Below are 114,472 nucleotides of genomic sequence, written 5' to 3' on the forward strand. Positions count from 1 at the left end.
AGGGGCGTGACCTGAAGCGCGAGGGTGACGCGTTCCGTTTTGCCGGCAACACGTTTCGCGTGTTCAACAGCCGACCGCTTCCCGACGGCAAGATCAAGGACGGGACCAACTTTGCTCAGGATGCACGCGGTAACTGGTTTCTCAACATCGTGATCGAGATGCCTGATGTGCAGGCCCGACCTATCCGTTCCGGCGTCGGCATCGATCTCGGCCTGAAAGACTTCGCCACACTTTCGACCGGAGAAAAACTGCCGAACGACCGGTTCGGCCGACGCGCGGCCGAGAAGCTGGCGAAAGCGCAACGGGCGAGAAAGCACAAGCGGCATATCGCGAAGCTGCACGCCAAGGTCGCGAATGCGCGTGCCGATTTCCAGCACAAGCTCGCGCTCGATCTGGTGCGGCGTTTCGATTACATCGCGGTTGGCAACGTGTCGGCTGCCAAACTTGCCAGAACCAGGATGGCGAAAAGCGTCTACGACGCATCCTGGTCGTCCTTCCGAAACAAGCTCCGCTACAAGGCGATCGCGCACGGGGCCACGTTCGAGGAAGTGGACGAAAGCGGTTCGACCCAGTCCTGTTCGTCGTGCGGATCGAAAGACAGCACGACGCGGCCGAAAGGTATCGCGGGACTGCGAGTAAGAGAATGGGCCTGCAGTGACTGTGGTGTCGAGCATGATCGAGATATCAACGCTGCGCTGAACATTCTCCGATGCGGACGTGAATCGCCAGGTGTGGGAATCCTCTCCCTTTAGGGAGAGGAGGACGTCAACGCCGGACTCTCGCAAAAGAAAAGCGGATTGTCGATTGTAGCGAATACGGTTCCCGCCATCTATCGTACGGACACGTGCTCAATACACCCGAGGAGTTCGCATGAAGACCGTACTGATTACCGGCTGTTCCTCCGGCTTCGGCCTCGAAATCGCGCGCTATTTCCTGGCGCGCGACTGGCAGGTCGTCGCGACGATGCGCAAGCCGAACGACGACGTGCTGCCGCCGTCGGAGCGCTTGCGCGTGCTGCCGCTCGACGTGACGAACGCGGACAGCATCCGCGCCGCGATCGACGCGGCCGGCCCGATCGACGTGCTCGTCAACAACGCAGGCTTCGGCGCGGCTGCACCGGCCGAACTCATGCCGCTCGACACGGTGCGCGCGCTGTTCGAGACCAACACGATCGGCACGATCGCGCTCACGCAGGCCGTGCTGCCGCAGTTTCGCGCGCGCGGCGCCGGCGTGGTCGTGAACGTCACGTCGAGCGTTACGCTGAAGGCATTGCCGCTGCTCAGCGCGTACCGCGCGAGCAAGGCGGCAGTCAATGCCTATACCGAATCGATGGCGGCCGAGCTCGAACCGTTCGGCGTGCGCGCGCACCTCGTGCTGCCGGGCCGCGCGCCCGACACGCGTTTTTCCGAGAACGCACGGGCCAACATACACGGCTTCGAGCACGAAGCGTATGCGGACTTCGTCGGCAAGACCGTCGCGCGAATCCTCGATGCGTCGGGGCCGATCACCCATGCGGAGGATGTCGCCGAAGCCGTGTGGCGCGCGGCGACCGATCCGTCGAGCCCGATGCGCATGCCGGCCGGTGCCGACGCCGAGGCGTGGGCGGCGGAAGCAGCCTGATCGATCGGGAATCCGTCGCGCCGGTCGGCTGAACCGGCGCGACGGATCGCATGACGCGGAGCAGGGCGTTACAGCACGCGCGTGATCGCCTGCTCCAGCAGCGACAGGCCGAGGTCGATTTCTGCGTCGCTGACGGTCAGCGGCGGCGCGATCCGGAACACGCCGCCCATGCCGGGCAGCTGCACGATGTTCATGCTGAGCCCGAGGTTCATGCACTCGCGCGTGATCTTCGCGCCGAGCCCGTCCGCAGGCTCTTTCGTCCGGCGATCCTTGACGATCTCGACGCCGAGCAGCAGCCCGCGCCCGCGTACGTCGCCGATGCAGTCGAACCGCTCCATCAGGTCGAGCAGGCCGCGCCGGAGCCGGTCGCCCATCACGTTGGCGCGCGCGACGAGCCCGTCGCGCTGTACCACGTCGAGCACGCGCAGGCCGACCGCAGCGGGCAGCGGGTCGGACACGTGCGTCGTGTAGAACAGGTAGCCGAGCTCGTGCGCGCGTTCCTCGATGGCCGCGGACGTGACCATTGCCGCGAGCGGCAGCCCGGCGCCGAGCGTCTTCGACAGCGTCAGGATGTCGGGCGTCACGCCGTCGCGCTGGCACGCGAACATCGTGCCGGTGCGGCCGACGCCCGTCTGCGCTTCGTCGAGGATCAGCAGCATCCCGCGTTCCTCGCACTTGCGCTTGAGCGCCGCCATATAGCCTTCCGGCAACTCGATGATCCCGCCCGAACTGAGGATCGGCTCCGCGATGAACGCGGCAAGGTTGCCGCTCGACTGGCGGTCGATCAGGTCGAATGCATAGTCGAGTTCGGCGAGGAAGTCGTAGGTGCCGTTGCGCTCGAAGCGCGGCCGGTACGTGAACGGCGCCGGAATCGCGAACGAGCCGACCGATGCCGGGCCGACGCCCTTGCGGCCCGCGCTGTACGTGGCCGACGCGGCCGCGCCCGTCATGCCGTGCCACGACTGCGCGAAGCCGACGATCTCGTACTTGCCGGTGACGAGCTTCGCCATCCGGATCGCCGCTTCGTTCGATTCCGCGCCGGTGCTGAGCAGCAGCGCGCGGTCGAGTCCCGGCGGCGTGACGTCGGCGAGGCGCGTCGCGAGATCGACGACCGGCCGCGACAGCATCCCGCTGAACAGGTGGTCGAGCTTGCCCGCGTATTCGCCGATCACGGACACGATCTCCGGATGGCTGTGGCCGAGCACCGCGCTCATCTGGCCCGACGTGAAATCGAGGATCGCGCGGCCGTCGGCGTCGTAGACGAAGCTGCCTTGCGCGCGCTCGATGATCATCGGCTCGAAGGTGCCGCCGTAGCGCACCAGGTGCTGCCTGGCGTTGCGCCAGAAGGTTGGGTCGTCGTTCAGGGACATCGGGCGTCTCCGGGCAAAGGGGCAGGGATCGCTTGCAGTCTAGGTGCGCGTCTGGTTTGATGGAAACGAATAGTTCTTATGCAAGGTAGAAAAGGAGCTAATACCTTGGGGCTTTCGCTTGAAATCGACCTGCTGCGTTCGTTCGTCGTGATCGCCGAGGTGCGTGCGCTCAGCCGTGCGGCGGCGCGCGTCGGCCGCACGCAATCCGCGCTCAGCCAGCAGATGAAGCGGCTCGAGGAGGTCGTCGACCAGCCGCTGTTCCAGCGCACCGGCCGCGGCGTGGTGCTGACGCATCCGGGCGAGCGGCTGCTCGTGCATGCGCAGCGCATCCTGCGGCTGCACGACGAGGCGATGGCCGACCTGTGCGGCACGGGGCTGTCGGGGACGATTCGGTTCGGGTGCCCGGACGATTACGCGGAAGTCTGGCTGCCGTCGCTGCTGCGGCAGTTTTCGAGCCAGCATCCGCAGGCGATCGTCGAAGTGGTGTGCGGGCCGACGCCGCGGCTGATCGAGCAGCTGGAGAAGCGTGCGGTCGATCTCGCGATGATTTCATTGCCGGACGACGGCGCGAGCGACGACGTCATTCGCCGCGAGCAACTCGTGTGGATCGGTTATCCGGGGCTGGAGCCCGGGCATTTCGACCCGCTGCCGCTCGCGCTGTCCGATCGCGATACGCTCGATCACATCGCAGCCTGCGAGGCACTGGATCGCGTCGGCCGCGATTACCGCGTCGCGTATGCGAGCAGCAGCCTCGCGGGGCTGATCGCGCTGGTGCGCTCGGGCCAGGCGTTCGCGGTGATGACGCAGACGGCCGTGCCGGCCGACCTCGCGATCGTGAACGGCGATCCGCGGCTGCCGCCGCTGCCGGCCGTCGGCATTACGCTGAAGTTCGACCGGAAACGGCCGTCGCACCTGACGGCGGCATTTGCCGAGCACATCCGGAACGCGTTGCCGCTGTTGTGACGCCTGCCCGATCGGGATTCGATCCCGGTCGCTGCCTGCCGCCTCTCTCCCGGCGTTCCGTCCGCTGCGGCACGACGCCCGCGTGCCGCCCTGACGAGTCGTACGCCGTCTCGTTCCCGGCAGCGCGACAGGCCCGGGACCCGTCCTACGACGGTCGCGGGGCTTCTGTCGGATTTACGCGCGCCGACGGCGAAATAGACTTCCAATCGAGCGAAATGATCGTACGGGACAGCACACGAAGCCGGCCGTCCCACGTCGCTCGCGCAAGCGCTTCGGCATGTCGCCCGACGGTCGCACGCTGCCGGCACCGTCGACGTCGACCGCTCTCGGGGGAGCGGCCCGCCTGGTATCGGCAGACGAGCGGGCAATCGCCTGACATGGGCATTGCCCGACTGTTTCCGGACGACATCCGGACGAAATCGTTACGCCCAGATGTTCGACGCGTATCGAGCCGGTGCGCCGGCCGACCGTCGACGCCGTGCGACCGGATGCCGTCGCATCGTGCGCTGCGTCGGGCGAATGCCTATCGAGGGGGTCATCATGACCAGGTCATTTCGTATCGTCGGCGCAGCGCTTGTCGCATGGGCGTGCGCCGTTGCCAGCTTCCCGGTTCAGGTTCGCGCAGCGACGCTCACGGAGTACGCCGCACCGCGGCATGGTGCACGGATGCGGCCGGCGGCACCGGCGCCAGCCTTACTGGCGGCCGCGACGATCCGGCCGGCAAGCGACGGCAGCGACCAGACCGATGCGTTGCAGGGCGCGCTCAATGCGTTGCAGGTCGGGCAGACGCTGGTGCTCGCGCCGGGACGCTACACGGTCAGCCGCTCGCTGTCGGTGGCGACGTCGGGCGTCGTGGTATCGGGCTACGGCGCGACGCTCGTCGCGACCAATCCGTCGGACCAGACGATCGTGATGAGCGGCGCCGGCTCGACGCTGGTGGGCGTGACGCTGGTCGGCACCGGCACGACACGGCTCACGACGCCGGCCTCGACCAAGGTCGAGGTGACGGGCACGGGCGTCCAGGTGCTCGGCGTGACGATCGAAGGCGGCGCCAGCGCGGGCATCTTCGTGTTCGGCGGCAGCAACGTCGCGATCGTCGGCAATACGGTGAACGCCACGCTGGCCGACGGCATCCATATGACCTACGGCTCGACCAACGTGCTCGTGCGAGGCAATACGGTGACGGCTACCGGCGACGACCTGATCGCCGTCGTCAGCTATCTCGGCGACGGCCGCATCAGCAGCAACGTGCTGATCGACCATAACGCGGTGTCGGGCAACGCGTGGGGACGCGGCATTGCGGTGGTCGGCGGCCGGGCCGTGACGATCTCGAACAACACGGTCGACGGCGTGCAGAAGGCGGCGGGCATTCTCGTCGCCCAGGAGGACAGCTGGCGCACCTACGGTGCGTCGAACGTCGTGATCGACAGCAACGTCGTCACCCATATCCAGAACTCGACCGTGAACAACGGGCTGCAGCCGACGCAGCAGGCGGCGCTCGAACTGGACACGTGGTCCGGCACGGTGTCGTACGTGACGGTCACGCGCAATCGCGTGACGGGATCGGGCTATTCGGGATTCCGGGCCCTGGGCAACGTATGCGAGTTCGAGGTCGAGGGCAACACGTTCGCGTCGATCGCGGGTACCGCGGTGTCGTTGCTGTCGAGCGGCTGCACGGCCAGCCGGATCGTCGCCGGCGGCAACACGCTGGACGGCGTCGCGCTGGTCCGGCCGGTCGGCGCATCGTCGTCGGGAACGATTCCGGCTGCCGGCGCCGTGACGACGGCGATGCCGCAGGTGCGCACCGCCCTGATGCAGTCGTCGGGCAGTGCGGCGCCGGCGACCGGCGCGGCTCGATGATGTCGCGCCGACGATCAGAGGAGCCCCAGGCGTTGGCCCGCCGCCGCGGCCTGGGTGCGGTTGCGCACGTGCAATGCCTTGAAGATGGCGGTGATATGGGCCTTCACGGTTTTCTCGGACAGCCCGAGCCGGTCGGCGATGAGCTTGTTCGGCACGCCTTCCGCAATCAGGCGCAGCACGTCGAGCTGGCGCAACGTCAGGCGCGGGCTGTCGGGTTCGTGCGCGGGCGGCGGGTCGCGATGCGTCGACTGCAGGTCGAGCAGCAGCGGCGGCACGTATCGCTCGCCGTTCATCACCATCTTGATGGCCGACAGCAGCGTATGCGCGGTGGCGGACTTGGGGATGTAGCCGAGCGCGCCATGCGTGAACGCGGCGCGCACGTCATGCGGGTCCTCGGACGAAGACAGCACGACGATCGGCAGCTCGGGCCGGAGCTGCGTGATCCCGGCAATCGCGGCGAAACCGTCCATGCCGCTCATTTTCAGATCCAGGACGATGACGTCGAGGTCGGTGTGCAGCTCGAGCAGCCGCATCGCGTCGTCGGCGTTGCTCGCCTGAATGTCGACCATCCCGCCATTATCCTGACGCAACAACGTCGCCACGCCGTCTCGCAGAACCGGATGATCATCGACAATGAGTATTTTCATGAAAATAAAAATAAAGCCGGAGGCAGATCTCTTTCGCTCATGTGGAATTCGGTTTTTTTCGAAAAGTCTTAATACTTTGGTCGTATTCGACGCCGTTTTTCCATGGGCTAACGTCGGATTTACATCCGGTAAATCGTGGTTGACACTGAATCGTCGCGGTCTTCGGTGCGCTGGGCCGCACAACGCGCGTAACGAAGACCGCGACGGCAAGGGTTCGGGCCAGCTGCGGAAGCCGAGAGTTTTCGGGGAGCGATCGATCCCGGCTGCTGACTATACGATAAAAAAGAACCGAACGTGCCGATACGGTGCGCATCGTTCATTTCAATTGATTGCTTTCCGGAAATCGGGAATTCGACGCTGAAGCATGCGATTCGCACCGTAAAGCAAGACATTTTCCTTTGCACGAATTTGATGGACGTCTCCATCAGACTGATTCGATATCAATCAAGGTGCAATATGGACACTATCAATGAAGAGGATTTAATTCGTGACCTGAACATGTCTTATCTGTGGCTCGCGCAGCGGTTGCTGCGGGCGGATCGCGCGACCGGCATGTTTCGCCTCGGCGCGACGCCGGAAATGGCGGGCGCGCTGGAAAGCCTGTCGATGCGGTCGATGCTCAACCTGGCCTCGTCGGGGCAATTGATCTGCGCGCTGCGGCTGAGCCGCTGCGACACGGTCGAGGCGCTCGCGCGGCACGCGCCGCCGGACGAAGTCGCGCCGCTGCACGTCGCGCTGGCATTCTCCAGTATCGGGGCGTTCGACCAGGATACGCCGTGAACGGCGGCCCCGATGCCGCGCATGCGGCGAGTCTCGCCGATCACGCACGGCTCATCCTCGATGCCGTGACGTTGATCCGGCTCGGTGCGCGTCCGCAAATGCTCGAGATCGAACTGGCGCTGCCGCATGAGCGCGTGGCCCGCCTGTATCGCGAGGTGCGTGGCGTTCCGCCGCCGAAGGGCCTGCTGCCGTTTTCCAGCGACTGGTACATGACGTGGATGGCCAATATCCATGCGTCGCTGTTCCACAACATCTACAGCTTCCTGCGGATCAACGCGCAGTGCTCGCGGTTCGACGCGCTGGTGAAGGCGTACGGGTTGTATGCGGAGCGATGCGGTGCGGCGCAGTGCGATCCGCTGCTCGACCTGACGCGCGCATGGATGCTGGTGCGCTTCGTCGACGGCGGCGTGCTGTCGACGGTGCGCTGTGTCCGCTGCCACGCCGCCTTCGTGATCCATCGCCACGACCTGCGGCCGAATCGCGTCTGCGTCGCCTGTCGGCCGCCCGCGCGGGCAGGCAAGCGCACCAGCCGCGCAATGCAGGAGTCGTCTGCCGGCGATGCGGCCGGCGCGAAGATCCGCATCGTGCCCGACCCGGCAACGGCCGGCGAGCACGCACGGTGCGGCTAGATCGCGACGTCGCGGGCGTCCGCGTCGGCCGTCGAGCGCCGGCGCGCACCGGCTGTGACGAGATGATCGACCGCCGCGCGCAGTTTGCCGTTCGGCAACGGCCGGTGCAGCAGAACCAGCCCGCGTGCGTGCGCCGCCGCCGATTGTTCGTCGGTCGTGTCGCCGCTGATCAGCAACGCGGGCAGGGCGGCGTCGACGTCACGGCGCAGCCGCTCGATCACCGCGATGCCGTTTTCGCCGCGCGACGGCAGGTAATCGCAGATCAGCAGATCGGGCCGCCGTTCGCCGGCCGACAGCCGGTCCAGCGCCTCCTTGCCCGAGCGAACCGCGATCGTCTCGTAGCCCCACGTCGCCAGCAGCCCGGACAACCCGGTGCGCGTCGCGCGATTGCCGTCGATCACGATCACGAGCCCCGTCGAACCGGGCACGTCACCGCGACCGGCGATCGGCATGTCGAGCGGGTCGGGCAGGCATGCGGCGAGCGCGATCGCGACTTCGAAGCACGAGCCGCGGCCGGGCGTCGAGCGCACGGCCAGCCGGCCATCGAGCAGGCCGGCGAGGCGTCGCACGATCGCGAGCCCGAGCCCGAAGCCTTTCTCGTGATCGCGTTCGGCGTTGCCGACCTGGTAGTACTCGTGGAACACGAGCTTCTGCAGGTGATCGGGAATTCCGCAGCCCGTATCCCAGACCTGGATCGCGAGGCGGGTGCCGCGGCGCCGGCAGCCGACGACGATTTTTCCGCGCTCGGTGTAGCGCACCGCATTCGCGACGAGGTTGCGCACGATGCGTTCGACCAGCAGCGGATCCGAATGCACCACCGCGCGGCACGGAACGCGCGACAGCGCGACGCCTTTCGCCTGCGCATCGGGCAGGCAGTCGTTGCAGACGGTCTCGAGCACGGTGTCGATGGCAAACGGCCGGCACTGCACGTTCATGCTGCCGGCGTCGAGCCGGGAAAGATCGAGCAGCGCACCGAAGAGCCGGCTGAGCGCATCGGACGAGCGCTCGATGCGCTCGACGAGCCGCCGCCCGTCCGGCGGCATCGGGATGCCGTGCAGCGCTCCGATCAGCAGATTCAGCGCGTGCGCGGACTGGCGCAGATCGTGGCTGGCCGCCGCGAGGAATTGCGATTTGGCGAGACTGGCCTGGTCGGCGATGTGTCGCTGGCAGTCGAGGTCGACGGCGAGTCGTTCGATCCGTTCGTTCTGCGTCTGCAGATCGATCGCGTACCGTTCGGCCTTGAAGCGCAGGCGGATGTTCCGTGTGGCCGCACGGTTCGCCAGCAGCCCGAGATAGCCGACCACGCAGGCGATCAGCAGCATCATCGGCGCGGTCGTCCGCTGGAGCGCGTTCGTCGACAGGATTGCGGCGCCGATATACGGGACGGTGGCCGGCAGCAGGAAGGCGATGAACGCCGGGAAGTACGTCCCGAGTACCGGGATGGCGCCGGCGACGACGCCGGTCGTCGCGACGACCACCAGGCTCGCGATTTCGGCATCCGCGTGCGCCGCGAGATGAATCGAAGCCCATCCCCAGCCCATGCCGGTGGCCGTGCTGAAGGCGGAGAACCACAGCGCCCAGCGCCGCCAGTGGCCGGCGGGCGAGCGCGACCGGCGATACAGGCACGACAGCACGATCTGGCCGACCGAGCACGCGGCGATATAGAGCGTCCACGCAAGGCCCGACGCGGCAGGCGGACGGCCGAGCCAGCCGATCGACAGCGTCGCGAAGAGGGCAAGCAACATGCTGCCGACGGCGTAGGGCATCACGGCGTCGTAGACGATCCTGACCTGCTCCGCGGCAATCCGGTCTCGCGACTGCATAGGTGTCCACCCAGGTCGCTGCGCACGGCAGCGGGGAGTATCGGCGCGCCTGGCACAGGCGCGTATTCCCGTCACTTCAGCATAGTCGCTGCGATCGAGAAATACGCGTTGTTTTCTTGATTCATTGGAAAACTAATAAGGAATGCAAATGTAATTCGAGCGTGAAGATTGCAATTCGCCCGGGGCGTGTCAATGGTGTTCCGGCGGTGCGCAATCCGGTACACGCGATCGGGCAGGCGGCGCAGCGATGCATCGAATGCACCGTCATGACGAGCGCTTTCAACAGGTTCGCGGGAGAGTCGTCGTCGCAACGGACGGCACCGGTTGCCGAACCCGTCTGGAACGGGGCGTCGTTGCCGTGCGTGCCGATCGCGATAAGGCTGCCGCGGCGGGAGGTCGCGTGTGCAGTGAAGGGGACGATGGGCCGGCGTCATGACGGATGCTCGGCGGAGGATGCGTCGGTCACGTTACGACGCGTACCTGTATCCGCTCGAGAGCGGGACGTGACGAAGGGGGGGCGAGACGATGCGATGACGCGCGGGAGCGGGGCGTTGTGTTTGTGCCAGGGAGTCTGTGGTCGCGGCGAAGTGGTCCGGAGGCGATACCGGCAGGCGATATCGTGGACGGCACGGCGGCCGGCTTGACGGCGATGCGATTCACCGATTGATGCCCGATGGGCTGCTGCGCAGGGAGATTGCGCATGAGTTTGGTGCCGACGGCGAGACTCGAACTCGCACAGCTTTCGCCACTACCCCCTCAAGATAGCGTGTCTACCAATTTCACCACGTCGGCACTGCAAGGGGCGCAATTCTAACGTCACATCGCGCATTTGTGAAGGGGCCGTGACAAGGTTGTGGTTTTGCTTGAAGGCGATCCCGGTAGAATTCGTCGGATCGGTCTGACGATCATCGCAACCGCAACCCGTTTTCTCCCGTGACCCACACCCTCGAACAACTGCAGGCCGGACAACTGTCGGGCGCACGGCAACTCAAGCTCGCATGCGGGTTGACCGAATTTCCGCGCGAGATCTTTGATCTTGCCGACACGCTCGAAGTGCTCGACCTGACCGGCAACGCGCTGTCCGCGCTGCCGGACGATCTCCCGCGGCTGCATCGCCTGCGCATCCTGTTTGCGTCCGGCAACCGCTTCACCGCGTTTCCCGACGTGCTCGGCGCGTGCGGGCAACTCGACATGATCGGCTTCAAGGCGAACCGGATTCGCACGGTGCCGAGCGGTGCTTTGCCGCGCGCGCTGCGCTGGCTGATCCTCACCGACAATGCGATCGAGGCGCTGCCTGCCGACATCGGCGACTGTGCGCGGCTGCAGAAGCTCATGCTCGCGGGCAATCGGCTGCGCGCGCTGCCGGCCGAGATGGCCGCCTGTCGTGCGCTCGAACTGGTGCGCCTGTCGGCGAACCGGCTGGACGCGTTGCCCGACTGGCTGCTGCGCCTGCCGCGCCTCGCGTGGCTCGCCGCTGCCGGCAATCCGTTCGGCGCGGCGCCGGAGGCCGCAGCGTCTGCGGGGCCGGACGTCGCGGAGATCGACTGGGCGTCGCTTTCATGTGAACGGAAGCTGGGCGAGGGCGCATCGGGCGTCATTTACCGCGCGCAGTGGCGCGCGCAAGGGCACGCTTCACGAGCCGTCGCGGTCAAGCTGTTCAAAGGCGCGGTGACGAGCGACGGCCTGCCCGATTGCGAAATGGCCGCGTGCCTGCATGCCGGTCGCCACCCGGACCTGATCCCGGTGATCGGCAAGGTGCGCGGGCATCCGGACGGCACGCACGGTCTCGTGATGGAACTGGTCGATCCGGCGCTCAGGAATCTCGCCGGGCCGCCGAGCTTCGCGTCCTGCACGCGCGACGTATATGCGGCCGACGAGAGATTCGCGCCGGCGGAAGCGGTGCGGATCGCGCACGGCATCGCGTCGGTCGCGGGCCACCTGCATGCGCGCGGCATCATGCATGGCGACCTGTATGCACACAACATCCTGCACGACGGGGCAGGCGGCGCGTTGCTCGGGGATTTCGGTGCGGCGTCGCTCTTCGACGTGAACGACCGCACGCGCGGCGGCAGGCTCGAACGGATCGAGGTGCGCGCGTTCGGCCATCTGCTCGGCGAGTTGCTCGAGCGATGCGAGCCGCGCACCGATACGCTCGATGCGCTCGCGGCGGCCTGCCTGAATGAGGATGTCGACGCGCGTCCGTCGTTCGGCGAGATCGCGACGGCGCTCGCCGCGCACACGCGCTGACGCGAGCGCCCGCTTACGCCTGCCGCGCGGTCAGCAGCTTGATCCCGAGCCCGACGAACAGCAGCCCGCTGGCACGTTTGAGCGCACGCACCGCGCGGCTCATGCCGAAACCGCGATGGAACCGGCGTACGCCGGCCGAATAGACGCTGTGAACGACCACGACGGTGCAGGCGATCGTCGCGTACATCACGACGAACTGCAGCGCGAGCGGGCGGTCGTGCACGATGAACTGCGGCATGAACGCCGACAGGAAGATCATCGTCTTCGGATTGCTGCCCGACACGAACAGCGCTTCGCGGAACAGCTTCCTGCGGTCGGGCACGGCGATTTCCGCAGCGCTGCCCGACGCGGCAGCCTTGCGGTCGCCGCGCAGTTGCCGGACACCCAGAACGATCAGGTACGCGGCGCCGACGATCTTCATCGCGACGAACAGCGGCGGCATCGCGGCCAGCACCGCGCCGACGCCGAGCGCGACGAGCAGCACGACCACGCCCTGTGCGACGAGGTTGCCCGCGATCGTCGCGGCGGTGCCGTGCGACCCGTAGCGCACCGTGTTGCGGATCACGAGCAGCACGTTCGGCCCCGGCGACAGCGTCGTGGCGAGATAGGCTGCGGCAAACAGCATCCAGGTCTGAATGGACATGCGGCGCTCCGAGTGGCGGTTCCGGCGGTCGGGATGCACCGATGATGCCACGCCAATAATGGCGCGAGCCGCCGCCGGAACCGCGCGGGCGCGGCGCGTCAGCGCGCGTCGCGCATGCAGTACGCGGGGATCGACGGCGGCGTGTCGATCGCGGTGGGCCGCGTCATCCACGCGATCCATGCGGCCCACAACCCGCAGACGATCAGCACGGCGAGATTCAGCGGCGTCCGGTAGCGGACGATCAGGTCGGCCAGCGGCAGGCGGTCTTTCATGTGTGTCTCCTTCGTTCGCGGTAAGGGGCGCGTTACTGGCCGGCGTAGGTCGGCGGCTTCGCGTCGCAGGTGACCGGCACCGTCGAGCCGTCTGCGAAATGCAGCCGGAACGGTACCTTCGCGCCGGGCGCGACGGCGCGGCGCGGCTCCTCCAGCATCACGTGATAGCCCTTCGGCTTGAAGACCACCGAGCCGTGCGCGGGGACGACGACCGAGTCGACATGAACCATCTTCGCGGTGCTGCCGTTCGTCTGCGTTTCATGCACCATCGCCATCCCGTACGCGGGGCTGTCGATGCCCGTCAGCGTGGCGGGTGTGTCGCCGTCGTTCTTCAGCGTGAAGTAGCCGGACGACGGTACCGTCGCCGGCATCGCGCGGATCCAGCACGCATCGGCCTGCACGGCCGGTGCAGCGAACGTGGCAGGGGCTTGCAGTGCGAGCAATGCAACGAGCAGGGCGGTCGGAATCGGGCGTTTCATCGTTTGTTCTCCTTATGGTGGGACGCAGGGGGCGCGCGTGCGTTACTTCAGCGTGAACGTGTAGCGGCCTTGCGTGCGATGGCCGTCGGTTGCGACGGCGACCCACGCGACCGTGTACGTGCCGGCCGCCAGGCTGGCCAGCGCGACCTGCATTCGCTTCCGGTTGCCGGCGTCGACGGCCGATTTCCCGTCGGCGACCGATTGCCCGCGGCTGTCGGTGACGGCGATCGAGCTGAAGGCCGGTTCGAGCGCTTCGCTGAAATTGATCGTGACTGCGTGCGGTGCGGCCGACAGCGTGGCGTCGGCGGCCGGGTCCTGCGTTTTCGGCGTGGCATGCGCGTGCGCAGCCTGGATGACGATGAAGCCGAGCGCGGCGAGTGCGCCGCGAAAGAAAGTGGCGGTGTTCATGACGGTGAGCGTCCTTCGAAACGTGACATGTCACGCACGCGGGCGGCGTGCGCGGGCCGCGCGATGCGCTACGGCATCACGCGTGGCGGCAACGGATCAGGACGTGAACGGCGGGGCGCGCGGCTGCGCGGCCGTGAGCGGCAGCGCGCGGCGCAGGCTTTCGAAGCGGGTGGCCGCGCGGTGCTGGATCACCCGCACGTTGGCCGCGAACGTCAGTTCGGGCGCGGGCAGCGCGGGCGAATGGGCCAGCAGGCTGCAATAGCCGCATGCCTGGAGATGGGCTTGCAGGCGCTTCGTCGACGCATCGGCCGAGTGGTCGCCGGCGGCCGGCGCGGCCGTGCAGTAGCCGGCCAGCAGCGCGTCGACACGCCCTTGCGTCGTCAGCGCCTGCGAGATCGCCGGCGCGAGCGCCGTCATCAGGATGGCGAGCATCCCGATCAGACTGCCGATCTTCCGGAGGCGACGACTCAGCATGCGATGCGCGGCGGCGGGTGGGCGACGATGGAGCGGATTATGCCACGCACGTCGATTCGCGGGACGGCAGCGGTGTGCGACGAAGCGGCACGCTACGCGTGCTTCGCCAGGTACTTCGTGATCAGCATCATCTGCGCGGTCCAGCCGTGGTCGTTCATCTCGCGCGCCTTCGCGCGGCGCGCTTCGATCAACTGGTCGAAGCCCGTTTCGGTGACCGTGAGCAGCGTGCCGCCTGCCTGCGCGGCGAGCGTGAACGTGACGAGCGTCATCGGCTCCGACGCGTAATCGAAATTCGGGTCGATCGCGAATGGGTGCCAGCGAAACGAGAACAGTTGCTTCGGTTCAACGCGATCGACGACGATTTCGAACACAGTGCCCGCATAGGGCTCCTGCGCCTTGGCGACGTCGTCGTCGACGCGGGTCGGCGTGATGCGGCCGAACAGCGGCTGGCCGGCCGCGAAAGGACCGTCGAACGTCACGCCGAACCACTCGCCGAATTCGCCGGAATTGCTGACGGCTTCCCAGACGCGGTCGGGCGATGCCGCGAGCTGAGCGTGTTTCTCGATGCGGTCGGTTTGCTGGGTCATCACGTTCTCCATGCAGGATCAGGCGTTGCAGGACGGCGCGCGCGACCGCACGCCGCATCTAGTCGAGCATGACCGCGTCGGGCACGTCGAGCACGAGGTCCGACGTCGCGACGGCCACGCACGGCAGCGTATAGCCGTCGGCCTTTTCCTCGCGGCTCAGGCCCGGCCATTCGATCGTGTAGCGTACGCTGCCGCTGACGATCCGGCAAAGGCAGCTTCGGCATGTGCCGTTGCGGCACGAGCGCGGCAGCGAGACGCGCGCGAACGCGGCGGCTTCGAGCAGCGTCAGCGAATCGGGGGCGTCGAAGGTCGTGCCGAGCGGCTCGATGCGCACGAGGGGTGGGTGGTCTGGGTCGGTCATGACGAATGCGGGCGGCGGTTCGGCGGCAACGCGCCAAGCATACCCGAAGCGGCCGGCAGCCTCCGCCGGCCGTGGGCGTCAGTGCCGCCGCAGGTAGCGGTACACGGTATTGCGCGCGAGGCCGAGCTCGCGCGCGGCCGCCGATACGTTACCGCCATGCCGCGCCAGCGCGGCGTCGATCACCGCGGCCTGGTGGCTTTGCAGCGTCGTGCCTTCGCGCGTGCCGGCCAGTGCGGTCGGCATGACCGGCGCAGCTGCGGCGGGCATGGCCGGCGCGTCGTCGCAGTCGAGCCAGAAATCGTCGGGCAAATGCGCGAGCGCGATTTCGGCTTCGTCTTCGGCGAGCATGCCGGCCGTGCGCAGCACGTTCGTCATCTGCCGCAGGTTGCCGGGCCAGCGATGGCGCGTGAACGCGTCGAGCACGTCGGCCGCGATACGGCGCGGCATCGGTTCGCTGCGTGCCAGCCGCGCCAGGATGCGGTCGACGAGCGCGGGCAGGTCGGTACGTGCGGCGAGCGCCGGCAGCGTGACCGCGAGCCCGTTGATCCGGTAGAACAAATCTTCGCGGAACGTACCGTCCGCGATCATCGCGCGCAGGTCGCGATGGGTCGCGCAGACCACGCGCACGTCGACCGGCACCGCGCGTGCGCCGCCGAGCGGCATCACCGCGCGTTCCTGCAGCACGCGCATCAGCCGCACCTGCTGCGCGAGCGGCATGTCGCCGATTTCGTCGAGAAACAGCGTGCCGCCGTCGGCCTGCGCGATCTTGCCGGGGCTGCCGCGCTTGCGCGCGCCCGTGAACGCGCCGTCTTCATAGCCGAACAGTTCGGCCTCGATCAGCGAATCGGGCAGCGCCGCGCAGTTGACCGCGACGAACGGGCCGTCCGCGCGCGGCGACGCCTGGTGCAGCGCGCGGGCGAGCCATTCCTTGCCGGTGCCCGTCTGGCCGAGGATCAGCAGCGGCAGGTCGCGCCCGCGAATCTTCGCGACGCGCTCGAGCACGGCGGCCATGCGTGCGTCGCCGGTGTCGAGCGTCGCGAACGTGATGGTGTCGGGGTCCGGCGCGCGCACGCGTGCGGCCGGCGCGGGCGGCGTGACGGCCACGGCCGTCTTCTGCGCTTCCGGGAATTCGCAGCGTGCGAGCACGCGCACGCCGGTCGACAACGTCAGGCGGAACGTGGCGCCCGGCGCGCGGGCGGCCTGCTGCGCGAGCTGGCCGAAGCGCATGCCGAACAGCGCATCGCAGGCCTGATGCTGCAGCGCGTCGAACGATGCGCCGAGCTGGAATTGCGCGCTGCGGTTCGCGGCGATCAGCCCGCCGTCGGGGCCGAACGCGACGAGCCCGGCGAACAGCGAGTCGACGCAATCCTCGTGTGCGTGAAAGCGCAGCCGCAGCGCTTCGCCGCACTGGTTCGCGAACAGATGGTTCTCGATCAGCTGCGCGGACATCCGTACGAGCGCGAGCGTATGCGGGCTTGAGCCGCGCGGGTCGCCGCTCACGTCGAGCGTGCCGAGCGTGCGGCCGAACGGATCGACGATCGGCGCGCACGAGCAGGTGAGGATGTGGTTCGCGCGCAGGAAGTGCTCGGACCCATGCACGACGACGGCCTGGCCCGACGCGAGCGCGGTGCCGATCGCATTGGTGCCGCGCGCGCCTTCGGCCCACGACACGCCGGTGCACAGCGCGACGCGGTTGGCTTTCTCGATGAAGTCCGCGTCGCCGATGCTGTGCAGGATCACGCCGTCGGCGTCGGTCAGCAGCACGAGGCTTTGCGTATCGGCGATCTGTGCGTGGAGGTCTTCCATCACCGGGCGCGCGTGCGAGAACAGCGTGTGATTCGTGTCGAGCAGTTCGCGCAGCGCGAGGCGCGACAGCGGCGCGAAATCGGGGCGTTCGTGCGCGCGCAGGCCGACCGCGGTCGAACGCGCATGCGCCTGCGCGAGCAGGTCGGTGCGACCCGCGGCGGCGGGCAGCACGAAGGGTTGCGGCATGACTTGTCTCCTGTTCCCGGGGCAACCTGGGCCGACCGAATCGGAACCGGCGGCGGAGTGTGTCTCCGCTCGCGGTGCACCATCCGGCGCAACAGCCGACCGTCCGGGTACGCATCATCATACAAGCGCCACGTGCGATGCGCGACCGCGAACAAAATCCCCTTGCTTTTAAGCGCCCGCCTGCAATGATGGAAATGGAGCACGCACGCGCCGTGTTCCGCACTGCAACATGCATGCGACGCGACATGCATCCGTTCGGGAGACGCATCATGGTTCGGACGGAACTGAGAGTCGTGCTGGCGGCCATCGCCACGTTCATCATGCTGGGCGGCATTGCCGTGGCGATCCACGGATTGCTGTTCGATCTGACCGATGCGGTGCAATACGGGGCGGCCGCGATTGCGGTGGGCGTCACGACCGCCGCGATCGCGCTCAACATCTGGCCCACCGATCCGCACTGACGCCCGTTTCCGAAACGGTGCCTGATGCCGCGCTGATCTGACGAATGGCGCGTCGGAACGACGCATGCGGGAAAATTTGTCTCCTGCGCGAAACCGTCTAAAGTGGAAATCAACCGGCATGCATCGACCGCGCCACACTCCGCGGTCGGGGCCTCCGCCGGCGAGCCCGCGTACATTTCGTCCGGCCGGTAGCGGACGACGGACGCGGTCATTCGTTTTCTACCGGTCGAGGCAGCTCCCATGCAGATCCATTTCACGAATGAGAAGCCCGAGTATTCGGGGCGTGACCTGATGCTTGCATTCACGGCACTGGTCAATGGCGAGCGCGTCCAATGTCAGATCACCGCCGAGGCGCTGGAAGACCACTTCGGCGCGGCATCGCCGCGCTTCGAGGACATGGTCGGCGCATTCGACCAGCACCGCGACCGTATCGAGGCGGCTGCGCGACGCCTGCTGTCGGAGACGCGCGCGCAGTGCGTGACGCTGCGCAGCGGTTACGTGCGCTTCTACGAAGCCAACTGGCGCTGACGACACGACGCTCGTCTTGCGGCGCGCGCGACCGAGCGCGGCGCACGCGAAGACGTTGCCTTCACGCAATGCCGTTCGGCGGGGCCGGGCGGCATTTTCGTATGCGGGCAGCACCGGTTGACCTGGCGCACGCACGGCCCGGTACGGCGATTCTCAGGATCGCAGAAGAAATCGCGAGGAAAAAGAAACGCCACCCGAGGGTGGCGTTTTTTCATCATGCATCGCGCCGAAGCGCCACCGTCATTCGCTGCCGAGATAGAAGAAGCGGAACAGGAACACGGCCGCGATGATCCACACGATCGGCTTGACCGTGCGCGCCTGGCCCGTCAGCAGCTTGAGGCCGCCGTATGCGATGAAGCCGAACGCGACGCCGTTCGCGATCGAGTACGTGAACGGCATCAGCAGCGCGGTCAGCGCGGCCGGCACGGCTTCCGTCGCATCGTCCCACGGTACTTCGACCATCTCGCGCAGCATCAGGCACGACACGTACAGCAATGCCGGCGCCGTTGCGTAGGCCGGCACGACGCCGGCGAGCGGGGCGATGAACAGGCACGCGAGGAACAGTATCGCGACGGTGATCGCCGTCACGCCCGTGCGGCCGCCGGCCTGCACGCCCGACGCGCTTTCGATATACGCGGTGGTCGACGACGTGCCGAGCACCGAGCCCGCGACGATCGCCGTGCTGTCGGCGAGCAGCGCCTTGTTCAGGCGGTTCATCTTGCCCTCGACGAGCAGGCCCGCGCGGTTCGCGACGCCCATCAGCGTGCCCGTCGCGTCGAACAGCTCGACGAGGAAGAACACGAGGATCACGTTGATGATGCCGGTCGACAGCGCGGCGCCGATGTCGAGCTTGAACAGCGTCGCATCGATCGACGGCGGCGCGGAGAACACGCCGTGGAACTGGTTGCCGGCGAAGAAGAACGACAGGATCGTCACGCCGATGATGCCGATCAGGATCGCGCCGCGCACGCGCAGGTGGTCGAGCGTGACGATCGTGAAGAAGCCGACGATCGCGAGGATCGTCTCGTGCTTGTGCAGGTCGCCGAGCGTGACGAGTGTGGCCGGGTTGCCGACGATCACGCCCGACGTCTTCAGCGAGATGATGCCGAGGAACAGGCCGATACCGGCGGTGATCGAGATTCGCAGCGATTTCGGAATGCCGTTGACGATCGCCTCGCGCACGCGGAACAGCGTGACGAGCAGGAACAGGCAGCCGGAGATGAACACGGCGCCGAGCGCGGCCTGCCACGTGAAGCCCATCCCCTTGACGACCGTGTACGCGAAATACGCGTTCAGGCCCATGCCGGGTGCGCACGCGATCGGGTAGTTCGCGTACAGCCCCATGATGATCGACGCCAGCGCCGCGACGAGGCAGGTCGCGACGAACACGGATTCCTTCGGCATGCCGGCATCGCCGAGGATCGCGGGGTTGACGAAGATGATGTAAGCCATCGTCAGGAACGTGGTGACGCCCGCGAGTATCTCGGTGCGGAAGTCGGTGCCGGCTTCAGCGAAGCCGAAATACCGCTTGATGGATTCCATGAAGGCGTTTCTCCGGTCGGATCGTGTTGATTGTTGTGCCGAATTGTTTTACAGGCAGCGCGCGGCCGGCCTAATGTAACCAGCCACTATTGCCCGGCTATCGGCGGATTGTAATAGCGCGGATAGCTCGGACGATATAGTTGGAGGGCACGATCGGTTGCCTGCGCGCGAACGGTCTGGCAGCCCGGCCGCGCGACGAAGGCGCGCATTTTACCGGTTCGCGCGGCACGGACCGGCAGAAATGGCGGAAGCGGGCGAAATGAAGGAAGCGGAAGCGGGAGGAACGCGGAAAACCGGCCGATGCGTGCGCAACGGCATGGCGGCCGCATCGCGCGTGGCGAGTGCGCGACGACATGCGATGGAAACCGCGCGGACACCCGTGCGCGGCCGGTAAGAATGCCCGGCAGCGGCCCGCAGCGGCCATTCGTCAGCTCGGGCGGGTGCAGATATCGGGCTATCCTGCGCCGAAGCCGTCCCGTCCGCAACTGTCATTTCGCGATGCGGGCGCGACTGTGGTTTCTGTGTAAAAGATTGCAAGACCCCATCGCATAAACCGGCAAGTCTTTCTACGATAGATACACCGCGCATGCACACGCCGGCCGGTAATTGCCGACGCGGGGGAGTCGCAGTCCGTGCAGGCCAGGCGGTGAATGGCGGTCAAGGCCGTTGCGCGTTCGGGCAGGCACGGCCGATTGCGATTGCCCGATGCGGGTTCGTCCGTAAATCACGGAGGTCAGCATGTTGAACTGGATCAGCCGTTGGGCGATGCGACACGCCCCCACGCCGGAAAAAACCGCTGCGTCGATGCTCGTGACGGCGCGCATGGAACTGTTCGCAGCCGAACAGCGCGTCATCGATGCGAAATTACAAGCGGATTACTGGCGTACACGAGTGTCATTCCTCGAAGAGGTGCAGAAGCAGGGCATCGATCCGTGGGTGACCTCGCAGGCAGCGCAACGTCCCGACCTCGATTCCACTCCCCGGAGCACGGGCCCGCGTCTCGCCGCCAGCACCTGATGCACGCACTGCATCCGGTCGTTGCGCACGGCGCGCGATCGCTCGCGGCACGCACTTGCGTGCCGCGGCATTCGATGCGCACCTGCGGCGTGCTGCGCCGCGGGTGCGTCTGTTTTCGGTCGCGGCCGTTCCGCGTCTCGCGTGCTTGACGGCACGTCGCTCATCCGCTGCTTCTCCCTACCCCGACGAGCAAACGTTGCACTTGCGCGAGCGCGCGCCTGAAGCGCTCGCCGCGGCGCACGTACGCGGTCGTGATCGTCGCTTCAGCCGATCGGTCGGCATCGGTGCCGATCCAGATGCGCTCGCCGCGCGCGATGCGCAGCACGTCGCCTGGGCGCACCCAGTCATCGTCGACGCTCGGCGGGCGCGTGACCCACAGCGCCGCGCCATGCGTGCGGAGCTCCGCATCCTGCGGCGCGCGCCAGGTCATTGTCGTGCGCGGCGCGACCGCGAAACGGATCACGACAGTCGGTAGTGCGATCGTGCCGGTGCGGCGCCGATCGGGACGGTCAAACAGCTGGCTTGCCTGGTCCATGGTCTTCTCCATTCAGTGAACCGGACGGATGACGCGCACCAGAACAAAAAGGCCTCATCCGTTTCCGGCGAGGCCTTGTGTGACATGCGGTACTGCTCGATTGCTAACGCACAAGCGCCTCCCGTGAATCATTCTTTCGAATGTTCATCGAGCAATGAATCGCGACGGCGATGAGCTTGAACGTAGGCATGCGAACGATTTTGTTGTCGGGCTGCGGTGTTGTCAACGACAATTTTCGGGAGATGCGCGGGCGATACGTTGCCGCGCGCGTGCTGCGTTTCATGAGGGCGCTGCGCACGCGAGTCGAGCGCGCAGCGATGCAAGATGCGTCACGCGGGACGTCATCGACATCGTTCGCCCAGCATCGTGCGCAGCTGCGCGAGCGCACGCGCAAGCCACGCGTCGCGTTTCATCAGGTACGCAGTCGTGATCGACGCTGCGGCGGGCCGCTCGTCGTCGGTGCTGATCCAGATGCGATCGCCGCGCTGCACGCGCAGCACGTCGCCGGTTCGAATCCAGTAATCGTCGATGCTGCCCAGCCGCGTGATCCACAGCGTCGCATCGTGCACGCGGATCTCGGCGTCGTGCTGGGCACGCCACGCCAGCGTCCTGCGCGGCGCGACCGTGAAATGCAGCTCGACTCTCGGCAATGCGATTGCGTCGGTGCGGCACCGATCGCGACAAACAACCAGCCGGCTTGCTTGGTCCATCGTCATCTCCATCCGTTGAGCCGGGCGGGATGACGCGCACCAAAACAAAAGGCCTCATCCGTTTCCGGCGAGGCCTTGTGACATGCGCAACTGAATCTCGATGCTAACGCACAAGCGCCCCCGGTGATCGCCACGCATGGGCGTTCACTCGTGTTTTATGCGCGATGGCGTTGGGCTTGAGCATAGGCATGCGAACGAGTGTGTCGTGGCGGCGCGGCGCTGTCAACGGAAATTTCGAGATACGTGGCGGTTACGCGTCGCGTTGCGCGAGGCCGTTCACGAGCAGCTCGGACAGCAGGCCGGTCATGCCTTCCGGGTGCGTGGCCGCACGCGCCTTCAGCTGTTCGACGAGCTCGGCGTTGAGCTTGCACGCGAACGGCACGAGGCCCTGTTCCTGGTCGAGCTTGCGCTGCGCGCGGCGGTCCAGCTTGACCGCTTCTTCGGCACCCTTGCCGAAACGCGCGGAGCCGGACTGCTTCATCGCGTGCGTCAGTTTGAGCGCCTTGTTCTTTTCGAGATCGGTTTTCTTCATGGCCATCGCGGCACCTCCGGGAAATTGAAGCCGCGATTGTACGCATTTCGGCGGGCGCCGCCCGCCGAACCGGCCGGAAACGCGGTCAGGCGCCCTTCGTCGTGCCCCAGTTGCCGCCGTGCGCGGCCGCCTGCGCGGCCGGCGAGCGCGCGAGGTAGGCGAGCGCCTGCTCGGTCGAACCTTCGTGGTGCGGCGTATAGCCCGGCCTGAAATAGCGCAGCGCCGCGCCGATCACCTTCCAGAACGACGGCAGGTGCCCGCGTCGCGAACCCTGCCACCACGCGCGTACGAAGCCCGGATAGCGGCCGGCGTCCGGGTCGCGCCGGTACATGAACTTCGCGCCGGTCGTGATGTAGTAGAGCAGCAGCAGGATCACGAACGCCATGTGCACGCAGCGCTCCGGATAGTTGCCGCCCAGGTGCCGGTAGATGTCGAACGCGACGGTGCGGTGCTCGACTTCCTCGGCGCCGTGCCAGCGCAGCAGGTCGACCATCGTCGGGTCGGCACGGCCTTCGTCGAGCCCGTGCGCGTTGAGCACCCAGTTGCCGAGATAGCCGAAGAAGTGCTCGAGCGACGCGATGACGGCCAGCTGCTGCCGCAGCCAGAAGCGCGTATGGCCGATCTTCAGCCCGAGCGGCTGCTCGCCGAGCACGCGCGTGAAGAGGCGATTGAGCTTCTGCGTGAACGGCTTCGTGTCGATCCCGTGCCGGTCGTAGTAGTGCTTCAGCACGCCGCCGTGCGAGCGTGAATGCACGGCTTCCTGGCGCAGGAAGCCTTCGGCCTCGTCGCGCAGGCGCGCATCGGTGATCAGCGGCAGCGCCTTGTTGTACACGCGGCAGAACCACAGCTCGCCTTCCGGGAACAGCAGGTTCAGCGTGTTGATGATGTGCGTGCTGCCCGGATCGTTCGGCACCCAGGTAATCGGCGTGTCGCTGAAGTCGAACTTCACGTGCCGGGCCTTGATCTTGTGATAGTCGGCGGTATCGGTCATGTTGTCTCCCTGTGCGGCGCCATGCGCCGTCAATGCGATGCCATGCTGACGCGGGCGATCATCCGGCCGAGCCACGGCATGAAGCGGCCGACGAAACGCATCGCGTGCGCCTCGCCGCCGACGGCGACGACGGGCCGGTTGCGCAGCACGCCGTCGACCATTGCCTGCGCGACGGTTTCGGGTTTCAGGCCGCGCATCTGGTACAGCTTCGTCGCGCGCTTGCGCAGCCGTGCTTCGTCCTGGGCGTTGGCGCCCGCGTATTGCGTCGACGCCATGATTCCGGTTTCCGCGAAACCCGGGCACACGGCCGTCACGCCGATGCCTTTCTCCGCGAGTTCCGCGCGCATGCATTCGCTGAGCATCAGCACGGCGGCCTTGGTCGTTGCGTAGGCGGGCAGGTCGCGCGACGGCCCGAACGCGGCAGCCGACGCGGTGTTGACGATGTGCCCGCCGATGCCGCGCGCGGCCATCTGCTGTGCGAACAGCCGCGAGCCGTGGATCACGCCCCACAGGTTCACGTGCAGGATGCGCTCCCAGTGCCGCGCGCTCGTGTCGAGGATGCCGCCGGCCATGCCGATGCCGGCGTTGTTGATCACGATGTCCGCGCCGCCGAGTTCGTTGCCGACCCACGTCGCGAGCGCTTCCATCTCGTCGGCGGACCCGACGTCGACGCGTTTCGCGTGCGCCTGCGCGCCGGTCAATCCGAGCAGCAGCGCGGTGCGTTCGGCGCTCGCGAGGTCGATGTCGCACGCGACGACCGTCGCGCCTTCCCGGGCGAACGCGAGCGCCGCGCACCGGCCGATGCCGCTGCCCGCGCCGGTGACGACCGCGACCTTGCCGCTGAAACGGCCGCTCGTGGCACGGCGGCGTGCGTTCGCGAGCGCGGGCGGTTCGTCGCCGGATTCGACCGCGTCGATCATTTGTCCGGCGAGATCCGCGAAGCGTGCGGGATCGGCAAGCGGCAGCCAGTGGCCGGCCGCGACTTCGCGACGGTAGTACTGCGGCACCCAGCGCGACAGGTTTTCGGACAGCGCGGGGCTCACGTACTTGTCGCCGAGCGGCACGATCGTCTGCACGGGCGCGTGCGCATGGCGTTCGCGCGGCGCGAACAGGCAGCGGATGAAGTTCGCGCGATAGAGGCGCACGCCGCGCGCGCCGTCGTCGGCCTGCGTCGGGCGCGGCGTGGCCGGCGTCTTCTCGAGCCGGCGCAGCAGGCGCGGCCACGCGCGGCCGAGCCACAGCCGCCAGCCGAGCTCGGGAATGAACGGCAGGTGGAACAGGTACACGTACCACGAGCGCACGAGCTGGCCGCCGAGCTTGGCGAGCGATGCGGGCGTCGGGCGCAGCACGCGCTCGCGCAGCCAGAAGCCGACGTGGTCGAGGCACGGCCCCGAGCACGACGTGTACGACGCGATGCGGCCGGCGAGACGCGCATCGGTAACGAATTCCCAGCCCTGTATCGAGCCCCAGTCGTGCGCGACCAGGTGCACCGCGCGGCCGGGGCAGAGCGCGTCGATCACCGCGACGAAATCGTCGGTCAGTTTCGCGAGGTGATAGTCGGCCGTGCGTTTCGGCACGCCGGACAGGCCCGCGCCGCGCACGTCGTACGCGATCACGTAGTGCTTGCGTGCGAGCAGCGGCGCGACGTGCTGCCAGACGCTGCTGTCGTCGGGATAGCCGTGCACGAGCACGACCGGCGAGCGGGCGGGGTCGCCCCAGGTCCTGACCGCGAGCGTCAGGTCGCCGGAGGCGACCGCCGTTTCGCTGTGAACCGATTCGAACAGGGCCAGCGGCGCTTCGTCGGAAAGAGGCTGCATCGTGAGTCCGTCGTTCAGGGAGTCGGGAGGAAGGCGCAGGTGCGTCAGGCGGCGGCCGGCACGGTCGCGACGGCCTGCGTGCGTTTGGCCTGGCGGCGCTGCCAGCGGCGCACGTGCGGCAGGTCGTCGTCGAGCCAGTACGCGTCGTCGTCGGTGATCACGAGCAGTTCCTCGAATTTCGCGCCGACGCCGGCGAAGCCGAGATGCGGCTCGACGGCCCACAGGCCCGGCACCGGCGCGTGTTCGGAGCGGCGGTCGATCGACCACAGTGGCGACCAGCCCTGCTGCTTCGCCGCGCGGCCCTGGTCGAGCAGCAGGTTGCGCGTCGCGTTCAGCCCGAAGCGCGCGACGAAGCGCGGCTTCGACAGCTTGTGGATCTTCGCGACGCGATGCGCGAGCACCTTGAACGGATAGGCCTTGTGACGCGGCTCGACGCCCTGGCGGCGGCACAGCGCGTCGACTTCCTGCGCGACCTCGGCCATCGGCCGGCGCGCCTTCACGAGCCGCACGATCATCTCGCGATGGTCCATCAGGTCGTCCTGCAGCTGTTCGAGGATGGGGTTGTGGCCGAGGCAGTGCGCGTAGCCGACGTCGGCGACGATGCCGTCGAGCACCGGCGCGACGTCGAGGATCACCGGCATGTCGGTTTCGAGCTGGCGGTTGCTCGGGAAGAACGCGAGATTGAAGCCGCCCATGTGCTTGAGGCCCGAGAAGCCTTCGAACGCGGTGCGGTCGCCGAACCACGCGAACGGCTTGTGCAGCCAGTCGTGCACGCCGTTGTCCTGCAGCCATTCGGTCAGGAGGCGCGCGGCTTCCTTCTCGGTGATGCCGGGGTAGAGCATCGCGCCGACGGTTTCGACGCAGCGGTACGCCAGCTGCTGGACCGCGCGGAATTGCGGCAATTCGTCGAGGTGGACTTCCGGCAGCGGATGGTGGTCGGGCATGATGCGTCTCCATGTGTCGGCCCGCGTTTGCGTCTCGGCGCGGCGCGGGTCCGGTGCAAGGCGGGGCGCTGATCTGGAATGCATCCACCGGCGATCCTGGGGCGGATTATTCAGTCAGCATTTAATGTGCCATTGAATGATGTAACAATCATAGCCGGTTCGACGTCGTGCGCCAGCCCCCGGAGGTGAGGATTTCTCCTAATGAAGGGCCGAAATGGAGGGGACGCTCTAGGTTTCGGGCGGTGGGGGCCGGATGGCCGTTGCTGCGCACGCGTCTCGAGCCGGGGGCGCCGGCCGGCGAGCGCCACGCGAGGCCTGGCGCGGACCCCGGATGTCGTGCCGGATCAACTCTCCGTCGTGTCGCAGCGCGACGCTGTCAAATTGCCGAAATAATTTCGTCACATCATCCGCCCCGATTCGAAGCCTTTGCGGCTTCGCAGGGCCGATGTGCCGCGCGTCGCGCGGGGCAGCGACCGAAGCCGATTCGACATTTCAACGGAGAGACCATGCAACGCCGTCAGTTCATGAACACCCTTGCCGCGGCGACCGCTGCGACGCCGCTGATGCTCAAGGCCGGCCTGGCCGGCGCGAAGAGCGCAACCGTGCCGGACGCGCTGGACCCGGGCCGCTGGTCGCCGTTCAACGCCGCGCGCCTGCAGGCGGTGCTCGACCAGCATGGCGTCGCGAGCGCGCGCTACGACGGAAAGCGCCGCCCGTATGCGGTGTTCGACTGGGACAACACGTGCATCATGAACGACTGCGAAGAGGCGTTGCTGATGTACCAGATCAACCATCTGCAGTACAAGCTGACGCCGGACGAGTTCGTCGCCGTGATGTGGAAGGACGTGCCCAAGGGCGCGTTCATGAAGGACTACACGACGATCGACGGCAAGCCGGTGACGATGGAGGACCTCGCCGCCGACGTGGAGTCCGACTACCGCTGGCTCCATGCGAACTACAAGGGCCTCGGCGGCGACAAGAGCCTCGACGAGATTCGCGAGACCGACCAGTTCAAGGATTTTCGCGCGAAGCTGTACTTCATGTACGACGCGATCTGCGACACGCATCCGCTCGAAGTCGGCTACAAGTGGATCATCTACTTCTACAAGAACATGACGACCGCCGAGCTGCAGGCGATGGCGGAAGCGTCGAACAACTACGGGATCGGCGACGCGCTGCGCAAGGTCCGCTACGAAAGCCCGAAGACGCTGCCGGGCAAGGCCGGCGTGGTGGCCGATACGCATTTCCATGGCATCCGCATTCACGAGGAAATCCGCGCGGTGATGCATACGCTGCGTGCGAACGGCATCGACGTGTACGTGAGCACCGCGTCGCTCGACGACGTCGTGCGCGTGTTCGCCGGCAATCCGAACTATGGCTACGGCGTGCCGCCCGAGAACGTGATCGGCCTGCGTCTCGACATGCAGGACGGCAAGTACACGAGCACCTATCCGGCCGGCTGGCATTTCAACTGGGGGCCCGGCAAGACGGTGGGCATCCGCAACGTCCTCGCGTCGAAGAAGGGCTACGGCCCGCTGCTGGTGTTCGGCGACAGCGACGGCGACGCGTGGATGCTGCGCGATTTCAAGGACACGGCCGCCGGCGTGATCGTCAACCGGATGAAGAAGGGCGAGATCGGCGCGGACAGCAAGCTCGCGGCCGAACAGATCGGCAACCCGGACGCGCGCTTCCTGCTGCAGGGCCGCGACGAGCACACGGGCCTGATGATCCCCGACGAGAAGTCGATCAAGTACGGCAAGGCCGAGCGCAAGCTGCTGGCCTGACGCGGGCCGGGCGGCGGGCAACCGGCCGCCCGGCCGTCGCAGCTCCGCGCCCATCGGCATCTGTATCTGCATCGACCGCTGCGGCGCCGTGCGGGCCGCCACGCGTTGCGTGTCAACGCTCGCGCGGCGGGCCCAGCCGATCCAGCAACGCCCCGAGCAGATCGACCGGCAGCGGAAACACGATCGTCGAATTCTTGTCCGCGGCGATCGTCGTCAGCGTCTGCAGATAGCGCAGCTGCATCGCCTGCGGTTGCAGCGCAAGGCGTTGCGCGGCCTGCAGCAGTTTCTCCGACGCCTGCAGTTCGCCTTCCGCGTGAATCACCTTCGCGCGCCGCTCGCGCTCGGCTTCGGCCTGCCGCGCGATCGCGCGGATCATCGTCTCGTTCAGGTCGACGTGCTTGATCTCGACCGTCGACACCTTGATCCCCCACGCATCGGTCTGCGCGTCGAGTGTTTTCTGGATATCCGCGTTCAGTTGCTCGCGCTCGGCGAGCAGCGCATCGAGTTCGTGCTTGCCGAGCACCGCGCGCAGCGTCGTCTGCGCGAGCTGGCTCGTCGCCTCGAAGAAGCGCGCCACCTGGATCACGGCCTTCTCCGGGTCGACGACGCGGAAATACACGACCGCATTGACCTTCACCGACACGTTGTCGCGCGTGATCACGTCCTGTGCGGGCACATCGAACACGACGGTGCGCAGGTCGATCCGCACGACCTGCTGGACGATCGGGATGATCAGCACGAGCCCCGGCCCTTTCACTTTCCAGAACCGGCCGAGCATGAACACGACGCCGCGTTCGTACTCGCGGAAGATGCGGATCGACGACGCGACGAGCACCACGACGAAGACGATCAGGACGCTGCTGAAGCCGAACGTGTAACCGATCATGAAGGTTCTCCCTGGGTTGGCTGCGGTATCGGCATGTCGTAGAGCGGCGCGACGGTCAGCGTCAGCCCCTGGCGGCCGGTGACGCGCACGCGGCAGCCGGCGGCCAGGGGCGCGCTGCTCGCCACGCGCCAGCGCTCGCCGTGCACGAGCGCCCAGCCGGCGGCCGACGCAACGGCGCCGGCCGCGCCATGCGGCTGGTCCGGATGGAGGCCGTCGTCGAGCACTTCGCCGATGCTGCCGAGCATCGCCTCGGCGCCCGTCACGACCGGCCGGCGCCGTGCGCGCAGCGCGACGCTCGACACGCCCGCGACGAGCAGCCCGCCGCCGAGCGCGAGGCTCGCGATCACGGGCCACGGGATCCCGTAGCCGGGCACGTCGGTGTCGATCAGCATCAGCGCGCCGATCGTGAACGACACGATCCCGCCGAAACCGAGCACGCCGAAGGTCGGCAGGAACGCCTCGGCGACGAGGCAGCCCAGGCCGAGCAGCACGAGGCCGAGGCCCGCATAGCTGATCGGCAGCAACTGCATCGCGAACAGCCCGACCAGCAGGCAGATCGTGCCGGCGACGCCCGGCAGCACGAAACCGGGGTTCGCGAATTCGAAGAACAGGCCGTAGATGCCGATCGTCAGCAGGATCAGCGCGACGTTCGGATCGGCGATGATCGCGAGGAAGCGGCTGCGCCAGTCGGGCGCGAGCACGACGAGCGGCGCATGCGCGGTCGCGAGCCGCACCGTGCCGGCGGTGGTCGTCGCGCCATGGCCGTCGAGCTGGCGCGCGAGGTCGGCAGGGTCCTGCGCGATCAGGTCGACCACGTGCTGCGCGCGCGCTTCGCTGGCCGACAGGCTGACGGCTTCGCGTACCGCGCGCTCGGCCCATTCGGCATTGCGTCCGCGCAGCTGCGCGAGGCCGCGGATATAGGCGGAGGCGTCCTGCATCGCCTTGCGGATTTCGGTCGATTGCGTATCGGTCGGCAGCGCGGCCGCGGTGGCGGATGCATCCGACGCGCCGGATGCGCCCGCTGCGCCGGTCGGCCGCGGTGCCGCCGGGTTTCCGCCCGGCGGCGCGGCGCCGCCGATGCCGAACTGCACGGGCGACGCCGCGCCGAGATTGGTGCCGGGCGCCATCGCCGCGAAGTGGCTCGCGTACACGATATAGGTGCCCGCGCTCGCGGCCCGCGCGCCGCCCGGCGCGACGAACGCGGCGACCGGCACCGGCGAGCCGAGGATCGCCTTGATGATCTGCCGCATCGACGTGTCGAGCCCGCCGGGCGTGTCGAGCTGCAGGATCGCGAGCGGCGCGTGCCCGCGGGCGGCGCGATCGAGCGAGCGCACGATGAAATCGGCGCTGGCCGGGCCGATCGCGCCGTTGACGGGGATCACGACGACCGGGCGCGCGCCGGGTGCGTCGGCCGGCAGTGGCGCGGCGACGGCGGCGCACACGACGAGCAGCGCCGCGAACAGCGCGGCGCGCGCGACCCGCGCGGACAGCGGGTGACGGGGGCGGCCGTCGGGCGCGGCAGGCGCCGGCGGCGGCTCATGACGGTGAAAGCGCATCGGGACGTCCGGGCGGCGCGCGCGGACGCGCGCCGTCCGGCTCGCGGAAAGGGCGTGGGCCCGATGCTTAAAGATTAGGCGGTTTCGGCGGAAAGCGCGAAGCCGCGGCCGTGCCGGCCCGATTCAGACCGCGCCGCCGCCGCGCGCGAGTACTTCGTCGCGATAGTCGGCCGGGCTGCGCCCGCTCCATTTGCGGAACGCGCGGTAGAACGCGCTGGGCTCCGCGAAACCGGTTGCCGCGGCGACATCGGCGATCGTGCGCGCGGGGTCGGCCAGCGCCTCGAACGCGAGATCGCGCCGCAGCGTGTCCTTGATCGACTGGTAGGCCTGGCCTTCCTGGTGCAGCTTGCGCCGCAGCGTGGCCTCGGCCACGTGCAGCCGCGCGGCCATCCCGCCCGCGCCCGGCCAGGCGGCGGGCGGCATCCCGCGCAGCACCGCGCGCACGCGCTGAGCGAGCGCGTTCGGGTTGCGGTACTTGACGATGAAGCTGGCCGGCGCGTTGCGCAGGAACGTCTTCAGCGTCTTCGCGTTCTGCACGACCGGCAGCGTCGCGAATTCGGGATCGAAATCGACATACGAATCGGGCTCGTTGAACCGCATGTCGTCGCAGAACATCGACGGGTATTCGTGGTCGGCGGGCGGCGTGTCGCAGCGGAAGCCCGCGTGCAGCAGCGGAATGCGGCGCCCGATCAGCCAGCAGGTCAGCCCGTACACGATGATGAAATAGGTCGCGTACGTGAACATCGCGGGCGTCGCGCCGTTGTTGCGGTGCACGAAGCGCAGCCGCACGCGCTGCGGGTTCGCGTCGAGCTCCGCGTGCAGGTCGTCGAGCACGCAGTGCATGAAATTCACCGCGCGCGCCATCGCGTGCAGCCCGTCGCGCGCGGACAGCGCGGACTGGCTCATCGCGATGAAGCTGCCGCTGCGCATCGGGTGGCGATCCTGCCCGAAAAACTCGTCGTCCATCGTGCGCGCGATCGCATTCCACAGCGCGCCGTACTGCTGCGCGGACACGCGTGCGCGCGGCTGCTCGAGCAGCGCGGGCGCGATGCCGGCCTGCGCGAGCAGCGGCTCGGCCGCGACGCCGCGCCGCGTGGCGAGCGCGACGCTGTAAGCGACGAGGCTGATCGCCACGGTTCCCTTGTCTTCCTGCTTCATCGGTGTCGCCGGTGTGGCAAAAACGCTCAGTGTAAATGAGCGACGCGAGCATCGAACAGTCGCACGGGCTTGCCTACACTTGTTGCATCGAAACGCAAGGACGGTCGCGCCCGGCGGCCGCGGGAGACAGCAGCACCATGGACGAGCTTTACACCGAAGACCAGCGGATGATCCGCGACGCCGCGCGCGCCTTTGCGACCGAGATGCTGGCGCCGTACGCGGCGCAGTGGGACCACGACGCGCACCTGCCGGACGCGATCGTCGCGCAGCTCGGCGAACTCGGCCTGCTCGGGATGATCGTGCCGCAGGAGCTGGGCGGTTCGTATACGGACTACGTGGCCTACGCGCTGGCGATGGAAGAGGTCGCAGCCGGCGACGCCGCCTGCGCGACGATGATGAGCGTGCACAACTCGGTCGGCTGCGGGCCGATCCTCGGCTTCGGCACGCCCGCGCAGAAGGATCGCTGGCTGGCCGACATGGCGGCGGGCCGCGTGATCGGCGCGTTCTGCCTGACCGAGCCGCAGGCCGGTTCCGAGGCGAACAACCTGCGCACGCGTGCGGAGCTGCGCGACGGCAAATGGGTGCTGAACGGCGCGAAGCAGTTCGTGACCAACGGCCAGCGCGCCGGTGTCGCGATCGTTTTTGCCATGACCGACCCGGAAGCCGGCAAGCGCGGCATTTCCGCGTTCCTGGTGCCGACCGACACGCCGGGCTTCATCGTCGGCAAGCCGGAGAAGAAGATGGGCATCCGCGCGTCGGATACGTGCCCGATCACCTTCGAGAACTGCGCTATCCCAGAGGAAAACCTGCTCGGCAACCGCGGCGAAGGGCTGAAGATCGCGCTGTCGAACCTCGAAGGCGGCCGCATCGGCATCGCCGCGCAGGCGCTCGGCATCGCGCGCGCCGCGTTCGACAAGGCGCGCCGCTATGCGGGCGAGCGCGTGCAGTTCGGCAAGCCGATCGCCGAGCATCAGGCGATCCAGCAGAAGCTCGCCGACATGGCCGTGCAGATCAACGCCGCGCGCCTGCTCGTGCATCACGCGGCGAAGCTGCGCACGGCCGGCCTGCCGTGCCTGTCGGAAGCGTCGCAGGCGAAGCTGTTCGCGTCCGAGATGGCCGAGCGCGTATGTTCGGATGCGATCCAGATCCACGGCGGCTACGGCTACCTGGTCGATTACGAAGTCGAGCGTCACTATCGCGACGCGCGCATCACGCAGATTTACGAAGGCACCAGCGAAGTGCAGCGGATGGTGATCGCGCGGCAGCTTTGACGCGCGCCGGTCGCACCGTTTGAAACGTCAGGCAGGGCACGAGGGCAGCGCGGTGAACGCGGCACGCAACGACGTGACCGTGCGCCGTGCAACACGGAACCGGGCATGTGCTGCAGCACAGGCGCCGGTTGACCGCTGGGCATGGAGACTGGACGGAGACGACACATGACGGTACAGGCATTCCTGAACGCACGCGACTTTCTGCTGCGCCATCGCACCGACTACGAGACCGCGTACCGCGATTTCGAATGGCCGGTGCTCGATGCGTTCAACTGGGCGCTCGACTACTTCGACCCGATGGCGCGCGGCAACGACCAGCCCGCGCTGTGGATCGTCGATGCGGCAACCGGCACGGGCGATCCGTATTCGTTCGCGCAGATGTCCGAGCGTTCGTCGCGGATCGCGAACTGGCTGCGATCGATCGGCGTCGTACGCGGCGACCGCATCCTGCTGATGCTGCCGAACCGTGTCGAGCTGTGGGACGCGATGCTCGCCGCGATGAAGCTCGGCGCGATCGTGCTGCCTGCCACCACGCAGCTGTCGCCCGACGACGTGCGCGACCGCGTGCAGATCGGCGGCGCGAAATACGTGATCGTCGACGAGAACGAAACCGCGAAATTCGAACAGCCTGACCTCGGCCTCGCGCAGAAGATCGTCGCCGGCGCGCCGCGCGCGGGCTGGCTCGCGATGAACGACGGCTACGCGGCGAGCGCCGTATTCGAGCCGGACGCCGTCACGCACGCCAACGATCCGATGCTGCTGTACTTCACGTCGGGCACGACGTCGAAGCCGAAGCTCGTCGAGCACACGCACCGCACCTATCCGGTCGGCCATCTGTCGACGATGTATTGGGTCGGCCTGCAGCCGGGCGACATCCACTGGAACATCAGCTCGCCGGGCTGGGCGAAGCATGCATGGAGCTGCTTCTTCGCGCCGTGGAATGCGCAGGCTTGCGTGTTCGCCTTCAACTACGCGCGCTTCGAGCCGAAGGTCGTGCTCGATGCGCTCGTCAAATACCGGGTGACGACGCTGTGCGCGCCGCCGACCGTGTGGCGCATGCTCGTGCAGCAGCCGCTCGCGTCGTTCGACGTGAAGCTGCGCGAGATCGTCGGCGCGGGCGAGCCGCTGAATCCCGAGATCATCGAGCGCGTGAAGAAGGCGTGGAACATCTCGATTCGCGACGGCTACGGCCAGACCGAGACGACCTGCCTGATCGGCAACTCGCCGGGCCAGCCGGTTGTCGCGGGCTCGATGGGCCGGCCGTTGCCCGGCTACCGGATCGCGCTGCTCGACCCGGACGGCGCGCCGGTGACCGAAGGCGAAGTCGCGCTGCCGATCGGCGCGGACGTCACGCGCCCGGTCGGGCTGATGACCGGCTACGCGAACAATCCCGACGCGACGGCCCACGCGATGCGCGACGGCCACTACCGCACGTCGGACATCGCGATGCGCCGCGATGACGGCTACTACGTGTACATCGGCCGCGCGGACGACGTATTCAAGTCGTCCGACTACCGGCTGAGCCCGTTCGAACTCGAGAGCGTGCTGATCGAGCATCCGGCGATCGCCGAGGCGGCCGTCGTGCCGAGCCCCGACCCCGTGCGGCTGTCGGTGCCGAAGACCTTCATCACGCTGCGGCAGGGCTACGAGGAAAGCCCCGAACTCGCGCTGGAGATCTTCCGTTTCTCGCGCGAGAAGCTCGCGCCGTACAAGCGCATCCGCCGCCTGCAGTTCGCGGAGCTGCCGAAGACGATCTCGGGGAAGATCCGCCGCGTCGAGCTGCGCCGCCGCGAGATCGAACGCGGCGACGACGCGAGCGCGCGCATGCCGGGCGAGTACTGGGAAGAGGATTTTGCTGCTGAACTGAAATGACGTGACCGCGGGCCGCGCGCGCCGCATGTCGCGGCGGCCGCCCGCAGCCGAACTGAACCGGCCGCACGGCGGCATGACGCTACGCCGCGGCCCACTGCAAGGAGAGAACGCTGATGAACGCGAATCCGACGCCCCGTGAAGGGCAAGACGTGCCGACGGTCAAGCTGCTGATCGACGGCGCCTTCGTCGAGTCCGCCACCCGCGAGTGGCGCGACATCGTCAACCCGGCGACGCAGCAGGTGCTCGCGCGCGTGCCGTTCGCGACCGTCGCGGAAGTCGACGCGGCCGTGCAGGCCGCGCATACCGCGTATGCGACGTGGAAGAACACGCCGATTTCCGCGCGCATGCGCATCATGCTGAAGTTCCAGGATCTCGTGCGCACGAACCTGCAGCGCATCGCGAAGACGCTGACGGCCGAGCAGGGCAAGACGATCCCCGACGCCGAAGGCGACATCTTCCGCGGCCTCGAAGTCGTCGAGCATGCGTGCTCGGTCGGCACGCTGCAGCTCGGCGAATTCGCGGAGAACGTCGCGGGCGGCGTCGATACCTACACGCTGCGCCAGCCGCTCGGCGTGTGCGCGGGCATCACGCCGTTCAACTTTCCCGCGATGATTCCGCTGTGGATGTTCCCGATGGCGATCGTGTGCGGCAACACGTTCGTGCTGAAGCCGTCGGAACAGGATCCGATGTCGACGATGGAACTCGTCGCACTCGCGATCGAGGCCGGCGTACCGAAAGGCGTGCTGAACGTCGTGCACGGCGGCAAGGAAGTCGTCGATGCGATCTGCACGCATCCGCTCGTGAAGGCGATCTCGTTCGTCGGCTCGACGGCGGTCGGCACGCACGTGTACAACCTCGGCAGCGCGCACGGCAAGCGCGTGCAGTCGATGATGGGCGCGAAGAACCACGCGATCGTCCTGCCTGACGCGAACCGCGAGCAGGCGCTCAATGCGCTCGTCGGCGCGGGCTTCGGCGCGGCCGGCCAGCGCTGCATGGCGACCTCGGTCGCGGTGCTCGTCGGCCGTGCGCGCGACTGGCTGCCGGACCTCGTCGCGAAGGCGAAGGCGCTGAAGGTCAATGCGGGTGCGGAAGCCGGCACGGACGTCGGGCCGGTCGTGTCGAAGGCCGCGAAGGAACGCATCCTGTCGCTGGTCGAGGCGGGCGTGAAGGAAGGCGCGAAGCTCGAACTCGACGGCCGCGGCGTGAAGGTGGACGGCTACGAACACGGCAACTTCATCGGCCCGACGATCTTCTCGGGCGTGACCACCGACATGTCGGTCTACACGCATGAAATCTTCGGCCCCGTGCTGGTCGTGATGGAAGTCGACACGCTCGACGAAGCGATCGCGCTCGTCAACGCGAACCCGTTCGGCAACGGCGTCGGCCTGTTCACGCAGAGCGGCGCGGCGGCCCGCAGGTTCCAGAGCGAGATCGACATCGGCCAGGTCGGCATCAACATCCCGATCCCGGTGCCGGTGCCGTTCTTCAGCTTCACCGGCTCGCGCGGCTCGAAGCTCGGCGATCTCGGCCCGTACGGCAAGCAGGTCGTGCAGTTCTACACGCAGACCAAGACGGTCACCGCGCGCTGGTTCGACGACGACACGACGGCCGGCCCGGTGAACACGACGATCCGGCTGCATTGAGCGACGGAGGAAACGAACATGAAAATCGGATTTATCGGCCTCGGCCACATGGGCGCGCCGATGGCGCTGAACCTGCTGAAAGCCGGCCACGACGTGCACGCGTTCGACCTGAGCGCCGACGCATTGCGCGCGCTGCAGGACGCCGGCGCGCAGGCGGCCGCGTCGCCGCGCGATGCGGCGTCGGGCGCGACGTTCGTGATCACGATGCTGCCGGCCGCGCCGCACGTGCGCTCCGTGCTGTCCGGCGAGAACGGCGTGCTGGCTGGCCTCGGCGCGGGCGCGACCGTGATCGATTCGAGCACGATCGACCCGGCCAGCGCGCAGGCATTCGGCGCGCTGGTGCGCGAGCACGGCGGCGCGTTCGTCGATGCGCCGGTGTCGGGCGGCACCGGCGGTGCGGCAGCCGGCACGCTGACCTTCATGGTCGGCGGCAGCGACGCGGATTTCGAGCGCGTGAAGCCGGTGCTCGCCGGCATGGGCAAGAACATCGTCCATTGCGGCGCGACGGGCATGGGGCAGGTCGCGAAGGTCTGCAACAACCTCGTGCTCGGCATCTCGATGGCGGCCGTGTCCGAGGCGATGTCGCTCGGCGTCGCGCTCGGCATCGACCCGAAGGTGCTGGCCGGCATCGTCAACACGTCGACGGGCCGCTGCTGGAGTTCGGACACCTACAACCCGTATCCGGGCGTGATCGAGACCGCGCCGTCGTCGCGCGGCTACTCGGGCGGCTTCGGCACCGACCTGATGCTGAAGGATCTCGGCCTCGCGAACGACGCGGCGAAGCAGGCGCGCCAGCCCGTCTATCTCGGCGCGCTCGCGCAGCAGCTGTACCAGACGATGAGCAGCCGCGGCGACGGCCAGCTCGATTTCTCGGCGGTGATCCGCCTGTATCAACCGGCAACGAAGAAGGACGCATGATGATCGAACTGGACTACGTCGACGACGGCGCGATCGCGTGCGCGACGCTCAAGCGTCCGCCTGCGAACGCGTTTACCGCGCAAGGGCTGCAGCAATTGCAGGCAGCCGTCGCGGATCTGAATGCGAACCCGCGCGTGCGCGCACTGGTGATCACCGGCGACGGCCCGAAGTTCTTCAGCGCGGGCGCCGATCTCAACACGTTCGCCGACGGCGATCGCGCGGTCGCGCGCGAGATGGCGTCGCGCTTCGGTGCGGCGTTCGAGGCGCTGCACGACGCGCGCGTCGTGACGATCGCCGCGATCAACGGCTATGCGATGGGCGGCGGGCTCGAATGCGCGCTCGCGTGCGACCTGCGGATCGCCGAGACGCATGCGCAGATGGCGCTGCCCGAGCCGTCGGTCGGCCTGCTGCCGTGCGGGCTCGGCACGCAGACGCTGCCCTGGCTCGTCGGCGAAGGCTGGGCGAAGAAGATCATCCTGACCGGCGCGCGCGTCGACGCGGCCACCGCGCTGCGGATCGGCCTCGTCGAGGACGTGGTGGAGAGCGGCGGCGCACGCGATGCGGCGCTGGCGCTGGCGCGCAACGTCGCGCGGCAGAGCCCGCACGCGGTCGCGTACAGCAAGGAACTGATCGGCCTCGCGCGCCGTGGCGTGCCGCGCAGCGCGGCGCTCGCGGTCGAGCGCGAACGCTTCGTCGACCTGTTCGAGACGAACGAGCCGCGCGAAGGCGTGGCCGCGTTCCTCGGCAAGCGCGCGCCGCAGTGGCAGACCGACGGGGAGCCGCAACGATGAGCACGCCGGTCACGAGTCGCGACGCATTCGCGGAGCACGCGCCCGAGGTGCTGTTCCGCGTGGTGAACCGCGTGGCGCTGATCACGCTGAACCGTCCGGCCGCGCTCAACGCGCTGTCGTACGCGATGATCGGCGAGCTGGCCGCGCTGTTCGAGCGCTGCCGCGACGACAGCCAGATCGTCGCGGTCGTGCTGCGCGGCGCGGGCGAGAAGGGTTTCTGCGCGGGCGGCGACGTGCGTGCGCTGTACCGGATGGTCGCGCAGCGCGAAACCTGGCTGCCGTTCTTCGTCGACGAATACCGGCTCGACTACGCGATTCACACGTTCCCGAAACCGGTGGTCGCGCTGATGGACGGCGTGACGATGGGCGGCGGCATGGGGCTCGCGCAGGGCGCGGCGCTGCGCGTCGCGACCGAGCGCAGCAGGATCGCGATGCCGGAGACGCGCATCGGCCTCGTGCCCGACGTCGGCGCGACGCATTTCCTGTCGCGCATGCCGGTCGAACTCGAGCTGTACGTCGGGCTGACCGGCGCGATGCTGTCGGGTGCCGATGCATTGACCGCGAAGCTCGCGGACCTGTGCGTGCCGTCCGCATGGCTCGATACGTTCGAGACGCGCATCGAAAGCGTCAAGTGGGACAGCGATGCGCTGCCGCTGCTGCGCAAGGTGTTCGAGCCGCCGTGCAACGTGGTGCCGCACGCGGCGCTCGACAGCCAGATGCCGTGGATCGTCCGTCACTTCGACAAGCGCTCGACCGTCGAGCGGATCGTCGCGACGCTCACGCAGGATCTCGCGCGTGAAGAGCTGTCGCGCGAGCACCGTCAATGGCTGCAGGCGACGCTCGATGCGCTCGCGAGCCATTCGCCGACGATGCTCTCGGTGACGCGCGAGGCGCTGCTGCGCGGCCGGCAGATGACGCTCGCCGAATCGTTCCGGATGGAGCTCGGCATCGTGGCACGCGCGATCGAGGAAGGCGACTTCTGCGAAGGCGTGCGCGCGCATCTCGTCGACAAGGATCGCAAGCCGCGCTGGGCGCCCGCGTCGCTCGTCGAAGTGCGTGCCGAACGCGTGCGGCATTTCCTGACGTCGCCGTGGAAGCTGTTCGCGCATCCGCTCGCCGATCTCGGCGCGGCGTGATCTCCCGACGCGCCGCGCATCGGCGCGTCGGTTTCGACTCATCTCATCGCACTTCGTCCGGGCGCTCGATCATCGGCGGAACCGCCTGTGCGAGCGCGTCGATCACGCAGCGCGTCTTGCGCGGCAGGTAGCGCGTCTTCGGCCAGATCGCGTGAATGTCGCCTTCGCACACGAAGCAGCGATCGAGCACGACGACCATCTCGCCGCGCTTCACGTAATGGTCGAGCAGCCAGCTCGGCACCCATGCGATCCCGAACCCCGACGCACCGGCCGCCGCGATCGCCTGCACGTCGTCGAAACTCAGCTGGTGCGGCATGTCGATCCGCACCGTCGTGCCGTCCGGCGCGCGCAAGTCCCACGGTTGAACCACGCCCGAGCGTGAATACGCGATCGTCCGGTGATGCTTCAGGTCGTCGAGCGTCTTCGGCGTCCCATGGCGCGCGAGATACGACGGCGCCGCGCCGAGGCTGCCGTATTGCGTGCCGAGCCGGCGTACCGCGAGGCTCGTGCTGTCCGCGAGCGTGCCGATCCGCACCGCGAGGTCGATGCCTTCCTCGACGAGATCGACGAAGCGGTCGGTGATCGACACGTCGATCCGCAGGTGCGGGTAAGTGCGCGCGAGATCGAGCACGATCGGCGTCACGCAGTGGTGCCCGAACGCGAGCGGCACGCTCAGCCGCAGCTTGCCGCGCGCTTCGTTGCGGCCGCAATCGAGATCGGCTTCCGCCGCCTCGAGTTCCGCCAGCGCACGCACGCAGCGGTCGTAATACGCCTGGCCGTCGTCGGTCAGGCTCTGGCTGCGCGTCGTGCGCTGCAGCAGCCGCGCGCCGAGCCGCTTTTCGAGCCGCGCGATCGCCTTGCCGACCGCCGAGCGCGTCATGTCGAGCCGCTCCGCCGCGAGCGCGAAGCTGCCCGATTCCACTACCTGGACGAAGGTCGTCACGCCGTCGAGTCTGTCGGTCATCGCTGGTTGCGTCGATTGGGTCCTGAAATTCCCCAGTTCGTGGAAATATGCGCGTCAATGGGGCGGGAAATTCTCACTATAGTACCGATTCCTGTCCAGCGTGCGTTGCCGGCCGCACGCGGCGATGCCTACTCACCTGGAGGCGCGCGGCTCGTGACCGGGCCGCCGCGCAATACGCATGACGCTATCCGACTCCCGCAGGAATGCGGTCGCACTCGCGGCCGTCTGTCTCACGTCGCTGATGTTCGGCCTCGAAATCTCGAGCGTGCCGGTGATCCTGCCGACGCTCGAACACGTGCTGCATGGCGATTTCAACGGCATGCAGTGGATCATGAACGCGTACACGATCGCATGCACGACGGTGCTGATGGCGGCCGGCACGCTCGCCGACCGGTTCGGCCGCAAGCGCGTGTACGTGATCGGCACCGCGCTGTTCGGCGCGACGTCGCTGCTGTGCGGGCTCGCGCCGAACGTGCCCGTGCTCGTCGCGGGCCGGTTGCTGCAGGGCGCGAGCGGCGGCGCGATGCTGATCTGCCAGATTGCCGTGCTGTCGCACCAGTTCCGCGAGGGCCGCGAGCGCGGCCGCGCGTTCGGGATCTGGGGGATCGTGTTCGGCATCGGGCTCGGCTTCGGGCCGATCGTCGGTGGCGCGATCGTCGCGCTGGCGAGCTGGCCGTGGGTGTTCCTCGTCCATGCGCCGCTCGCGGCCGTCGCGCTCGTGCTGATCGGCGGCGCGGTGCAGGAGTCGCGCGATCCGCATGCGGGCACGCTCGACGTCGCGGGCATCGTCACGCTGTCGCTCGCGGTGCTCGGCCTCGCGTTCTACATCACGCAAAGTGCGGAACTCGGGCTGACGAGTGCAGCCGGCCTCGGCGTACTCGGCGCGACCGTGCTTGCGGTGATCGGTTTCGTCATCGCGGAGCGCGCCAGCGCGCGGCCGATGTTCGACTTCCAGGTGTTCCGGATCCGCGCGTTCACCGGTGCGATCTTCGGCTCGATGGGGATGAACTTCAGCTTCTGGCCGTTCATGATCTACCTGCCGATCTGGTTCCAGGTCGCGCTCGGCTACGACAGCGTGACGGCCGGCCTCGCGTTGCTCGCGTACACGCTGCCGACGCTGGTCGCGCCGCCGGTCGGCGAGCGGCTCGCGCTGCGCTACGGGCCGGGCGTCGTGATTCCGGGCGGCCTGTTCACGATCGCGGCCGGCTTCGCGCTGATGCGGCTCGGCAGCGCGGCCGAGCATGCGAGCTGGCTGACGATGCTGCCCGGCTGCGTGATCGCCGGCATCGGGCTCGGCTTGACGAACACGCCCGTCACGAACACGACGACGGGCGCGGTGCCGAGTTCGCGGGCCGGGATGGCGTCGGGCATCGACATGAGTGCACGGATGATCTCGCTCGCGCTGAACATCGCGGCGATGGGCTTCGTGCTGGTCGCGGGGATCGTCGCGAGCCTGAAGGGCGGGGCGGCCGGCGCGATCGGCGATGCCGCGCTGCGCCGGCTCGCGCAGGAGATCGCGTCGGGCCGCACCGACGGGCTGAACGCGATCGCGCCGGCGCTCGCGCAGGCCGACCCGACCGGTGCGGCATTGCATGCGGCGCTCGTGCACGGCTTCGGCTGGGTGATGGTGTACGGTGCGGCCGGCGTGGCCGTGCTCGCCACGGCGAGCGCAGTGGCGTTCGCGCCCGCGCGACGCCGGGCGGCCGTGTGCGAGTGAGGCGGTCGACGCGCGGCGTGCGACTTGTGGCGGCCGGTCAGGACGTCCCGCCGCCGAGCGCGCGGTACAGCGTCATCTGGTTGTTGAGCCGATTCAGGCGCGTCAGTTCATCGGCGCTTTGCGCGTTCCTCAGTACCTGCTGCTGGTCGAGCCACGGCTGCACGGCGGTCGCGCCGGCCGCGAAGCGCGCGGCGGCCAGCCGCTCGGCACGCTGCGCCTGGGCCAGCGACAGCGCGCGCTGTTCGGCTTCGCGTTCGAGCTGCACGCGCGCCGACAGCGCATTCTCGACTTCCGCGAGCGCCGTGTAGAGCCGTTGGCGGAAGCCGACTACCGCTTCCTCGTACTGCGACTTCGACACCTTGATCTGCAACTGCATCGTGTTCCACTGGATGAACGGCAGCGCGAGGCCGAGCCCGAGCGTGCCGACCGGATTCGTCAGCACGCGTTCGAGGCTCGCGCTCGATGTGCCGGCGCTGCCGGTCAGCGTGAAGGTCGGGTAGAAGCTCGTGCGTGTCGCATCGACCTGCGCGAGCGATTCGCGCAGCCGGAATTCCGCCGCACGCAGGTCGGGGCGCCGGCCGAGCAGGCTCGCGGGCAGGCCGGCCGCCACTTCCGGCGGGGCCGCGTCGGACAGTGCCGACGGTTCGGCCGCGAGCTGCTGCGGCGGCCGGTCGAACAGGATCGCGAGCGCGTGGCGGTTCTCGGTGCGTTGCTGGATCAACTGCGTCTGCGCGGCGCGTTGCGCGGCGAGGCTCTGTTCGGCCTGCGCGAGATCGAGCCCCGACACGGCGCCGGCCGTGTGCCGCGACCGGACGACGGCGAGCGTGCGCACGGCATACGCGATGTTCGCGTCGCCGAGCGCGATCTGCCGGTTCAGATAGCCGAGCTGCCAGTACAGCGACGCGGTCGTGCCGATCAACGACAGCCGCGCGGCTTCGAGATCGGCGGCCGTCGCGTCGGCTTCCCAGCGCGCGGCGTCGCGCAACGCGGCAAGTCTCCCCCACAGGTCGATTTCATAGCTCAGCGAACCATTGATGCCGCTCGACCGGCTCGTCCGGTGCGTATCGAGCGTGCGCGACACGGCGCCGTTCGCGCCGAGCGTCACGTTGGGCGTCAGGTTCGTGTCGACGAGCCCGGCCTGCAACTGCGCGCGATAGACGCGGATCGCCGCGATCGCGAGGTCGTTGTTGGCGCGCAGCGCGTCGTCGATCAGCGCGTCGAGTTGCGGATCGCCGAAGCTGCGCCACCAGTCGCGCGTGGCGGCCGGCGCGTCGGCCGCGACCGGCGCGGCCCAGTTCGCGGGCATCGCGACGGCCGGCAGCGGCTCATGGCGTGCGCCCGCGCAGCCGGCGAGCAGCGCGGCGGCACAGGCGAATGCGCCGAGGCGGTGAAGCGGTGAGGAATGCGTCATGGCAGGTTTTTCGTCAGTCGCGCGCGAGCGCATCGATCGGATCGAGCCGCGACGCGTTGCGCGCGGGCATGAACCCGAAAATCACACCGGTGAGCGTCGAGCACACGAACGCCGTCACGATCGCGCCGGCCGAGAACACCATCTTCCACTGCGTGACGAACATCGAGAACAGCGCGCCGAGCCCGAACGACAGCGCGATGCCGATCGTGCCGCCGAGCAGGCAGACGAGCACGGCCTCGACGAGGAACTGTTGCAGGATGTCCGACTGGCGCGCGCCGACCGCCATCCGGATGCCGATCTCGCGCGTGCGCTCGGTGACCGACACCAGCATGATGTTCATCACGCCGATCCCGCCGACGACGAGCGAGATCACGGCGATCAGCGACAGCAGCAGCGTCAGCGACTGGCCGGTCTTCTCGACGGTCTTGACCACGCTGTCCATGTTGTACGTGAAGAAGTCCTTGCGCCCGTGGCGCTGGATCATCAGCTTCTCGAGGCTTTTCTCGGCGGCGGGGCTCGGCTGCCCGTCGCGCACGCGCACGGTGATGCTGTCGAGATGACGCTGGCCGAACAGGCGGCCGCTCGCGGTCGTGTACGGCACCCACACGTTCAGGCTCTTCACGCTGCCGAATGCACTCTTCTTGTCGGCGGTCACGCCGATCACGACGCACGGCACGTTGTCGGCCAGGATCACTTCGCCCACCGGATTGCGCGTCGCGCCGAACAGCTTGCGGCGCGTGTTCTGGTCGATCACGGCGACCTGCGCCTGGCGGCGCACTGCATCGTCGTCGAACGCCACGCCGAGCGCGAAACGCATCCCGCGCGTCTGGAAGTAGCTGTCGCCGACGCCGCTCACGAGCGCATGGACGTCGATGTTGCGGTAGCGCAGCAGCAGCGTGCGCGACGTTTCGGGCGTCGCGCTGTCGACGTACGGCTGCTCGGCGAGCGCGGCGACATCGGCCGGCACGAGCGTCTGGATCGTGTCCGCGCGGCTGTCGCCCCAGTCGCTGCCCGGATAGAGGCTGATCGTATTGGTGCCGATGCTGCCGATCTCGTCGAGCATGTAGCGCTTCGCGCCTTCACCGACCGCGACGATCGACACGACCGACGTGATGCCTATGATGATGCCGAGCATCGTCAGCAGCGTGCGCAGCCTATGTGACACGAGCGCGATCCACGCCATCCGGCATGCTTCGGCGAAACGGCCGGTGCCGGCCGCGAAGCGCGGGGCGCGTGGGCCGGCATCGGTATCGGCACCGGCGACGGCGGGTGGTGGTTCATCGTGACGACCGCTTGCTGGCGGCGTGCCGGCTGCCACGGCGGTTGCGGCGGCATCGGTCGTCTCGATGCCGGTTTCCGCGAGCGCTTCCGCGTACTGGCGATTCGGCCGGTCGGCGACGATCTCGCCGTCGCTGATCTCGATGATGCGCCGCGCATGGCGCGCGACGGCCTTGTCGTGCGTGACGATCACGATCGTATGGCCGAGCGCGTTCAGCTCGTGCAGGATGCGGATCACGTCCTGGCCGCTCTTCGTGTCGAGCGCGCCGGTCGGTTCGTCGGCGAGGATCACCTGGCCGCCGTTCATCAGCGCGCGTGCGATGCTCACGCGCTGCTGCTGGCCGCCGGACAGCTGCCCCGGCCGGTGATGCGCACGATCCGCGAGCCCGAGGCGCGCGAGCAGTTCGCGTGCGCGTGCGTGCCGCGCCGCGCGCGTGGTGCCCGCGTAGATCGCGGGCATTTCGAGGTTCGCGACCGCGTCGACGTGCGGCAGCAGGTGATAGCGCTGGAACACGAAGCCGAAGTGCTCGCGCCGCAGCTGCGCGAGCTCGTCGCTGTCGAGCATGTGCGTGTCGCGGCCGCCGACCGTATAGATCCCTTCGCTCGGGTGATCGAGGCAGCCGAGGATGTTCATCAGCGTCGACTTGCCCGAGCCCGACGCGCCGACGATCGCGACGATCTCGCCCGCGTCGATCGACAGGTTCACGTTGTTCAGGACGACGACGTCCTTGTCGCCGGCGGGAAAGCGTCGCGTGACGGCCGAGAGTTTCAGCAGGGGCTGGCTCATCGTCACAACGCGTCCGACAGCGGTACGTGCTCGTCCGCCGAGGCTTCGCCGATCACCACGCGCTCGCCGTCCTTCAGGCCGGCCAGCACTTCGACGCGCACGTTGTTGTTGATGCCGATGCGGACATGCCGCGTTTCCGTGCTGCCGTCGGCGCGCAGCACGCGCACCGCACAGGTGCCGTCCTTGCGCTTCTCGCCGAGTGCGGCGGCCGGAATGCTGAGCGCGTTGCGTGCGTCGCCGAGCACGATGTTGACCTGCGCGGTCATCGCGATACGCAGCCGGTGCTCGGGATTCGGCACGTCGAACAGCGCGTTGTAGAACACTGCGGCGTTCGGCTTTGCGCCGCCTCCGCCGAGCGGGCTTTGTGCGTCGGCGTAGTTCTGCGGCGCCGGTTCGATCGCGCGCAGTTTGCCGTAATGACGCTTGTCCGGTTCGCCGAGGCTCGTGAAATACGCGGTCTGGCCGGCGCTCACGCGAATCACGTCGGCTTCCGACACCTGCGCCTTCACGGTCATCGTGTCGAGATTCGCGAGCTTCAGGATCACCGGCGCCTGCTGCTGCGCGATCACGGTCTGGCCTTCCTGCGTGACGATCGCGACGACCTCGCCGTCGATCGGCGCGACGATGCGCGTATAGCCGAGGTTGGCCTGCGCGGTCTCGATCTGGATGCGGGCCGAACGGATCTGCGCGGCGAGCGACGCGAGGGTCGCTCGCTGCACGTCGAGCGTCGCCTTTGCGGCCTCGAACGATTCGCGCGACGTCGCGTCGTCGGGCAGCATCGCCTGCTGGCGGCGGAACGCGAGTTCGGCTTGCGTCAGTTGCGCGGCCGCCGATTGCTGTTGCGCGCGCAGGCTTTCTTCGCTGGCGCGCGCCTGGCGCAGCGCGTTTTCCGAGATCACGGGATCGATTTCGGCGAGCCACTGGCCCTTCGTGACCTTGTCGCCGAGCTTGACCTTCAGCGTCTTCAACTGTCCCGACACCTGCGCGCCGACGTCGACCTGCCTGAACGCCTGCAGCGCGCCGGTCGCGAGCACCGCGTTCTCGAGATCGCCGCGCGTGACGGGCGCGGACAGGTATTGCGGATGCTTGTCGGGCGCGCAGGCCTTCAGCGTCACGCCGGCGGCGATCGCGACGACGGCGAGGGTGGCCAGCACGATGCGCCGGCGGCGATGGGTCTTCTGGGTCATGAGAACGCTGCGAGGATGAGGCGGCGCCGGCGATGCGTGCCGCCGAGCGGGACGAGGCGGTCGGCGTCGCATGCCGGGCATGTCGCCCGCAACGGCATCCGCATACGCATCGCGCGGGCGTGCCGAGTCGAATCAGGCGCTCATGGTAAGCGAGGATTTCGCGACAAATCGTGTGGAATTTGTGCTGAATTGTGCGAATGCCGTGCCGGAGCGGGGGCCGGGCTGCAGCATGGTTGCCAATCGTGACGCCGGAGGGGGGAGGCCCGCGTTACCGCCGCGCGGCGTCGATCCTGCGCTGCGTATCGGCGTCGACGATCTCGCGGATTGCGCTGAACAGCGGTGCAGCGTCGGTATAGCGCCGTCCGTAGCCGAGATTGAACGCGTAGTCGAAATCGGGCGGATTGCTGCCCTGGTTGTGCTGCAGGATCGTTTCGAGCTTGTCGAGCGCCTTCGCCGCGCGTGCTTCCGGCGACGCGGCCGCCTCGTATTCGTCCCACAGCGCGACGATCTCGTCGCGCCGCGTGAGGTCGAGCGATGCCGTCAGCGTCAGCAGGTCGTCGCGCTCGTGCGCGCTCTTGTCGGGGTGCGCGGCCTGCTCGATTGCGGGGATGTCGCCGTGCAGCGCCTCGCCGAGATCGTGGACGACGCACAGCTTCAGCAGCTTCAGCGTGTCGATGCCGGGCAGTGCGTCGGCGAACACGAGCGCCATCAGGCACAGCCGCCAGCTGTGCTCGGCCGTGCTTTCGGGGCGGCCGCCCGACGTATGGCCGCTGCGCAGCACGTCCTTCAGGCGTTCGGCTTCGCGCAGGAAATCGAGCCGTGCGCGGATCGTATCGGGGTTCATGGTCGGCTCCTTGCGATGAGCCGCCAAGCGTACGCCGGCCGCGTACGGTTCGTCCACGCATGAAATATGCGCGGGGTGTCAGTGCGCGTCGAGCGTTTCCACCAGCCGCACCGCCGCACCGTCCGACAGCGTCATCCGTGTCCATCGGCAGCGGCTGCCGCGAATCGGCACGACGCGCGACGCATTCGCGCCGGTGTCGAACTCGACGCTCGGCGGCCCCGCGCGGTCGTGCCAGCCGAGCGGGGCGAGCGCGGCTTCCATGCCGACGATCTCCGGCGTCGCGTAGCGCCACAGCGACGTGCCGAGCAGCATCGAAAGCGGTTGCGAGAACTCGGCTGCGCGCGCCGGCGAGCTGGCGAGCAGGCGGTGCGTGAGATCGCACACGAGATGCATGCGGCCCGCGCTGCCGGCGATCAGCCGCGCGAGCGCGTGGTCGCCCGCCGAATCGACGCGCGCGGCGAGCAACCGCTCGGCCGTCGCGCGCTCGTCGGGCGACATCTGCTGGCGGCCGGCTTCCCAGCGCGAGATCGTCGATTGCGCGACGCCGAACAGTTCGGCCGCATGGCTTTGCTTGACGCGGTGCAGCGCGCGCCAGCGCTTGAGCTGCGGGCCGAGCGGCGGCGTATGAAGCGGTGAGGCGGTCATGGCGATGCTCCTGTGGCGGCCGTACGGCGCACGCCGTTACATGATCCGGAGGCCGCCGTTCGCCTTGATCGCGATCGCCGCGAACGGCACGAGCACGATGCCACCCAGCACGAGCACGCCGTCGGCGGCCACGGTGATCGGCGTGGCGAGAATCCGCAGCCCCATGCCGACGACGGACGGCGATTCCCTGATGGTGACCGAGTACGGGCGGTTGAACGGCTGCGCGGCCGTCTTGTCCTGCTCGACGAAGCCTTCGGTCGAGTAGCGCTTGCCGTCGATGTCGCCTTCGAGCACGAGGCCGGCGGTCTCGCTCACGAAGCCGTCGGCGGCAGCGGCCCGTCGATCGTCGTCCGAAGCATCTTTCGGCAGCACGATCCGGTAATGCCCGGTGACGCCGCCGCCTCTCGCATGAAAATCGGCAAACGTCGTGCGCACCGATTTCCGGTAGCCGGACTGCAGTACCGGCCGCAACCGCGCCGGCAGATCGAAGATGTAATGGTAGCGCGTGCCGAGGACGACCAGTTTCTTGCCGTCTTCGGTAATCATGAATGCGGATACGTTTTCGCTGTAAGCGTCGTTCTTGTACAGCTTCGGCGTGAAACAGCCCGACAGCGCGAGGCTGCTCGCGGCCATGCCCGCGGCCAGCAGGCGCCGGCGCGTGATCGATATGCTCATTTCTTGTTGTCCCGTCTGTGCGGTTCGGTTCTATTCAGAGGCTTTCGCCCTCGGAAGCCGGATTCTCGCGTATCCGCGGCAGGTTGTCGAACGGGAAATCTGTCATGGCAGCGTGCGGCCCGATCGGCCCGCGCCCCGCCGAAAACGTTTCCGTCGCGCTTTCAACCGGCTCCTTCATATCTTATTATTCGGCCAGAGCGGCGCGTGCCGGCCGCCATCGGTCATGTCGATGGCATGACGCGCCGGCAACGATGACCGCCTTCCGGCCGCCGCGTCGCACGACGCGCGGTCGACATGACAGGGAGCGCGAGGCCGCGCGTATCCCGAAAAATGACACGAGGGCGCGATGGTACGACTGGTGTTGCTGTTGCTGGGCATCGAATATCTGCGAACCCGCTGGCGTGGGCTGACCGTGCTCGGCTGGGTGTGGGTGGCCGCAGGCGTCGGCATCTTCGTCGACGCGCTCGACGGCGCGCTGCATTTCCCGATCGAGCTGTTCGCGTGGCTGTTCCTGATCGAGGGGCTCGCGACGCTCGCGGTGGCCGGCAGCGGTGTCGGCGGGCAGCGCATCCTGCGCTACGTGAAGGGCATCGTGGCCGTGGTGGCCGCGGCGCTCGTGTTCGCCGGCCATCACCACGGCCACTTCCTGCTGTCGATGATCTTCGGCACGCTGTTCCTCGTCGACGGGCTGCTGCAGTGCACGTCCGCGTGGATGGTGCGCTACCGTCGCTGGAACGTCGCGTTCGCGTGGGGCGTCGTCGAGATCCTGCTGGCGGTCTTCTTCTTCCAGCCGTACCCGACGCATTACGCGGGCACCGTACCGTACTGCCTTGGCCTGCTGCTGATGTTCGGCGGGATGCACATGCTGAGCCTCGCCGCGCGCGTGCGGCGGCTGACGCGCAATCCCGCGTTCGCGACGTCGCCCGCGCCGGCGCTCGTGCCCGATCTCGACGATCCGCGCGAGCAGCCGCGGTTCGCGCAATCCGAATGGGACGGCCCGCCGGCCGACGGCGAGCACGCGCTCACCGTGCACGTGTGGACGCCGACCGGCACGTCGAAGGCCGAAGCGCAGCGCTATCCGGTGATCGACCGCTATATCGCGGCGGTCGACGTCAACGGCGTGATCTCGACCGGGCATGCGGCGCTGGAGTCGCCGGAAGGCATCTACATCAGCCTGTACCCTGGCGTCGAAATCGATCGTTCTCCGGATGAATTCACGCGCATCCTGCGCGCGACGCGCGAGAACGACGTGCCGGGCCTGTTCCAGCCCGACTACGCGACCGAGTCGAACGCGTGGTGCCCGTCGACCGTGCGCGTGCGCATCCGCAACTACGATCCGGCGAAGCTCGATGCATTCTGGTCGTCGTACCGGCAAAACGTGACGTACAACCTCACGTACCGCAACTGCTCGAGCACCGTGTCGAACGCGCTCGAAGCCGCGCTCGACGGCGCGGTTTGGCGGCTGAAGGGCGCGCGGGCCGGGTGGGGCGCGTTCGTGCGGCTGTTGCTGACGCCCGAGCTGTGGGTGGCCGCGCAGATCCGCAAGCGTGCGGTGACGATGGCGTGGACGCCCGGTCTCACGCTCGACTACGCACGCGCGCTCAGCATGCTCGCCGATCCGCGGCCGTTTGCGTGGTGGAAGGTCGCGCGCTCGGTGGTGAGCGCGATCATGGCGTCGCGCCGCACGTGGCGGGAGCAGGACAACGCGGCGCTGTCGCCCGGCGGATCGGAGGCGGCGTCGATGAAGTGAAGCGCGTGGCGCCGGACGAGGGCCCGGCGTCACAGGGGCCGCCACCGTGCGGCCCGGTGAGTACGCCCGCCATGACAACCCACAGACGACAACAATGAACGAGACGAGAGCTTTCCGCATCCTGATTCCCGTGGCGCTCGTGCTGGCCGGCGCTGGCTTCGCACAGGCGGGCACGGACGAAGTGCCGCGCATGAGCAATGACGTGTACCGGACATCGGTATCGTTCTGCTCGAACGTCGCGGCCGCCGAGAAGATCGCGTGCCAGGGCGACATGATCGCCGCGGGCAGCCGGATCGTCGCGGCGATCGGCGGCCTGCCGCCGGCGTCCGCCACGGCGATCGACGAAGGCGCGCGCAACAAGCTGCCGCCGGAGGAGCGCAAGGGGCTCGCGCCCGTCGAGCCGGGCGCGATCGACAAGGACGACGACGTGGCCGGGCTCGCCGGCATGGTGCGCCTCTGCGACGTGTACGAATCCGAGCCGGCGTCGCGCGCGCGGCATCACGCGGCGCTGCAGCAGAAGGCGCCCGATGCCGCGCCGCGTGTCGAGGCGCTGCTGGCCGATGCGTCGACGGCGGCCCGCCAGCGCGTCAGTATCGGCGTGTGGCAGATACTCGCGCTCGAAGGCCCCGAAGCGTCCGCTCGCGCGTGCACGCAGCTCGGTAGCGGGTCGTAGCGCCCGCTTGCCGGCATCGCTAGCGACGGAAGGCAACGGTTGGTACCGGTCCCGCGCGTAGCGGAGGCGGCGGTGCGTGCGAATTCTTTCGTCCACCTTCACATTCGTGCCACGTTGCGGCAGCAACAATCGCGGGCAGACATTCGACAACCGTGCGGCGCATCCCGCGACCGCATGCCTTTTCCGAGGAAACACGCCATGCTCAAGACGCTCGCCCGCGCCGCTGCCGCACTCGCCGTCGCTTCCGTTTCACTGCACGCCGCCGCGCAGACCAGCTACGACTACCTGTTGCTTGCCGCATCGTGGGAGCCCGGCTTCTGCGCGTCGCACGACACGCCGGAGTGCACGAACCTCGCCGGCTCGTATGCGGCGACGAGCCTCTCGCTGCATGGCCTGTGGCCGAACCGCTATGACGGCAACCAGCCGTTCTACTGCGGCGTGCCGCAGAACGACATCGACCTCGACAACGCGCACCAGTGGTGCAGCATGGACGCCTACCCGATCAGCAGCGCGACGCGCAATACGCTGTCGACGTACATGCCGGGCGTCGCGTCGTGTCTCGACAAGCACGAGTGGTTCAAGCACGGTACCTGCTCGAACTCGGCGACGCCCGATGCGTACTGGAATCAGGCGTCGGGCATGATCAGCCGGCTCGGCAATACGTCGTTCAACGCGTTCCTGCAGACGAACGCGGGCAAGACGGTCACGCGTAACCAGTTGCTGTCGGCATTCGAAGGCGCGTTCGGCAGCAACACGCGCAGCGCGGTGTCGCTGAAATGCACGAAGACGAACGGCGTGAGCTACTTCACCGAAGCGTGGATCGCGGTGAAGACGGACGCGGCCGCGCAGTTCCCGAGCGCAGCGTCGCTCGTGACGGACGGCAACACGCAGGGCACGTGCCCGACGTCGGGGGTGTTTATCGCGAAGTAAGGCGGATGCGGCTGACGTGCGCGATATCGCGCACGTCGCGGCCGATCCGGGTATTCGGGGATGTCGGGCACGCCGCTGAAAGCGCGCAATGCCGCATCGACCTCATTCTGGCAGCGGTTCGGCTCGTCCGTCGCTATGCCAGCAACCGCAACGCATCCACGAGCCACAGCACCGTCGTGCGCGATTCGAACGCGGTGGCGAACAGATGCTCGTGGACGATCGGGTCCGGGTCGTAGCAGCAATCCTTAACCGTGTAGAGGCGGAAATCCGCGTCGCTCGCGTGGGCGATCGACGACAGCATCACGCCGGTCGACGCAATGCCGACCATGATCAGCGAATCGATGCCTTGCGCGACCAGCCGTGCCTGCAGATCGGTGCCGAAGAACACGCTGGCGCGATGCGCGACGATCAGCGGCTCGTCGGGCTGCTTGCCCAGTTCGGGACACGGGGCATCGTCGATGAAGAGGCCCAGTTGCTTGATGCCCTGACCGTTCTTGTTGAGCGGGCTGACTTCCGGATAGCCGGGGCTGAAGCGGAGGTTCGCGAACCAGGCGCCGACGCCGGCGGCTCGTGCAGCGTCGCACAGACGACGCGTATTGGCGAGCAATTCAGGCGCAACCGACGGGAAGAGGCCGAGGATGTCGGTCTGGTAATGCATGACGAGCAGCGCGGTTTTCGACGGCACGATGGCGGGAATCGGTGCGGAGGCGCCGGGGCCTGAGGTCGTTGCGACTGCTGGTGCGTTGTCCGGATGCATGCGTGATGTTCTCCAGTAACCGCTGCGGGGCGTCAGAAAATCTGATCGTTCTGCATACGTCGTCAACCATGCCGTTTGCTCGCGGCTCGTAGCCTCGCGTGAGGATATCCGTGAGCGCGGCGGGCAACAAGCAAGCATTCAGCTTTTCAAGATCAAGCCACTCAGGTATTGATTCAAATCGCGAAAATCCTTAACCGTCCAGGAGTGGGGCGGTAGCTTTACGCCGTTTTCTCGCAAGGTTTTGGGAATCAGGTCGCCATTCGGGCGAAGTATGACTGACGAGACGATGACGCCCGGATAGTCGCCAAGCCGTTTTTTGAAGGCGGGCGTCGTAAGGTCGGGTGTGGGTGGGTTGCTTTTGTTGGCCAACGGCCCCGTTCCTTTGGCATCTGCTCCGTGGCACATGGCACATCTCGCGAGGAAGATCCTTTTCCCGTTGTCACTGTCCGCAAAGGTCGGTGATGCTTGGGCCAGTAATGAAATCCCTAGAGAGGCGACGACGAATATTTTCATTTTTTTGATTTTGTTTTATGAACTTGTGAATGTCTCTTTGGGGTCGACTGCTGCCGAATGACGAATTCTCGATCGAGCACGCCGATATTCACCTGCCGCAGTCACGCCAGATGACGCGCGCTCGATTTCGCGACTTCAGAAAATCGACCGCCCAGTATAAGTCGTCAACCATTCCAGCGCCAACCAGGCAGACGAGCGCCACGCGGCTGTCGGCGATGGGGTTTCCGCCTGGAGCGGTCAATCGACGATCCGGTTGAAATCCTCGACAATACGTAAGACGTCTTGGTCTCGTTGTGCGAGATCGCGAACGCGTTACCTCAGTCGTCCAACCGGTCCTCGCAGAATGCCATGCCAATTACCGCTCGTCTTTTTGCCCGCAATGCCCTGCGACGGACGCATGTATGCCGATCAACTCGAAGGGTTGAGCGATCTGGTCGTACCGTCCGTCCGGATGCTGGCCTATCCTACGTTCGCTGAAAGCGCCGAGAGGCTGCTTGCTTCTATTGATGGCCCGTTCATCATTGCAGGCACGGCCTACGGTGGCTGTATTGCGATGGAAGTAGTCGCGCGGGCGGCCCAGCGCGTGCGTGGACTGTGGTTGATGAACTGTCAGCCCGGATTACATCCGTATCCGGATCGTGTTCGCGACACCAGCCGAAGGATTCTGGTGGGGGAGCATGAACAAGTTATCGCCGAGTTTGCCGAAAATGCCATTCCCCCTGTAGATGTCAGGTCAAGAGCAGCGTTTGTTCAAATGGCTCGCGATACAGGTGCTGACATGTTCGCACGACAATCCGATGCGACTTTGACTCGCTCGGATCATTGGTCGACGCTGGCCACGAGTGCGATTCCGACACTTCTCATATGGGGCGAGGCAGACCGTTTCGTTCCGGTCGATGTCGGCCGTCGGATCGCCAAGCTGATGCCGCATGCCCGCTTCGAGACGCTGGAAGGATGCGGGCACTTTCCGACGCTGGAGCGGCCGTCGCTTTGTACCGACATTGCTCGGCGCTGGCTGATAGAGCGGGTTATCGGTAACCCCGTCGACGGCATCGCAGCCAGATGAGAGAACCCCGAAACTGTCGGGCGAGAACCGGCCATTCTTGGTCGCTCAATAAGGTTGTATCGTTCGTCGATAATCGATTCTGTCTCTACCCTCTACATGACCACTATTTACGACACCATCGTCTGGTTGCAGTCGAATACCAGTGCGGAGCAATTTCCGATCGCTGAATTTTCTGCCGACACCGACATGGCGACCATGGGATGGGTGTCCTTGACGAGCACAGATCGACCGGAAATCGTCGTTACGCAGGTAACGGCAGAAGAGTTCCGCGCGATAGCGGATGGTACGGACGGTTATCTTGCTATTGAACGCCGGGTAAACGCCGCGCTTAAGCGGTCCGATTTCAAGTGCTCATGGCTGGCGCGTGTTGAAGAAGTTGGCTCGAACGTCGCAGGCGGGTCGTTCCAGACGTTTCGGGAGACGTATCGGCCACCAAAATTGTTTTTCCGAGACATTCTTCACAGTGACTCACTGGCGCAGGAGGTCAGTCGTACGACTCGCTCCGAGTTCGAGCGTAACGGTGGAAAAGTCACTGTTCTCCAGTGACCCGTCCAGCAACCCGGCGCACCGCCGCGCCGATATGAATCGACCGCCGTTGCGCCAGGTGAGGCATGCCTCACCCCAACGCCTCAAAAAATCGACCTTCCCGTATAAGTCGTCAACCACTCCAGCGCCAGCGTCCCCGCCAGCGAGTTCCCGTTCGCATCGAGCCCCGGCGCCCACACGCACACGGCCATCTCACCCGGCAGCACCGCGACGATCCCGCCGCCGACGCCGCTCTTCGCCGGCAGCCCGACGCGATACACGAAATCGCCGGCCGCATCGTAGGTGCCGCAGGTCAGCATCAGCGCCGACAGCCGCTTCGCCGAACTCGAATCGACGACCCGCTCGCCCGTCACCGGTGCGACGCCGCCGTTCGCAAGAAACAGCGCGGCGCTGGCCAGCTCGACGCAGTTCATCTCGATCGCACACTGGCGGCAATACGCGTCGATCACGGTATCGGGCGGCATCTGCATGTTGCCGAAGCTCGCCATGAAATGCGCCATCGCACGATTGCGCTCCGCGTGCTGCAACTCCGACAGCGCGACCCGCGAGTCGTAGTCGATGTCGTTCGCGCCGATCAGCCGCCGCACGAACTCGACGAGCGCCGTCTCGGCCTTCACGAAGCGGCGGCACAGGACGTCGGTGACGACCAGCGCGCCCGCGTTGATGAACGGATTGCGCGGCTTGCCGCGCTCGCTTTCGAGCTGGACGAGCGAATTGAACGCGGTGCCGGACGGCTCGCGGCCGACCCGTTCCCACAGCTCGTCGCCCAGCAGCTGGAACGCGAGCGTGCACGCGAACAGCTTCGAGATGCTCTGGATCGAGAAACGCTCGCGCGCGTCGCCGACCGTGTAAACGTTTCCGTCAAGCGTCACGACGGCCATCCCGAACTTGTCGGCGGGCACTTTCGCGAGTTCGGGAATATAGTCGGCAACCCGTCCCTGGCCGATCCAGGGGGCGAGTTCGGTATGGATGCGTTCGAGAATCGATTGGTAATTCATCACGTCGGGCGGGGTAGAAGCAGAGCCGGGGATTCCGGCGAGCCCGTATGGAACCGCCCCGGCGCCGATTCGTCAAGCGTAGACAGCATCGCGCCCTTATTTTCAAGACCGGCAAACAGGCAAGCGGCGGGCGCAGTATCATGCGGTACGTTTCGGCCGAGGGCCGGCGTCCGGCACGGGCCGGCGCCGTCGCCGCGGCCTTCCTGATGATCCGACCGCTGCCCATGTCTTTTCGTATCCTGCTCGTCGAAGACGACACCCGCCTGTCCACGCTGATCGCCGGCTACCTGCGCAAGAACGACTACGAAGTCGACACTGTGCTGCATGGCGACGCCGCGGTGCCGGCGATCCTGTCCATTCGTCCCGATCTCGTCATCCTTGACGTGAACCTGCCGGGCAAGGACGGCTTCGAAATCTGCCGCGAGGCGCGCAAGCAGTACGACGGCGTGATCATCATGGTGACGGCGCGCGACGAGCCGTTCGACGAGCTGCTCGGCCTCGAATTCGGCGCGGACGACTACGTGCACAAGCCGGTCGAGCCGCGCATCCTGCTCGCGCGGATCAAGGCGCAGTTGCGCCGAGCGCCCGTGCGCGCGACCGAGAATGCCGCGCCGCAGCCCGAGCGCTACGCGTTCGGCAAGTTCTCGATCGATCGCACCGACCGCACCGTCGTGCTGCCCGACGGCAGCACGCCCGACCTGACGTCGGCCGAATTCGACCTGCTGTGGGCGCTCGTGTGCCATGCGGGCGAAGTCGTCAGCCGCGACGACCTGATGCTGCAGTTGCGCGGCGTCGAATTCGACGGCCTCGACCGCACGATCGACGGGCGCATCTCGAAGCTGCGTCGCAAACTGCGCGACGACGCGAGCAACCCGCAGCGGATCAAGACGATCCGCAGCAAGGGTTATCAATTCAGCAAGCACGCGTGGGAATGACGCCGCCCGCGCGCGACGCCGTCACGTTCCGCGCGGGCATTCCGCCCGCCGGCCGGGAGCCGCGATGATTCGACGAACCCGTTCGCACCCCGATGCACCGCCGCTGCCGACGCTGCGCTACGTCAAATGGCGCTGGCTGCATTTCCGCCGCGCATGGACCGACACGCGCGCCGACCGTATACCGAGCTGGTCGCGCCTGTATGTGCGCACCTACCTGCACCTGCTCGGCCTCGTCCTGCTGACCGCGCTGGTGCCGGCGCTCGCGCTGTGCGTCGAATTGTCGCCGCAAGTCGTGTGGCATGCGTTCGACTCGCTGCCGGGCGATATCTGGATCGTGCTCGCGTTCGTGTTCGCCGCGCCCGCGCTCGCCGCGTACCGGTGGATGCGCCCCGTCTGGTCGGATCTCGTGATGGTGCGCGAACGCGCGATCGACTTCACGGGCGGGCGCTTCAACACGCGTGCACGTGAATCGCACAGCGTGATCATCGGCCCGCTCGCGCGCACGCTGAACGCGCTCGCGATGCGCATGGAGCGGCTGATCGCCGCGCAGCGCGACCTGACGAACGGCATTTCGCACGAGCTGCGCACGCCGCTCGCGCGCGTGCGCTTCGCGCTCGAAATGCTGCGCGAGCCGAGCTCCGCGGCCGAGTATCAGGGCGCGCTCGAGAGCATCGCGCAGGACGTGACCGAGCTCGAGGAGCTGATCGACATGAGCCTCACGTACGCGCGGCTCGAATACAGCTCGCTGCAGTCGAACCTCGAGATGACCGCGCCCGTCGCGTGGTTCGAGCATCAGGTCGACGACGCGCAACTGCTGTATCCGGAACGCGCGATCGAGTCGCGCATCGCGATCGCTTCGGACCTGCGCGTGAAGATGGACCGGCGGCTGATGTCGTATGCGATGCGCAACCTGCTGCGCAACGCGAGCAAGTACGCGAGATCGCGGATCGTCGTCGGGATCTCGCTCGTGCACGGCAACATCGGGATCTTCGTCGAGGACGACGGCCCCGGCGTGCCCGAGAGCGAGCGCGAACGGATCTTCGATGCCTTCGTGCGCCTCGACCGCCGCACCGGCGGCTACGGGCTCGGCTTGTCGATCACGCGGCAGGTGCTCCATGCGCACAACGGCCGGATCGCGGTTGTCGATCCGGTCGAGCTCGGCGGCGCGCGCTTCGAAATCAGCTGGCCGGTCTAGCAATTCCGCGCGCGAGGTCCGATCCTCGATCGCCGCGATGGCGGCGCGCTTCGATTGGACGCGCGTCGCCGACGATTCCTGCCGTCCCTTTCCCTCGTTGATGCCTTTTTTGAGCCGCAATCGGACGAAGATTCGTTTGCGGCATGCGCACGCTTTGCATTACGATTGCATTTGCAACTATAACTCGTGTGCGAGGTCACGCATCATGCGGCTGCTGAACATCGTGTCTTCTCCGCGCGGCGTCCGGTCGGCGTCAATCGCGGTCGCCAGTGCGTTTGTCGATGCGTGCCGCAACGCGAACGCGCTGCTCGACGTCGATACGCTGAATGTCTGGGACGCGGACTTGCCGGACTTCGACAGCGAGGCGATCGGCGCGAAGTACAAAGGCGTCGCCAACGAACCGATGAATGCCGCCGAGCAGTCGGCCTGGCTGCGGATTCAGTCGCTCGTGAAGCGGTTTCAGGAGGCGGACCGGATCGTTGTCGGCGTGCCGATGTGGAATTTCGGTTACCCGTACAAACTCAAGCAACTGATCGATCTCGTCAGCCAGCGGAACATGCTGTTCACGTTCGACGGTGCCGCCTATGGCCCGCTGCTGAAGATTCCGCGCGCGCTGGTCATCCATGTTCGCGGACAGAGCGGGGAAACCGGTGCGGGGCGTCTCGACACCCCCGGGTTCGGGCATCAGGCCGATTACATCGAATTCTGGCTGAAGTTCATCGGCGTGGACGAGGTCAGGAGCCTGACCGTCGAACATACGTGGAATGCGAGGGCGCGCGACAGCATCGAGCGGGCGCAAGCGCGGGCGGTGGCGATGGCCGCGGAATTCTGATCGGGAGTTCGAAGGCAGGACGGCAACGCGGCAACACGGATGCCGCCGAAGCGGCATCCGCGCATGCTCAGTACGTACGACCGAGCTGCAGATAGAAGTTGCGGCGGCCGCTCGGCGCAAGCGCCACGCCGATATAGACGGGCCCGAACGCGGTCGACAGGCTCGTGAAGAACGTATAGCTCTGCTTGAGTGCGCCGCCGCCGATCTGCTGCCCGCTCGACCACACGTTGCCGACTTCCGCGCTGGCGCCGATCGACAGCGCCTTGACCGGCGACGCGTTGAACGTCATCAACTGGTTCATGTAGGTTACCTGCGCATACGCGAGCTCGTTGCCGTTCAGCTGGTCGGCCGCATACGCGGACAGGTGCTGGAAGCCGCCGAGCGTGAAATTGAACGCGTTGATCAGGTTGGTGCCGCCGATGCTCTTGCCGCCTTCGATCGTCGCGCTGATGCTGTGCCGGCCGAACTGCTGCGCGACCATCGCCTTGCCGTAGATCTCGGTGTAGGGCGCGTTGTTGATGCTGTCGTCGAACGACGACGCCGAGCCCCCGTTGCGCGACACCAGCGAGCGTTCGATACGCAGCTCGGTGAAATAGCCCTTGCGCGGGAACAGCGGATCGTCGAGCTGGTCGATGACGAGCCGCGCGCGCGCGGTCAGCGCCTGCGACGTGAAGCTTGGCCACAGCAGCGTCTGGCCGCTCCCGTCGTCCAACGGCACGTTGTAGGTCGGCGAACCGTGTCCGGTCACGTAACCGACGCCGATCCGGAAATCGCCGAGCCGCCCGATCGGCAGGCCGAGATCGAGCCCGGCGCGCGCCGTCTGCATCAGGTACTGCGTGATCTTCACGTTGCCGCTGTCGTCGTACAGGTTCGCGTAGCGGCGCTGGTATTCCGCGTAGGGCGACAGGTAGACGCCGTAGGCGGCCGGCAGCGGCTGGCGCAATTCGATGCGCGCCGACTGCAGGTCGCTGCCGATCGTCGTGTCCGCGCGGAATTCGAGCCCCGATTCGGTGAGCCAGGGCCGCCGGTAGCCGACGTGCAGGCGGAAGCCGCCCTCGTCGGTCGAGCTGCTCGACATGCCGAGCCCGAACAGCAGGAAATTCGGCCCCCAGTACTTCTCGCGCGCGTTGATCTCGAGCACGTTGTCGTCGCCGTGGCTCACGATCTGCTGCGTGACGCTCTCGAAATTGCCGCCCGTCGTGAGCCCGAGCAGGTCCTGGCTGACGGTCTGCGGATCGTAGGTATCGCCGGGCTTCACGTGCAGCGCATTGCTGACGACGCGCTTCGGCACGCCGCCGCTGGTCTGGATGTCGATGCGCGTGATCCGGATCGGCGGCGGCAGCGGCTGCGCGTGCGCCGACCGGTAGGCGGCGTACTGCTCCGGCGTGAGCGCGAAACGCTGCAGCTTCGGCAGCGCGGCGGTCGCGGCGGCCGCGCCGGCGGCGATCGCCTGCTTCGCGTTCTGGAAATCGGTGAACGCGAGCGCGCCGAGGTCCGGCGTGAGCAGCACGTCCCGTGCGTCGAGCTGCTTGCGCTGCGCGGTCACGTTCTGGCGAATCAGGATGCCGACCATCTGCTGCATCACGTCGGCGGGCGACGCAAGCGCATCGAGCGGGCGCAGTTGCGAGCCGATGTCGACCGCGATCACGACGTTCGCGCCCATCTGCCGCGCGGTGTCGACGGGCAGGTTGCTGACGAGCCCGCCGTCCACGAGCGCGCGCCCGTTGATCTCGGCCGGCGCGAACAGGCCCGGCATCGCCATGCTCGCGCGGATCGCGAGCGGCAGCGAGCCGTGGTCGAGCACGACCATCTGGCCCGTCTGCAGGTCGGTCGCGACCGCGCGGTACGGGATCGGCAGGCGATCGAACGGCTGGTTGGTCGGCACGGCGGCCGTCCAGTTCGCGAGCAGCGCCTGCAACCGGTTGCCCTGCACGAGGCCGACCGGCGCCTTCACGCCCTTCTTGCCGAAGCCGAGCGTCAGCCCGTTGATGTACAGGCGTTCGTCTTCCCGGCTCGTTTGCGGCAGGTCCGCGCGGTCCGTCACGTCGAACGCGATATCCGCGAGGTTGACCTCCGACAGCCGCTTCTGCATCTCGCCGGCCGCCATCCCGCTCGCGTACAGGCCGCCGACCACGGCGCCCATGCTGGTGCCCGCGATGCAGTCGATCGGGATCCGGTTGTCCTCCAATACCTTCAGGACACCGAGGTGTGCGTAACCGCGCGCGCCGCCGCCGGACAGCACGAGGCCGATCGACGGCCGGCCGGCCGGGCCGCCGTCGGCCGTGCAGGCGTCCGCGGGCGCAGCGGGCGCAGCGGGCCTGGCCGCGGGCGTGCCGGCTGCCGCGGCCGAGACGGTCGCGGCAGCAGTGGGTTCGGTGGCCGGCAGCGGCTGCGCGGCGACCGTGCAGCACCAGAAGGCGACGAGCGTCGTGCAGAGCGGGCGCACCCGCGCCCAGCGGGAGGAAACGGTCGCTGTCATGGTGAAAATACCTGGCGTGATCGGGCGTCTGAGGCCTGCCGGGAGCAGGCAAGACCGAGAGATTACCGTGTTTTACACGCGCAACGCGAGAGGCCGTTGTGCAGCCTGAGGCATCCGAAATGTCATTTTCGGCAATATCGTCGCGAAAAAATCATCGGAATTGCCTAAAGTATCGGAACGATTTGCCGCTAAGCTCGTGATGGGGCGGCATGGACGCGCCGCGAAAATGCGGCGCGGCTGTCCCGGCCCGTTCCTTCACAAAGGTTTGATATGTCGACACCGCTGTTCGGAAAGTTGTTTGCGCAACCCGTTGCGATCGACCCTGGAACGGCGAGTACGCAGATTTATACGCACGAGCGCGGTGTGGTGCTGAACCAGCCGTCGGTCGTCTGCTTCCGCAAGGGCGGTGCGACCGACGCGCGGCCGACGCTCGAGGCCGTCGGCGAGCTCGCGAAGGCGCTGCTCGGCCGCGAACCGGGGCATCTCGAAGCCGTGCGGCCGATGCGGCACGGTGTAATCGCCGACGCGCACGCGGCCGAGCAGATGATCCGCAGCTTCATCGACATGTCGCGCACGCGGTCGCGCTTCGGCCGCCGGGTCGAGGTCACGCTGTGCGTGCCGTCCGACGCGACGGCCGTCGAGCGCCGCGCGATTCGCGAGGCCGCGTTCGCGGCCGGTGCATCGGACGTCGAACTGATCGAGGAGTCGCTCGCGGCCGGGCTCGGCGCCGGCCTGCCGGTAACCGAGCCGGTCGGCTCGATGGTCATCGACATCGGCGGCGGGACGACCGAAGTCGCGGTGATCGCGCTCGGCGGGATCGTCTATCGCGAGGCGATCCGCGTCGGCGGCAGCCAGTTCGACGCGGCGATCGTCAACCATGTCCGCAACCTGTATGGCGTGCTGCTCGGCGAGCAGACGGCCGAGCACGTGAAGAAGACGATCGGCTCGGCCACCAGCGCGGTGCCGCGCACGTCGACGCGTGCGGTGGGGCGCAGCATCGGCGACGGCCTGCCGCGCTCGGTCGAGCTGTCCAACCACGACGTCGCGGACGCGCTGGCCGCGCCGCTTAAGCAGGTGATCGGTGCGGTGAAGTCGGTGCTGGAAAACGCGCCGGCCGAGCTCGTGACCGACATCGCCAATCGCGGCGTGGTGCTGACGGGCGGCGGCGCGCTGCTCGCCGACCTCGAGCGCCTGCTCTACGACGAGACGGGGCTGGTCGCCCGGATCGCCGACGAACCGGCCACCTGCGCGGTGCGCGGCGCCGGCGAGGCGATGGGGCGGCTGTCGATGTGTCCGGCCGACTGAGCCGGTTCCGCGGCCGGTCGCGCAGGCTTTCGCACTCTTTCGGTCTCCCTCTTGCCGCCACGCACTGCGTCGGTCGTCGTGTCGAACGGCCGCCGACCTTCCGGCATCGATCCGCCGCGTGGACAGGCGCGAGCGCGCCATGCTAGGGTGTTGCGCCCGTCCGGGCGCCGGGCGAGCCGGCACGCCCGACGACCTGAGAGACCGACAACCTTGAAATATCGAACCAAACGGGGCTTCGCGGCCCGAGCGGGCCGCCTGCTGGCCGTGTTCGCGTGCCTCTGGATCGCGGCGGCCGTTGCGATCGTCGTCCACGGGATGCGGATGCCGAGTGAACCGGCGGACGTCGCCGTGATCTTCGGCAACGCGCTCGACGATACCGGCGCGCCGAAGCCCGTGCTCGCGGCCCGGCTCGATGTCGGCGTGCGCTGCTACCGCGCGGGGCAGTGCCCGGCGTTTCTGGTCAGCGGCGCGATCGACGGTCCCGGGCTCGACGAGGCGACGGCCATGCGCGACTATCTCGTCGCGCGCGGCGTGCCGGCCGACCGGATCGCGGTCGACGACCAGGGCGACAACACGCTCGCGACCGCGCAGCACACACTCGCTTACCTGCAGGCGCACAAGCTGTCGCGCGTGCTGATCGTCAGCCAGTACTACCACCTCGCGCGGGCCCGGCTCGCGTTCGAGCGCGTCGGCATCGCGCGGGCGAACATCTCTGCCGCGTATCCGCACCGCTTCCAGTTGCGTGATGTCTATTCGAGCTGGCGCGAAGTGCCGGCATACGCGATGTATGCGGTGCGGCTGTGGGTGAATCCCGATGCGCGGCCGCTGTCGTTCCGGCCGATGCTTTATCTGATGAGCCTGTTTTCGTAACGCGCCGCGCCGCGGGGCGAATGCTTCCGGCGCGCGTGGTTCTCTCTCTTTTTTCCGGTTTCCTGTCGTTTCCTCTCCGCAGCACGAATATATTCGACACTCGGCAGGCGATAACGATTCGCATTGCAATTTTGATGCAATGCGGAAATCCGGATAAATCCATCAGGATCCAGAAAATCCCGATTTTCTCCGGTAATTAAGTGAGTGCTGATTATCCGCGTAGGCGATTTTCGGGAATTTGAATATTGCACTGCGGGATTCATATACCTTGAATCGAGAATGCGCATCAGCGTTTTCACGGATGCGGCGATTCCGCTCTTTCTGCGAAAAATCAAATAACAAAGACGAAAAACATGCAGAGGCGCCGCCGGACGCCTTTCGGTGGGTAAAAAATACATGCTTGCCGGCCCTTGATCCGATGGTTAAACATCGACTGGAAAACGGTTCGAGTTTGATATAGCCTTGTCTGATAAAAGCAGGGCAGTAATCAAATCAACCAGAAAGTCGCTGCAGAAAAACAGGGGCCGCCATCATGTCATTCGACTAGTCTTGCGTCTGCCATCCCGATCCCGGGCTGATTGAAAATTCATCCTTGAATAAACCGACGTTGCATCGCGACTGCCGGGGCGGACGCTTTTGTCCGCGATTTTCTGCTGCGCGCCGTTCGGTGCGGCTGCCATACCCATATCAAAACCAAAAACGAGGGAAAGCATGAATCTTGCGCGTTCGAAAAAAGCCGGTGAGCCGTTTCCGAGACTGCTGTTGCCCACGGGTGTTTTCCTGGCACTGTCCGGCGCGGGTATCGTGCCTGCCCATGCGACCTGCAGCCAGGCGGGCACGACGGTGACCTGTTCCGGCGTCGCGAACCCGCTGGCGCCGAGTTACTCGAGCAACCTCAACAATGTGAACGCGACCGTCAACCCCGGCGCAAGCGTCGGCGTGCTGCTTGGCGTCGGCGGCACGGCGATGTCGCTGACGGGCAACAACGCCACGCTGACCAACAACGGCACGATCGACCCGTCCGCGCTCGGCTCGGGGCTCGGCATACTGTCGAGCGGCGCGGTGATCGGCAACGCGGCGGCGAGCTCGGTCAACATCACCAACAACGGCGTGATGAACGGCTCGACCGGCGTGGCGATCAGTGGCGTGACGGGCATGGCGCTGTCGGTCCAGAACGGCACGGGCGGCGTTTCCAACATCACGAACACCGGTTCGATCGGTTCCACCCCGCTGGTCGGTGCGACGTTGGTCGGCGCGGATGCGCCCGTGGTCGCTGCGTACGGCGGCGGCCAGGTCAACGTGACGAACAGCGGGACGATCACCGGGCGGGTGTCGTTGGGCTCGAACAACTCGCCAGGGGCGGGCAATACGTTCACCAACTCGGGCGTGATCAACGGCAGCGTGTCGATGGGCGCGAACAGCACGAACACGTTTACCGCGGTCACCGGCTCGTCGGTCAACACGGCAGGCGGCACTGGCGGAGCGTTCAACATCACGGTCGGTCCGGTCACGCTCGGTGTCGCGGCGACCGGCGTCGTCGACGGCGGCGCGGGCGGCAACAACACGCTCGTCCTGCAGCAGGGCGCTCCCGCGAACGGCACGATCGCGGCCAACAACTACATCAACTTCAATCACCTCGACGTCACGAGCGGCAACTGGACGATCAACGGTGCGTCCACCGCGCAGGACGCGACGCTGGCGGGCGGCGTCGCGATCATCAACGACAACGCGTCGCTCGGCACGGGCACCGTCACGGCCATCGGCGGCGCGCTGCAGGCCGGCACGGCGGGGCTCAACGTCGCCAACGGCGTGACGATCGGCGCGGGCGGGCTGACGGTGCAGGGCGCGACCGGGCTTACGCTGTCGGGCGCGGTGTCGGGCGGCGGCGCGCTGACAAAGAACGATGGCGGCGTGCTGACGCTGTCCGGCGCGAATACCTACACGGGCGGCACGAACCTGAACGGCGGCGGCCTCACGGTCGGCAACAACTCGGCGCTCGGCACGGGTGCGCTCAACGTCAACGCGTCGGCGTCGCTCGACACGAGCACGAACGTGACGCTCGGCAATGCGGTCAATCTCGCGACGGGTACGACACTGACAGTTGGCGGCAGCAACAATCTCGGGCTCACCGGCACGATCTCCGGGGCCGGCGGCCTCGTGAAGAACGGCGCGGCGACCACGACGCTGACCGGCACGAACACGTACACCGGCGACACGACGATCAATTCCGGTACGCTCGCGCTGAGCGGAAACGGCAGCCTTGCGTCGACCGGCACCGTGAACCTGACCGGCGCGGGCGCGACGTTCGACCTGAGCGGTGCGTCGGGCGCGCGGACGATCGGCTCGCTGGCAGGCGCGGCGGGCACGAACGTGGCTCTCGGCAGCAACGGATTGACGATCAACGCCACCGGCAACGCGACCTATGCCGGCACGATCGGCGGCGCGGGCAGCGTGACGCTGTCGGGCGCCGGCACGCAATCGCTGACCGGCACGAACGTGTACACGGGCGGGACCAACCTGAACGGCGGCAACCTCGCCGTCGGCAGCAACACGGCGCTCGGCAGCGGCACGGTGAACGTGAACGCTTCGTCGTCGCTCGACGCGACCACCAACGTGTCGCTCGCGAATGCCGTCAACCTCGCGACGGGCACGACGCTGACGCTCGCCGGCAGCACCGCGCTCGGGCTGGGCGGCACGATCTCGGGCGGCGGCGGCCTCGTGAAGAACGGCGCGGCGACCACGACGCTGTCCGGCGCGAATACCTACTCGGGCGGTACGACGCTGAACGCCGGCGGCCTGGTGCTCGGCAACGCGTCGGCACTCGGCACCGGCGCACTGACCGTCGGCGGCTCGGCGACGCTCGATACGAACGCGAATCTCACGGTCGGCAATGCGATCGATATCGGGACGGGCAATACGCTGACGCTCGGCGGCAGCAACGCGCTCGGGCTGAGCGGCGTGATTTCCGGTGCGGGTGCGCTCGTGAAGAACGGCGCGGCGACCACGACGCTGACGGGCGCGAACACGTACACGGGCGGCACGACGATCAACGCCGGCACGCTGGCGATCGGCGCGGGCGGCAGCCTGTCGTCCACGGGCACGGTGAACCTGGTCAATCCGGGTGCCGCGCTCGACATCAGCGCGGGCGGTGCACAGTCGATCGGCGCGTTGTCGGGCAGCGCCGGCACGAGCGTGAATCTCGGCGCCAGCGCGCTGACGCTGGGCGGCACCGCCAGCGGCACGTTCGGCGGCGTGATCGGCGGCACGGGCAGCCTGACGCTCGCGGGCACCGGCACGCAGACGCTGAACGGCGCGAACATCTATACGGGCGGCACGAACCTCAATAGCGGCAGCCTCGTCCTCGGCAACAACGGGGCGCTTGGCACCGGCGCGCTGAACGTCGGCGGCGCGGCGACGCTCGATACGAACGCCAGCCTGTCGGTGGCCAACGCAGTCAACCTCGGCACGGGTGCGGCGCTGACGCTGGGCGGCAGCAACAATCTCGCGCTGGGCGGTGTGATTGCCGGCACGGGCAGCCTCGTGAAGAACGGCGCGGCGACCACGACGCTGACGGGCGCGAACACCTACACGGGCGGCACGACGATCAACGGCGGCACGCTGGCGATCGGTGCGGGCGGCAGTCTCGCATCGACCGGCACGATGAACCTCGCGGGCATCGGTGCGACGCTGGACCTGAGCGCCGCGACGGGCGGCCAGACGCTCGGTGCACTGTCGGGTGTCACGGGCGCGAGCATCAACCTCGGCGGCAACGCACTGACGCTGGGCGGGACCGCCAGCGGCACGTTCAGCGGTGCGATCAGCGGCACGGGCAGCCTGACGCTCGCGGGTACCGGCACGCAGACGCTGAACGGCGTGAGCACCTATTCCGGCGGCACGAACCTCAATAGCGGCGGCGTGGTGCTCGGCAACAATTCGGCGCTGGGCACCGGCACGGTAAACGTCGGCGGTGCGGCGACGCTCGATACGAACGCCAGCCTGTCGGTGGCCAACGCGGTCACCCTCGGCACGGGTGCGGCGCTCACGTTGGGCGGCAGCAATGCGCTCGACCTGAGTGGTGCGATTTCCGGTGCGGGCAGTCTCGTGAAGAACGGCGCGGCGACGACCACGCTGACCGGCGCGAATACGTATACGGGCGGCACGACGATCAACGCCGGCACGCTGGCGTTGGGTGCGGGCGGCAGCCTTGCATCGACCGGCGCGATGAACCTCGCGGGCACGGGCGCGACGCTCGATCTGAGCGCCGCGACAGGCGCACAAACGCTCGGCGCATTGTCGGGCGTCGCGGGCACGAACCTCAACCTCGGCGGCAACGCGCTGACGCTGGGCGGGACCGCCAGCGGCACGTTCAGCGGTGCGATCGGCGGCACGGGCAGCCTGACGCTCGCGGGCACCGGCACGCAGACGCTGTCCGGCGCGAACACCTATACGGGCGGTACGACGATCAACGCGGGCAGCACGCTCGCACTCGGCGCGGGCGGCAGCCTGGCGTCGACCGGTACGGTAAATCTGGCCAGGACAGGCGCGACGTTCAACCTGGGCGGCGCGACGGGCGCGCAGACGATCGGTGCGCTGACCGGTGCGGGCGGCACGAACGTGAACCTGGGCGGCAACGGGCTGACGCTGAGCAGCGCGGGCAACTACGCGTTCGGCGGTGCGATCGGCGGTACGGGCGGCCTGACGCTGGCCGGCGCGGGTACGCAGACGCTGACGGGCGCGAACACCTACACGGGCGGCACGACGATCGGCGGCAGCAGCACGCTCGCACTCGGCGCAGGCGGCAGCCTCGCGGCGACGGGTGCCGTGAATCTCGCGGCCGCGGGCGCGACGTTCAACCTGAGCGGCGCGTCGGGCGCGCAGACGATCGGCGCGCTGACCGGCGCGGGCGGAACGAACGTGACCCTCGGCGCGAATGCGCTGACAGTGAACGGCAGCGGCAACAACACGTTCGGCGGCGCGATCGGCGGCACGGGCGCGGTGACGTTCGCGGGCACCGGCACGCAAACGCTGACGGGCGCGAACACCTACACCGGCGGCACGACGATCGACGGCGGCAGCACGCTTGCACTCGGCGCGGGCGGCAGTCTCGCGTCGGGCAGCGCGGTGAATCTCGCGGGTACCGGTGCGACGTTCGACGTGAGCGGTGCGACAGGTGCGCAAACGCTCGGCGCGCTGACCGGCGCGGGCGGCACGAACGTGAATCTCGGCGCGAATGCACTCACGCTGAACGGCAGCGGCAACAGCACGTTCGGCGGCACGATCGGCGGGACGGGCGGCCTGACGCTCGCGGGCACCGGCACGCAGACGTTGACGGGGGCGAACACGTATACGGGCGGCACGACGATCAACGCGGGCGGCACACTCGCGCTCGGCGCGGGCGGCAGCCTCGCGGCGACGGGCGCGGTGAACCTCGCCGGCACCGGGGCGACGTTCGACGTGAGCGGTGCGACGGGCGCACAGGCGGTCGGCGCGCTCACCGGTGTGGGCGGGTCGAACGTGACCCTCGGCGCGAATGCGTTGACAGTGAACGGCAGCGGCAACAACACGTTCGGCGGCGCGATCGGCGGCACGGGCGCGGTGACGTTCGCGGGCACCGGCACGCAGACGCTGACGGGCGCGAACACGTATACGGGCGGCACGACGATCAACGCGGGCAGCACGCTCGTGCTCGGCGCGGGCGGCAGTCTCGCGTCGGGCAGTGCGGTGAATCTCGCGGGTACCGGCGCGACGTTCGACGTGAGCGGTGCGACGGGCGCGCAGACGCTCGGTACGCTGTCGGGCGCGACCGGCACGAACGTGAAACTCGGCGCGAACACGTTGACGCTGAACGGCAGCGGCAACGGTACGTTTGGCGGCGTGATTGGCGGGACGGGCGGCGTGACGCTGGCCGGTACCGGCACACAAACGCTGACGGGCGCGAACACGTATACGGGCGGCACGACGATCAACGGCGGCAGCACGCTCGCGCTCGGCGCGAACGGCAGCCTCGCATCGACCGGCTCGGTGAATCTGGCCGGCACCGGCGCGACGTTCAACCTGAGCGGCGCATCGGGTGCGCAGACGATCGGCACGCTGTCGGGCGCGGCCGGCACGAACGTGAACCTCGGTGCGAACGCGCTGACGCTGAGCGGCAGCGGTGCCGGCACGTTCGGCGGGACGATCGGCGGCACGGGTGCCGTGACGGTTGCGGGTACGGGCACGCAGACGCTGACGGGCGCGAACACGTATACGGGCGGCACGACGATCAACGGCGGCAGCACGCTCGCACTCGGCGCGAACGGCAGCCTCGCATCGACCGGCTCGGTGAATCTGGTCGGCACCGGCGCGACGTTCAACCTGAGCGGCGCATCGGGTGCGCAGACGATCGGCACGCTGTCGGGCGCGACCGGCACGAACGTGAACCTTGGTGCAAACGCGTTGACGCTGAGCGGCAGCGGTGCCGGCACGTTCGGCGGGACGATCGGCGGCACGGGTGCCGTGACGGTTGCGGGCACCGGCACGCAGACGCTGACGGGCGCGAACACGTACACGGGCGGCACGACGATCAACGCGGGCAGCACGCTCGCACTCGGTGCGGGCGGCAGTCTCGCGTCGGGCAGCACGGTGAATCTCGCGGGCGCAGGTGCGACATTCAACCTGAGCGGCGCATCGGGCGCGCAGACCATCGGTACGCTGTCGGGCGCGGCAGGCACGAACGTGACCCTCGGCGCGAATGCACTGACGCTGAACGGCAGCGGCAACGGCACGTTCGGCGGCGCGATCGGCGGTAACGGTGGCGTGACGTTCGCCGGCACCGGCACGCAGACGCTGACCGGCGCGAATACCTACACCGGCGGCACGACGATCAACGGCGGCAGCACGCTCGCGCTCGGCGCGGGCGGCAGTCTCGCATCGACCGGCGCGGTGAATCTGGCAGGCACGGGCGCGACGTTCAACCTGAGCGGTGCGACGGGCGCGCAGACGATCGGCACGCTGACCGGCGCGGCCGGCACCAGCGTGAACCTCGGCACGAATGCGCTGACACTGAACGGCAGCACCAGCGGCGCGTTTGGCGGGACCATCGGCGGCACGGGTGCCGTGACGGTTGCGGGTACGGGCACGCAGACGCTGACGGGCGCGAACACCTACACGGGCGGCACGACGATCATCGGCGGCAGCACGCTCGCGCTCGGCGCGGGCGGCAGTCTCGCATCGACGGGCGCGGTGAATCTCGCTGGCGCGGGTGCGACGTTCGACGCGAGCGGCGCGACGGGCGCGCAGACGATCGGCGCGCTGTCGGGCGCGGCCGGCACGAACGTGAACCTCGGCAGCAACGCGTTGACGTTGAACGGCAGCGGCAGCAGCACGTTCGGCGGCACGATCGGCGGCTCGGGCGGCGTGACGGTGGCGAGCGGCACGCAGGTGCTGACCGGCGGCAACACGTACACGGGCGGCACCACGATCGCGGCCGGCGGCACGCTGCAGCTCGGTAACGGCGGCACGTCGGGCAGCGTGGCCGGCAATGTCGTCGACAACGGTGCGCTGGTCGTCAATCAATCCGGCAACGTGACGATCGCGAGCGTGCTGTCCGGCGCCGGTTCGCTGACCCAGGCCGGCAGCGGCCAACTGACGCTGACGGGCACGAACACGCTGAGCGGCCCGACCACGGTCAGCGCGGGCACGCTCGCCGTCAACGGCTCGCTCGGCCAGTCGAACGTCACCGTGCAGAGCGGCGCGACGCTGACGGGCACCGGCACGGTCGGCGGCCTCGTGGTGCAGGGCGGTGCGACGGCGGCCGCGTCGCAGCCGGGCGCGGCGCTGAACGTGGGCGGCAACGTCACGTTCCAGCCGGGTTCGACGTTCCAGGTCGCGGCGTCGCCGCAACAGAGCGGCAGCCTCGCGGCGGGCGGCACGGCGACGCTGAACGGCGGCACCGTGCAGGTGATCGCGAACCAGAGCGGCTACCAGCCGAGCACGACCTACACGATCCTCACGGCCGCGTCGGGCGTGCAGGGCACGTTCAGCCAGGTGAACGCGAACTACGCGTTCCTGATGCCGACGCTCAGCTACGATCCGGGTCACGTGTACCTGCGGCTCGTCGAGAACGGCACGTCGTTGCCGGACGTCGCGACGACGCCGAACCAGCGTTCGGTCGCGACCGCGCTCGGCGGGCTCGGCGCCGGCAACCCGCTGTACGACGCAGTGCTGACGACCGACGCGCCCACCGCACGGCGCGCGTACGGGTTGCTCGACGGCGAACTGCAGGCGAGCCTGAAGAGCATGCTGCTGCTCGACAGCCGCTACGTGCGCGACGCGGTGACCGACCGTGTCCGCCAGGGCCTCGCACCCGGATCGGGCCCGCTTGCCGCGCTGTCGTCGGGCGGCGCCGCGCTGTGCGGCGACAACACGGCCGGCGCGGCCGATCCGACGTTGCCGCCGGAACGCCGGATCGGTTCGCGCGAGGGCTGCTACGGCGGCACGCCGTATCAACCGGTCGTCTGGGGGCAGGCGTTCGGCGGCCGCAGCCGGCTCACCGGCGACGGCAATGCGTCGACGATCAACCGCAGCATGACGGGCTTCATCGCCGGTGCCGACATGGCGCTCAACGACAAGTGGCGGGCGGGTCTGGCGGCAGGCGTCACGCACAGCTCGCTCGACAACGACCAGAGCGCGTCGGCGGCGGTGAACAGCTACTACCTGTCGCTGTATGGCGGCGCGCAGTACGGCGCGCTCGGCGTGCGCGGCGGCGCGTCGTACACGTGGTACCGGATCAACAGCGACCGTTACCCCGGCTTCGCGGGCTTCTCGGATCACGACTCGGCCGGCTACAACGCGAATTCGGCGCAGGTGTTCGGCGAAGTCGGGTACGCGCTGCCGGTCGGGCCCGTCGCGATCGAACCGTTCGCGGGCCTCGCGTATGTGAACCTGCATACCGACGGCTACACGGAAACCGGTGGCGCGGCCGCGTTGCGTGCCGGCGGCGAGACGACTCACGTCGGCTTCTCGACACTCGGCGTGCGCGCGGCGTCGCAACTCGGCTCGATCGGGAGCGGCACGTTCACCGCGCGCGGGACGGTCGGCTGGCGCCATGCGTTCGGCAACGTGCGGCCGTCGTCGGCGTTCACGTTCGCGAACGGCGGTACGTCGTTCCAGGTGTCGGGCGTGCCGATTGCGCGCGACAGCGCGGTGCTCGAAGCCGGTATCGACGCGAACATCACGAAGCGCCTGACGCTCGGCCTCACGTACAGCGGCCAGTACGGCAGCGGCGTGCGCGACAACGCGATCCTCGGCAACATCCTGTGGAAGTTCTGAGCTGCACGTGATGTGCCTGTGCGCGACGCCAGGCGGCGACGGCAACGTCGCCGGGCGTCGCCTCTTTGTCGTCGCTGCGCACATGCCCCGTTCTGGCCTATCCTGTGCGAAACACGCGACGCGCGCCGCGCGTTGCGCCTCGACACAGGAGCATCGATGCCGAATCACGCCGAAGCCACTACGACGCAGGCGCCGCAAGTCGCGCCGGTCGCCCCGACCACCGCGTCGGGCCCTGCCTTCATCGCACCCGAAGCCGATCCGCAGGCCCTCGCGCGGAACAACCAGTACGTGCTCAAATCCGGCGACGCGTTCGTCGTCAGCGACGCGCTCGGCGACATTGGCGGCCATGACGACGGCCTGTTCGTCGACGACATGCGCGTGCTGTCGAAATGGCGCCTGACGTTCGGCGGCCGTGCGCCGTCGCTGCTGTCGGGCGCGACGAGCGCCGACAACGCGTCGTTCACCGCGCACCTGACCAACCGCCCGCTGCCGCCGCTCGGCGGCCACGAGACGCCCGAGGGCGTGATCCATATCGAGCGGACGCGCGTGCTCGCGGGCGACGTGCTGTACGAAGCGCTGACGCTGACGAACTACGGTGCGAGCGAAGCCGAGGTGCCGCTGTCGCTGTCGTTCGCGGCCGATTTCAAGGACATGTTCGAGGTGCGCGGCACGCGGCGCCCGAAGCGCGGCACGGTCGTTGCTCCGCGCGTCGATGCGGGCGCGGTGCGGTTGCGCTACGACGGCCTCGACAGCGTCGAGCGCAACGTGACCGTGCATTTCTCGCCGGCGCCTGACGCGCTGTCGGTCGATCGTGCCGACTACACGCTGGCGATCGCCGCGCAGGCCTGCGTGTCGATCTACCTGACCGTCGATGCGACGCTCGGCCCGGCGCACGGCGAAGGGCCCGGATGCGGCCGCGTCGCGCTGCGCACCGCGCTCGTCGGCGTGCATCGCGAGATGCGCGCGCGGCGTGAGTCGATGGCGCGCGTGAACACCGGCAATCCGCTGTTCGACGCATGGCTGGACCGTTCGCTCGCGGATCTCGGGTTGCTCACGACGCAGCTCGACACGGGGCCGTACCCATATGCGGGCATTCCGTGGTTCTCGACGCCGTTCGGCCGCGATGCGGTGATCACGTCGCTGCAGATGCTGTGGCTGCAGCCGTCGCTCGCGCGCGGCGTGCTGCGCTTTCTCGCCGAGCACCAGGCGCGCGAAACGTCCGCGTTCCGCGACGCGGAGCCCGGCAAGATCATGCACGAGTTCCGCCGCAGCGAGATGGCCGCCACGGGCGAGGTGCCGTTCGCGCTGTACTACGGTGGCGTCGACACGACGCCGCTGTTCATCGTGCTGGCCGGCGCCTATGTCGAACGCACCGGCGACGATGCGCTGATCGACGAACTGTGGCCCGCACTCGAACGCGCTGCGCAATGGGTGATCGACAAGTGCGACCGCAATCCGTACGGACTGCTCGATTACCAGCGCACGTCGGAGCGCGGCCTCGCGAACCAGGGCTGGAAGGACAGCCACGATTCGGTGTTCCACGCGGACGGCCGCTTCCCCGACGGGCCGATCGCGCTCGTCGAAGTGCAGGCCTATGCGTGCGCGGCGCTCGATGCGATGTCGGCATGCTCGCACCGGCGCGGCCACGCGGCCGACGCAACGCGCTACGCGCTGCGCGCGAAGACGCTGCGCGAGCAGGTCGACGCGCTGTTCTGGATGCCGGAAGGCGATTTCTACGGGATCGCGCTCGACGGTCATGGCGATCTGTGCCGCGTGTTCGCGTCGAACGCGGGCCACCTGCTCGCGTTCGGGTTGCCCGACGCCGAGCGCGGCGCGGCGGTGGCCGGCGTGCTCGGCTCGACGCTGTTCCAGACGGGGTGGGGCATTCGCACGCTCGCGGCCGGCCAGCCGCGCTTCAACCCGATGGCCTATCACAACGGCTCGGTATGGCCGCACGACAATGCGCTGATTGCACGCGGGCTCGCGCGCTACGGCGACAAGACGGCCGCGGTGAACCTGCTGCGCGCGCTGTTCGAGGCGGCGGTGAGCTTCGAGATGCGCCTGCCGGAACTGTTCTGCGGGTTCCCGCGCCGACGCGGCGAACCGCCGACCGCGTATCCGGTGGCCTGCCTGCCGCAGGCATGGGCGGCCGGTGCGCCGTTCATGATGCTGCAGGCGTGCCTCGGCGTGAGCATCGACGCGTCGCGCCACGAGGTGCGCGTCGAGCGCCCGGCGCTGCCGGAAGGGGTCGACTGGTTGCGGATCGACGCGCTGCGCGTCGGCGACGAAACCGTGTCGCTGACGTTCCGCCGCGTCGACGGCCAGGTCGTCGCGGCGGCGGAGCAGCCGGGCCGCGTGAAGGTCGTCGCGGTGCTGTAGCGCCGTGCTGCGCGAACGTTGCGCGATGTCGCGCCACGTTCGCGCCCGGCGGCATAGAATCGTGACATGACCCTTGAACGATGGCGGAGGTAGACGATGACGACCGACAACCGGCCCGACGACGGCGAGCACAAGCTCGAGAATCTGGAAGCGGCGGTCGACCACCTGCACAAGTCGATCGAATCGCAGAGCATCGCGGTCGGCGCGGCGAAGGGCATCCTGTTCAGCCTGATCGAAACGCTCGGCGCACTGATCGGCGATCCCGATCTTCCCGAGCATGCGCGTTCGGGCTACGAAGCGCTGCGCGACAAGGCGAGCGAATTGCGCGGCGGGCTCGACCGGCATTGATGCATTGCTTGCGCCGGCGCTGCCCGATTCTGCAGATGAAGCACAAAACCCCGTGCGCTCAATGAGTTAGGTGGGCGCTGCGCAGGATATCCACAAGCTTGCCAACATAATCTGTGGAGAACCGGCCGGCCTTTCGGTCACACGCGCGGTGCGTGCCCGGAGGTCGTCCGGTGTACGGGGCGAATGCCTTTCCGGTGCCACACCATTGACCGCTCAAGGTCCGGATATCGAATACCCTTGTGTATCAAGATGTTACGCGCCGGATCTGATGGATATCCACAGGCTTGCCAACAAAATCTGTGGACAACTCGCAATCGATTGCGTCGCATTGGTTGAGTATCGGGCCCGAATGCGACAGGCGTGCGAAGCCCCTGCACAAAGGCTGCCCGATGCGTGTACCGGAAAGCAAATGCGTGCACGATCAAGGGCTTGGATCCTGGGTGCCCAGGATATCCACATCCTTGCCAACATTTTCTGTGGACAAGCGAGGCTGCGTTACGCGTCCGGCGTCGTGCCGGCCGCCTCGGCCACGATCCAGTCGCGAAAGAGCGTCATTGCCGGCGTCAGCGGTTTCGATTTCAGCGACGTGAGCCAGTAACCGCCCGCGCACACGTCGATATCGAGCGGCCGTGCGAGCAGGCCGAGCTGCAGTTCGCGCGCGAACATGCAGGCCGGCGCGAGCGCGACTCCCGCACCCTGCATCGCGGCCTCGACCATCAGCCGCGACGAATCGAACACGGGCCCGTTGACCGCCCATGGCTCGAGCTGCGCGGCGTCGAACCAGCCGTGCCATTCGTCGGTGCGGTACGAGCGCAGCAGCGTTTCATTGGCGAGATCGGCCGGCTGCGCGAGGCGCCGCGCGATTTCCGGCGTGCACAGCGCGGTGAGCGGCGCATCGAGCAGCGGCTCGTTGCGGGTCGCCGGCCAGTTGCCTTCGCCGAAACGGATCGCGAAGTCGAGACCCTCGGCCGCCAGGTCGACGACGTTGTTGTTGGTGCGCAGCCGCAGCTCGACGAACGGGTGCGTATCGCCGAATTGCTTCAGTCGCGGCATTAGCCAGCCTAGGGCAAAGGTGCCGACGACACCGAGCGTCAGCACCTCGCGGAAGCGCCCGCCGTCGAACTGCTTGAGCACCGTCTCGATGCGGCTGAACGCGTCGCTCAGCACGGGCAGCAGCGCGCGCCCTTCGTCGGTGAGCCCAAGGCCGCGCGGCAGCCGTGTAAACAGCGTGCAGCCGAGCCGTTCCTCGAGCGAGCGCACCTGCTGGCTGACCGCGGCCTGGGTCACGCTCAACTCGAGGCCGGCGCGCGTGAAGTTCAGGTGGCGCGCCGACGATTCGAACGCGCGCAACGCATTGAGCGGAAGATGAGGGCGGAGCTTGGTCATAAGAATTTCTTTTGTCAGCGCTCAATTATCGTTGCTTGTCAGGCAACCGTAAAGTCTCGATAGTGCTGTCTCGGCGGCCGGCCGTTTCAACCTCGATTCGCCGCCATTCCACCACGAGACAACCGACATGACCTACTCATCGAAACGTCGAACCCTGTTGCTGGCCGCCGCGACGGCGCCGGTCGTTCTCACCGCCACCGCGTGCGCATTGCGGCAGGCCACGGCGCCGGATGCGGCCAGTCAGGCAGCGGCGGCTGCGGACGCCGTGGCGCCCGCGGCTGCCGGGGCGGCGATTGCCGATCTCGAGCGCGACGCGGGCGGCCGTCTCGGCGTGTACGCGATCGACACCGCGCGCGGCCGCGTCGTCGAACATCGCTCGGGCGAGCGATTCCCGTTCTGCAGTACGTTCAAGGCGATGCTGAGCGCGGCGGTGCTGGCGCAGAGCGTCGATCGCCCGGGCCTGCTGCAACAGCACGTCACGTACACGCAGGCCGACCTCGTCAACTATTCGCCGGTGTCCGGGAAGCATGTCGGCACGGGCATGACGGTCGCCGCGCTGTGCGAGGCCGCGATCCAGTACAGCGACAACTCGGCTGCGAACCTGCTGATGAAGCTGATCGGCGGCCCGTCCGCCGTGACCGCGTTCGCGCGATCGATCGGCGACGACGCGTTCCGGCTCGATCGATGGGAGACCGAACTGAATACCGCGTTGCCGGGCGACCCGCGCGACACGACGACGCCCGCCGCGATGGCCGCGAGCATGCGCGTGCTCACGCTCGGCGAGGCGCTGCCGGCCGCGCAGCGTGCGCAGCTCGTCACCTGGCTGCGCGGCAACAAGGTCGGCGACAAGCGGATCCGCGCAGGCGTGCCGGCCGGGTGGACGGTCGGCGACAAGACGGGAACCGGCGACTACGGGACGACGAACGATGCCGGCGTCATCTGGCCGGCGTCGGGCGCGCCGATCGTGCTGGTCGTGTACTACACGCAGGCGCAAGCCGATGCGCGGGCGAAGGACGACGTGATCGCGTCGGTCGCGCGCATCGTCGCGCAGACGTTCGGTTGAACGGCGCGGTGCGGCGTGCGCGGCGCGATCCGCATGCACGCCGTGCCGCAGTCGTGACCCGCGTGACCAAACGTTGTGCGATCAACGACTTAGGTCGCGCATGCTCAGGATATCCACATGCTTGCCAACAAAAATTGTGGACAAGCCAGCGTGCGGCCGCGTTCGCCATCGCGCGCGCCGCCGTGCCGCGTTTGAAGCGGCGCGGACAAAGTCTTTCGGATCAAGCGCTTGGCTGCGGTATGCGCAGGCTATCCACACGCTTGCCAACAAAATCTGTGGACAAGCAAGTCGACCGGCACGGCAGGCGGCGTGTCACGCCACGGGCGGGTGCGCAACCGGCGATTTGCCGCGCGCGTGCCCCATTCGAAGCGGCGCGGACAAAGTCTTTCGGATCAAGCGCTTGGTCGCGGTATGCGCAGGCTATCCACATGCTTGCCAACACAATCTGTGGACAAGCCCGCGGGCCGTCGCCGCGATGTTCAGCGCTGCCGATCGTCGACCGTGGGCCAGCGTGCAAACGCGAACACCCATAGCATGATGAAGTTCAGGACCGGGACGAACATCGTCAGGATCCACCAGCCCGAATGTCCGGTGCGCCGGACGATGCGGACGTACGGATAGACGACGATGGCGACGAGCACGAGCGAGACGAGCAACTGCCACGCGGTGAAGTGTTCCATGGTCTTCCTCGGGGTGATGTGTCGTGGTGCGGCGCGACGCCGCCGATGCGCGGCCGCGTGCGGCTCGCATGATCTTGATGCGTGACGTGCACGGGCGTCAAGGCGCGGGCAGCGTGTTGCCGTTGCGCCGGATCGTCCGCTTTCGCACGCGCTTGCGCCGCGTGTTGCCGAAACGGTGGCGCCGCGCATGAATGGCAAGCCGATCAACGGGTTAGCGCATGCTTGCGCAGGATATCCACAAGCTTGCCAACACAATCTGTGGGTAAGTGGCGCGGCAGCCGGCCCGCACGCGTGCGGCGGTCGCGGCGTGCATCCGTCGTGGCGTCGTGATGCGAACCGAGGCGAAGCGGGGCGTGCAACGGCCAGCGCCCGGGCCGCGTCTGCATCACGCGTGCCAAAGTCCATCGGATCAAGGGTTTAGCGTCGCGGTGCGCAGGATATCCACAAGCTTGCCAACATTTTCTGTGGAGAAGTCCGCGTTCGCGATGACGGTGGATGCCACGCGCTGCCACGTTTCGCACGCGCACTTGCGCGGTGCAGATCACGAATTCCGCATCGTCTTTCCACTCGGTGAGAAAGCCGGCTTCGTCCGCAGGGGCGAGCGTGAACACGTTGACGCGCACGACCGGCTCCGCGTCGATCGCAATCTGTTTGGTGGATCGAAAAGGAAGGATCCATCGGCTGCGACGGATTGTGCATGACGGTTGAATCGGGTGCGTGGCTGACCGCGTGCGGTGCATCGCGCACCGGATCGCCGCCGCGCGGCGCATTTGCCGCGCATGCGCGACAAACGCTTTCCGATCAAGGGCTTGGTGCCGTTAATGGACGGTTGTCCACAAGCTTGCCAACATATTCTGTGGAAAAGCCGCCCATCACGCGCGCATCAGACCGGTGCGGGAAACCGCACCGTGACGGTCAGCCCGCGCCCGCCCTGCGTGGTGCCGAGTGCGACCGTCGCGCGATGCTGTTCGGCGATCCGCTTGACGATCGACAGCCCGAGCCCGCTGCCTGACGACGTGACGGCCTGCGCGCCTTCGCCGCGATAGAAGCGTTCCCACACGTCCGTGCGTTCGGCTTCCGGAATGCCGGGGCCGTCGTCGGCGACTTCGAGCACGGGCGTCGTGCCGTCGACGCGCGCGGACACGTCGACACGCGCGCCGTTGCCCGCATAGCGGATCGCATTGTCGACGAGGTTGTTCAGCAGCACGCGCAGCGTGTCGACGTTGCCTGCCGCCATCACGGGCGCGGCGACGATCGCGCCGAGATCGATTTGGTGCGCGTCGGCGACGCGTGCGCGGTCCGATACCACCGACCGGCACAGCGCGGCGAGATCGACGGGCGTCGACGCCGACGCGGCCGCCTGCGCATCGGGTTCGAGGCGCGCGAGCGTCAGCAACTGCTCGGCGAGGTGGCCGAGGCGCGTCGTGCCCGCCTGGATCTGCGCGAGGATGCGCTCGCGTTCCTCTGCGGTCGCCGCGCGCCGCAGCAGCTGCGACTGGATCGACAGCCCCATGATCGGCGTGCGCAATTCGTGCGCGGCATCGGCGATGAAGTGCCGCTGCAGCGTGAACGAGCGGTCGAGCCGCGTGAGCAGGTCGTTGATCGCTTCCGCGAGCGGGCGAACCTCGTTCGGCATCGACGCGACGTCGACCGGTTCGAGGTTGTTCGCATTCCTGCGTTTCAGGCCCGATGCGATCGTGCGCAGCGGCCGCAGCCCCGCACCGATGCCGAACCACAGGCCGATGGCCAGCAGCGGCAGCATCGAGAACACCGGCCACAGCAGGTGCACGGCGATGGCGGCGATCGCTTCCCAGCGCGCGTGCCGCGCCTGCGCGAGCCGGATCGTCGTGCCGCCGCGTTCCGTCACATAGGTGCGCCACGGCTGGCCGCCGACGTCGACGCTCGCGATGCCCTTCTGCGCGGGCGGCGGCAGCTTCGAATCGCGGTCGGTCGAATACACCAGCGAGCCGTTGCGCCAGACCTGCAGCAGCACCGCATCGGGGTCGCTTGCCTCGAAGCCGTGCTTGCCGTTCGCGTGGTCGCTGAACGACAGCTCGCCGTTCGGGCCGACGACGATTTGCTTCGACATGCTGCGCATCTGGTCGTCGAGCAGGTCGTCGAGTTCGCGCAGCGCGCCCCAGTAGGTGCCCGCGCTCGCGACCAGGCCGATCACGCACGCGGCCGGCAGCAGCCAGGTCAGCAGGCGCCGCCGCAGCGACGCGTTGCGCCAGTGCGCGATCGCGCGTTGCACGTGCGTCATGTGCCGTCACCGATCCGGTAGCCGACGCCGCGCACCGTGCGGATCATGTCGTGGCCGAGCTTCTTGCGCAGGTTGTGGATGTGCACCTGCACCGCGTTGCTCTCGATTTCCTCACCCCAGCTGTACAGCCGCTCCTCGAACTGCTCGCGCGAAATCACCGCGCCCGGTTCGCGCATCAGTTCGTGCAGCAGCACGAACTCCTTCGGCGACAGCGGCACTTCGTCGTCGTCGAGCCACACGAGGTGCTTGACGGGATCGAGCCGCAGCGGGCCGATCGCGAGCGTCGTCTGCGCGCGGCCCGCGTGGCGGCGATTGACCGCGCGAATGCGGGCGAGCAGCTCGTCGAGCTCGAACGGCTTGACGAGATAGTCGTCCGCGCCGCTGTCGAGCCCCGCGATGCGGTCGGGCACGCCGTCGCGCGCGGTGATGATGATCGCGGGCAGGTTTTCGTCGCGGCGGCGCAGCGCGGCGAGCACCGACAGGCCGTCGCGGTTCGGCAGCCCGAGATCGAGCAGCAGCAGGCCGTAGCCGGTCGAGCGCAGCGCGAGCGACGCGGCGTCGCCGTCCTTCACCCAGTCGACCGCGAAGCCTTCCTGTTTGAGGCCCTGTTCGAGCCCGCTGCCGATCAGCGGATCGTCCTCGACGAGCAGTACGCGCATGGATTGGTGTCTCTTCAGCAGGGCGCAGCAACGCCCGGGGTTCCCATGATAAGCGCACGCGTCTTAGGCGAAGCTTAAATGCGGGCGCGGCGCGGCGGGCCTTTCGTACTCGTCCAATGCGGCACCATGTCGCTTCGGCAGACCCTTCAGGTTTGCTTAATCTTACGGTCCGTAATCTGGCGCCGTCGTGCTCAACGGGGCGCGGCGTCACATCGAAGAAGAGGACCGACATCATGAAACACCTGGCCAGAATCCTGGCGGTTGCGCTCGCCACGCTGCCCGCCGCCGTCTACGCGCAATACACGGGGCCGTCCGCGCTGACCACGACGACCGTGAAGGAACTGCTCGCCAACGGCAAGGACGACCAGCACGTGCAGTTGCAGGGGCGCATCGTCAAGCACGTCGGCGGCGAGGACTACGAGTTCGCCGACGCCACCGGCACGATCCGCGTCGAGATCGACCACAAGCTGTGGGCGGCCGGCCAGCCCGTCAGCGACAAGAACGAAGTGAAGGTGACCGGCGAATTCGAGCGCAAATGGTCGGGCAGCGTGAAGGTCGACGCCGATCACGTCGAAGTGCTGCGCTGACCGGTGCGTGCGGGGCCGGTGATACCATGAACGACCGGTTCCCGTTCCCACCACGATGGCTGCCAATTTCGACGAACTCGCGTCCCGGATCCGGGCGCAATTTTCCGAGCTGAGCCCGCAATTCCAGGCGGGCGCCGCCTTCCTGCTCGATCATCCCGACGAAGTCGCCACGTCGTCGATGCGCAAGGTCGCGCAGCGCGCGCAGGTGCAGCCGGCGTCGCTCGTGCGGTTCGCGCAGCAATTCGGTTTCCCCGGCTGGAACGAGTTGCGCGACCTGTGCGTCGCGCGCGTGCGCACGCGCCCCGAGCCGCTCACGCAGCGCGCGCGCTCGCTCGTGCGGCCCGACGCGAAGGCGTCGCTCGCGCATGACCTGCTCGCCGCGCAGCAGCACAACCTGTCGGCCACCGCCGCGCAGAACGAGCATGCGCTCGCGGACGCGGCCAAGTTGATCCGCAAGGCATCGCACGTGCACGTGGCGGGGTTCCGCTCGTGCTATCCGATCGCGTTCGGGTTCGTATACGGCTACCGGCTGTTCCGCCCGACCGTGTCGCTGCTCAACGGCGTCGCCGGTTCGCTCGAAATGGAGCTGCGGACGATCGCGAAGCAGAGCGTGACCGTGGTCGTCAGCTTCGCACCGTATTCCGCGGAAGCGAAGCGCGTCGCGCAGGCTGCGAAGGCGCAGGGCAGCAAGATCGTCGCGATCACCGACAGCGCGGTCTCGCCGATCGCGCTGAACGCGGACGCACAACTGATCTTCACGCACGACAGCCCGTCGTTCTTCCCTTCGCTGGTGGCCGCGCATGCGATGGCCGAGGCGCTGGTCGCGCAGTTGCTCGCACTCGAAGGCAGTGATGCGATCGCGGAGCTCGAACGTACCGAAGCGGAACTGCACGCGAAGGGCGCCTACGTCGTCTGACGCGCGCGGCACATGCGGCTTCGGCTCCCCATTCTCGATTCAACCCGACGTAACCGATGACGTTCACCTACGAAGTGACCGATGCGGGCGATGCCGAGGTCCGCAAGCAGATCGTCGCGCCGCTCGTGCGATTCAACGAAAGCCAGGCAGGTCCGGCCGAATTCCGGCCGCTGGCAGTGGTCGTGACCGACGCGGCCGGCGCGGTGGTCGGCGGCCTGTGGGGCGCCACGGCGTTCGGCTGGCTGCACGTCGACCTGCTCGTGGTGCCCGAGGCCGCGCGCGGCCAGGGCGCCGGCACGCGCATCATGGATCTGGCCGAAGCGGAGGCCGTCGCGCGCGGCTGCCACAGCGCGTGGCTCGACACGTTCGATTTCCAGGCGCGGCCGTTCTACGAGAAGCGCGGCTATGTCCGCTTCGGCGAGTTGCCGGACTATCCGGTCGGGCACACGCGCATTTTCCTGACGAAGAGGCTCGCGGGCTGAGTGGCGCCGCCGGCGGCACGATTGACGATGCCGCCGGCCGTCGCCTACGATACCGGGCAGCGATGCAGGTCGCTTCCGGGTCCGCGGAAAGGGTTGAACCCACCTGTCGCAGCAAATCCAGTCTTTCCCCCATCCTTTGTGCTGGCGGTATTGCGGACCTTCGGCCATTTATGCACGAGGATCCGCATGAACAAGCTGCCTCCCAACGCTCATCCCGACCATCTGAAAAAGCAGGCCAAGGCGTTGTTGCGCCTGTACCGGCAAGGCGACGCGCAGGCTGTCGCCCGCTTCGTCCGGTTTCTCCCCGCCGCCCGGAACCGCACGCACGACGAAGCGCTCGCGCTCGGGTTGCGCCTGCACGACGCACAGTCCTGCATTGCGCGCGAGTACGGTTTCGCGTCGTGGGCCGATCTCGGCGTATTCGTCGAAACACAGGCGCTCGCGCGGCAGCAGCGGTCGCTGCTGGTCCGGCGCTGGCTCGGCCTGGCCTACGGCGGCGACGTGACCGGCGGTGGCGACGCGGCGCGGCCGCGCGTCGCCGCGCAGTTGCTGCTCGACCAACCCGATCTCGTGTCGGCCGATCCAGCCATCGCGTGCGCGGCCGGCGATCTCGACGTCGTGAAGGCGGCGCTGGCCGCCGATCCCGGCTGGATCGCGCGTGCCGACGGTGCGCTGAAGCTGCCGCCGCTGGTCGCGGTCACGCATTCGCGGCTCGGGCAGATTCCGGCGTTCGCCGTCAGGCTGCGCGCTTGCGCGCGTCATCTGCTCGACGCGGGCGCCGATCCGAACCAGCGGATCGGCAACCGGTTCCCGCCGGCTTCGCTCGCCGAGCCTGACGAGTCGGCGCCGCTGTCGGCGCTGTATGGCGCCGCGGGCGTCAATCGCGATCCGGTGCTCACGGCGATGTTGCTGGAGGCCGGCGCCGACCCGAACGACGGCGAATCGCTGTATCACTCACTGGAAAATCCGGCCTGCACGCGTGTGCTGCTCGAGCATGGCGCGCAGGTGGGCGGCACGAATGCCTTGCGGCGTGCGTTCGACATGCACGATGCGGGTGCGCTCGAGCTGCTGCTCGCGCATGGTGGCGACGCGAACGAGCCGCCCGGAGCGGGGCTCGCGCAGACGTGGGGCGCGCCGTTGCTGCGCGCGATCGGCGTGCGCTGCTCGGCGCGCCATGTCGCCGCGCTGCTGGCGGCCGGCGCCGATCCCCGTGCCTGCACGCCGGCGGGCGTCAGTGCGTACCGGCTGGCCATGCAGGCCGGGTTGACCGACGTCGCGGCGCTATTGCGCGACGCCGGCGCGGAAGAGGCGCTCGGCGCGGACGACGCGTTCGTGGCGGCCTGCGCACGGGCCGACGCCGACGACGCGCGGCGCATCCAGGCGCAGCATCCCGAATTGCCGGCGGCGCTGACCGGGGACCGGCTGCGGCAGCTGCCGGATGCCGCCGCCTGGGGTTCGCGTGACGCGGTGAAGGTCATGGTCGAACTGGGCTGGCCGATCGCCGCGCGCGGCGGCGACTGGGACGCGAGCGCGCTCAATCATGCGGTGTTCCGCGGCGATGCCGAGCTGCTGGCGTTCCTGCTCGCGCACGGCGCAAGCTGGCGCGAGCAGCACGGATTCGGGAGCGACGCGCTCGGCACGTTGTCGTGGGCGTCCGTCAACGAACCGGAGGGCGCCGACCTACCCGACTGGGAAGCATGCGCGCGCGTGCTGATCGCACATGGCGTGCCGCAGGCGACGCGCGATCCGTCGCAACCGGACGCCGTGCTGGTAGACGGCCGCACGATGCGGTTCTCCGAGGCCGTCACCGACGTGTTGCTCGGCATCGACGGCGAGGCGCCTGCATCGACGTAAGCGAAGGCGGCCGGCAGCGCGCATCCGGCGCCTCGGACTTTTTCCGGTCGTGCGACGACATTTCGGCTATCGCTGAAACGTCGCGTGCACGACCGGCGTAAGCTCACCCGTCATCACCAACCGGGAGTCCACGATGACCCGTTTCGACCTGCAAGCCCGCCACGCCGAAGCTTTCCGATCGCTGCACACGCGCCCCGGCGCGTTCATCATCCCGAACCCGTGGGACGCCGGCACCGCGCGCCTGCTGGCAATGGCCGGTTTCGAGGCGCTCGCCACCACGAGCGCCGGCTACGCATTTTCTAAAGGCCAGCCCGACAACGCGATCGACCGCGACGCGATGCTCGACCATATTGCCGATCTCGTTGCAGCGGGCGGCCTGCCGGTGAGCGCCGATCTCGAAAACGGTTTCGGCGACGCGCCCGACACGGTGGCGGAAACGATCCGGCTCGCGGCCGAGGCCGGCGCGGTCGGCGGCTCGATCGAGGACGCGACGGGCCGCGCCGATGCGCCGATCTACGCGCGCGACGCGTCGGTCGAGCGCATCGCGGCGGCCGTCGAAGCGGCGCGTGCGCTGCCGTTTCCGTTCACGCTGACCGCGCGCTGCGAAAACTACCTGCACGGCCGCCGCGACCTCGACGACACGATCGCACGGCTCGTCGCCTATCGCGACGCGGGCGCCGACGTGCTGTATGCGCCGGGCATCACCGATGCCGGCGAAATCGCGGCCGTGACACGGGCGGTCGGCGCGCCCGTGAACGTCGTGATGGGGTTGCAGGGCGGGCTGCTGAGCCTGGACGAGCTGGCGGCGCTCGGCGTGAAGCGCGTCAGCGTCGGCGGCGCGCTGGCGCGGGCCGCGCTCGGTGCGTTCCTGCGCGCCGCGACCGAGATGGCGCGCGACGGCACGTTCACGTTCGCGCAGACGGCCGTGCCGGGGCGCGACATCAACCGCTGGTTCGCGGCACCCGATAATTCGCCGATTCAGTTCGGCGAATGATCGTCAATAAAACATGGGATCGTTTCCAGTGAAAACGTTGATTGACAATAATCAATCTATTTCACATCTGAATTAACCGCCGATGGCGGCGCGAAAACCATCGTCTATTCCCCGCATTTCCCCCGTTTGGCCCGATCCTCCGCGCAAACCGCACCGGATCGGGCGGGCAGCGGTCCGCCGCACGTGCCGATGCCGCGCATCGTTGCATTTTCCCGAGCGATGCTTTTTTGATTTTGGCAGTTGCTGTCGGGTTTTTTGATTGATAATCTGCGGCATATTCAAAATGACCGGTCGGCGGGCCGCCGGGAATATCAATATATAAAATCCGAGAGAGCGATGACGAACCGAGAAAATCAGCGCGTCAGGTTTCGCGTCGGCGATGTCGTGACGCTGAAAACCGGCGGGCCGCGCATGACCGTCACCTATGCGGGGCCGGTCGTGTTCGACGACGGCGACTGGCTGATCTGCCAGTGGTTCGACGAAAACGGCGAATTCCGGCAGGAAATGTTCCCTCACGACACGGTCGTGCCCGAGCCGCGGGCGATTTCGGCCGGGCGCGTCCGGATGCGCATGCAGTCGCACCGCTACCGGTCGGCCGCCTGACGATTGCCTGTCGTTGCGATGCCGCGACGCGCGGCACCCGCGCAGCGACATTTCACGCGAACCCGAAACATGCGGCGATGCACTGCATCGATACTGAGCGCATGAACCCGACCGATCCCATTGCAGCGGTGACGCACCGCGATCCCTATCCCTACTACGCGACGCTCGTCGACGGGCCGCCGCTCGCGTTCGACGCTACGCTCGGCCTGTGGGTCGCGAGCCGCGCGTCGGCCGTGACGGCCGTGCTCGGCCATCCGGCCTGCCGCGTTCGCCCGCTGGACACGCCCGTGCCGCCCGCGTTGCGCGGCACGACGGCCGGCGCGCTGTTCGGCGAGCTGGTGCGCATGAACGACGGCGCATTGCGGCACGACGTGCCGAAGCAGGCGCTGCGTGCGGCGTTCGCGCCGATCGACACGGATGCGCTGCGCGATCGCGCGGCGCAGCTTGCCGCGCGCCGGTTGCCGGCGCCGGGTGACGCCGCCGCGCTGAATACGTGGTGCATGACCGTGCCCGTTTGCGCGGTTGCCGATCTGCTCGGCTTCGACGAAACGCAGCTCGACGACATCGCGGCGCGGGTTGTCGACTTCGTCGCCGCGCTGTCGCCGTTGTCGGATGCAGAGGCGCTGGCTCGTGCGAGCGAAGGCGCACGGCAATTGCTCGACCGGATGACCGAGCGTGTCGCACAGACGCGTGCGCACGACGGCACGCTCGTCGCCGCCGTGCAGCAGGCGGCCCGCGCGTCGGGCTGGCAGGCGAGCAGCGGGCTGGTCGCGAATCTCGTCGGCTTGCTGTCGCAGACGTGTGAAGCGACGGCCGCGTGGCTCGGCAACGCGCTGGTGGCCTGGAACGGGGAAGCCCACGCTGGGCGCACCGTGCCGGACGACGCCGCGCTCGACGCATTCGTCGCCGAAGTCGGGCGCTTCGATTCGCCGGTGCAGAACACGCGCCGCTTCGTCGCGGCGCGTACGACGATCGAGGGCGTGACCGTCGAAGCCGGCGACGCGATTCTCGTCGTGCTCGCTGCAGCGAACCGCGACCCGGCCGTGCACCGCGAACCGCACCGGCTGACGCCCGGCCGCGCGGCGGGGCCGAATTTCGGTTTCGGCACGGGGCCGCATGGCTGCCCGGGCGAGCGGATCGCGCGGGCGGTGACGGCAGGGGCGTTCGGGGCGTGCTTGCGCGCAGGCGGCTGGCCGCCGCACGAGGGATTGAACTGGAATTACCGCGCGTCGACCAACGTCAGGATGCCGAAGTTCGACGCGGCACGGTGAAAGGGAAAAAGGGACTTAACGGCAGCCTTGCTTCTCGGCCCATTGCTCCTGGGCGGCGACACGGCGTTGCACGCGTTCGACGAGGCCGGTCGAGAAGGTCCGCATGCTGATGCCGCGGCGCTTCGCGAGGATCGCCTGCGCGACGTCGGTGCGCGGGTTCGGCTGGCAGGCCCAGTACAGCGTCATCAGCCAGCCGATGCCGGTCCACGCGAACAGCGCGTTGAACATCGCGATCGTCAGCTTGTCGTGCCGGCCGCGCCTGTCGGCAATCACGGCCGGCAGAAAATAGATCGCGATCGCGGCGACTGAACCGGCCACTTGAATCAGGACTTCATCATGCATGGTGCTGCTCCGTCCGAACTGCAATGAGGCTGATTGTCGCGCTTTTTCCGTTCGTGTGCCGGCAATTGATTGTTGCGCTTTTAATGACGATCAGCCGGCTTCGGCGTTCATCGGCTGCACTTCGTTGCTCGACGCGAAACCTTCGTCCAGCCAGCCGGTCATGCCGCCGATCATCAGCTTGACGGGCCGGCCGAGGCGCGCGAGCCGGATCGCCGCGCGTGCGGCGCCGTTGCAGTGCGGGCCCGCGCAGTACACGACGAACAGCGTGCCGGCCGGGTAACCGGCGAGCTTGCTCTCGATGATCTTGCGGTGCGGCAGGTTGCGTGCGCCGGGCACATGGCCGGCGGCGAACTGGTCGGGGCCGCGCACGTCGAGCAGGACGAAATCGGGCGTGCCCGACGCGAACGCGTCGTGCACGTCCCAGCAATCGGTCTCGAATCGCAGCGAGGCCTCGAAATGTGCGAGGGCGGCGGGGCTGTCGGCAGCGGGCACGTCGGTGACGTAGGACATGGGCAGGTTCTCCGGGTCGAAGGGCGCGGAACGCGCCGGGATGAAGGGCAGTATCGCGGTTCGGCCGGTTTTGCGGCAGTGGCGCGATCGACAAGTTCCGGTAACATCGCGCCATGCACAATCATCTCGTCGTCGCGCTCGCCTACGATCGCCTCTGCACGTTCGAATTCGGCTGCGTGGTCGAACTGTTCGCGCTCGAGCGCCCCGAGCTCGGCGTCGACTGGTATCGCTTCGCGGTATGCGCCAGCGAGCCTGGGCCGGTGCGCGCGGCGGGCGGCATCACGGTCGCCGCGCCGTACCGGCTCGCGACGCTCGATCGCGCGGACACCATCGTGATTCCAGGCTGGCGCGATCCGGACGAACTGCCGCCCGAGCCGTTGCTGAAGAAGCTGCGGGCCGCGCATCGACGCGGCGCGCGGCTCTGCTCGATCTGTTCGGGCGTGTTCGTGCTCGCGGCGGCCGGCGTGCTCGACGGGCTTACGGTGACGACCCACTGGCGCTACGCGGAACGCCTGCAGGCGCGCTATCCGGCGCTGCGCGTGAATCCCGATGCGTTGTATGTCGACGAAGGGCAGATCGTCACGTCGGCCGGCTCGGCGGCGGGGCTGGACATGCTGCTGCATCTGGTGCGCCGCGATCACGGCGGCGCGATCGCGAACCGTGTCGCGCAGCGCCTCGTGCTGCCGCCGCACCGCGACGGCGGGCAGGCGCAGTTCGTGCCGCGTCCGGTCGCGCCGGGCGGCACCGACCGGCTCGCGAAGCTGATCGACTGGATGCGCGCGCACGCCGCCGAGCCGCACACGCTGGCGTCGCTCGCCGCGCAGGCCGCGATGAGCACGCGCACGCTGCAGCGACAGTTCGCGGATGCGACGGGGATGTCGCCGCTCACGTGGCTGATCCGCGAGCGCGTGAACGTCGCGAAGGACATGCTCGAGGCGCAGCCCGCGCTGTCGCTCGCGCAGGTCGCGGCGCGCGCGGGATTCGGCTCGGAGGAATCGCTGCGCCGGCACTTCCGGCGCGTCGCGGCGACGAGCCCCGCCGCGTACCGGCGCGGGATGGATCGCGGCGGACGATAGCGCGCGCCCGACCGGGTGGATCGTGCGCGACGACGACAACGACGACCGACATGACGATGACCGTTCATTCCGAACCAGGATGCCGATGACGACACTACCTTCCCGCTTGCCGCTGATCCAGGCCCCGATGGTCGGCTCGCTGAGCCCGCTCGCGATCGCCGTGTGCGAAGCCGGCGGGCTCGGTTCGCTCGCATGCGCGGCGCTCGGCCCGCAGCAGTTGCGCGACGAGATCGCGGCGATCCGTGCACGCACGCCCGCGCCGTTCAACGTGAACTTCTTCTGTCATGCGCCGCCCGCGCCCGACGCCGAGGTCGACGCGCGCTGGCGCGCGGCGCTCGCCGGCTACTACGCGGAAGCCGGGCTCGATCCCGGCAGCGTGAAGGGCGGCCCCGGCCGCGCGCCGTTCGACGACGCGATGTGTGCTGTCGTCGAGGAACTGCGGCCGGCCGTCGTGAGTTTCCATTTCGGGCTGCCGGACGACACGCTGCTCGAGCGCGTGCGACGCACGGGCGCGCAGGTCATTTCGTCCGCGACGACCGTCGAGGAAGCACGCTGGCTCGATGCGCGCGGCGTCGACGCGATCGTCGCGCAGGGCGCGGAGGCCGGCGGCCATCGCGGGATGTTCCTGACCGACGACATTCATGCGCAACCGGGCCTGTTCGCGTTGCTGCCGCAGATCGTCGACGCGGTGCGCGCGCCGGTGATCGCGGCCGGCGCGATCGCCGACGGGCGCGCCATCGCGGCCGCGTTCGCGCTCGGCGCACGCGCGGTGCAGATCGGCACCGGCTACCTGCTGACGCCGCAGGCCGGCCGCTCCGCGCAGCATCGTGCGGCCGTGCGTGCCGCACGCGACGACGGCACGCGCATGACCAACCTGTACACGGGCCGCCCCGCGCGCGGGCTGCTGACGCGTTTCATGCGCGAGCAGGGGCCGATGAGTGCGCTCGCGCCCGCGTTCCCGCTCGCGACGGCCGCGGTCGATCCGCTGCGCGGCGCGTTCGAGCGGCAGGGCCGCGACGATTTCTCGCTGCTGTGGTCGGGCGAGGCCGCGGCGCTCGCACGCGAGGAGGATGCGGGGGCACTGACGCGGCGCCTGTGGGACGACGCGCTGGCCTGCGCGGCAGGGCTGCGCGACGCGTTCCCGAAGGTCGTCTGAACGGCCAGGAAGGAGGCGCCGGCGGGGGAGCATCGGCGTATGATCTGGGTTTTCGTCAGCCCGATCCAGGCACCCCCACCATGACTTCCGTCGACACTACCCCCGTCCTCGACCATGACAAGCTCGTTACCTTCATCGAGCGCAAGTGGAACGATGAAATCCTCCACGCGCTGACCGACTACATCACGATTCCCGCGAAGAGCCCCGCATTCGACCCCGACTGGGCGAAGCGCGGCTACCTCGAGCGCGTCGTCACCGATGCCGCGCAGTGGGCCGAGCGTCAACCCGTGAAGGGCCTGAAGCTCGAGATCGTGCGCCTTCCGGGCCGCACGCCGGTGATCTTCTTCGAGACGCCCGCCACGCGCTCGGGCAGCACCGACACGATCCTGCTGTACGGTCACCTCGACAAGCAGCCCGAATTCGACGGCTGGCGCGCGGACCTCGGCCCGTGGACACCGAAATTCGAGAACGGCAAGCTGTACGGCCGCGGCGGCGCGGACGACGGCTATGCGATCTACGCGAGCCTCGCGGCGCTCGGCGCGCTCGACGAGCAGGGCATCGAGCGGCCGCGCTGCGTCGGCCTGATCGAGACCTGCGAAGAGTCGGGCAGCTACGACCTGCTGCCGTACGTCGACGCGCTGCGCGACCGGCTCGGCCAGGTGTCGCTCGTCGTCTGCCTCGATTCGGGCGCCGGCAACTACGACCAGATGTGGCTCACCACGTCGCTGCGCGGCCTCGTGTCGGGCGACCTGCAGGTCGAGGTGCTGGAAGAAGGCATCCATTCGGGCGTCTACGGCGGCATCGCGCCGTCGAGCTTCCGCGTGATGCGCCAGCTGTTCGAACGTCTCGAAGATGCGAAGAACGGCAACCTGTTGCCGGGCGTGTTCCATTGCGAGATTCCGTCGAGCCGCGTGCGCGAAGCCGAGGCAGCCGCCGCGATTCTCGGCGACATGGTGTGGAAGGGGCTGCCGTGGGCGTGCGGTGCGGACGGCAAGCCCGTGCTGCCGACCACGACCGATCCGCGCGAGGCGCTGCTGAACTCGACGTGGCGTCCGTCGCTGTCGGTCACCGGCGCGGCCGGCATGCCGGCGCTCGCCGATGCCGGCAACGTGCTGCGCCCGCGCACCGCGTTCAAGCTGTCGCTGCGCCTGCCGCCGCTCGTCGATGCCGCGCAGGCCGTGCAGCAGCTGAAGGAATTGCTCGAACTCGATCCGCCGTACAACGCGAAGGTCACGTTCAAGCCGGACGCAGGTGCCGCGACGGGCTGGAGCGCGCCGGATCTCGCGCCGTGGCTCGCGTCGTCGCTCGACGCCGCGTCGCGCCGCCACTTCGGCGCCGACTGCGCGTACATGGGCCTCGGCGGCACGATCCCGCTGATGAACGTGCTGCAGGAAGGCTTCCCCGCAGCGCAGTTCATGGTATGCGGCGTGCTCGGGCCGAAGTCGAACGCGCACGGCCCGAACGAGTTCCTGCACGTGCCGTACGCGAAGAAGCTGACCGCAGCGGTTGCCGACGTGATCGCGACCGCGCGCTGATCGTCGCTACGCCTGAAGTACCGATTGCCCGACCGGGCCCGACCTGATGGAGTGTTGCCGATGACCGCACTGCCGACGCCCGATACCGAACCGCTGCGCATGCGCGCCGAACCGCTGCATGCATTCGTCGCGGCACTCTGGGAACGGGCCGGCAGCAGCGAGCGTGAGGCGCGGCTCGTCGCCGATCACCTGGTCGGCGCGAATCTCGCGGGCCACGATTCGCACGGGATCGGGATGATCCCGAACTACGTTGCGTCGTGGCGGGAAGGGCAATTGCAATTGAACGGGCACGCGTCGATCGTCCGCGACGGCGGCGCGGTGCTGACGATCGACGGCGGGCGCGGCTTCGGCCAGGTGATCGCGTTCGAGGCGATGGTCGAAGGGATCGAGCGCGCACGGCGCATGGGGATCTGCGCGATCGGGCTGCGCGACGTTCACCACCTCGGCCGCATCGGGCACTGGGCCGAGCAGTGTGCGCGCTCGGGGCTCGTGTCGTTCCATTTCGTCAACGTGCCGGGCGACCTGCTCGTCGCGCCGCTGCACGGCACCGACCCGCGTTTCGGCACGAACCCGTTCTGCGCAGCGTATCCGCGGGCGGGCAAGCCGCCGCTGCTGCTCGATTTCGCGACGAGCGCGATCGCGTACGGCAAGACACGTGTGGCCTACAACCAGGGCAAGCGCGTGCCGGCCGGGTCGCTGATCGATCATCGCGGCCAGCCGACCGACGATCCCGCCGTGATGCACGAACAGCCGTTCGGCGCGCTGCTGCCGTTCGGGCTGCACAAGGGGTATTCGCTCGCGGCGATGTGCGAGATCTTCGGCGGCGCGCTGGTCGGCGGTCATACGACGCACGGCGATACGCTGCAGAAGACGAGCGCGATCGTCAACGGGATGCTGTCGGTGCTGATCGACCCGAACGCGTTCGCAGCGGCCGACGCCGAGCGCGAGGCCGATGCGTTCGTCGCGTGGGCGAAGGCGTCGCCGCAGGCCGGCGATGCGCCGGTGCTGGTGCCCGGCGAGCCGGAGGACGCCAGCCGCGCCGCACGCGGGGCCGCCGGCATCCCGGTCGACCGCGCGACGTGGCGGCAGATTCGCGAGAGTGCGGTGGCCGCCGGTTTCGATGACGCCGAACTCGATGCATGGACGCAGCGCTGCGAGGTGGCCGCATGAGCTGGCAGTCGGAGAAGGCGCACGGCGAGGAGGTCGCGTACCAGCTCGCGCCGCTCGGCACGGTCGAGGTCGCACGGTTCTTCAGCGGGGCGGCGATGCGGCTCGATGGCGTGATGTTCGGCTTCATGTCGCGCGGGTCGCTGTTCCTGCGTGTCGACGACGTGAACCGTCCGGCGTTCGTCGCGGCGGGCATGGGGCCGTTCTCGTATTCAAGGCCCACACGAACCGTCGCGCTCGAGGGCTATTACGAAACGCCGGCCGACGTGCTCGAGGATGCGGGCGCGCTGTTCGACTGGTGCCGCAGCGCGTATCGCGCGGCGCTGCTGGCGGGGCCGCCGAAGCGCAAGGCAAGGGCCGTGCCGAAACCGGCGTCGAAGGCGGGTGCCGGGACGACATCGAAATCCGCGCCGAAGCCTGCACCGAAATCCGCGCCGAAACCTGCGCGGAAGACGGCATCCGGGACGGCGTCGAAGTCCACGCCGAAGCAGGCCTCGGTGGCGAAAGCCAAACCGGCATCGAAATCCGCGCGTGAGCCGTCACCGACACAACCGGCGAAGCGCAAGCAGACGTAGTACCGTAGTACCGGTCGCGCAAAGCGGCAGCCTCGCGCTTTTCGCCGTCCTTTCTTTCAGGCGTACCCATCACCGGGCGATCGGTGCGCTGAACGGCCACAGGCCCGCACGACCGGACGGTCGAACGCATCGAGCTCGACGTGCCGCACGTCCTCCATGCTTCACAACGGCGGCCCCGGCGTTTATGATCGGCGCGGGTTGCGCCCGTGCCTGGCGCGGCCCGCGCCGGCCTCGCCGCCGGCTCCGCGAACGGCGCATCGTACGCCGCGCGGGATGTTTCCCCACTCATCATTTCAGACGGAGACAGTCGATGCTCGTCCTGATTCTCGGTTTAGCGATCTTCCTCGGTGTGCACTCGATCCGGATCGTCGCCGACGGCTGGCGCTCCACGACGATCGAGCGGATCGGCGAGAAGGGCTGGAAGGGCGGTTATTCGATCGCGTCGATCGTCGGCTTCGTCCTGATCGTCTGGGGGTACGGGATCGCCCGCGCGGGCGCGACGCTGCTGTGGGTGTCGCCGGTTGGCGTGCGTCACCTGACGGGCATGCTGACCGCGGTCGCGTTCGTGCTGATCGCGGCGTCGTACGTGCCGCGCAACCGGATCAAGACGCTCGTCGGGCACCCGATGCTGGCCGGCGTGATGGTCTGGGCGGTCGCGCACCTGCTCGTGAACGGCACCGTGCACGCGGTCGTGCTGTTCGGTGCGTTCTTCGTGTGGGCGATCGTCGATTTCGTCGTGTCGCGCGCACGCGATCGCCGCGACGGCGTCCGTTATCCGGCCGGTGGGCTGGCCGGTGACGTCGCGGCCGTTGCGGCCGGACTCGTCGCTTGGGCCGTGTTCGCGCTGTTCCTGCACGGCCTGCTGATCGGTGTGCGGCCGTTCGGGTGAACGCGAAGGTCGGGCCGGACAGGACGCCGCAGCAGGAAATCGTGGAGGCTCGCGCCGAGCAGGATCGCTTTGTGCCGGGCCGCCGACGGTGAGTCGGAGACTGCCGCGGCAACGGTGTGCGTGCGTCAGATCGGTTTGACGAACAACCCGATGGTCAGCAGCGCGCCGATGCAGACGATTGCAATTCGCAGCACGCGTTCGTTCACGCGATGCAGCGCCCACGCGCCGAGCAGGCCGCCGACGATTGCGCCGCCGCCGAGCGCGATCGCCTCACGCCAGTGCAGGTGCGGCGAGGTGACGAACAGCACGACCGCCGACGCGTTCATCACGCCAGCGAGCGCGTTCTTGGTCGACATCGCGTGACGCGGCGGCAGGCCGGCCATCGTCAGCGCGGCCATCATCAGGAACCCGATGCCGCCGCCGAAGTAGCCGCCGTAGATCGCGATCAGGAATTGCGAGACCCCGGCCGCGACGGGGCCGAGATGTTGCGCGCCTGCGCCCGGTTTGCGGAAGAAACTGCCCCACGCGAACACGACCGTCGCGAACAGCACGAGCCACGGCACCAGGTGCGAGAAGATCGACGACGGCGTTTTCAGCAGCAGCAGGCCGCCGAGCGCGCCGCCGGCCACGCTGATCGCGAACAGTGCGCGAAACGGCAGCCTGCCCACGCCGCTCACCATGTTGCGGCTCGCCCAGCCCGTCGTCACCTGGCCGGGGAACAGTGCGACCGTCGACGTGATGTTGGCCGCGAGCGGCGACATGCCCGACACGATCAGTGCGGGCAGCGTGACGAACGAACCGCCGCCCGCGAGGGCGTTCTGAAGGCCGGCCCAGAGGCCGGCGACGATGATGAGAGCGAGCATCGGTGTGCAACGGGAGAGGTGGCGGGCCCGCTTGCCGGATGCGGGCAGGCGCGGTGGACGCCCGATGGTAATGCAGGATCGCACCGGCAGGAAGCCGGTACTGCGCGCAGGCTGGCGTGCGGTGTCGCGCGCCCGGTCAGGTGTTTTCGTCAGGCGCGGCGGCGTCACCTTCGACGTCCGGATACACGATCGTGCCGTCCGGACGGACGACCGCGCCGGCCGTGAGGCGCGCGGGCTCGACGCGGCTGGGGCCCATGATGTGCAGCACCGTCTCGCCGCGCGCGACCAGGTAGTCGGACACGATGCGACGGTGACAGCGCCACCACACGGCTTCCGAACACATGATCGCGCAGCGTTGTGCGTGCCCCTGTGCGATCAGCTGGTCGAGGCCTGCGTGGAATGCCGGCGACAGCGCGTAATCGGCGTAGCGGTGGAAGCTGCGGTTCGTCCAGAAGTCGTTGACGTCGTCGGGCACGTCGTGCGACTTGCCGTGGCGTACTACGCCGGCTGTTTGACACGATGGGTGAGGACCGCGTGTTGCTCGGCTACGACTATCCGTTCCCACTCGGCGAGCAGGGGGCTCACTCGTCGAGCCGCATCCCGATCTGTCCGATACCGCGAAAGCCAAGATCTTCGGCGGCAACGCGCCGTGCGTCTTCGATCTGCAAATATCGGAAAGCATGCTTTGAGTTCATCCGCTCAATGTCGTCGCCTCCAGCTACTGAGGAGAATCATAAATTATTGAACGTATGAAGGAACGCTATAGCGATTGCTTGTTGGCTTGAATCGATTTCATGAGCGTTGCAATGCAGAGTGCTGGGTTTGGAGTCGCGTGCCTGTTGTTTAAATACCATAAAGGTGCGAGGAATAGGTAATGTTCGCACAATGTTTGCTCCATAGAATACGAAAGTGAGTGCAATGCTGTTTTGGGGTGTCGCGAGCGCTGCCTCGATTCGTTCTGGTTCTTATTTGTTGAGGTCTGCTTTGGCGCATGTTGTGTCTTTTGAGCGACCGAAGGCTTTTGTTTTTGGATTATATATATCCAAATGACTATACATCAACGCCGCAGCGTTTTATGAAATATATTCCATTAGTGCTTGTGGTGATTCTCTCCGGGTGTGGTTCTTCTGTTACTCCGTTCACCGACTTCTATTCAACCAAGGACGATAGCGGTCTTCAGCACTATCGGATCACCTGCTCGGGCTTGCTTGGGGGGTGGAAGGCATGCTCGCATCGTGCGGCGAAGGTGTGCGAGGGGAAGGACGTTAAAGTGCTGGGCGTGAAGGAGCGAGGTGCCATCACATTTATGTGCACTGAGTCGTAACGAGCTGACAATTGACGTGACGCATTTGAGGTCTCGTTGTGCGGCGGGCGAGATCATTGAGTTTGAAAGTGACGATAACAAATAAATGGACCGGACCTGGGAAATGAATAATTTAATCATGGTTGTGTTGTGTGCGCTCGCGGGCTGCACGGCCTATTCCGGACCGACCGCAGATGTGCGGCCGTTGGAAAATGGCCAGATTCCACCGAAAACGTTCGAAGTCGTATGCGCCGGGCTCTTTGAAGAGACTGGATCGTGTTTGAAGAAAGCGCGGGAATTTTGCGAAAGTGAACCCGGCTCGCCGTCGGTGTACGTGCTCGAGGCCGGTGGGCTTCACGGCCGGTCGAGGACTCGGCTGGTATTCCGTTGCGACATGCCGGCCAGACCTGAGCCGGTCGTGGTCTCGCCGGCCGCCCAATTGCCCGCGAAGGTCTTGTTGCACGGCGACGCTCTGTTCGATTTTGATCGGTCCGACTTGAAACCCGCCGGTCGGCGTGAACTGGATGCTGTAATCAGTTCAGCCGAAGGCAAGCGATTCCGTGTCGTACAGGTGTCGGGTTATACAGATGGAATTGGGTCCGATCGCTACAACAACGCGCTTTCAACTCGCAGAGCGCGTGCCGTTGCGAAGTACCTGCGCGAGCGTGGATTACTTGCGGAGCGTCTCGTTGTGACCGGATTCGGGGAATCGAATCCTGTTGCATCCAATGCGACAGAGGAGGGGCGCACCAAAAACCGGCGTGTTGAACTCATCTTGGAGCAGCAGTAAGGCTCTCTCTCCGTTGTTCATGGTTCACGCTATCGCTCACTTGGGGGTGTGGCGGCGCTGATTGAGACGCTTTCTCCGGCTTCGGGCGATGCCGCGAAGTGACGCCGTCAAGAACGTCACCTGCTGCGATGCGCAACCTATGTCGCGTGTTTGTTGTTGTTTGCAAATTTTTCACGTCACAAGAGCTCATTACTACGCAAATTCCAATGAGAGTTTCTGTGTCGTGAGTGGCGTGCGCTTCGAATTTTTAGTTTGTTAAAGCATAGAAGTGGTACGCATAACAATTATCGAGTAAAAATTTCCGACAAGCCGGTTTCAGAAATTTCCATGCATCGAAGCGCCGCATGGAAAGACGAGTTTTTGATGAGTCTGGCGGAAATTTCACGAATCTGACTTGGCGGTGTTGGTTGGCGCAGATCATAAAAATCAATCGGGCGTGATTGATATGTGTCGTGTCAAGGCGATTTTTTGGAAGTCAAAAAAACGAAAATTGTATTTCATTATTGCTGAGATTTAAATATTTATTTCGCGAGGTGAGACTTGAACACGATTTACAAAACAGTATGGCGTGAAACGACGGGTACGTGGGTTGCCGTATCGGAGCAGGCCGTCGGACGTATTGGCGGAACATCGAGTAGCACAAAGGTTGATGTCAACCAAAGAAAACCCCTTAAGTTGCCACTTCTGGGGGCTCTATCGCTTGCAGCGATGGGGACAGTTGGACCGTTTGCGAGCGAGGCTATGGCAGCAAATAATGCCTCGGTCTGCGCTCATTACGTTGGCCCGGGTCCCCTTGGTATTAATGTTAATAATAGCCAGGGATTGACGTCAACGTTGCTGAATATCGGCAACGGTTGTGAGTCTGCCGGCTGGATCAATGGTTTGGACGCAGGGACTTTGTTGAAACAGGGTAGTCCGTCTTCTTGGGTTGGACTAACGGCGGACGATACTCAGATTGTCCTCGACGGAAAGGAAGGGGCTATTTATTTTCGGACAGGTGCAACCGGCAATATTTTGACAATGTCGAACACGGCCGACGGTGTTTTGATCAGTGGCCTGGCTGCTGGTATCAAGCCGTCCGATGCGGTCAACATGTCCCAGTTGTCGTCGTTGTCGACGACAGTTGCGTCGAAGGGTATTGGCGTGGTGACGCAAGATGCATCGACCGGCACCATTAGCGTTGGCGCCGGGTCGCCGGGCAAGACGGTGGATTTTACGGGTGGCCAGGGTGCGCGAAAGCTGTCGGGTGTTGACGCGGGAGTAGCCGAGACGGACGCGGTCAACGTTAGCCAACTGACGTCTTTGTCGACGGCCACGTCGAATGGCCTCACGTCCTTGTCGACCGGGCTGTTCACAGCCGATAGGAGTGTAGGATCGCTTTCGACCTCACTGCTTAGTACGACGAATGGAATCGCGTCGCTGTCCAGTAGCCTCAGCACAGTCAATGCGGATCTGAAATCGTCGATTGGCAATACCGTGTCTTACGATTCCGCGTCGAAAACGCAGATTACGCTAGGTGGCGTGGGTGCCACGACGCCGGTTCTGCTGACGAACGTGGCATCTGGTTCGATTGCCGCCACGAGCACGGACGCAGTGAATGGCTCGCAACTCTACTCGATGCAACAGGGTTTCGCCGCAAAGTACGGTCAGTTGTCGTCGGAGGTGTCGTCACTGAGCACGTCTGTTGCGGACGTGAGGAACTCCGCCGCACCAGGGACAGCATCGGGCGGGAGTAGTACAGCAACCGGCGCGGGTTCGAGCGCATCGGGTAACAACGCGACAGCGAGTGGTAGCAACGCAGCAGCGTCGGGCGTGAACAGCACGGCCAGCGGTGCGGGCTCGAAGGCGTCGGGCGTTGGTGCAACGTCGACGGGCCAGAATGCCGCGGCGACGGCAGACGGCACGACGGCAACGGGTAACAACGCGGAAGCGTCGGGCGCGAACAGCACGGCCAGCGGTGCGGGCTCGAAGGCTTCGGGCACCGGCGCCACGTCGACGGGCCAGAACGCTGCGGCGACGGCAGATGGTACGACGGCAACGGGTAACAACGCAGCAGCGTCGGGCGTGAACAGCACGGCCAGCGGTGCGGGCTCGAAGGCTTCGGGCACCGGCGCCACGTCGACGGGCCAGAATGCCGCGGCGACGGCAGACGGCACGACGGCAACGGGTAACAATGCGGAAGCGTCGGGCGTGAACAGCACGGCCAACGGAGCGGGCTCGAAGGCGCTAGGCGTCAGCAGTGCGGCATTCGGGGAGAGCGCCCTTGCGACCGGTGAGGGTAGTACGGCGTTGGGTGGCAATTCGACCGCTTCTGGCCCGAACAGTGTCGCGTTGGGGCGAGGCGCGGCGGCATCGGGACCGAACTCGGTTGCACTGGGCGCTGGTTCGGTTGCAAATGAACCTAACACGGTATCCGTCGGCTCGGCTGGCCATGAGCGCCGGGTAACAAACGTCGCGTCTGGCGTGAACGACACGGATGCGGTCAACGTCGGGCAGTTGAACGGCACCGTCTCGGGCATCCTGAACCACACTGTGACTTACGATTCGGCATCGAAGGCGCAGGTGACGTTAGGTGGCGTGGGCGCGACCACGCAGGTTCTGCTGACCAACGTGGCATCTGGTTCGATCGCCGCCACGAGCACGGACGCAGTGAATGGCTCGCAACTCTACTCGCTGCAGCAGGGTTTCGCCGCGCAGTACGGTCAGCTGTCATCGCAGGTGTCGTCGCTGAGCACGTCTGTGGCGGAGGGGAAGAGTTCCGCCGCGCCAGGTACTACATCGGGCGGAAATAGTACTGCAACCGGTGCGGGTTCGAGCGCATCGAACAGCAACACGACTGCGAGCGGTAGCAACGCAGCAGCGTCGGGCGAGAACAGCACGGCCAACGGTGCAGGCTCGAAGGCCTCGGGTACAGGTGCAACGTCAACGGGGCAGAATGCAGTGGCGACGGCTAACGGTACGACGGCAACAGGCAATAACTCGGTGGCATCGGGCCTGAACAGCACGACCACCGGTGCAGGCTCGAAGGCGCTGGGCGTCAGCAGTGCAGCATTCGGCGAGAGCGCTGCTGCGACCGATGAGGGCAGCACGGCGTTGGGTGGCAATTCGATTGCCTCTGGCCCCAACAGTGTCGCGTTGGGTCGGGGCGCGGCGGCATCGGGGCCGAATTCGGTTGCACTGGGCGCCGGTTCCGTTGCAAATGAACCTAACACGGTATCCGTCGGCTCGGCCGGGCATGAGCGCCGGGTAACAAACGTCGCGGCCGGCGTGAACGACACGGATGCGGTCAACGTCGGGCAGTTGAACAGTACCGTCTCAGGCATCCAAAACCGGATGTCAGGCATGCAAGGGCAGATTGACTCAGTTGCGCACGACGCGTACTCGGGCATTGCGGCGGCGACCGCCTTGACGATGATTCCGGACGTAGATGAGGGTAAGACTCTGGCGGTCGGCGTGGGCACTGCAAACTACAAGGGCTACCAGGCAAGTGCGCTTGGCGCGACCGCACGGGTCACGCAGAACCTCAAAGTGAGGGTCGGCATGAGCTACAGCGGCAGTAACCGAGTGTGGGGTGCCGGTATGTCGTACCAGTGGTAATGAGTTCTGTCGAGGCTCTTTGATCCGCTTTAGGCATTCCGGACCGATCTGTGCGCGAGCGTGCGGCAAACTTGATCCTGAACCAGCAGGAGGTTTGCCGCGAAGCGCAAGCGTTTTTCAATTGAACAGATCGCGGCTGGCTGGTCGCGGCCAGGCCGCGCATCAGGAATGCAGAGTCCAAACGTTCCGGCGTCTTCGGGAGGTGCTTGCCGATGTGACGAATAGTCGGCCGCCATCGGATAAAGGCAGTAACCATCCACCCGAAGATGTCGGACACTTCAATGGCGATTAATCACCATGCGCATTCCGGCAGGCACCGAAACGCCGGAGTCGAGTGGTCAAGGCAGCTTGTCCGCAATGCGATGCTCCGGGTCTTGAAGTACAGGGGGCGTATCGATCGCGGCATCGAGCACTATGGCGCAGGGCGATCATCGAGATCGTCAAAGCCAATCGCATCGCGAGCGGTGGAATTCTCATAACTGCAATTCAACGGCCGAATGCGCAGCTGTGAAGTTGCAACCAGGTTGGCAGGGCGGGCGCAGCAAGATCGACCATCGGTCCAGGCCATTTGTCTTTTGGGTAGCGTACGGGTGCAGAAGTTGAACAGCATCTACGCGTGGACTGCGATAGTGACGTCGTGGTCCGTTTCGTTCATTCAAGGTTAAGTCATGGCAGCTATCGACGGATTTGTCGGCATTGGGGGAGCATTGAGCATCCCGTCCTTCTCTGCACTGACGTCACTGAGTAATCGTGACTGGGCGCTGCATCCTGTTCTATCGATGGCGGGAGGAGAAGCTCCGAACTGCATTCGCGCGATTGTGCAACGGGCGCACTTTGTGATCTGGGCGAGTCATTGGCAGCCGCGATACTTTCCGAAGGTTCCGCGTTTTTCCTTGCAAGCCCCTCGACTGAGCTCTGGCCCGGCCGGCGCGATCGTCACGTCCAGCGCCTGCGGCCCCGCATCGCGTCGCAGGTCGAGTCCGACGCGCTTAAGCGTAGGTATTGCTGCTGGTGCGCTCGCGGTTTTGACGTGGCTGATGTCGCTTCGCCCTGTCGGCCGCGAACCTGAGAACATCCTGACCGGAGCAACAGAATTGCCGGTTACTGCCAAACAGGTTGTCTCGAATCAAAAATTACAACAGAGTGCCGAGGAGCAAAGCGTCCGTGCAAAGTACGGAGAGGATTCCCGGCGATCAACGGCTGGCTTCTCGGATAGAGTCCGGCCGCGTGTCAGCGCTCACCTTAGCATCCACAGGGAATCAAGTCGTGCGCTTCGGCGTTCGAGATTCAGTCCGAATAACATCGAGCCGGAGCGCGAGCACGCCGCTCGCGTTGAAGAGGTACCAGCGATGCTGGCAGGTGAGGTGATTGTGGCGAAGTTGGGCAACGCGACATCCCGATTTCACGTGGCTGAGCCATCTCGCTCCGTACAGGCCGACATCGACTGGATGCAGCACATGGAGCAACGCAGATTGACGGACGATCCCGGGGCATTTTCGAAGTGAATCCCAGTGACGCTGCGTAAGCTGCGGAAGTGTTGCAAATGAGACGGCGTCTCAGGATCCACTGCATCGAGCCTCGAAAGGCACTGATGTGTGGGCGGTAGCGCAAAGGCGACACGCTCCGTCAGATTGGCCAACGTTTCGATCGCAACCCTTTTCTCCATTCAGGGAATTCTTCCGGGACTGGCGGATTACAGCCAGCGCCTCGATACCGCCCCATGCTTGCCATTAGGACAGGCACCGTCTACTAAGCTGCGTCAACATGCTTTGCTCCGATGTTGATCGCGCGCTTGCGAGTGCTACTTGCTCACGTCGCGTGTGGAAGTTCGCCGACCACATCCCGTAGCACTGCAAAGCAGTCATGTATGCACGCGACGGAGTCGAGATCGATCCCGGCGCAACGGGTTCTTGGATGGCGAGCGTCGTGTACTTCGACAAGCACCGCGAGGAATCGGTAACGCTCTCACAATGTTTGCTTCATACAATCCGAGTCAGGATTGAATGCCGCCTGTGATTCCGGAAAGGCCAATTTTCTTCTGGGCGCTTTTTTTGACCGTCTGCTCAGAGTCGATGTTTTATCTTTCGAGATTCCAAATGAAGTTACGTCTTATATCAAGCCTCATTTCGGTTCCTATAAGCATTGCTATCTCGTCCACGGCGTTGGCGGCTGGATACGAAGCCACGATCGGCGTCGGCGTCGGTATAGCGCCCCGATACCTTGGTAGTGACCAGTACCGCGCTGTACCGATACCGTATCTGAACTTGAAGACGCCGGTGGGTATCTACCTCGATACGACGCGTGGCGTAGGTTACCAGTTTGACCTGCCGCATAATTTCTACATCGATGGTTCGATAAATTATTCATTTGGTCGTAAGGATACCAATGAATCATTTGCAAGCGGCTCGGATGTGTTGCGGGGGATGGGGAATGTACCCAATGCGGTTGTCGCGACCGTGACGGCCGGCTATAAGTTCATGGGCGCAGGATTCGTCAGTGTTTCCGGAGATATTCCCGTCAGCAACCGCAGGATCGGCGACTCGTGGCGTACTGCGCTCCAAGTGCCGTTGATAATTACGCCAACGGACGTACTGGCGACGAAAGTTGTCGCTCATATTGGCTCGGGGAGCTATAACCGCACGATGTGGGGCGTGAGTCAGCCACAAAGTGTAGCGTCCGGATTCCGGCAGTACATTCCTGGCGGCGGAATCAATGCCGTGGATTTTGGATTGACGTGGACACATATGTTCAATCGACATTGGTCGTTGTCAACAGCCGGGCAGTTGACGCGCTTTGTCGGCGACATCGGTGACAGCCCGATTGTCATGCAGCGCGTGTCGGCGAACGTCGTTGCGATTGTTGCCTATAGGTTCTAGGTTCGCGTTGATGGGAGATCGTCACGCGTAGAGTTTCGTAGATGGCGAAGTGAAAATGAGTGATGCACGTAGGCTGCAATTTATAGAGTATTCAATGCTGCCAGTAATCTCGAGCAGGAAATGTGGCCCGACACGTTTCCTGTAGCCGTCCGGCCGAGGAATCTTTTCTCGTAGTCATCCGGATGTCGCGTGATGTCATTTGGCGGGTAGTCTCAACGATGAAATGAAACGCCCCGCTGCGGTGGATGCATCAACCATTTATTCTGTTAGAGGGCGGTGACGAAACCGATCGAGAGCGGCGCCTTGCCCTGTGCCGGCAAAGTCGCGGCACAGTCAGGCGTGGGCATTGCGCAGTGCCTTGAGAATCTCTGCGGTGGTACCTGATTCGCTGAACATCGGCAGAGTGAATTTCAACACGGCCTCCGCGCGACCCGGCATAGGATCCGTGGTGGCGTCGGACGCAACGGTCATCGAGTAGCCGGAATCGAAACCTGCCCGCACGGTCGACTCCACACCGATCCCCAAAGCAATCCCGATCACAATCACGTTGGTGATGCCGCGCGCCTGGAGTAGCGCATGAAGGTCCTGGGACAAGAACGCATTGGTCGCCCGCTTTGCAATGTCCAGGTCTCCTTCCTTGAAGGGAAGATCGTCGTGCAGCTCAGCGAAGTCAGGTCGTGGCTCCCCGACGGGTGGGCTGGACTCGACTCGACCGTTCGGGAGTCCGAGTGCGCGTACCCAGACGACGGGCAGGCCAAGTTCGTGGAACGTGTTGGCCAACTCGGTGGTGTTGGCGATAATCCGCTCCACGTCAGCCGGGGCCGCCATGGCGAGAATGCCTTTCTGCAAATCTACAGCGATCAAGGCACTGTTCGGATCGATTTTGGTGATAGCCATAATGTCTCTACCGCGTAAAAGGTGTTTCGTGATGCCGGGAATGCCGATGACATAGCCATATTGACCTGAACCAGCCAGCCTCTACGATTCCACGTGCGTTTCGGACTGCACCGATATGCTCGCGATTTTGTCGGCGTCCCCGCGCCATGCAATTGCTTGGCATGGTGCACGGTGTGCAGCGCTCGGGCGCAGCATGGTGCCGGCGAGGCGAATCGACGTCATCCTCCTTGACGGTTGCCACGAAGGCGAAGCGAGACCAAGGCATCAGCAGGTTTCCGACGGGTTTGGTGAAACAGATGGTGCTTCCGTCGCGTCGTGGGGTGAGGCTATTGCAACAGGCGGCCGCGCCAGCATGCATAAGTCCACGAACCGGCGCATCTGCTGATCGTATCCGGTCAGATGGGGTCTTGATGCACACACGAGCTTAGATTCCTTGTGTGTGCCGTCGGCTTCACGGAGGACGTACTGATGGCGCTGACGGGTGACGTGGCAAACGACGCGGTGCACGTCGATTAAATAAGCGAGGGCCGGAGTCACGCGCGAGATGGAAATCCGGGTGGCGGCGCTTAGGGCCGTCGCCGAATATCTGACCCCGGGTTCCATGACGGTGACGATTTTTTCACCATCGAGCTGAATGGTAGGTGCGTACTTGCTCATAATAAAAGGTCAATAGTCGAGTCGTTTTGCGTCGATGAACGGCGTGGATAGTTTTCAGGCAAGCAACGTCGCGATCTGGATTCGATCGAATGAGATTGATATATCAGTACTCCTTTCTGAATCGGACGACACGACGACCAATAACGTACGCCAACGGGTTCGAGCAAGAGAACTCTGGCTCTCGAGAAAGAAAGGCAGGTCAACCCGCCGTGCAAAAGCACCTAGCCAAATCGGGGCAGGTATGCTGACGAAAAGCGCGTGGCGCTCAAAGGCGCCACGCAAAGTGTCTTGACTCAGATGGGGGAACGGTCAAGACACGAACGGCGAGTGCTTTCGCGTTGCTATCGAGTCAACGTAAGATATCCGTACTATACGGAACCGAAATTGTGTGGACATTACGGCATTGACGATACGGGTGCTTTTTACCGATTTTGGCGCCTGAACCAAGAGGGGGCGACACGAAGCAGCCGCGCATTTCAAGCAAGGGGATTGGGGCGGTGCTGAAACAAGTGGGCCTCGGTATTCAGGTAGCGGATCGGATCCACCGGGTCGATGGATCACATGCACGCTAGCTATCGGTGGACGGGACAATACGCGGGGATGCGCCGGATTACTCTGCCTTGATGCGTAGTTGCATCGGTGACGCATCCAGCACCATCTTGTGTGGATAATTCGCCCAGTCAGCACCGAGCGCAGGCGTGTTCGGGTTGCCGCTTCTTGCAAACGCCGCTAGGCTGGCGATCATCGTGTCCGATAATGCCTGACGCCCCGTTTTGTTCGCGTCGCTGTACGCGAAGGAGAACACGCTTTTGCCGAAGTTGCCAAATATAAAGGGCAGATCCAGCGAATGTGTTGCGCCGTACACCGTGTTGAACGGTGCCGGCTCTTGATTCCAGTCGAAGCGGTAGTACCAGACCTTGTCCGGTTGCTGCGAGGCCAGCGAATCGAGTGGTGGCGTCGCTGCGGCAAGGAACGTCGTCTTCGTGACGACCTCGACCAAAGCATTCCATCCGGACGGCGATGTCGCCGCCGGCAGATACGGCGCGCTGATCAAATCCGACTCGGCTAGGGTGCCCTGCGCATTCGGATCGAAATTGAACTGCATGCCGAATCGATCGTAGTCGTTTGGTTTGAAGCCCGAAATGCCGGTACGCGAGATCGCACCGAACAGGTTGGCGAACGACGTGCCTTCGTCCTTCGTATTGCCGGCGAGGATGGGCACCTTCCGGTATCGCCCCGCCTTGAGCGCTGCGAACGAATTCACCGGCAGGACATCTCCGTCTTCGATTGGCGCGGGCGCACCGCCCAGTTGTGGGTTCGCAATCGTCACCGTGAGCAACTTGTCGGCCGAGATGCCGCGAAGGTACTCGGCGACCTGCGCGTTTGGCCGCGACGCGAGCCAGATCCGCGCGGACGTCGCGTCCTTTGCCTTGCCGTCGGCAATGACGATCGCCGTTAGCAACGCCTGCGAGTAGGTCTGTGCCTTCGTCCGGGAAGCGTTCAAAATGCCGCCGCTCAACAGTACGGCCTTCTGGAACAGTCCGGCTGACAGTGGTGAAACAAGGAGGGCCCACACATTGACCGCACCTGCGGATTGCCCCATCACCGTGACGTTGCCCGGATCGCCGCCGAACGCTGCGATGTTATTCTTCACGAACTTCAGCGCCTGCTGCTGATCGAGCAGCGCGAAATTGCCGGAATCCGCGAGTGCGTTGCCGGTCTTGAGTTGTGGCAAGTCCAGCCAGCCGAAGATACCCAGGCGGTAGTTAATCGTGACGACCACGGCATTGGCCTTCTTCGCAAGTGCCTGTCCGTCGTAGATGGGATCGGCAGAATATCCCGAGACATTGCTGCCGCCATGTATGAAAAAGATAACCGGAAGTGGGTCGTGTGCCGCCGCCGGACGCCATATGTTCAGCGTCAGGCAGTCTTCGTTGCCAACCGGTTTGCCGAAACCGTCTCGTACCGCGAGGCCAAAGGGTGCGTCATTCGGCGCGGGACCATAGTATCCACCGCCTTGCGCGCACGAGTGTCCGAACTGTTGGGCGGCGCGCACACCGGCCCACGGTGCAGGGTCGACGGGCGGCATCCAGCGTAGTGTGCCGACCGGCGGCTGCGCATACGGAACACCAAGCCACGCGTACACGCCCGTGATGGCGCTGTGATCGAGTCCATTGACGGCGCCGAAGCGCGTGCTTCGTTGAACAGCCGACGGTTTTCCCGCTTCCCAGGTTGGCGACGGAACAATGGTGCTGTCGATGCACCCAGCAAACGGCAATGCCAGGACTATCGTGAAAAGTGCCAATGCGGCGCGACGAAGCGCAGTCATGAATGATTTCCCTTTGTTGAAATTTGCTCGTGTCATCGTTGACGCCCCCCATCTGTAACCTGTTTGAGAGGCGTGATACTGAATGCGTTGATGGATTGAGTATTCCGACGGTCTCTTGAGCGTCCGACTATTCGGTTGCCCCGTCCGATGACGTCTGTGAGACCTTCTTGCGAGGGCGCGATGATGGGATCAAACGCCCGGATCTGATCCGGCTGCTGCATGCGGCAGACTGATACGAATGCCGGTGCCGCGTGTCGGTGGTTCGAAGTAGCTGGCGTTCCCGTGATGTAATTGTGCAATTTCGCGGACGATGCTCAGTCCGAGACCGGCGCCTGGGCTCTGGCGCGTATAACGCGAAAAGGATTCGAATATCTGGTCACGCCAAGCGGGTGGAATGCCTGGGCCAGTGTCGACGAATTCCATATAGACCTGAGTCGCGTCGGTACGGAGGGTGACGGTGAGCGTGACCGAATCGCCGCCATGTCGGATGGCGTTTTGAACGACGTTGACGATGATGCGCCTGAGCGAGGTCGGGTCTCCAAACACATCGAGCCGCTCGCCTTCGCTGACGAGTTCGACATCGTGCCCGGCAGTTAGCACGACCGGTGCGAGCTCGGCCAGCGTGTCGCGCATCAGGGCGACGAGGTTCAGCAATTCCATGCGCGGCGTGGCATTCTTGAGTGTCTGGAGGTCAAGCAACTCGTCGGTCAGCTCGACGAGGCGGGCGACATCTTGCTCGAGCTTGACTTTCAGCGGCCCACTCTCCAGCGCGTCCAGGCGCGCGCGAATGATCGCGATCGGCGTGCGCAACTCGTGGGCGGCGTTGGCGATGAAGCGATCCTGCTGCGCTCGTCCCGAATCGAGACGTTCGAGCGCGGCATTGAATGCGCTGACGAGCGGCACGATTTCAAGTGGCAGTCTCTCCATGGGCAGACGCAGGCCAGGACTATCGATGTTCACGAAGCGCGCGAGTCGGGCGACGTCCATGACCCTTCGCAGCGCCGTTGCCACGACGAGCGGGATGGCCACAATGTTGACGACCAGCAGAGGCAGAAAGAACGGCACTTCAAGGTAGTTGATGACCATGATTGCGATCGCCTTCCATGCCGGTAACATCGGGCCACCGCCGTAGGCGATCTGAATCTCGCCGAGATGCGTGCGAATCGATTTGATCTTGCAGGAAAGATTGAACTGCTCGTTGAGATCCGTCGCGCTGCCGCTGAACAGGCGCGGCAACGCTGCGACCACTGATGCGCAAGCCGGTGAGATGCGGCCGAAGCGGATCTCATCGCCGTTTCGGTCCCGGACGACGAACCAGAGCGCAGGCGATTCGCGTTCGAGCGAACTGAGTTGCGGCGATCCTTGCAACACGAGATGCCCGTCGGGGGCGCGCGTGACAGCGTTGAGGATCGTGCCGTCGATGCGATCGTCCATTACGTAGCCGGAGACTTCCCCCCGCAGGAAGTAGAACCCGGACCAGATACCTGATGCGATGGCGACGATGATGAGGGTGCCGATCAGCGTAATGGATATTCGTTGGGTGATGGACAGGGTTTTGAAAGAATTCATTGGGTAGTGGAAAGCAGATAGCCGATGCCGCGGATAGGGCGAATCTCGACGCCGGCATCACGCGATGCGAGCTTGCTGCGCAGCCGCGAAATGTGAGCATCCAGCGCGTTCGACTGGATGTCTTCATCGAAGCCATAGACGTGTGCGAGGAGTTGATCACGTCGTACGGTTTTCCCCGTGCTTTCGACCAGCGCCTGGAGGGCAAGCAATTCGCGGCGCGGCAGTTCGAACGGTACGCCATGGATGGTGGCGACAAGCGACACGAGATCGATCTCGAGCGCACCAACCGCGACGATATGCGTTTGCAGACTGGGTGAGCGCCGGGCGAGCGCGCGGATACGCGCCACGAGTTCGTCCATCGAGAAGGGTTTGGCGAGATAGTCGTCCGCGCCTGCTTCCAGCCCTTCGATGCGCGCGTCAACCGAGCCGGCTGCAGTCAGCATGATGACGGGAATGCCGGGCGCAGCGGCGCGGAGGTCGGAAATGATGGACACGCCGTCGCCATCGGGCAAGCCGCGATCGAGCAGCACGACCTTATACTGGGATTCGCGGATGGCAAAACGCGCCTCGCTTAAACTCGGCACGCAATCGGCGACGATGTTCCGCTTTTCCAGCGCGCTCTCGATGGCCGAAGCCAGTTCGAGTTCATCTTCGATCAACAGGATGCGCATAGGTCATCGACACGTTGAAGTCAGTCACGGAAGGCGATGTGGAGCTCGAGTGCGCCGATGCCGATTCGATCGCGTCGGATCGCATTTTCAGTATATAGCGTGATCGCGCTTGGCCTCACGTTTACTGGTCAAGGAGCTTGCCATCTTCTCGCGCATCGCGGTGTGAATATCCTCTTTGGTCAGATAGTCGTGGTGTTGTGTGTCGATCTGGTCGAAGTACTTTGCCAGCAGCGGGTTGGCCGCTTGTACTTCCGCGCGGCTGAGCTTGCCGTCGTGGTTCGTGTCGGCCGCGTCGAACGATACGTCGAACGCGATCCGCTGCTTTTCAAGATACTGAGTCAGGAAGGTGTTCCATTCGTTGCGATCAATCACGCCGTTGTGGTTCCTATCGATCAAGGTGAAGCTGTTGGCGATATAGGTCTGGCGCACGGCGACCTGGTCGGTGTCGTTGCCCGATGCGGCTGCATGAGCCACGGTGACGCCCAACACGCCCACGACAACGGCGGCGACGACAGAGAGAAAGTCCAAAATCATGCTCCTTGATGTTAGGCCAACCGCTTCCGGTCGGGCTGGTGAGTGGGACGGCACGAGCGTCACCAACGGCGCGCGTCATTCCATTGACGATCGGTGGCGTGTTGCCCGTGGGTGTTCTGATAGCTGCGGTTGTCGTGACGACGATCGTGCGTCGCCACGTTGCGGATGAAGCCGCCCGCGGCTTACGGATTGCCGTGCGACAGCAGTGCGCTCGCAAAGGTACCGATACCCACGCCGATCATGGTGTTGGTTGTCTTGCGCTCCGCGACGGCGGCGGAGGTGATCACGATATCGGTAGCGCGATTGCCGCTGTACATCGGCGGAACTGCTTCAATTTCATTTCGAGCCTCGTGGGAAATCTGGGCAGGCATTTCGGCGAAATCCATTCGAAACGTATCGCCAAGGTATGCGCGAGAAAAGTCGTAGTGGATGCGCTCATTGAACAAGGGCCCGCGACGAGTGACGCAAGTGATTAATTTCGCAGTTACCGAGACTAGTCAGACAATTTCTTCGGGAAAGGCGTTTGATGAAAAAAACGCAGTTGCGATCCGATTCCTTGCACTTTACTGCGCAGACATTGTGCGAACGTTACGTCATTGGCGGGACGCATTCATCAAGTGATCGGATCCCATTTATTGCGTACCTGATTGGGACAACCGCTTCATGCTGAACCTGTCGATCCCGTTGAACTTCGGTTCGCGCGTGGTGTATTCGTCGACGAGTCTGCAGCACGATACCGGCGGCACGTCCGTGGTCCAGCAGTCGGCAATGGGCTCGCCAGGCGTTGACAACGCGTTCAGCTACGGTGTGAACATGGGCCATGCCACCGGCGGCGCGAATTCGACCGCCAACGTGGGCGGCAACGTCTCCTACATGTCGCCGTTCGCGCGATGTCCTCTGCCGATCCGGGCAGTCAATTTTCCGTGAATGCCGGAATCGGCAATGTCCTCACAATGTTCGCTGAGTACAATTCGGTCGGAATGGATAATCGACTTGGTTTGGAATCGGTATCGCGCCACATGTGTGACATAAAACATCAGTAATGCACATATGGTCAAGCTGACAAGGATGTTTTGCCTAAGAGGGGCAGTATTTGTTCCTCATCGTCGAAAGAGTTTTTGCCCTGCAAAGTTCGGTTAAGTATATTTTTCTTTGAAATTTCCGGATATCGATCGAGCTCAAGTTGAATGCCGAAGCGAGTCCGTCTTGAGACTAATTCGATGAAGACCTATCGGGGTTACTTGAAGCATTCTGAATCCGTGAAAAAAATGCTTGAGCAGGAACGCCTGAAGATCTCTGGGCGTGTTCTTCAGGAGATTCGTGAGTGTGTGGAGGAATTCGGGTTCAAGCCGGACGACGTGTTTTCAAAACGGAGAAAACATAACGCCAAGTACTACAATCCAGTAACCGGCCAGACCTGGAGCGGTAGGGGGCGTGAGCCGCTATGGATTCGTGGTAAAGATCGGAAGTCGTTCGAAATCAATCAATCTACGCAGTTTTTCGATGACGCTGCGTAGGACATTTAATCGAAAAAATATTCTCTGCCTGTTTCCGCGTAAATAGTGGATCCGTGAAACCGCGTCGGCCTGGTCGTTGTCGGATCTGGACAAAGCTGTAACCGTCACACAGTGTCGTCGATTCATCATCGATTCGCGCCGATCGGGTGGGCCAAAAACTGGACCGAACCTTACCGATCGCGCGTGACCCGATTCCAAGCGCCACATCGTTACCGATGCCAACGGCGCGCCGCTTGCCGCGGTCCTGGCCGGCGCGCATGTCAATGACGTCGCGCAAGTGCTGCCTTTGATCGACGCGATTCCACCGATTCGCGGCTTGCGCGGCCATCCATGAGCGAACCGCTTGTGATCTACGCCGGTCGTGGCTACGACTCCAAGCGACACCGACGCGTGCTGCGCGAACGCGGCATCAGGCTCGTGATCGCAAAGCGTCGCATCGGGCACGGCAGCGGACTCGGCACGTATCGTCGGGGCATCGAACGCACTCGCTCTTGGCGCCACTATTTCCATCGACTACGCATGCCTTGGGAGCTGGTTCCCCTGCAACTGCGAAGGGAGAGAAAAAGCAAGTTGCACCATTTCTGCATAGTGTCAGGCAGCGCTGAAGTCGACCGAAAAGCGCGCAACTTTAGTCCGTCGGGCGCACCAGGCGCTTTTCGACGCGCTTGCTCGTGTGAAATTGTCGTGCTAATTTTTCATGAAATTTCTCGGCGTAAATTTCACGGAGTCCGCATGTTCGTGCAGTCCGACCGACACGTCGCAAGCTACTACGCGGGCACCTACCCGGCGCCGATCCCGCTTCGTCCGGAGCTGGACGAACGCATCGACGCCGACGTGCTCGTCGTCGGCGCGGGCTTCAGCGGGCTGCATACGGCGTTGCGCCTGGCGCTCGCAGGCAAGCGCGTGGTCGTGCTCGAGGCAAGCCGTGTCGCGTGGGCCGCGTCGGGCCGCAACGGCGGCCAGGCGCTGCTCGGCTGGTCGTGCGACATGCAGCCGCTCGAGGATTCGCTCGGCCGCGACGGCGCGCGCCTGCTGTGGGACAGCATGCGCTGGGCGGCGGCCGAAGTGCGCGAACTGCCGGTGCGGCACGGCTTCGACATCGACTACCGGCCCGGCAGCCTGTGGGCGGCCGTGCGACCACGCCGCGTCGCGATGCTCGAACAGGCCCGCGACGAGGCGGCCGAGCGCTGGGGCTACGACCGGCTGCGCGTGATCGGCCGCGAC

103 protein-coding genes, 1 tRNA gene and 4 pseudogenes (1 of these 108 cut by a window edge) are annotated in these 114,472 nt (G+C 66.5%); 55 read left to right on the top strand and 53 right to left on the bottom strand.

The window, feature by feature from the left end; all coding sequences use genetic code 11:
* On the top strand, positions 1-752 hold a 752-nt coding region (locus tag U5798_RS03485), incomplete at its 5' end, for an RNA-guided endonuclease TnpB family protein (protein ID WP_322081217.1).
* Positions 753-870: 118 nt separating this feature from the next.
* Positions 871-1,620 carry an SDR family oxidoreductase gene (locus tag U5798_RS03490; protein WP_322081218.1) on the top strand — a complete coding sequence of 250 codons (750 nt, stop codon included), beginning with the start codon at positions 871-873 and terminating at the stop codon, positions 1,618-1,620.
* Positions 1,621-1,688: 68 nt separating this feature from the next.
* Here the strand turns inward: U5798_RS03490 and U5798_RS03495 are convergent, their stop codons facing one another.
* Complete coding sequence (locus U5798_RS03495; protein ID WP_322081219.1) at positions 1,689-2,990, bottom strand: aspartate aminotransferase family protein; 1,302 nt, start codon at positions 2,988-2,990, stop codon at positions 1,689-1,691.
* A 78-nt stretch (positions 2,991-3,068) separates the two neighbouring features.
* On the opposite strand from U5798_RS03495, the gene U5798_RS03500 reads away from it, so the two are divergent.
* Together U5798_RS03500 and U5798_RS03505 are read left to right on the top strand one after the other, a co-directional pair.
* Positions 3,069-3,953, top strand: a complete 885-nt coding sequence (locus U5798_RS03500; protein WP_322081220.1) for a LysR family transcriptional regulator — start codon at positions 3,069-3,071, stop codon at positions 3,951-3,953.
* A 540-nt stretch (positions 3,954-4,493) separates the two neighbouring features.
* Entirely contained in the window at positions 4,494-5,813 is a 1,320-nt protein-coding gene (locus U5798_RS03505) for a nitrous oxide reductase family maturation protein NosD (RefSeq protein ID WP_415859485.1), read from the top strand.
* A gap of 14 nt (positions 5,814-5,827) precedes the next feature.
* Here the strand turns inward: U5798_RS03505 and U5798_RS03510 are convergent, their stop codons facing one another.
* The gene (locus U5798_RS03510; protein ID WP_124455291.1) at positions 5,828-6,460 is read right to left on the bottom strand and encodes a response regulator; all 633 of its coding nucleotides are present in this window, start codon (positions 6,458-6,460) and stop codon (positions 5,828-5,830) included.
* A 119-nt stretch (positions 6,461-6,579) separates the two neighbouring features.
* Positions 6,580-6,885 (bottom strand): hypothetical protein, encoded by a 306-nt coding sequence (locus tag U5798_RS03515; RefSeq protein WP_322081491.1) that lies wholly within the window; start codon positions 6,883-6,885, stop codon positions 6,580-6,582.
* Positions 6,886-6,916: 31 nt separating this feature from the next.
* Here U5798_RS03515 and U5798_RS03520 point away from each other — a divergent pair, with 31 nt between their 5' ends.
* Positions 6,917-7,240: a flagellar transcriptional regulator FlhD gene (locus tag U5798_RS03520; RefSeq protein ID WP_124455165.1), complete on the top strand. Its 324-nt coding sequence runs from the start codon at positions 6,917-6,919 to the stop codon at positions 7,238-7,240.
* A complete protein-coding gene (flhC, locus tag U5798_RS03525; protein WP_322081221.1) occupies positions 7,237-7,869 on the top strand; it encodes a flagellar transcriptional regulator FlhC in 633 nt (210 codons plus the stop codon). The genes U5798_RS03520 and flhC overlap by 4 nt, the downstream gene beginning before the upstream one ends.
* On the opposite strand, the gene U5798_RS03530 is transcribed toward flhC, so the two are convergent.
* Together U5798_RS03530 and U5798_RS03535 are read right to left on the bottom strand one after the other, a co-directional pair.
* Entirely contained in the window at positions 7,866-9,692 is a 1,827-nt protein-coding gene (locus U5798_RS03530; RefSeq protein WP_322081222.1) for a hybrid sensor histidine kinase/response regulator, read from the bottom strand. The two genes, flhC and U5798_RS03530, sit on opposite strands and share 4 nt — an antisense overlap.
* 707 nt (positions 9,693-10,399) lie before the next feature.
* A tRNA-Leu gene (locus U5798_RS03535) sits at positions 10,400-10,484 on the bottom strand.
* 141 nt (positions 10,485-10,625) lie between these two features.
* On the opposite strand from U5798_RS03535, the gene U5798_RS03540 reads away from it, so the two are divergent.
* Positions 10,626-11,939, top strand: coding sequence for a leucine-rich repeat-containing protein kinase family protein (locus U5798_RS03540; RefSeq protein ID WP_322081223.1), 1,314 nt, complete (start codon positions 10,626-10,628; stop codon positions 11,937-11,939).
* A 13-nt stretch (positions 11,940-11,952) separates the two neighbouring features.
* Here the strand turns inward: U5798_RS03540 and U5798_RS03545 are convergent, their stop codons facing one another.
* The 8 genes from U5798_RS03545 to U5798_RS03580 form a co-directional block, all read right to left on the bottom strand.
* The gene (locus U5798_RS03545) at positions 11,953-12,582 is read right to left on the bottom strand and encodes a LysE family translocator (RefSeq protein ID WP_322081224.1); all 630 of its coding nucleotides are present in this window, start codon (positions 12,580-12,582) and stop codon (positions 11,953-11,955) included.
* A gap of 98 nt (positions 12,583-12,680) precedes the next feature.
* The gene (locus U5798_RS03550; RefSeq protein WP_185658285.1) at positions 12,681-12,854 is read right to left on the bottom strand and encodes a hypothetical protein; all 174 of its coding nucleotides are present in this window, start codon (positions 12,852-12,854) and stop codon (positions 12,681-12,683) included.
* Between the two features lie 32 nt (positions 12,855-12,886).
* Positions 12,887-13,333, bottom strand: a complete 447-nt coding sequence (locus U5798_RS03555) for a copper chaperone PCu(A)C (RefSeq protein WP_124456595.1) — start codon at positions 13,331-13,333, stop codon at positions 12,887-12,889.
* A gap of 42 nt (positions 13,334-13,375) precedes the next feature.
* Positions 13,376-13,741, bottom strand: coding sequence for a copper homeostasis periplasmic binding protein CopC (copC, locus tag U5798_RS03560; protein WP_322081225.1), 366 nt, complete (start codon positions 13,739-13,741; stop codon positions 13,376-13,378).
* A 96-nt stretch (positions 13,742-13,837) separates the two neighbouring features.
* Complete coding sequence (locus U5798_RS03565) at positions 13,838-14,215, bottom strand: DUF2946 domain-containing protein (RefSeq protein WP_322081226.1); 378 nt, start codon at positions 14,213-14,215, stop codon at positions 13,838-13,840.
* A 92-nt stretch (positions 14,216-14,307) separates the two neighbouring features.
* Positions 14,308-14,802 carry an SRPBCC family protein gene (locus tag U5798_RS03570; RefSeq protein ID WP_124456598.1) on the bottom strand — a complete coding sequence of 165 codons (495 nt, stop codon included), beginning with the start codon at positions 14,800-14,802 and terminating at the stop codon, positions 14,308-14,310.
* Between the two features lie 58 nt (positions 14,803-14,860).
* Complete coding sequence (locus tag U5798_RS03575) at positions 14,861-15,163, bottom strand: 2Fe-2S iron-sulfur cluster-binding protein (RefSeq protein ID WP_077220533.1); 303 nt, start codon at positions 15,161-15,163, stop codon at positions 14,861-14,863.
* Positions 15,164-15,241: 78 nt separating this feature from the next.
* Positions 15,242-17,155: a sigma-54-dependent Fis family transcriptional regulator gene (locus tag U5798_RS03580; RefSeq protein WP_322081227.1), complete on the bottom strand. Its 1,914-nt coding sequence runs from the start codon at positions 17,153-17,155 to the stop codon at positions 15,242-15,244.
* A gap of 185 nt (positions 17,156-17,340) precedes the next feature.
* On the opposite strand from U5798_RS03580, the gene U5798_RS03585 reads away from it, so the two are divergent.
* The gene (locus tag U5798_RS03585) at positions 17,341-17,616 is read left to right on the top strand and encodes a DUF2964 family protein (RefSeq protein WP_311767318.1); all 276 of its coding nucleotides are present in this window, start codon (positions 17,341-17,343) and stop codon (positions 17,614-17,616) included.
* Between the two features lie 240 nt (positions 17,617-17,856).
* Positions 17,857-18,144: a DUF1488 domain-containing protein gene (locus tag U5798_RS03590; protein ID WP_011354308.1), complete on the top strand. Its 288-nt coding sequence runs from the start codon at positions 17,857-17,859 to the stop codon at positions 18,142-18,144.
* Between the two features lie 240 nt (positions 18,145-18,384).
* Here the strand turns inward: U5798_RS03590 and U5798_RS03595 are convergent, their stop codons facing one another.
* Positions 18,385-19,686: an NCS2 family permease gene (locus U5798_RS03595; protein WP_124456600.1), complete on the bottom strand. Its 1,302-nt coding sequence runs from the start codon at positions 19,684-19,686 to the stop codon at positions 18,385-18,387.
* Positions 19,687-20,424: 738 nt separating this feature from the next.
* Here U5798_RS03595 and U5798_RS03600 point away from each other — a divergent pair.
* Positions 20,425-20,703 (top strand): hypothetical protein, encoded by a 279-nt coding sequence (locus U5798_RS03600; RefSeq protein ID WP_006480752.1) that lies wholly within the window; start codon positions 20,425-20,427, stop codon positions 20,701-20,703.
* A 160-nt stretch (positions 20,704-20,863) separates the two neighbouring features.
* On the opposite strand, the gene U5798_RS03605 is transcribed toward U5798_RS03600, so the two are convergent.
* The 7 genes from U5798_RS03605 to U5798_RS03635 all read right to left on the bottom strand — a co-directional run bounded on the left by U5798_RS03605 (position 20,864) and on the right by U5798_RS03635 (position 26,232).
* The gene (locus U5798_RS03605; protein ID WP_124456601.1) at positions 20,864-21,238 is read right to left on the bottom strand and encodes a DUF2917 domain-containing protein; all 375 of its coding nucleotides are present in this window, start codon (positions 21,236-21,238) and stop codon (positions 20,864-20,866) included.
* A 103-nt stretch (positions 21,239-21,341) separates the two neighbouring features.
* Positions 21,342-21,521, bottom strand: coding sequence for a hypothetical protein (locus tag U5798_RS03610; RefSeq protein WP_124456602.1), 180 nt, complete (start codon positions 21,519-21,521; stop codon positions 21,342-21,344).
* Between the two features lie 58 nt (positions 21,522-21,579).
* Positions 21,580-21,948 (bottom strand): DUF2917 domain-containing protein, encoded by a 369-nt coding sequence (locus tag U5798_RS03615; RefSeq protein WP_124456603.1) that lies wholly within the window; start codon positions 21,946-21,948, stop codon positions 21,580-21,582.
* A gap of 250 nt (positions 21,949-22,198) precedes the next feature.
* Positions 22,199-22,486 carry a hypothetical protein gene (locus U5798_RS03620; RefSeq protein ID WP_124456604.1) on the bottom strand — a complete coding sequence of 96 codons (288 nt, stop codon included), beginning with the start codon at positions 22,484-22,486 and terminating at the stop codon, positions 22,199-22,201.
* A gap of 79 nt (positions 22,487-22,565) precedes the next feature.
* Entirely contained in the window at positions 22,566-23,471 is a 906-nt protein-coding gene (locus U5798_RS03625) for a metal-dependent hydrolase (protein ID WP_124456605.1), read from the bottom strand.
* A 29-nt stretch (positions 23,472-23,500) separates the two neighbouring features.
* Positions 23,501-25,288, bottom strand: a complete 1,788-nt coding sequence (locus U5798_RS03630; RefSeq protein WP_322081228.1) for an SDR family oxidoreductase — start codon at positions 25,286-25,288, stop codon at positions 23,501-23,503.
* Between the two features lie 44 nt (positions 25,289-25,332).
* On the bottom strand, positions 25,333-26,232 hold the full coding sequence (locus U5798_RS03635) for a M24 family metallopeptidase (RefSeq protein ID WP_322081229.1): 900 nt from the start codon (positions 26,230-26,232) through the stop codon (positions 25,333-25,335).
* A 506-nt stretch (positions 26,233-26,738) separates the two neighbouring features.
* On the opposite strand from U5798_RS03635, the gene U5798_RS03640 reads away from it, so the two are divergent.
* The gene (locus tag U5798_RS03640) at positions 26,739-28,016 is read left to right on the top strand and encodes a haloacid dehalogenase-like hydrolase (protein ID WP_124456608.1); all 1,278 of its coding nucleotides are present in this window, start codon (positions 26,739-26,741) and stop codon (positions 28,014-28,016) included.
* Between the two features lie 112 nt (positions 28,017-28,128).
* On the opposite strand, the gene U5798_RS03645 is transcribed toward U5798_RS03640, so the two are convergent.
* The 3 genes from U5798_RS03645 to U5798_RS03655 all read right to left on the bottom strand — a co-directional run bounded on the left by U5798_RS03645 (position 28,129) and on the right by U5798_RS03655 (position 31,616).
* Positions 28,129-28,902 carry a slipin family protein gene (locus U5798_RS03645; RefSeq protein WP_124456609.1) on the bottom strand — a complete coding sequence of 258 codons (774 nt, stop codon included), beginning with the start codon at positions 28,900-28,902 and terminating at the stop codon, positions 28,129-28,131.
* Entirely contained in the window at positions 28,899-30,458 is a 1,560-nt protein-coding gene (locus tag U5798_RS03650) for a nodulation protein NfeD (RefSeq protein ID WP_322081230.1), read from the bottom strand. Before U5798_RS03650 ends, U5798_RS03645 begins: the two co-directional genes overlap by 4 nt.
* A gap of 123 nt (positions 30,459-30,581) precedes the next feature.
* The gene (locus tag U5798_RS03655) at positions 30,582-31,616 is read right to left on the bottom strand and encodes an AraC family transcriptional regulator (protein WP_322081231.1); all 1,035 of its coding nucleotides are present in this window, start codon (positions 31,614-31,616) and stop codon (positions 30,582-30,584) included.
* A 137-nt stretch (positions 31,617-31,753) separates the two neighbouring features.
* On the opposite strand from U5798_RS03655, the gene U5798_RS03660 reads away from it, so the two are divergent.
* The 6 genes from U5798_RS03660 to U5798_RS03685 all read left to right on the top strand — a co-directional run bounded on the left by U5798_RS03660 (position 31,754) and on the right by U5798_RS03685 (position 39,247).
* Positions 31,754-32,887: an acyl-CoA dehydrogenase family protein gene (locus U5798_RS03660; protein ID WP_322081232.1), complete on the top strand. Its 1,134-nt coding sequence runs from the start codon at positions 31,754-31,756 to the stop codon at positions 32,885-32,887.
* 165 nt (positions 32,888-33,052) lie between these two features.
* Complete coding sequence (locus U5798_RS03665) at positions 33,053-34,759, top strand: AMP-binding protein (RefSeq protein WP_322081233.1); 1,707 nt, start codon at positions 33,053-33,055, stop codon at positions 34,757-34,759.
* Positions 34,760-34,872: 113 nt separating this feature from the next.
* On the top strand, positions 34,873-36,402 hold the full coding sequence (locus U5798_RS03670; RefSeq protein ID WP_322081234.1) for a CoA-acylating methylmalonate-semialdehyde dehydrogenase: 1,530 nt from the start codon (positions 34,873-34,875) through the stop codon (positions 36,400-36,402).
* A gap of 18 nt (positions 36,403-36,420) precedes the next feature.
* Positions 36,421-37,320, top strand: coding sequence for a 3-hydroxyisobutyrate dehydrogenase (gene mmsB / locus U5798_RS03675; protein ID WP_322081235.1), 900 nt, complete (start codon positions 36,421-36,423; stop codon positions 37,318-37,320).
* A complete protein-coding gene (locus tag U5798_RS03680) occupies positions 37,320-38,111 on the top strand; it encodes an enoyl-CoA hydratase (protein WP_322081485.1) in 792 nt (263 codons plus the stop codon). The genes mmsB and U5798_RS03680 overlap by 1 nt, the downstream gene beginning before the upstream one ends.
* A complete protein-coding gene (locus tag U5798_RS03685) occupies positions 38,108-39,247 on the top strand; it encodes an enoyl-CoA hydratase/isomerase family protein (RefSeq protein ID WP_322081236.1) in 1,140 nt (379 codons plus the stop codon). The genes U5798_RS03680 and U5798_RS03685 overlap by 4 nt, the downstream gene beginning before the upstream one ends.
* Positions 39,248-39,290: 43 nt before the next feature.
* Here the strand turns inward: U5798_RS03685 and U5798_RS03690 are convergent, their stop codons facing one another.
* Positions 39,291-40,211, bottom strand: a complete 921-nt coding sequence (locus U5798_RS03690; RefSeq protein WP_322081237.1) for a LysR family transcriptional regulator — start codon at positions 40,209-40,211, stop codon at positions 39,291-39,293.
* Positions 40,212-40,389: 178 nt separating this feature from the next.
* Here U5798_RS03690 and U5798_RS03695 point away from each other — a divergent pair, with 178 nt between their 5' ends.
* The gene (locus U5798_RS03695) at positions 40,390-41,928 is read left to right on the top strand and encodes an MFS transporter (RefSeq protein WP_322081238.1); all 1,539 of its coding nucleotides are present in this window, start codon (positions 40,390-40,392) and stop codon (positions 41,926-41,928) included.
* Positions 41,929-41,965: 37 nt separating this feature from the next.
* Here U5798_RS03695 and U5798_RS03700 read toward each other — a convergent pair whose 3' ends face one another.
* The 7 genes from U5798_RS03700 to U5798_RS03730 form a co-directional block, all read right to left on the bottom strand.
* Positions 41,966-43,339 carry an efflux transporter outer membrane subunit gene (locus U5798_RS03700; RefSeq protein WP_322081239.1) on the bottom strand — a complete coding sequence of 458 codons (1,374 nt, stop codon included), beginning with the start codon at positions 43,337-43,339 and terminating at the stop codon, positions 41,966-41,968.
* A gap of 13 nt (positions 43,340-43,352) precedes the next feature.
* Positions 43,353-45,404: a MacB family efflux pump subunit gene (locus U5798_RS03705; RefSeq protein ID WP_322081240.1), complete on the bottom strand. Its 2,052-nt coding sequence runs from the start codon at positions 45,402-45,404 to the stop codon at positions 43,353-43,355.
* Between the two features lie 2 nt (positions 45,405-45,406).
* Positions 45,407-46,591 (bottom strand): macrolide transporter subunit MacA, encoded by a 1,185-nt coding sequence (gene macA / locus U5798_RS03710; protein WP_322081241.1) that lies wholly within the window; start codon positions 46,589-46,591, stop codon positions 45,407-45,409.
* A 268-nt stretch (positions 46,592-46,859) separates the two neighbouring features.
* A complete protein-coding gene (locus U5798_RS03715; RefSeq protein ID WP_322081242.1) occupies positions 46,860-47,435 on the bottom strand; it encodes an HD domain-containing protein in 576 nt (191 codons plus the stop codon).
* 78 nt (positions 47,436-47,513) lie between these two features.
* Complete coding sequence (locus tag U5798_RS03720; RefSeq protein ID WP_322081243.1) at positions 47,514-48,080, bottom strand: helix-turn-helix transcriptional regulator; 567 nt, start codon at positions 48,078-48,080, stop codon at positions 47,514-47,516.
* A 36-nt stretch (positions 48,081-48,116) separates the two neighbouring features.
* The gene (locus U5798_RS03725) at positions 48,117-48,755 is read right to left on the bottom strand and encodes a hypothetical protein (RefSeq protein WP_124456622.1); all 639 of its coding nucleotides are present in this window, start codon (positions 48,753-48,755) and stop codon (positions 48,117-48,119) included.
* 34 nt (positions 48,756-48,789) lie between these two features.
* Complete coding sequence (locus U5798_RS03730) at positions 48,790-48,933, bottom strand: hypothetical protein (protein ID WP_185658286.1); 144 nt, start codon at positions 48,931-48,933, stop codon at positions 48,790-48,792.
* Between the two features lie 168 nt (positions 48,934-49,101).
* Between U5798_RS03730 and U5798_RS03735 the strand changes: the two genes are divergently transcribed.
* The 3 genes from U5798_RS03735 (at position 49,102) to U5798_RS03745 (ending at position 52,108) form a co-directional block, all read left to right on the top strand.
* A complete protein-coding gene (locus tag U5798_RS03735; protein WP_322081244.1) occupies positions 49,102-50,505 on the top strand; it encodes a DUF308 domain-containing protein in 1,404 nt (467 codons plus the stop codon).
* Positions 50,506-50,599: 94 nt separating this feature from the next.
* A complete protein-coding gene (locus U5798_RS03740; protein WP_322081245.1) occupies positions 50,600-51,178 on the top strand; it encodes a hypothetical protein in 579 nt (192 codons plus the stop codon).
* 198 nt (positions 51,179-51,376) lie between these two features.
* The gene (locus U5798_RS03745; protein ID WP_124456625.1) at positions 51,377-52,108 is read left to right on the top strand and encodes a ribonuclease T2; all 732 of its coding nucleotides are present in this window, start codon (positions 51,377-51,379) and stop codon (positions 52,106-52,108) included.
* A gap of 133 nt (positions 52,109-52,241) precedes the next feature.
* Here the strand turns inward: U5798_RS03745 and U5798_RS03750 are convergent, their stop codons facing one another.
* Positions 52,242-52,865, bottom strand: coding sequence for an isochorismatase family cysteine hydrolase (locus tag U5798_RS03750; RefSeq protein ID WP_124456626.1), 624 nt, complete (start codon positions 52,863-52,865; stop codon positions 52,242-52,244).
* A 138-nt stretch (positions 52,866-53,003) separates the two neighbouring features.
* Entirely contained in the window at positions 53,004-53,378 is a 375-nt protein-coding gene (locus tag U5798_RS03755; RefSeq protein WP_124456627.1) for a cytochrome c, read from the bottom strand.
* Between the two features lie 397 nt (positions 53,379-53,775).
* Between U5798_RS03755 and U5798_RS03760 the strand changes: the two genes are divergently transcribed.
* Together U5798_RS03760 and U5798_RS03765 are read left to right on the top strand one after the other, a co-directional pair.
* Positions 53,776-54,444 (top strand): alpha/beta fold hydrolase, encoded by a 669-nt coding sequence (locus U5798_RS03760; RefSeq protein WP_260434997.1) that lies wholly within the window; start codon positions 53,776-53,778, stop codon positions 54,442-54,444.
* Positions 54,445-54,540: 96 nt separating this feature from the next.
* Positions 54,541-54,990, top strand: coding sequence for a hypothetical protein (locus U5798_RS03765; RefSeq protein WP_124456629.1), 450 nt, complete (start codon positions 54,541-54,543; stop codon positions 54,988-54,990).
* Positions 54,991-55,073: 83 nt separating this feature from the next.
* On the opposite strand, the gene U5798_RS03770 is transcribed toward U5798_RS03765, so the two are convergent.
* A complete protein-coding gene (locus tag U5798_RS03770) occupies positions 55,074-55,988 on the bottom strand; it encodes a glutaminase (protein WP_124456630.1) in 915 nt (304 codons plus the stop codon).
* A gap of 224 nt (positions 55,989-56,212) precedes the next feature.
* Between U5798_RS03770 and U5798_RS03775 the strand changes: the two genes are divergently transcribed.
* The 3 genes from U5798_RS03775 to U5798_RS03785 all read left to right on the top strand — a co-directional run bounded on the left by U5798_RS03775 (position 56,213) and on the right by U5798_RS03785 (position 58,950).
* On the top strand, positions 56,213-56,923 hold the full coding sequence (locus U5798_RS03775) for a response regulator (RefSeq protein ID WP_124456631.1): 711 nt from the start codon (positions 56,213-56,215) through the stop codon (positions 56,921-56,923).
* 64 nt (positions 56,924-56,987) lie between these two features.
* Entirely contained in the window at positions 56,988-58,118 is a 1,131-nt protein-coding gene (locus U5798_RS03780; protein ID WP_322081246.1) for an ATP-binding protein, read from the top strand.
* Positions 58,119-58,323: 205 nt separating this feature from the next.
* Positions 58,324-58,950, top strand: coding sequence for an FMN-dependent NADH-azoreductase (locus tag U5798_RS03785; RefSeq protein WP_124456633.1), 627 nt, complete (start codon positions 58,324-58,326; stop codon positions 58,948-58,950).
* A gap of 67 nt (positions 58,951-59,017) precedes the next feature.
* On the opposite strand, the gene U5798_RS03790 is transcribed toward U5798_RS03785, so the two are convergent.
* Complete coding sequence (locus U5798_RS03790; RefSeq protein ID WP_322081247.1) at positions 59,018-61,429, bottom strand: patatin-like phospholipase family protein; 2,412 nt, start codon at positions 61,427-61,429, stop codon at positions 59,018-59,020.
* A gap of 270 nt (positions 61,430-61,699) precedes the next feature.
* On the opposite strand from U5798_RS03790, the gene U5798_RS03795 reads away from it, so the two are divergent.
* Entirely contained in the window at positions 61,700-62,734 is a 1,035-nt protein-coding gene (locus U5798_RS03795) for a rod shape-determining protein (protein WP_124456635.1), read from the top strand.
* A 210-nt stretch (positions 62,735-62,944) separates the two neighbouring features.
* A complete protein-coding gene (locus U5798_RS03800) occupies positions 62,945-63,604 on the top strand; it encodes a YdcF family protein (RefSeq protein WP_322081248.1) in 660 nt (219 codons plus the stop codon).
* Positions 63,605-64,134: 530 nt separating this feature from the next.
* On the opposite strand, the gene U5798_RS03805 is transcribed toward U5798_RS03800, so the two are convergent.
* Positions 64,135-64,374, bottom strand: coding sequence for a hypothetical protein (locus tag U5798_RS03805; RefSeq protein WP_124456637.1), 240 nt, complete (start codon positions 64,372-64,374; stop codon positions 64,135-64,137).
* Between U5798_RS03805 and U5798_RS03810 the strand changes: the two genes are divergently transcribed.
* The 3 genes from U5798_RS03810 to U5798_RS03820 all read left to right on the top strand — a co-directional run bounded on the left by U5798_RS03810 (position 64,316) and on the right by U5798_RS03820 (position 75,640).
* On the top strand, positions 64,316-72,913 hold the full coding sequence (locus U5798_RS03810) for an autotransporter-associated beta strand repeat-containing protein (protein WP_322081249.1): 8,598 nt from the start codon (positions 64,316-64,318) through the stop codon (positions 72,911-72,913). The genes U5798_RS03805 and U5798_RS03810 overlap by 59 nt on opposite strands.
* A 156-nt stretch (positions 72,914-73,069) precedes the next feature.
* The gene (locus U5798_RS03815) at positions 73,070-75,292 is read left to right on the top strand and encodes an amylo-alpha-1,6-glucosidase (RefSeq protein ID WP_124449528.1); all 2,223 of its coding nucleotides are present in this window, start codon (positions 73,070-73,072) and stop codon (positions 75,290-75,292) included.
* Between the two features lie 96 nt (positions 75,293-75,388).
* Positions 75,389-75,640, top strand: coding sequence for a hypothetical protein (locus U5798_RS03820; RefSeq protein WP_006482135.1), 252 nt, complete (start codon positions 75,389-75,391; stop codon positions 75,638-75,640).
* A 495-nt stretch (positions 75,641-76,135) separates the two neighbouring features.
* On the opposite strand, the gene penR is transcribed toward U5798_RS03820, so the two are convergent.
* The gene (penR, locus tag U5798_RS03825; RefSeq protein ID WP_124449530.1) at positions 76,136-77,026 is read right to left on the bottom strand and encodes a beta-lactamase transcriptional regulator PenR; all 891 of its coding nucleotides are present in this window, start codon (positions 77,024-77,026) and stop codon (positions 76,136-76,138) included.
* A gap of 127 nt (positions 77,027-77,153) precedes the next feature.
* On the opposite strand from penR, the gene blaPEN-bcc reads away from it, so the two are divergent.
* A complete protein-coding gene (gene blaPEN-bcc / locus U5798_RS03830; protein WP_322081250.1) occupies positions 77,154-78,089 on the top strand; it encodes a PEN family class A beta-lactamase, Bcc-type in 936 nt (311 codons plus the stop codon).
* Between the two features lie 479 nt (positions 78,090-78,568).
* Here the strand turns inward: blaPEN-bcc and U5798_RS03835 are convergent, their stop codons facing one another.
* The 4 genes from U5798_RS03835 to U5798_RS03850 form a co-directional block, all read right to left on the bottom strand.
* Positions 78,569-78,769: a hypothetical protein gene (locus U5798_RS03835; RefSeq protein WP_176050028.1), complete on the bottom strand. Its 201-nt coding sequence runs from the start codon at positions 78,767-78,769 to the stop codon at positions 78,569-78,571.
* Between the two features lie 203 nt (positions 78,770-78,972).
* Positions 78,973-79,392, bottom strand: a complete 420-nt coding sequence (locus tag U5798_RS37115) for a hypothetical protein (RefSeq protein ID WP_415859486.1) — start codon at positions 79,390-79,392, stop codon at positions 78,973-78,975.
* Between the two features lie 260 nt (positions 79,393-79,652).
* The gene (locus U5798_RS03845) at positions 79,653-81,029 is read right to left on the bottom strand and encodes a sensor histidine kinase (RefSeq protein WP_322081251.1); all 1,377 of its coding nucleotides are present in this window, start codon (positions 81,027-81,029) and stop codon (positions 79,653-79,655) included.
* The gene (locus U5798_RS03850) at positions 81,026-81,688 is read right to left on the bottom strand and encodes a response regulator (RefSeq protein WP_124449538.1); all 663 of its coding nucleotides are present in this window, start codon (positions 81,686-81,688) and stop codon (positions 81,026-81,028) included. The genes U5798_RS03845 and U5798_RS03850 overlap by 4 nt, the downstream gene beginning before the upstream one ends.
* Positions 81,689-81,921: 233 nt before the next feature.
* Between U5798_RS03850 and U5798_RS03855 the strand changes: the two genes are divergently transcribed.
* The 7 genes from U5798_RS03855 (at position 81,922) to U5798_RS03885 (ending at position 88,395) form a co-directional block, all read left to right on the top strand.
* On the top strand, positions 81,922-82,275 hold the full coding sequence (locus tag U5798_RS03855) for a YgiW/YdeI family stress tolerance OB fold protein (protein WP_034189342.1): 354 nt from the start codon (positions 81,922-81,924) through the stop codon (positions 82,273-82,275).
* A gap of 55 nt (positions 82,276-82,330) precedes the next feature.
* Entirely contained in the window at positions 82,331-83,191 is an 861-nt protein-coding gene (locus tag U5798_RS03860) for a MurR/RpiR family transcriptional regulator (RefSeq protein ID WP_124449540.1), read from the top strand.
* Positions 83,192-83,247: 56 nt separating this feature from the next.
* A complete protein-coding gene (locus tag U5798_RS03865; RefSeq protein ID WP_322081252.1) occupies positions 83,248-83,673 on the top strand; it encodes a GNAT family N-acetyltransferase in 426 nt (141 codons plus the stop codon).
* A gap of 186 nt (positions 83,674-83,859) precedes the next feature.
* A complete protein-coding gene (locus tag U5798_RS03870; RefSeq protein ID WP_322081253.1) occupies positions 83,860-85,527 on the top strand; it encodes a hypothetical protein in 1,668 nt (555 codons plus the stop codon).
* A gap of 133 nt (positions 85,528-85,660) precedes the next feature.
* A complete protein-coding gene (locus U5798_RS03875; RefSeq protein ID WP_124449546.1) occupies positions 85,661-86,521 on the top strand; it encodes an isocitrate lyase/PEP mutase family protein in 861 nt (286 codons plus the stop codon).
* A 336-nt stretch (positions 86,522-86,857) separates the two neighbouring features.
* Positions 86,858-87,124, top strand: coding sequence for a YodC family protein (locus U5798_RS03880; protein ID WP_011354382.1), 267 nt, complete (start codon positions 86,858-86,860; stop codon positions 87,122-87,124).
* A gap of 101 nt (positions 87,125-87,225) precedes the next feature.
* Positions 87,226-88,395: a cytochrome P450 gene (locus tag U5798_RS03885; protein ID WP_322081254.1), complete on the top strand. Its 1,170-nt coding sequence runs from the start codon at positions 87,226-87,228 to the stop codon at positions 88,393-88,395.
* A gap of 15 nt (positions 88,396-88,410) precedes the next feature.
* Here U5798_RS03885 and U5798_RS03890 read toward each other — a convergent pair whose 3' ends face one another.
* The gene (locus U5798_RS03890; RefSeq protein ID WP_124449549.1) at positions 88,411-88,737 is read right to left on the bottom strand and encodes a superinfection immunity protein; all 327 of its coding nucleotides are present in this window, start codon (positions 88,735-88,737) and stop codon (positions 88,411-88,413) included.
* Positions 88,738-88,827: 90 nt separating this feature from the next.
* Positions 88,828-89,247: a rhodanese-like domain-containing protein gene (locus U5798_RS03895; protein WP_322081255.1), complete on the bottom strand. Its 420-nt coding sequence runs from the start codon at positions 89,245-89,247 to the stop codon at positions 88,828-88,830.
* 113 nt (positions 89,248-89,360) lie between these two features.
* On the opposite strand from U5798_RS03895, the gene ftrA reads away from it, so the two are divergent.
* From ftrA to U5798_RS03925, 6 genes are all read left to right on the top strand, one after another.
* Complete coding sequence (gene ftrA / locus U5798_RS03900) at positions 89,361-90,323, top strand: transcriptional regulator FtrA (RefSeq protein WP_124449553.1); 963 nt, start codon at positions 89,361-89,363, stop codon at positions 90,321-90,323.
* An 85-nt stretch (positions 90,324-90,408) separates the two neighbouring features.
* Positions 90,409-91,479, top strand: coding sequence for a nitronate monooxygenase (locus tag U5798_RS03905; RefSeq protein ID WP_322081256.1), 1,071 nt, complete (start codon positions 90,409-90,411; stop codon positions 91,477-91,479).
* An 80-nt stretch (positions 91,480-91,559) separates the two neighbouring features.
* Positions 91,560-93,014, top strand: a complete 1,455-nt coding sequence (locus U5798_RS03910; protein WP_124449557.1) for a M20 family metallopeptidase — start codon at positions 91,560-91,562, stop codon at positions 93,012-93,014.
* Between the two features lie 60 nt (positions 93,015-93,074).
* On the top strand, positions 93,075-94,184 hold the full coding sequence (locus tag U5798_RS03915; protein WP_322081257.1) for a malate/lactate/ureidoglycolate dehydrogenase: 1,110 nt from the start codon (positions 93,075-93,077) through the stop codon (positions 94,182-94,184).
* Complete coding sequence (locus tag U5798_RS03920; protein ID WP_322081258.1) at positions 94,181-94,756, top strand: TfoX/Sxy family protein; 576 nt, start codon at positions 94,181-94,183, stop codon at positions 94,754-94,756. Before U5798_RS03915 ends, U5798_RS03920 begins: the two co-directional genes overlap by 4 nt.
* Before the next feature lie 310 nt (positions 94,757-95,066).
* Entirely contained in the window at positions 95,067-95,645 is a 579-nt protein-coding gene (locus U5798_RS03925) for an NnrU family protein (RefSeq protein WP_124449563.1), read from the top strand.
* 125 nt (positions 95,646-95,770) lie between these two features.
* Here U5798_RS03925 and U5798_RS03930 read toward each other — a convergent pair whose 3' ends face one another.
* On the bottom strand, positions 95,771-96,508 hold the full coding sequence (locus tag U5798_RS03930; RefSeq protein WP_322081259.1) for a sulfite exporter TauE/SafE family protein: 738 nt from the start codon (positions 96,506-96,508) through the stop codon (positions 95,771-95,773).
* A 136-nt stretch (positions 96,509-96,644) separates the two neighbouring features.
* A pseudogene (locus U5798_RS03935) lies at positions 96,645-96,998 on the bottom strand (DUF488 family protein); the annotation flags it as partial.
* An 8-nt stretch (positions 96,999-97,006) separates the two neighbouring features.
* On the opposite strand from U5798_RS03935, the pseudogene U5798_RS03940 reads away from it, so the two are divergent.
* The 6 genes and pseudogenes from U5798_RS03940 to U5798_RS03960 form a co-directional block, all read left to right on the top strand.
* Positions 97,007-97,197: pseudogene (locus tag U5798_RS03940) on the top strand (amidohydrolase family protein); the annotation flags it as partial.
* 720 nt (positions 97,198-97,917) lie between these two features.
* Positions 97,918-98,601, top strand: coding sequence for an OmpA family protein (locus U5798_RS03945; RefSeq protein ID WP_322081260.1), 684 nt, complete (start codon positions 97,918-97,920; stop codon positions 98,599-98,601).
* Positions 98,602-99,141: 540 nt separating this feature from the next.
* A complete protein-coding gene (locus tag U5798_RS03950) occupies positions 99,142-102,198 on the top strand; it encodes a YadA-like family protein (RefSeq protein ID WP_322081261.1) in 3,057 nt (1,018 codons plus the stop codon).
* A 668-nt stretch (positions 102,199-102,866) separates the two neighbouring features.
* Positions 102,867-103,703 (top strand): hypothetical protein, encoded by an 837-nt coding sequence (locus U5798_RS03955; protein ID WP_322081262.1) that lies wholly within the window; start codon positions 102,867-102,869, stop codon positions 103,701-103,703.
* 296 nt (positions 103,704-103,999) lie between these two features.
* Positions 104,000-104,124 (top strand): annotated as a pseudogene (locus U5798_RS37120) (IS66 family transposase); the annotation flags it as partial.
* A 170-nt stretch (positions 104,125-104,294) separates the two neighbouring features.
* A complete protein-coding gene (locus U5798_RS03960) occupies positions 104,295-105,074 on the top strand; it encodes a MipA/OmpV family protein (protein ID WP_322081263.1) in 780 nt (259 codons plus the stop codon).
* 333 nt (positions 105,075-105,407) lie between these two features.
* On the opposite strand, the gene U5798_RS03965 is transcribed toward U5798_RS03960, so the two are convergent.
* From U5798_RS03965 to U5798_RS03995, 7 genes are all read right to left on the bottom strand, one after another.
* Positions 105,408-105,971, bottom strand: coding sequence for a cysteine hydrolase (locus U5798_RS03965; protein WP_322081264.1), 564 nt, complete (start codon positions 105,969-105,971; stop codon positions 105,408-105,410).
* A gap of 264 nt (positions 105,972-106,235) precedes the next feature.
* Positions 106,236-106,628, bottom strand: a complete 393-nt coding sequence (locus tag U5798_RS03970) for a hypothetical protein (protein WP_322081265.1) — start codon at positions 106,626-106,628, stop codon at positions 106,236-106,238.
* Between the two features lie 610 nt (positions 106,629-107,238).
* Positions 107,239-108,993, bottom strand: coding sequence for a carboxylesterase/lipase family protein (locus tag U5798_RS03975; protein ID WP_322081266.1), 1,755 nt, complete (start codon positions 108,991-108,993; stop codon positions 107,239-107,241).
* A 153-nt stretch (positions 108,994-109,146) separates the two neighbouring features.
* Positions 109,147-110,526, bottom strand: a complete 1,380-nt coding sequence (locus tag U5798_RS03980; RefSeq protein WP_322081267.1) for a HAMP domain-containing sensor histidine kinase — start codon at positions 110,524-110,526, stop codon at positions 109,147-109,149.
* Complete coding sequence (locus tag U5798_RS03985) at positions 110,523-111,197, bottom strand: response regulator transcription factor (protein ID WP_322081268.1); 675 nt, start codon at positions 111,195-111,197, stop codon at positions 110,523-110,525. Before U5798_RS03985 ends, U5798_RS03980 begins: the two co-directional genes overlap by 4 nt.
* An 87-nt stretch (positions 111,198-111,284) precedes the next feature.
* Positions 111,285-111,731 carry an EF-hand domain-containing protein gene (locus U5798_RS03990; protein WP_322081269.1) on the bottom strand — a complete coding sequence of 149 codons (447 nt, stop codon included), beginning with the start codon at positions 111,729-111,731 and terminating at the stop codon, positions 111,285-111,287.
* Between the two features lie 182 nt (positions 111,732-111,913).
* Positions 111,914-112,117, bottom strand: coding sequence for a hypothetical protein (locus tag U5798_RS03995; protein WP_322081270.1), 204 nt, complete (start codon positions 112,115-112,117; stop codon positions 111,914-111,916).
* A gap of 277 nt (positions 112,118-112,394) precedes the next feature.
* Between U5798_RS03995 and U5798_RS04000 the strand changes: the two genes are divergently transcribed.
* The 4 genes and pseudogenes from U5798_RS04000 to U5798_RS04015 form a co-directional block, all read left to right on the top strand.
* Positions 112,395-112,658, top strand: a complete 264-nt coding sequence (locus tag U5798_RS04000) for a fimbria/pilus outer membrane usher protein (RefSeq protein ID WP_322081271.1) — start codon at positions 112,395-112,397, stop codon at positions 112,656-112,658.
* A gap of 293 nt (positions 112,659-112,951) precedes the next feature.
* On the top strand, positions 112,952-113,248 hold the full coding sequence (locus U5798_RS04005) for an H-NS histone family protein (protein ID WP_322081272.1): 297 nt from the start codon (positions 112,952-112,954) through the stop codon (positions 113,246-113,248).
* A 104-nt stretch (positions 113,249-113,352) separates the two neighbouring features.
* Positions 113,353-113,788 (top strand): annotated as a pseudogene (locus U5798_RS04010) (transposase); the annotation flags it as partial.
* Positions 113,789-113,980: 192 nt separating this feature from the next.
* Positions 113,981-114,472, top strand: partial view of an FAD-binding oxidoreductase gene (locus U5798_RS04015; protein WP_322081273.1) — the start only. The gene runs 798 nt beyond the window's last position; only the first 492 of its 1,290 coding nucleotides appear in the window; its start codon is at positions 113,981-113,983; its stop codon lies beyond the right edge, outside the window.

Origin of the sequence: Burkholderia sp. BCC1972, assembly GCF_905339605.1 — a bacterium.
Taxonomy (GTDB): domain Bacteria; phylum Pseudomonadota; class Gammaproteobacteria; order Burkholderiales; family Burkholderiaceae; genus Burkholderia.

Bases quoted from the DNA above. Each gene is read 5' to 3' on its own strand.
- U5798_RS03490 (WP_322081218.1), top strand. From the start codon at position 871: ATGAAGACCGTACTGATTACCGGCTGTTCCTCCGGCTTCGGCCTCGAA.
- U5798_RS03495 (WP_322081219.1), bottom strand. From the start codon at position 2,990: ATGTCCCTGAACGACGACCCAACCTTCTGGCGCAACGCCAGGCAGCAC.
- U5798_RS03500 (WP_322081220.1), top strand. From the start codon at position 3,069: ATGCAAGGTAGAAAAGGAGCTAATACCTTGGGGCTTTCGCTTGAAATC.
- U5798_RS03505 (WP_415859485.1), top strand. From the start codon at position 4,494: ATGACCAGGTCATTTCGTATCGTCGGCGCAGCGCTTGTCGCATGGGCG.
- U5798_RS03510 (WP_124455291.1), bottom strand. From the start codon at position 6,460: ATGAAAATACTCATTGTCGATGATCATCCGGTTCTGCGAGACGGCGTG.
- U5798_RS03515 (WP_322081491.1), bottom strand. From the start codon at position 6,885: ATGGAGACGTCCATCAAATTCGTGCAAAGGAAAATGTCTTGCTTTACG.
- U5798_RS03520 (WP_124455165.1), top strand. From the start codon at position 6,917: ATGGACACTATCAATGAAGAGGATTTAATTCGTGACCTGAACATGTCT.
- U5798_RS03530 (WP_322081222.1), bottom strand. From the start codon at position 9,692: ATGCAGTCGCGAGACCGGATTGCCGCGGAGCAGGTCAGGATCGTCTAC.
- U5798_RS03545 (WP_322081224.1), bottom strand. From the start codon at position 12,582: ATGTCCATTCAGACCTGGATGCTGTTTGCCGCAGCCTATCTCGCCACG.
- U5798_RS03550 (WP_185658285.1), bottom strand. From the start codon at position 12,854: ATGAAAGACCGCCTGCCGCTGGCCGACCTGATCGTCCGCTACCGGACG.
- U5798_RS03555 (WP_124456595.1), bottom strand. From the start codon at position 13,333: ATGAAACGCCCGATTCCGACCGCCCTGCTCGTTGCATTGCTCGCACTG.
- copC (WP_322081225.1), bottom strand. From the start codon at position 13,741: ATGAACACCGCCACTTTCTTTCGCGGCGCACTCGCCGCGCTCGGCTTC.
- U5798_RS03565 (WP_322081226.1), bottom strand. From the start codon at position 14,215: ATGCTGAGTCGTCGCCTCCGGAAGATCGGCAGTCTGATCGGGATGCTC.
- U5798_RS03570 (WP_124456598.1), bottom strand. From the start codon at position 14,802: ATGACCCAGCAAACCGACCGCATCGAGAAACACGCTCAGCTCGCGGCA.
- U5798_RS03575 (WP_077220533.1), bottom strand. From the start codon at position 15,163: ATGACCGACCCAGACCACCCACCCCTCGTGCGCATCGAGCCGCTCGGC.
- U5798_RS03580 (WP_322081227.1), bottom strand. From the start codon at position 17,155: ATGCCGCAACCCTTCGTGCTGCCCGCCGCCGCGGGTCGCACCGACCTG.
- U5798_RS03585 (WP_311767318.1), top strand. From the start codon at position 17,341: ATGATGGAAATGGAGCACGCACGCGCCGTGTTCCGCACTGCAACATGC.
- U5798_RS03590 (WP_011354308.1), top strand. From the start codon at position 17,857: ATGCAGATCCATTTCACGAATGAGAAGCCCGAGTATTCGGGGCGTGAC.
- U5798_RS03595 (WP_124456600.1), bottom strand. From the start codon at position 19,686: ATGGAATCCATCAAGCGGTATTTCGGCTTCGCTGAAGCCGGCACCGAC.
- U5798_RS03600 (WP_006480752.1), top strand. From the start codon at position 20,425: ATGTTGAACTGGATCAGCCGTTGGGCGATGCGACACGCCCCCACGCCG.
- U5798_RS03605 (WP_124456601.1), bottom strand. From the start codon at position 21,238: ATGGACCAGGCAAGCCAGCTGTTTGACCGTCCCGATCGGCGCCGCACC.
- U5798_RS03610 (WP_124456602.1), bottom strand. From the start codon at position 21,521: ATGAAACGCAGCACGCGCGCGGCAACGTATCGCCCGCGCATCTCCCGA.
- U5798_RS03615 (WP_124456603.1), bottom strand. From the start codon at position 21,948: ATGGACCAAGCAAGCCGGCTGGTTGTTTGTCGCGATCGGTGCCGCACC.
- U5798_RS03620 (WP_124456604.1), bottom strand. From the start codon at position 22,486: ATGGCCATGAAGAAAACCGATCTCGAAAAGAACAAGGCGCTCAAACTG.
- U5798_RS03625 (WP_124456605.1), bottom strand. From the start codon at position 23,471: ATGACCGATACCGCCGACTATCACAAGATCAAGGCCCGGCACGTGAAG.
- U5798_RS03630 (WP_322081228.1), bottom strand. From the start codon at position 25,288: ATGCAGCCTCTTTCCGACGAAGCGCCGCTGGCCCTGTTCGAATCGGTT.
- U5798_RS03635 (WP_322081229.1), bottom strand. From the start codon at position 26,232: ATGCCCGACCACCATCCGCTGCCGGAAGTCCACCTCGACGAATTGCCG.
- U5798_RS03640 (WP_124456608.1), top strand. From the start codon at position 26,739: ATGCAACGCCGTCAGTTCATGAACACCCTTGCCGCGGCGACCGCTGCG.
- U5798_RS03645 (WP_124456609.1), bottom strand. From the start codon at position 28,902: ATGATCGGTTACACGTTCGGCTTCAGCAGCGTCCTGATCGTCTTCGTC.
- U5798_RS03650 (WP_322081230.1), bottom strand. From the start codon at position 30,458: ATGCGCTTTCACCGTCATGAGCCGCCGCCGGCGCCTGCCGCGCCCGAC.
- U5798_RS03655 (WP_322081231.1), bottom strand. From the start codon at position 31,616: ATGAAGCAGGAAGACAAGGGAACCGTGGCGATCAGCCTCGTCGCTTAC.
- U5798_RS03660 (WP_322081232.1), top strand. From the start codon at position 31,754: ATGGACGAGCTTTACACCGAAGACCAGCGGATGATCCGCGACGCCGCG.
- U5798_RS03665 (WP_322081233.1), top strand. From the start codon at position 33,053: ATGACGGTACAGGCATTCCTGAACGCACGCGACTTTCTGCTGCGCCAT.
- U5798_RS03670 (WP_322081234.1), top strand. From the start codon at position 34,873: ATGAACGCGAATCCGACGCCCCGTGAAGGGCAAGACGTGCCGACGGTC.
- mmsB (WP_322081235.1), top strand. From the start codon at position 36,421: ATGAAAATCGGATTTATCGGCCTCGGCCACATGGGCGCGCCGATGGCG.
- U5798_RS03680 (WP_322081485.1), top strand. From the start codon at position 37,320: ATGATCGAACTGGACTACGTCGACGACGGCGCGATCGCGTGCGCGACG.
- U5798_RS03685 (WP_322081236.1), top strand. From the start codon at position 38,108: ATGAGCACGCCGGTCACGAGTCGCGACGCATTCGCGGAGCACGCGCCC.
- U5798_RS03690 (WP_322081237.1), bottom strand. From the start codon at position 40,211: ATGACCGACAGACTCGACGGCGTGACGACCTTCGTCCAGGTAGTGGAA.
- U5798_RS03695 (WP_322081238.1), top strand. From the start codon at position 40,390: ATGACGCTATCCGACTCCCGCAGGAATGCGGTCGCACTCGCGGCCGTC.
- U5798_RS03700 (WP_322081239.1), bottom strand. From the start codon at position 43,339: ATGACGCATTCCTCACCGCTTCACCGCCTCGGCGCATTCGCCTGTGCC.
- U5798_RS03705 (WP_322081240.1), bottom strand. From the start codon at position 45,404: ATGAGCCAGCCCCTGCTGAAACTCTCGGCCGTCACGCGACGCTTTCCC.
- macA (WP_322081241.1), bottom strand. From the start codon at position 46,591: ATGACCCAGAAGACCCATCGCCGCCGGCGCATCGTGCTGGCCACCCTC.
- U5798_RS03715 (WP_322081242.1), bottom strand. From the start codon at position 47,435: ATGAACCCCGATACGATCCGCGCACGGCTCGATTTCCTGCGCGAAGCC.
- U5798_RS03720 (WP_322081243.1), bottom strand. From the start codon at position 48,080: ATGACCGCCTCACCGCTTCATACGCCGCCGCTCGGCCCGCAGCTCAAG.
- U5798_RS03725 (WP_124456622.1), bottom strand. From the start codon at position 48,755: ATGAGCATATCGATCACGCGCCGGCGCCTGCTGGCCGCGGGCATGGCC.
- U5798_RS03730 (WP_185658286.1), bottom strand. From the start codon at position 48,933: ATGAAGGAGCCGGTTGAAAGCGCGACGGAAACGTTTTCGGCGGGGCGC.
- U5798_RS03735 (WP_322081244.1), top strand. From the start codon at position 49,102: ATGGTACGACTGGTGTTGCTGTTGCTGGGCATCGAATATCTGCGAACC.
- U5798_RS03740 (WP_322081245.1), top strand. From the start codon at position 50,600: ATGAACGAGACGAGAGCTTTCCGCATCCTGATTCCCGTGGCGCTCGTG.
- U5798_RS03745 (WP_124456625.1), top strand. From the start codon at position 51,377: ATGCTCAAGACGCTCGCCCGCGCCGCTGCCGCACTCGCCGTCGCTTCC.
- U5798_RS03750 (WP_124456626.1), bottom strand. From the start codon at position 52,865: ATGCATCCGGACAACGCACCAGCAGTCGCAACGACCTCAGGCCCCGGC.
- U5798_RS03755 (WP_124456627.1), bottom strand. From the start codon at position 53,378: ATGAAAATATTCGTCGTCGCCTCTCTAGGGATTTCATTACTGGCCCAA.
- U5798_RS03760 (WP_260434997.1), top strand. From the start codon at position 53,776: ATGTATGCCGATCAACTCGAAGGGTTGAGCGATCTGGTCGTACCGTCC.
- U5798_RS03765 (WP_124456629.1), top strand. From the start codon at position 54,541: ATGACCACTATTTACGACACCATCGTCTGGTTGCAGTCGAATACCAGT.
- U5798_RS03770 (WP_124456630.1), bottom strand. From the start codon at position 55,988: ATGAATTACCAATCGATTCTCGAACGCATCCATACCGAACTCGCCCCC.
- U5798_RS03775 (WP_124456631.1), top strand. From the start codon at position 56,213: ATGTCTTTTCGTATCCTGCTCGTCGAAGACGACACCCGCCTGTCCACG.
- U5798_RS03780 (WP_322081246.1), top strand. From the start codon at position 56,988: ATGATTCGACGAACCCGTTCGCACCCCGATGCACCGCCGCTGCCGACG.
- U5798_RS03785 (WP_124456633.1), top strand. From the start codon at position 58,324: ATGCGGCTGCTGAACATCGTGTCTTCTCCGCGCGGCGTCCGGTCGGCG.
- U5798_RS03790 (WP_322081247.1), bottom strand. From the start codon at position 61,429: ATGACAGCGACCGTTTCCTCCCGCTGGGCGCGGGTGCGCCCGCTCTGC.
- U5798_RS03795 (WP_124456635.1), top strand. From the start codon at position 61,700: ATGTCGACACCGCTGTTCGGAAAGTTGTTTGCGCAACCCGTTGCGATC.
- U5798_RS03810 (WP_322081249.1), top strand. From the start codon at position 64,316: ATGAATCTTGCGCGTTCGAAAAAAGCCGGTGAGCCGTTTCCGAGACTG.
- U5798_RS03815 (WP_124449528.1), top strand. From the start codon at position 73,070: ATGCCGAATCACGCCGAAGCCACTACGACGCAGGCGCCGCAAGTCGCG.
- U5798_RS03820 (WP_006482135.1), top strand. From the start codon at position 75,389: ATGACGACCGACAACCGGCCCGACGACGGCGAGCACAAGCTCGAGAAT.
- penR (WP_124449530.1), bottom strand. From the start codon at position 77,026: ATGACCAAGCTCCGCCCTCATCTTCCGCTCAATGCGTTGCGCGCGTTC.
- blaPEN-bcc (WP_322081250.1), top strand. From the start codon at position 77,154: ATGACCTACTCATCGAAACGTCGAACCCTGTTGCTGGCCGCCGCGACG.
- U5798_RS03835 (WP_176050028.1), bottom strand. From the start codon at position 78,769: ATGGAACACTTCACCGCGTGGCAGTTGCTCGTCTCGCTCGTGCTCGTC.
- U5798_RS03845 (WP_322081251.1), bottom strand. From the start codon at position 81,029: ATGACGCACGTGCAACGCGCGATCGCGCACTGGCGCAACGCGTCGCTG.
- U5798_RS03850 (WP_124449538.1), bottom strand. From the start codon at position 81,688: ATGCGCGTACTGCTCGTCGAGGACGATCCGCTGATCGGCAGCGGGCTC.
- U5798_RS03855 (WP_034189342.1), top strand. From the start codon at position 81,922: ATGAAACACCTGGCCAGAATCCTGGCGGTTGCGCTCGCCACGCTGCCC.
- U5798_RS03860 (WP_124449540.1), top strand. From the start codon at position 82,331: ATGGCTGCCAATTTCGACGAACTCGCGTCCCGGATCCGGGCGCAATTT.
- U5798_RS03865 (WP_322081252.1), top strand. From the start codon at position 83,248: ATGACGTTCACCTACGAAGTGACCGATGCGGGCGATGCCGAGGTCCGC.
- U5798_RS03870 (WP_322081253.1), top strand. From the start codon at position 83,860: ATGAACAAGCTGCCTCCCAACGCTCATCCCGACCATCTGAAAAAGCAG.
- U5798_RS03875 (WP_124449546.1), top strand. From the start codon at position 85,661: ATGACCCGTTTCGACCTGCAAGCCCGCCACGCCGAAGCTTTCCGATCG.
- U5798_RS03880 (WP_011354382.1), top strand. From the start codon at position 86,858: ATGACGAACCGAGAAAATCAGCGCGTCAGGTTTCGCGTCGGCGATGTC.
- U5798_RS03885 (WP_322081254.1), top strand. From the start codon at position 87,226: ATGAACCCGACCGATCCCATTGCAGCGGTGACGCACCGCGATCCCTAT.
- U5798_RS03890 (WP_124449549.1), bottom strand. From the start codon at position 88,737: ATGCATGATGAAGTCCTGATTCAAGTGGCCGGTTCAGTCGCCGCGATC.
- U5798_RS03895 (WP_322081255.1), bottom strand. From the start codon at position 89,247: ATGTCCTACGTCACCGACGTGCCCGCTGCCGACAGCCCCGCCGCCCTC.
- ftrA (WP_124449553.1), top strand. From the start codon at position 89,361: ATGCACAATCATCTCGTCGTCGCGCTCGCCTACGATCGCCTCTGCACG.
- U5798_RS03905 (WP_322081256.1), top strand. From the start codon at position 90,409: ATGACGACACTACCTTCCCGCTTGCCGCTGATCCAGGCCCCGATGGTC.
- U5798_RS03910 (WP_124449557.1), top strand. From the start codon at position 91,560: ATGACTTCCGTCGACACTACCCCCGTCCTCGACCATGACAAGCTCGTT.
- U5798_RS03915 (WP_322081257.1), top strand. From the start codon at position 93,075: ATGACCGCACTGCCGACGCCCGATACCGAACCGCTGCGCATGCGCGCC.
- U5798_RS03920 (WP_322081258.1), top strand. From the start codon at position 94,181: ATGAGCTGGCAGTCGGAGAAGGCGCACGGCGAGGAGGTCGCGTACCAG.
- U5798_RS03925 (WP_124449563.1), top strand. From the start codon at position 95,067: ATGCTCGTCCTGATTCTCGGTTTAGCGATCTTCCTCGGTGTGCACTCG.
- U5798_RS03930 (WP_322081259.1), bottom strand. From the start codon at position 96,508: ATGCTCGCTCTCATCATCGTCGCCGGCCTCTGGGCCGGCCTTCAGAAC.
- U5798_RS03945 (WP_322081260.1), top strand. From the start codon at position 97,918: ATGGACCGGACCTGGGAAATGAATAATTTAATCATGGTTGTGTTGTGT.
- U5798_RS03955 (WP_322081262.1), top strand. From the start codon at position 102,867: ATGGCAGCTATCGACGGATTTGTCGGCATTGGGGGAGCATTGAGCATC.
- U5798_RS03960 (WP_322081263.1), top strand. From the start codon at position 104,295: ATGAAGTTACGTCTTATATCAAGCCTCATTTCGGTTCCTATAAGCATT.
- U5798_RS03965 (WP_322081264.1), bottom strand. From the start codon at position 105,971: ATGGCTATCACCAAAATCGATCCGAACAGTGCCTTGATCGCTGTAGAT.
- U5798_RS03970 (WP_322081265.1), bottom strand. From the start codon at position 106,628: ATGAGCAAGTACGCACCTACCATTCAGCTCGATGGTGAAAAAATCGTC.
- U5798_RS03975 (WP_322081266.1), bottom strand. From the start codon at position 108,993: ATGACACGAGCAAATTTCAACAAAGGGAAATCATTCATGACTGCGCTT.
- U5798_RS03980 (WP_322081267.1), bottom strand. From the start codon at position 110,526: ATGAATTCTTTCAAAACCCTGTCCATCACCCAACGAATATCCATTACG.
- U5798_RS03985 (WP_322081268.1), bottom strand. From the start codon at position 111,197: ATGCGCATCCTGTTGATCGAAGATGAACTCGAACTGGCTTCGGCCATC.
- U5798_RS03990 (WP_322081269.1), bottom strand. From the start codon at position 111,731: ATGATTTTGGACTTTCTCTCTGTCGTCGCCGCCGTTGTCGTGGGCGTG.
- U5798_RS03995 (WP_322081270.1), bottom strand. From the start codon at position 112,117: ATGGATTTCGCCGAAATGCCTGCCCAGATTTCCCACGAGGCTCGAAAT.
- U5798_RS04000 (WP_322081271.1), top strand. From the start codon at position 112,395: ATGCTGAACCTGTCGATCCCGTTGAACTTCGGTTCGCGCGTGGTGTAT.
- U5798_RS04005 (WP_322081272.1), top strand. From the start codon at position 112,952: ATGAAGACCTATCGGGGTTACTTGAAGCATTCTGAATCCGTGAAAAAA.